At 60.8% G+C, this 88,458-nt stretch carries 79 protein-coding genes and 2 pseudogenes (1 of these 81 cut by a window edge); 48 read left to right on the forward strand and 33 right to left on the reverse strand.

Features of this window, described 5'->3' with window-relative positions:
• From AO065_RS18425 to AO065_RS18445, 5 genes are all read left to right on the forward strand, one after another.
• Window positions 1-1,395, forward strand: the 3' portion of a protein-coding gene (locus AO065_RS18425; RefSeq protein WP_029244543.1) for a serralysin family metalloprotease. 45 nt of this gene lie to the left of the window's left edge; 1,395 of the gene's 1,440 nt are visible here — the last part of the coding sequence; its start codon lies beyond the left edge, outside the window; the stop codon is at window positions 1,393-1,395.
• Between the two features lie 57 nt (window positions 1,396-1,452).
• The gene (locus AO065_RS18430; protein ID WP_032651762.1) at window positions 1,453-1,842 is read left to right on the forward strand and encodes a protease inhibitor Inh/omp19 family protein; all 390 of its coding nucleotides are present in this window, start codon (window positions 1,453-1,455) and stop codon (window positions 1,840-1,842) included.
• 73 nt (window positions 1,843-1,915) lie between these two features.
• The gene (locus AO065_RS18435) at window positions 1,916-3,712 is read left to right on the forward strand and encodes a type I secretion system permease/ATPase (protein WP_004884728.1); all 1,797 of its coding nucleotides are present in this window, start codon (window positions 1,916-1,918) and stop codon (window positions 3,710-3,712) included.
• Window positions 3,709-5,046: an HlyD family type I secretion periplasmic adaptor subunit gene (locus AO065_RS18440; RefSeq protein WP_004884729.1), complete on the forward strand. Its 1,338-nt coding sequence runs from the start codon at window positions 3,709-3,711 to the stop codon at window positions 5,044-5,046. Before AO065_RS18435 ends, AO065_RS18440 begins: the two co-directional genes overlap by 4 nt.
• Window position 5,047: 1 nt before the next feature.
• Window positions 5,048-6,397: a TolC family outer membrane protein gene (locus AO065_RS18445; RefSeq protein ID WP_004884732.1), complete on the forward strand. Its 1,350-nt coding sequence runs from the start codon at window positions 5,048-5,050 to the stop codon at window positions 6,395-6,397.
• A gap of 7 nt (window positions 6,398-6,404) precedes the next feature.
• Here AO065_RS18445 and solA read toward each other — a convergent pair whose 3' ends face one another.
• Window positions 6,405-7,580, reverse strand: coding sequence for an N-methyl-L-tryptophan oxidase (gene solA, locus AO065_RS18450; protein ID WP_004884734.1), 1,176 nt, complete (start codon window positions 7,578-7,580; stop codon window positions 6,405-6,407).
• Between the two features lie 1,009 nt (window positions 7,581-8,589).
• Here solA and AO065_RS18455 point away from each other — a divergent pair.
• The 15 genes from AO065_RS18455 to AO065_RS18520 all read left to right on the forward strand — a co-directional run bounded on the left by AO065_RS18455 (window position 8,590) and on the right by AO065_RS18520 (window position 19,202).
• On the forward strand, window positions 8,590-9,513 hold the full coding sequence (locus tag AO065_RS18455; RefSeq protein WP_004884736.1) for a sigma 54-interacting transcriptional regulator: 924 nt from the start codon (window positions 8,590-8,592) through the stop codon (window positions 9,511-9,513).
• Window positions 9,514-9,628: 115 nt separating this feature from the next.
• Window positions 9,629-9,835, forward strand: a complete 207-nt coding sequence (locus AO065_RS18460; RefSeq protein WP_004884739.1) for a type III secretion system major pilin HrpA — start codon at window positions 9,629-9,631, stop codon at window positions 9,833-9,835.
• A gap of 69 nt (window positions 9,836-9,904) precedes the next feature.
• A complete protein-coding gene (locus AO065_RS18465) occupies window positions 9,905-10,855 on the forward strand; it encodes an HrpZ family protein (protein WP_004884741.1) in 951 nt (316 codons plus the stop codon).
• Between the two features lie 34 nt (window positions 10,856-10,889).
• Complete coding sequence (sctI, locus tag AO065_RS18470) at window positions 10,890-11,249, forward strand: type III secretion system inner rod subunit SctI (protein ID WP_004884743.1); 360 nt, start codon at window positions 10,890-10,892, stop codon at window positions 11,247-11,249.
• A gap of 9 nt (window positions 11,250-11,258) precedes the next feature.
• Window positions 11,259-12,050, forward strand: coding sequence for a type III secretion system inner membrane ring lipoprotein SctJ (gene sctJ, locus AO065_RS18475; protein WP_032651755.1), 792 nt, complete (start codon window positions 11,259-11,261; stop codon window positions 12,048-12,050).
• Complete coding sequence (locus tag AO065_RS18480; protein ID WP_004884745.1) at window positions 12,047-12,664, forward strand: hypothetical protein; 618 nt, start codon at window positions 12,047-12,049, stop codon at window positions 12,662-12,664. The genes sctJ and AO065_RS18480 overlap by 4 nt, the downstream gene beginning before the upstream one ends.
• Entirely contained in the window at window positions 12,630-13,208 is a 579-nt protein-coding gene (gene sctL, locus AO065_RS18485) for a type III secretion system stator protein SctL (protein ID WP_004884747.1), read from the forward strand. Before AO065_RS18480 ends, sctL begins: the two co-directional genes overlap by 35 nt.
• A gap of 70 nt (window positions 13,209-13,278) precedes the next feature.
• Window positions 13,279-13,500 carry an HrpF family protein gene (locus AO065_RS18490; protein ID WP_004884749.1) on the forward strand — a complete coding sequence of 74 codons (222 nt, stop codon included), beginning with the start codon at window positions 13,279-13,281 and terminating at the stop codon, window positions 13,498-13,500.
• Window positions 13,487-13,897 (forward strand): type III secretion system chaperone, encoded by a 411-nt coding sequence (locus tag AO065_RS18495; RefSeq protein ID WP_004884751.1) that lies wholly within the window; start codon window positions 13,487-13,489, stop codon window positions 13,895-13,897. The genes AO065_RS18490 and AO065_RS18495 overlap by 14 nt, the downstream gene beginning before the upstream one ends.
• Window positions 13,890-15,905 (forward strand): type III secretion system outer membrane ring subunit SctC, encoded by a 2,016-nt coding sequence (gene sctC / locus AO065_RS18500; RefSeq protein WP_032651758.1) that lies wholly within the window; start codon window positions 13,890-13,892, stop codon window positions 15,903-15,905. Before AO065_RS18495 ends, sctC begins: the two co-directional genes overlap by 8 nt.
• A 115-nt stretch (window positions 15,906-16,020) precedes the next feature.
• Window positions 16,021-16,212, forward strand: coding sequence for a hypothetical protein (locus tag AO065_RS27095; protein ID WP_122781932.1), 192 nt, complete (start codon window positions 16,021-16,023; stop codon window positions 16,210-16,212).
• Window positions 16,205-16,558 (forward strand): hypothetical protein, encoded by a 354-nt coding sequence (locus AO065_RS18505; RefSeq protein WP_004884755.1) that lies wholly within the window; start codon window positions 16,205-16,207, stop codon window positions 16,556-16,558. The genes AO065_RS27095 and AO065_RS18505 overlap by 8 nt, the downstream gene beginning before the upstream one ends.
• A 100-nt stretch (window positions 16,559-16,658) precedes the next feature.
• Entirely contained in the window at window positions 16,659-17,057 is a 399-nt protein-coding gene (locus AO065_RS18510; protein WP_004884759.1) for a type III secretion system chaperone, read from the forward strand.
• Between the two features lie 140 nt (window positions 17,058-17,197).
• Window positions 17,198-18,844, forward strand: coding sequence for a pectate lyase (locus AO065_RS27605; protein ID WP_063921076.1), 1,647 nt, complete (start codon window positions 17,198-17,200; stop codon window positions 18,842-18,844).
• Between the two features lies 1 nt (window position 18,845).
• The gene (locus AO065_RS18520; protein WP_004884774.1) at window positions 18,846-19,202 is read left to right on the forward strand and encodes a hypothetical protein; all 357 of its coding nucleotides are present in this window, start codon (window positions 18,846-18,848) and stop codon (window positions 19,200-19,202) included.
• 488 nt (window positions 19,203-19,690) lie between these two features.
• Here the strand turns inward: AO065_RS18520 and AO065_RS18525 are convergent, their stop codons facing one another.
• The 13 genes from AO065_RS18525 to sctW all read right to left on the reverse strand — a co-directional run bounded on the left by AO065_RS18525 (window position 19,691) and on the right by sctW (window position 36,078).
• On the reverse strand, window positions 19,691-20,308 hold the full coding sequence (locus tag AO065_RS18525; RefSeq protein ID WP_004885163.1) for an aspartyl/asparaginyl beta-hydroxylase domain-containing protein: 618 nt from the start codon (window positions 20,306-20,308) through the stop codon (window positions 19,691-19,693).
• Between the two features lie 95 nt (window positions 20,309-20,403).
• Window positions 20,404-25,563, reverse strand: coding sequence for an AvrE-family type 3 secretion system effector (locus AO065_RS18530; protein ID WP_004885164.1), 5,160 nt, complete (start codon window positions 25,561-25,563; stop codon window positions 20,404-20,406).
• A gap of 114 nt (window positions 25,564-25,677) precedes the next feature.
• Window positions 25,678-26,763 carry a type III secretion system export apparatus subunit SctU gene (gene sctU / locus AO065_RS18535; RefSeq protein WP_004885165.1) on the reverse strand — a complete coding sequence of 362 codons (1,086 nt, stop codon included), beginning with the start codon at window positions 26,761-26,763 and terminating at the stop codon, window positions 25,678-25,680.
• 25 nt (window positions 26,764-26,788) lie between these two features.
• Window positions 26,789-27,586: a type III secretion system export apparatus subunit SctT gene (gene sctT / locus AO065_RS18540; RefSeq protein WP_004885166.1), complete on the reverse strand. Its 798-nt coding sequence runs from the start codon at window positions 27,584-27,586 to the stop codon at window positions 26,789-26,791.
• 1 nt (window position 27,587) lies between these two features.
• Window positions 27,588-27,848: a type III secretion system export apparatus subunit SctS gene (gene sctS / locus AO065_RS18545; RefSeq protein WP_004885167.1), complete on the reverse strand. Its 261-nt coding sequence runs from the start codon at window positions 27,846-27,848 to the stop codon at window positions 27,588-27,590.
• 14 nt (window positions 27,849-27,862) lie between these two features.
• Window positions 27,863-28,516: a type III secretion system export apparatus subunit SctR gene (gene sctR / locus AO065_RS18550; protein ID WP_004885168.1), complete on the reverse strand. Its 654-nt coding sequence runs from the start codon at window positions 28,514-28,516 to the stop codon at window positions 27,863-27,865.
• The gene (gene sctQ, locus AO065_RS18555; protein ID WP_004885169.1) at window positions 28,513-29,577 is read right to left on the reverse strand and encodes a type III secretion system cytoplasmic ring protein SctQ; all 1,065 of its coding nucleotides are present in this window, start codon (window positions 29,575-29,577) and stop codon (window positions 28,513-28,515) included. Before sctQ ends, sctR begins: the two co-directional genes overlap by 4 nt.
• 1 nt (window position 29,578) lies before the next feature.
• On the reverse strand, window positions 29,579-30,139 hold the full coding sequence (locus AO065_RS18560; RefSeq protein WP_004885170.1) for a type III secretion system HrpP C-terminal domain-containing protein: 561 nt from the start codon (window positions 30,137-30,139) through the stop codon (window positions 29,579-29,581).
• Window positions 30,136-30,600: a hypothetical protein gene (locus tag AO065_RS18565; protein WP_004885171.1), complete on the reverse strand. Its 465-nt coding sequence runs from the start codon at window positions 30,598-30,600 to the stop codon at window positions 30,136-30,138. The genes AO065_RS18560 and AO065_RS18565 overlap by 4 nt, the downstream gene beginning before the upstream one ends.
• Complete coding sequence (locus tag AO065_RS18570) at window positions 30,587-31,942, reverse strand: FliI/YscN family ATPase (protein WP_004885172.1); 1,356 nt, start codon at window positions 31,940-31,942, stop codon at window positions 30,587-30,589. The genes AO065_RS18565 and AO065_RS18570 overlap by 14 nt, the downstream gene beginning before the upstream one ends.
• Window positions 31,942-32,871: an FHA domain-containing protein gene (locus tag AO065_RS18575; RefSeq protein ID WP_004885173.1), complete on the reverse strand. Its 930-nt coding sequence runs from the start codon at window positions 32,869-32,871 to the stop codon at window positions 31,942-31,944. The genes AO065_RS18570 and AO065_RS18575 overlap by 1 nt, the downstream gene beginning before the upstream one ends.
• Window positions 32,872-32,881: 10 nt before the next feature.
• Window positions 32,882-34,972: a type III secretion system export apparatus subunit SctV gene (sctV, locus tag AO065_RS18580; protein ID WP_004885174.1), complete on the reverse strand. Its 2,091-nt coding sequence runs from the start codon at window positions 34,970-34,972 to the stop codon at window positions 32,882-32,884.
• Window positions 34,969-36,078 (reverse strand): type III secretion system gatekeeper subunit SctW, encoded by a 1,110-nt coding sequence (gene sctW / locus AO065_RS18585; RefSeq protein WP_004885175.1) that lies wholly within the window; start codon window positions 36,076-36,078, stop codon window positions 34,969-34,971. The genes sctV and sctW overlap by 4 nt, the downstream gene beginning before the upstream one ends.
• A 261-nt stretch (window positions 36,079-36,339) precedes the next feature.
• Between sctW and AO065_RS18590 the strand changes: the two genes are divergently transcribed.
• Window positions 36,340-36,894, forward strand: a complete 555-nt coding sequence (locus AO065_RS18590) for an RNA polymerase sigma factor (RefSeq protein ID WP_004885176.1) — start codon at window positions 36,340-36,342, stop codon at window positions 36,892-36,894.
• A complete protein-coding gene (locus AO065_RS18595; protein ID WP_004885177.1) occupies window positions 36,894-37,475 on the forward strand; it encodes a GNAT family N-acetyltransferase in 582 nt (193 codons plus the stop codon). The genes AO065_RS18590 and AO065_RS18595 overlap by 1 nt, the downstream gene beginning before the upstream one ends.
• 118 nt (window positions 37,476-37,593) lie before the next feature.
• Here the strand turns inward: AO065_RS18595 and AO065_RS18600 are convergent, their stop codons facing one another.
• Window positions 37,594-39,177 carry an aldehyde dehydrogenase (NADP(+)) gene (locus AO065_RS18600; protein WP_004885178.1) on the reverse strand — a complete coding sequence of 528 codons (1,584 nt, stop codon included), beginning with the start codon at window positions 39,175-39,177 and terminating at the stop codon, window positions 37,594-37,596.
• A 275-nt stretch (window positions 39,178-39,452) separates the two neighbouring features.
• Window positions 39,453-40,343, reverse strand: coding sequence for a LysR family transcriptional regulator (locus AO065_RS18605; RefSeq protein ID WP_004885179.1), 891 nt, complete (start codon window positions 40,341-40,343; stop codon window positions 39,453-39,455).
• Between the two features lie 103 nt (window positions 40,344-40,446).
• Here AO065_RS18605 and AO065_RS18610 point away from each other — a divergent pair, with 103 nt between their 5' ends.
• The 3 genes from AO065_RS18610 to AO065_RS18620 all read left to right on the forward strand — a co-directional run bounded on the left by AO065_RS18610 (window position 40,447) and on the right by AO065_RS18620 (window position 42,894).
• Window positions 40,447-40,989 (forward strand): GNAT family N-acetyltransferase, encoded by a 543-nt coding sequence (locus AO065_RS18610; RefSeq protein WP_004885180.1) that lies wholly within the window; start codon window positions 40,447-40,449, stop codon window positions 40,987-40,989.
• Between the two features lie 5 nt (window positions 40,990-40,994).
• The gene (locus AO065_RS18615) at window positions 40,995-42,170 is read left to right on the forward strand and encodes an MFS transporter (protein WP_004885181.1); all 1,176 of its coding nucleotides are present in this window, start codon (window positions 40,995-40,997) and stop codon (window positions 42,168-42,170) included.
• A 79-nt stretch (window positions 42,171-42,249) separates the two neighbouring features.
• A complete protein-coding gene (locus tag AO065_RS18620) occupies window positions 42,250-42,894 on the forward strand; it encodes a TetR/AcrR family transcriptional regulator (protein ID WP_004885182.1) in 645 nt (214 codons plus the stop codon).
• A 41-nt stretch (window positions 42,895-42,935) separates the two neighbouring features.
• Here the strand turns inward: AO065_RS18620 and AO065_RS18625 are convergent, their stop codons facing one another.
• On the reverse strand, window positions 42,936-45,677 hold the full coding sequence (locus tag AO065_RS18625) for a beta-glucosidase (RefSeq protein ID WP_032651833.1): 2,742 nt from the start codon (window positions 45,675-45,677) through the stop codon (window positions 42,936-42,938).
• A 483-nt stretch (window positions 45,678-46,160) separates the two neighbouring features.
• Here AO065_RS18625 and AO065_RS18630 point away from each other — a divergent pair, with 483 nt between their 5' ends.
• The 13 genes from AO065_RS18630 (at window position 46,161) to AO065_RS18690 (ending at window position 57,388) form a co-directional block, all read left to right on the forward strand.
• Complete coding sequence (locus AO065_RS18630; protein WP_004885184.1) at window positions 46,161-46,388, forward strand: hypothetical protein; 228 nt, start codon at window positions 46,161-46,163, stop codon at window positions 46,386-46,388.
• A gap of 94 nt (window positions 46,389-46,482) precedes the next feature.
• Complete coding sequence (gene gspE / locus AO065_RS18635; protein ID WP_004885185.1) at window positions 46,483-48,207, forward strand: type II secretion system ATPase GspE; 1,725 nt, start codon at window positions 46,483-46,485, stop codon at window positions 48,205-48,207.
• On the forward strand, window positions 48,204-49,406 hold the full coding sequence (gene gspF, locus AO065_RS18640; RefSeq protein ID WP_004885186.1) for a type II secretion system inner membrane protein GspF: 1,203 nt from the start codon (window positions 48,204-48,206) through the stop codon (window positions 49,404-49,406). The genes gspE and gspF overlap by 4 nt, the downstream gene beginning before the upstream one ends.
• 25 nt (window positions 49,407-49,431) lie before the next feature.
• Window positions 49,432-49,863 carry a type II secretion system major pseudopilin GspG gene (gene gspG / locus AO065_RS18645; protein WP_004885187.1) on the forward strand — a complete coding sequence of 144 codons (432 nt, stop codon included), beginning with the start codon at window positions 49,432-49,434 and terminating at the stop codon, window positions 49,861-49,863.
• 8 nt (window positions 49,864-49,871) lie between these two features.
• Complete coding sequence (locus tag AO065_RS18650; RefSeq protein ID WP_004885188.1) at window positions 49,872-50,306, forward strand: prepilin-type N-terminal cleavage/methylation domain-containing protein; 435 nt, start codon at window positions 49,872-49,874, stop codon at window positions 50,304-50,306.
• Complete coding sequence (locus AO065_RS18655) at window positions 50,306-50,677, forward strand: type II secretion system protein (protein WP_004885189.1); 372 nt, start codon at window positions 50,306-50,308, stop codon at window positions 50,675-50,677. The genes AO065_RS18650 and AO065_RS18655 overlap by 1 nt, the downstream gene beginning before the upstream one ends.
• A complete protein-coding gene (locus AO065_RS18660; RefSeq protein ID WP_004885190.1) occupies window positions 50,674-51,306 on the forward strand; it encodes a prepilin-type N-terminal cleavage/methylation domain-containing protein in 633 nt (210 codons plus the stop codon). Before AO065_RS18655 ends, AO065_RS18660 begins: the two co-directional genes overlap by 4 nt.
• Window positions 51,303-52,037: a type II secretion system protein GspK gene (locus tag AO065_RS18665; protein ID WP_004885191.1), complete on the forward strand. Its 735-nt coding sequence runs from the start codon at window positions 51,303-51,305 to the stop codon at window positions 52,035-52,037. The genes AO065_RS18660 and AO065_RS18665 overlap by 4 nt, the downstream gene beginning before the upstream one ends.
• A complete protein-coding gene (locus AO065_RS18670; RefSeq protein ID WP_004885192.1) occupies window positions 52,034-53,134 on the forward strand; it encodes a type II secretion system protein GspL in 1,101 nt (366 codons plus the stop codon). The genes AO065_RS18665 and AO065_RS18670 overlap by 4 nt, the downstream gene beginning before the upstream one ends.
• Entirely contained in the window at window positions 53,115-53,726 is a 612-nt protein-coding gene (gene gspM, locus AO065_RS18675; RefSeq protein ID WP_004885193.1) for a type II secretion system protein GspM, read from the forward strand. The genes AO065_RS18670 and gspM overlap by 20 nt, the downstream gene beginning before the upstream one ends.
• A complete protein-coding gene (locus AO065_RS18680) occupies window positions 53,723-54,253 on the forward strand; it encodes a hypothetical protein (RefSeq protein ID WP_004885194.1) in 531 nt (176 codons plus the stop codon). The genes gspM and AO065_RS18680 overlap by 4 nt, the downstream gene beginning before the upstream one ends.
• The gene (gene gspD / locus AO065_RS18685) at window positions 54,253-56,592 is read left to right on the forward strand and encodes a type II secretion system secretin GspD (protein ID WP_032651835.1); all 2,340 of its coding nucleotides are present in this window, start codon (window positions 54,253-54,255) and stop codon (window positions 56,590-56,592) included. Before AO065_RS18680 ends, gspD begins: the two co-directional genes overlap by 1 nt.
• Before the next feature lie 76 nt (window positions 56,593-56,668).
• Complete coding sequence (locus AO065_RS18690) at window positions 56,669-57,388, forward strand: alpha/beta hydrolase (protein WP_004885196.1); 720 nt, start codon at window positions 56,669-56,671, stop codon at window positions 57,386-57,388.
• Between the two features lie 247 nt (window positions 57,389-57,635).
• Here AO065_RS18690 and AO065_RS18695 read toward each other — a convergent pair.
• Window positions 57,636-58,304, reverse strand: a pseudogene (locus AO065_RS18695) (hypothetical protein); the annotation flags it as partial.
• Between AO065_RS18695 and AO065_RS27480 the strand changes: the two are divergent.
• The gene (locus AO065_RS27480) at window positions 58,303-58,461 is read left to right on the forward strand and encodes a hypothetical protein (protein ID WP_163018627.1); all 159 of its coding nucleotides are present in this window, start codon (window positions 58,303-58,305) and stop codon (window positions 58,459-58,461) included. The pseudogene AO065_RS18695 and the gene AO065_RS27480 sit on opposite strands and share 2 nt — an antisense overlap.
• A 249-nt stretch (window positions 58,462-58,710) precedes the next feature.
• Here the strand turns inward: AO065_RS27480 and AO065_RS18700 are convergent, their stop codons facing one another.
• The 8 genes from AO065_RS18700 to AO065_RS18735 all read right to left on the reverse strand — a co-directional run bounded on the left by AO065_RS18700 (window position 58,711) and on the right by AO065_RS18735 (window position 69,941).
• A complete protein-coding gene (locus tag AO065_RS18700; protein ID WP_004885198.1) occupies window positions 58,711-59,925 on the reverse strand; it encodes an MFS transporter in 1,215 nt (404 codons plus the stop codon).
• 191 nt (window positions 59,926-60,116) lie between these two features.
• Window positions 60,117-63,155 carry an efflux RND transporter permease subunit gene (locus AO065_RS18705; RefSeq protein WP_420803556.1) on the reverse strand — a complete coding sequence of 1,013 codons (3,039 nt, stop codon included), beginning with the start codon at window positions 63,153-63,155 and terminating at the stop codon, window positions 60,117-60,119.
• Window positions 63,156-63,166: 11 nt separating this feature from the next.
• Window positions 63,167-64,252 carry an efflux RND transporter periplasmic adaptor subunit gene (locus tag AO065_RS18710; protein WP_004885200.1) on the reverse strand — a complete coding sequence of 362 codons (1,086 nt, stop codon included), beginning with the start codon at window positions 64,250-64,252 and terminating at the stop codon, window positions 63,167-63,169.
• Window positions 64,249-65,445, reverse strand: a complete 1,197-nt coding sequence (locus tag AO065_RS18715) for an efflux RND transporter periplasmic adaptor subunit (RefSeq protein WP_004885201.1) — start codon at window positions 65,443-65,445, stop codon at window positions 64,249-64,251. Before AO065_RS18715 ends, AO065_RS18710 begins: the two co-directional genes overlap by 4 nt.
• 76 nt (window positions 65,446-65,521) lie before the next feature.
• On the reverse strand, window positions 65,522-66,451 hold the full coding sequence (locus AO065_RS18720; protein ID WP_050562191.1) for an alpha/beta fold hydrolase: 930 nt from the start codon (window positions 66,449-66,451) through the stop codon (window positions 65,522-65,524).
• A 409-nt stretch (window positions 66,452-66,860) separates the two neighbouring features.
• Window positions 66,861-68,258 carry a sensor histidine kinase gene (locus tag AO065_RS18725; protein WP_004885203.1) on the reverse strand — a complete coding sequence of 466 codons (1,398 nt, stop codon included), beginning with the start codon at window positions 68,256-68,258 and terminating at the stop codon, window positions 66,861-66,863.
• Complete coding sequence (locus AO065_RS18730; RefSeq protein WP_004885204.1) at window positions 68,236-68,919, reverse strand: response regulator transcription factor; 684 nt, start codon at window positions 68,917-68,919, stop codon at window positions 68,236-68,238. Before AO065_RS18730 ends, AO065_RS18725 begins: the two co-directional genes overlap by 23 nt.
• Before the next feature lie 86 nt (window positions 68,920-69,005).
• Window positions 69,006-69,941, reverse strand: a complete 936-nt coding sequence (locus AO065_RS18735) for a formate/nitrite transporter family protein (RefSeq protein WP_004885205.1) — start codon at window positions 69,939-69,941, stop codon at window positions 69,006-69,008.
• A 278-nt stretch (window positions 69,942-70,219) separates the two neighbouring features.
• Between AO065_RS18735 and AO065_RS18740 the strand changes: the two genes are divergently transcribed.
• Window positions 70,220-72,343 carry a TonB-dependent siderophore receptor gene (locus tag AO065_RS18740; RefSeq protein ID WP_004885206.1) on the forward strand — a complete coding sequence of 708 codons (2,124 nt, stop codon included), beginning with the start codon at window positions 70,220-70,222 and terminating at the stop codon, window positions 72,341-72,343.
• A gap of 17 nt (window positions 72,344-72,360) precedes the next feature.
• On the opposite strand, the gene AO065_RS18745 is transcribed toward AO065_RS18740, so the two are convergent.
• From AO065_RS18745 to AO065_RS18760, 4 genes are all read right to left on the reverse strand, one after another.
• Window positions 72,361-73,317, reverse strand: coding sequence for a D-2-hydroxyacid dehydrogenase family protein (locus AO065_RS18745; protein WP_004885207.1), 957 nt, complete (start codon window positions 73,315-73,317; stop codon window positions 72,361-72,363).
• A 36-nt stretch (window positions 73,318-73,353) separates the two neighbouring features.
• Window positions 73,354-74,007 carry a DUF1345 domain-containing protein gene (locus tag AO065_RS18750; protein ID WP_004885208.1) on the reverse strand — a complete coding sequence of 218 codons (654 nt, stop codon included), beginning with the start codon at window positions 74,005-74,007 and terminating at the stop codon, window positions 73,354-73,356.
• 133 nt (window positions 74,008-74,140) lie between these two features.
• Complete coding sequence (gene gudD, locus AO065_RS18755; RefSeq protein ID WP_004885209.1) at window positions 74,141-75,493, reverse strand: glucarate dehydratase; 1,353 nt, start codon at window positions 75,491-75,493, stop codon at window positions 74,141-74,143.
• Window positions 75,494-75,530: 37 nt separating this feature from the next.
• Window positions 75,531-76,856, reverse strand: a complete 1,326-nt coding sequence (locus tag AO065_RS18760; protein WP_004885210.1) for an MFS transporter — start codon at window positions 76,854-76,856, stop codon at window positions 75,531-75,533.
• A 480-nt stretch (window positions 76,857-77,336) separates the two neighbouring features.
• Here AO065_RS18760 and AO065_RS18765 point away from each other — a divergent pair, with 480 nt between their 5' ends.
• A complete protein-coding gene (locus AO065_RS18765; RefSeq protein ID WP_004885211.1) occupies window positions 77,337-78,050 on the forward strand; it encodes a FadR/GntR family transcriptional regulator in 714 nt (237 codons plus the stop codon).
• On the opposite strand, the gene AO065_RS18770 is transcribed toward AO065_RS18765, so the two are convergent.
• A complete protein-coding gene (locus AO065_RS18770; protein WP_004885212.1) occupies window positions 78,047-79,207 on the reverse strand; it encodes an alpha/beta hydrolase in 1,161 nt (386 codons plus the stop codon). The genes AO065_RS18765 and AO065_RS18770 overlap by 4 nt on opposite strands.
• A 402-nt stretch (window positions 79,208-79,609) precedes the next feature.
• Between AO065_RS18770 and AO065_RS18775 the strand changes: the two genes are divergently transcribed.
• Window positions 79,610-80,701 (forward strand): sugar diacid recognition domain-containing protein, encoded by a 1,092-nt coding sequence (locus AO065_RS18775; protein ID WP_004885213.1) that lies wholly within the window; start codon window positions 79,610-79,612, stop codon window positions 80,699-80,701.
• 110 nt (window positions 80,702-80,811) lie between these two features.
• The gene (locus AO065_RS18780; protein WP_004885214.1) at window positions 80,812-81,951 is read left to right on the forward strand and encodes a glycerate kinase; all 1,140 of its coding nucleotides are present in this window, start codon (window positions 80,812-80,814) and stop codon (window positions 81,949-81,951) included.
• A gap of 125 nt (window positions 81,952-82,076) precedes the next feature.
• Here the strand turns inward: AO065_RS18780 and AO065_RS18785 are convergent, their stop codons facing one another.
• A complete protein-coding gene (locus AO065_RS18785; RefSeq protein WP_004885215.1) occupies window positions 82,077-82,559 on the reverse strand; it encodes a GFA family protein in 483 nt (160 codons plus the stop codon).
• Between the two features lie 214 nt (window positions 82,560-82,773).
• On the opposite strand from AO065_RS18785, the pseudogene AO065_RS27910 reads away from it, so the two are divergent.
• From AO065_RS27910 to AO065_RS18795, 3 genes and pseudogenes are all read left to right on the forward strand, one after another.
• A pseudogene (locus AO065_RS27910) lies at window positions 82,774-83,544 on the forward strand (HAMP domain-containing protein); the annotation flags it as partial.
• A 15-nt stretch (window positions 83,545-83,559) separates the two neighbouring features.
• Window positions 83,560-84,399, forward strand: a complete 840-nt coding sequence (locus AO065_RS27915; RefSeq protein WP_371321612.1) for a methyl-accepting chemotaxis protein — start codon at window positions 83,560-83,562, stop codon at window positions 84,397-84,399.
• Window positions 84,400-84,518: 119 nt separating this feature from the next.
• Window positions 84,519-85,763, forward strand: a complete 1,245-nt coding sequence (locus tag AO065_RS18795) for a D-mannose isomerase (RefSeq protein WP_004885217.1) — start codon at window positions 84,519-84,521, stop codon at window positions 85,761-85,763.
• A 15-nt stretch (window positions 85,764-85,778) separates the two neighbouring features.
• On the opposite strand, the gene AO065_RS18800 is transcribed toward AO065_RS18795, so the two are convergent.
• Entirely contained in the window at window positions 85,779-86,867 is a 1,089-nt protein-coding gene (locus AO065_RS18800; protein ID WP_004885218.1) for an AbrB family transcriptional regulator, read from the reverse strand.
• Between the two features lie 139 nt (window positions 86,868-87,006).
• Between AO065_RS18800 and AO065_RS18805 the strand changes: the two genes are divergently transcribed.
• The gene (locus tag AO065_RS18805) at window positions 87,007-87,912 is read left to right on the forward strand and encodes a LysR family transcriptional regulator (RefSeq protein WP_004885219.1); all 906 of its coding nucleotides are present in this window, start codon (window positions 87,007-87,009) and stop codon (window positions 87,910-87,912) included.
• Between the two features lie 122 nt (window positions 87,913-88,034).
• Entirely contained in the window at window positions 88,035-88,247 is a 213-nt protein-coding gene (locus AO065_RS27100; RefSeq protein WP_122582208.1) for a hypothetical protein, read from the forward strand.
• Window positions 88,248-88,458: the final 211 nt, after the last annotated feature.

Genomic DNA, 88,458 nt, shown 5'->3' on the forward strand with positions numbered 1-88,458 from the left:
GCGGCAACCGGAAGCTCGGCGTTCAACCAGATCGATACTTTTGTCCATACCTACGATCGCGGTGGCAATCTCACGATCAATGGCAAACCGTCGTATTCTGTCGATCAAGCTGCTGACTACATCCTCCGCGACGACGCTGCATGGGTGGATCGTGACGGCAACGGCACCATCAATCTCACCTATACGTTCCTGACGGCTCGACCTTCCGGGTTCGATACGTCGCTGGGGACCTTCAGTGCATTCAACGCGCAGCAGAAGGCTCAAGCTGTGTTGTCGATGCAATCCTGGGCGGATGTCGCCAAGGTTACGTTCACCCAGGCCGCTTCCGGCGGCGACGGGCACATGACGTTCGGCAACTACAGCGATGGCAGCAGCGGCGGAGCGGCGTTCGCTTACCTGCCAAGCGGCAACAGCCGGTACGATGGCCAGTCCTGGTACCTGACCAATAACTCCTACACGGTCAACCTGACGCCAGACAATGGCAACTACGGTCGTCAGACACTGACCCACGAAATCGGCCACTCTCTGGGCCTGTCTCACCCTGGCGACTACAACGCCGGCGAAGGCAACCCGACCTATAACGATGTCAGCTACGCAGAAGACACACGTGGCTACAGCGTCATGAGTTACTGGAGTGAGTCCAACACCGATCAGAACTTCGTCAAGGGCGGCTCGCCGACCTATTCGTCAGGGCCGTTGATGGATGACATCGCAGCCATCCAGCAACTCTACGGTGCCAACATGAGCACCCGTGCCGGTGATACGGTGTACGGTTTCAACTCCACTGCCGGTCGTGATTTCTACAGCGCAACCTCCGCCTCTTCCAAGGTGGTGTTTTCGGTCTGGGATGGCGGCGGCAAGGACACGCTGGATTTCTCCGGTTTCACTCAGAACCAGAAAATCAACCTCAACGAAGCGTCGTTCTCGGATGTCGGCGGCATGGTGGGCAACGTTTCCATCGCCAAGGGCGTTCTGGTCGAAAACGCCGTGGGCGGATCAGGCAATGATCTGCTGGTCGGTAATGCTGCGGCCAACGACCTCAAGGGCGGTGCCGGCAACGACATCATCTACGGCGGTGGCGGTGCTGACTCCCTGTGGGGCGGCGCGGGCGCGGACATTTTCGTGTTCGGTGCCAGTTCCGACTCCAACCGGGCAGCACAAGACACGATCCGTGACTTCACCCGCGGTCAGGACAAGATCGACGTGTCGGCCATCTCGTCGCTGACCTCGCTGCAGTTCGTGAACGCGTTCAGCGGTCATGCGGGCGAAGCGATCCTGAGCTACACCCAGAGCACCAACCTGGGCAGCCTCGCCATTGACTTCACCGGTCAAGGCGTCGCTGACTTCCTGGTCGGCACTGTCGGCCAGGCGGTTGCCACCGATATCGTGGTGTAAACAGTAGTACTCATGGGTGGCTCGCATGAGCCGCCCATGTTCTGGAATATGGCCATCATGAGCATCCAACACCTTTTTCGAAACATTGCGGCAGCCGTTGCGCTGCTGGCAGCGATTTCTGGAGTCAGTATGGCGACGAGTTTGAAGTTACCCAGCCCCGCTGAACTCAGTGGCAAGTGGCGACTGTTCGCTCAGGCCCGGCCGAGTGAGGCGTGTGAGTTGCAACTCAATACCGACGCGCCGCAATTGGGCGGGGACCCGGTCTGCGCCTCGCGCTGGCTGAGCGATACGCCAACGGGATGGTTTCCCACGCCTGACGGGCTGGCGTTTACCGACAAGGAAGGCTCCGGTCTGATCCATTTCAACCACATGGGCAATCAGCTGTATCAGGCCCGGTTGCCTGGAGGCGACCTGCTCACGCTGGCACGTCTTATCGAGCAGGACTGAGCCGCACGGATTCGCAAACCGATAACTTTGACCGATGTCACCCGGCTGCGAACGCGGCCTTCAAGGAAGAATCATGAGTGCGTTGCCGTTGGGTGCCCACCCTCCGCTTTATAAAGCCCTGGGGCACTACAAACGCGCGCTGATCAGCGTCGGTTGTTTTACCGCGCTGATCAACGTGTTGATGCTGGCTCCATCCATTTACATGTTGCAGGTCTACGACCGCGTCCTGACCTCCCAGAATCAGACCACGCTGGTCATGCTGACCCTGATGGTGGTCGGCTTTTTTGCCTTCATTGGGCTGTTGGAAATGATCCGCAGTTTCGTGGTGATCCGCATCGGCAGTGAGCTGGAGCGTCGCTTCAATCTGCGTGTCTATCAGGCGGCGTTCGAAAGCAATCTGCATGCGGGGCAACGTCAGGCGGGCCAGGCTCTGGGTGATCTGACGTTCATTCGCCAGTTTCTGACCGGTCCGGCCTTGTTCGCGTTCTTCGATGCGCCCTGGTTTCCCATCTATCTGGCGGTGATTTTTCTCTTCGATCCCTGGCTGGGGCTGCTGGCCACCGTGGGCGCCGCGTTGCTGGTGGCGCTGGCCTGTCTGAACGAGTGGCTGACCCGTAAACCCCTTGGCGAAGCCAGCGGTTTTTCGCAGCAGTCCTCGCAACTGGCGACCCGTCATCTGCAGCAGGCCGAGGCGATCCAGGCCATGGGCATGCTCGATGCCTTGCGCCGACGCTGGTTCGATGTCCACGGGCGTTTTCTGGCTCGTCAGAATGACGCCAGCGATACCGGGGCGGTGATCAGTTCGATCAGCAAGGCGCTGCGCCTGTGTCTGCAGTCGCTGGTACTGGGCCTCGGTGCGTTTCTGGTCATTCGTGGCCAGATGACCCCCGGCATGATGATCGCAGGTTCGATCCTCATGGGGCGGGTATTGAGTCCGATCGATCAACTGATTGCCGTCTGGAAACAATGGAGTTCGGCGCGTCTGGCGTATGGACGGCTGGATCAGTTGCTCAAGACCTACGCCGAACCCGCACAACGCATGGCGTTGCCGGTGCCACGCGGTCAACTGGGGCTCGAACAGGTCAGCGCCGCACCGCCGGGTGTGACCGTGCCGACCTTGCATCAGGTCAACTTTCAGCTGAAAGCCGGCGAAGTGCTCGGCGTGCTGGGGGCGTCCGGTTCCGGAAAATCGACCCTGGCGCGTGTGTTGATCGGCATCTGGCCGGTGCTCGGTGGCACGGTGCGACTCGACGGTGCCGACATGCACCGTCTGGATCGCGAAGCGCTCGGGCCTTACATCGGTTATCTGCCGCAAGACATCGAACTGTTCAGCGGCACCGTGGCGCAGAACATCGCGCGCTTCCGTGAAGGTGACGCCAGCGCTGTGGTGGCTGCGGCGCAACTGGCGGGTGTGCACGAACTGATTCTGCGTCTGCCGCAGGGCTACGACACGCGCCTGGGCGACGACGGCGGCGGCTTGTCCGGCGGGCAGAAGCAACGGGTCGCACTGGCCCGGGCCTTATATGGCGAACCGAAGCTGGTGGTGCTCGACGAACCCAACTCCAACCTGGACACCGCAGGCGAGGCCGCATTGACCCGAGCGATCAGTGAACTCAAAGCTCGTGGCTGTACGGTGGTGCTGGTCACTCATCGAACCGCGTCCTTGTCTCAGACCGATCAACTGCTGGTGCTCAACGAAGGACGAATGCAAGCGTTCGGACCCACGGCACAGGTTCTTCAGGCCCTGTCCGGGCAGGCTCCTCAGCCGCAACCTTCCGTGCAGCCGCAACCACCGTCATCACCGCGTCCGGCCGTCGGGCTTTCCATGAGCCGCCAGTACGGCACACAGAACAGGCAGTCCGAAGTATGAGCAGCCCACTCCTCAACGATTACGCCGTTCCGGGCAAGGAACGCAGCGTGCAGTTCTTTACCCGTGCCGGTTGGCTGCTGACGCTCGTCGGTGCCGGCAGTTTCTTTTTATGGGCAAGTCTTGCGCCACTGGATCAAGGCATCGCAGTGCAGGGCACGGTGGTGGTATCGGGCAAGCGCAAGGCGGTGCAGTCGCTGGACAGCGGCGTAGTGAGCCGGATTCTGGTCACTGAAGGACAGGCTGTAAAAGAAGGCGAGCCGCTGTTTCGTCTGGATCAGACCCAGGTCGAAGCTGATGTTCAGTCGTTGCGCGCTCAATATCGGCTGGCCTGGGCAAGTCTGGCGCGCTGGCAGAGTGAGCGCGATAACCTGAGCGACGTGAATTTTCCCGCCGAGTTGATTGCCGCCGTGCAGGGACAGGACCCTGATCCGCGGCTGGCAATGGTACTCGAAGGGCAGCGCCAGTTGTTCAGCAGCCGCAGGCAGGCCCTTGCGCGTGAACAGGCCGGGCTGCAGGCGAGTATCGAAGGTGCAGGCGCGCAACTGGCCGGCATGCGTCGGGCGCGCTCCGATCTTCTGGCGCAGGCCGATTCGCTGCGCCAGCAGTTGAGCAACCTGCAACCGCTCGCGCAAAACGGCTTCATTCCGCGCAACCGCCTCCTGGAATACGAGCGCCAGTTGTCCCAGGTCCAGCAGGAAATGGCGCAGAACGCCGGAGAAACCGGGCGGATCGAGCAGGGCATCGTCGAGTCACGGCTGCGCCTGCAGCAACAGCGTGAGGAATACCAGAAAGAGGTGCGTACGCAGTGGGCCGACGCGCAGGTCAAGACCCTCACACTTGAGCAGCAGTTGGCGTCTGCGGGTTTCAGTCTGCAGCACAGCGAGATTCTTGCACCTGCTGACGGCATCGCCGTAAACCTCGGCGTACACACGGAAGGCGCCGTGGTGCGCGCCGGTCAGACCCTGCTGGAAGTTGTCCCGCAAGACACCCGGCTCGAAGTCGAAGGCCGCTTGCCGGTCAACCTGATCGACAAGGTCGGCAGTCATCTGCCCGTAGACATTCTGTTCACGGCCTTCAACCAGAACAGCACGCCACGGGTAACGGGCGAGGTGAGCCTCATATCGGCCGACCAGCTGGAAGACGAGAAAACCGGTCAGCCTTATTACGTCCTGCGCACCTCGGTTAGTGATGCGGTGATGGAGAAGCTCAACGGTCTGGTGATCAAGCCCGGCATGCCCGCAGAGATGTTCGTGCGCACCGGCGAGCGTTCGCTGCTCAATTATCTGTTCAAACCTCTGCTGGATCGTGCCGGCTCCGCGTTGACCGAGGAATAGGATGATCCACTTGACCCGTAAGGCTGCCGCGCTGGCAGCCCTGTTGCTCTGCGTCTCTCCCGCAAGCCATGCCCTGGGGCCGTTTCAGATCTACGAGCAGGCGCTGCGCAATGATCCGGTTTTTCTGGGTGCGCTGAAGGAGCGTGATGCGGGGCTGGAAAATCGTGCCATCGGCCGCGCAGGCCTGCTGCCCAGAGTGTCGTACAACTACAACAAGGGGCGTAACGACTCCAAGGCGACCTTGAAGGGCGGGCGTGAAGACACCACCGATCATCGTCATTACAACAGTTTCGGTTCCAGCCTCACGATCCAGCAGCCCCTGCTCGATTACGAGGCCTACGCCAACTACCGCAAAGGCGTCGCTCAGGCGTTGTTTGCCGATGAGACCTTTCGCGGTAAAAGTCAGGAACTGCTGGTTCGGGTTCTGACGGCGTACACCCAGGCATTGTTCGCTCAGGACCAGATCAATATCGCCCAGGCCAAGCAACAGGCTTTCGAGCGTCAGTTCGAACAGAACCGGCAGATGTTTCAGCAAGGCGAGGGCACACGCACCGACATTCTCGAAGCCGAATCGCGCAATGAACTGGCGATTGCCGAACAGATCGAGGCCCGCGATGAGCAGGATGCCGCCTTGCGTGAACTGGGCGCGCTACTGGGTGAACAGGCGATTTCCATCGAGCAGCTGGATCCGCTCAGGGACGGCTTTCAGGCCATGGTTCTGGAACCGTCGAGCTACAGCGAGTGGCACGCGCTGGCAATGGCCAACAGCCCGATTCTCGCCTCGCAACGCCAGGCACTTGAAGTGGCTCGTTACGAAGTGGAGCGTAACCGTGCCGGTCATTTGCCACGGGTCAATGCCTACGCGAGCATTCGCCAGAACGAGTCCGACAGCGGCAATACCTACAACCAGCGGTACGACACCAACACGGTGGGCATCGAGGTCAGCCTGCCGCTGTACGCAGGCGGCGGAACCAGCGCTTCGGTGCGTCAGGCCAACAGCGTGAGGGAGCAGGCGGAGTACGAGCTGGAAGGCAAGACCCGGGAAACCCTGATCGAACTGCGTCGGCAATTCAATGCGTCCACTTCCGGGGTGAATAAACTGCGCGCCTATCAAAAGGCGCTGGTGTCGGCGCAGGCGCTGGTCGAGTCGACGCGCCAGAGCATTCTGGGTGGCGAGCGCATCAACCTCGATGCGCTAAACGCTGAACAACAGCTCTACAGCACGCGCCGCGACCTGGCGCGTGCTCGTTACGACTACCTGATGGCCTGGATCAAGTTGCACTACCACGCAGGCACCTTGCGCGATACCGATCTGGCGCGCATCGACGAGGCGTTCGTGCAGCCGCGTTGACCAAGCGTCAGGCGGTTTTGCCGAAACGCTTGAGCGAGAATGCCGACAGGTCCACGTCGCTGGTGCCGCGCAGACAACGCTGCGCCAGCGCCAGCCCCAGACCAGCGGAATGCTTGAAGCCGTGTCCTGAGCAGGCCGAGACCACGGTCACGTTCTTCAGGTGCGGGTGATCGTCGATGATGAAGTGGTAATCCGGCGTCACGGTGTAGGCGCACACCGATGACTTCACCACGTCTGCCTTTATGCCTGCAATTTTGCCGCTGACCTGCGTCTGGAACATCGTCTGTTCGTCCTCGGCACTGACGCTGCGGTCCAGCTCGCAGGCCTGTGACGCATGCAGATACTGCTCAGTAGCAATCTTCATGCTGCCTTCGCCGGGTAATGGCGGGAAGCCGTAATTGATATCCACCTCGCCAGGGCCGTGGGTCAGGATGAAGCTGGGCGATACCGGGGCGAAGGCGGCAGTGTCTTCCAGTGCGAACCAGAACAGCTGCTGCCGACAGACGCGCAGCAGATCGGTAAAGGGCTCGCCCAGTAGTTGCGACGACCACATCCCGGCACTGACCACCACCTTGTTCGCGATAATCGATCCCTGATCGCTGGTGATGCGCACCTGATCACCATGAGCCTGCAGGCGGGTCACGGTTTCGTTCAGGCGGACGCGTGCGCCCAGTTTTCCGGCCAGTTGCAACTGGGCTGCGATGCAGCGCTCCGGCCTTACGAAACCTCCGTCAGGTTCGAAGTAGCCGATGGCGGTGTCCAGGACCGGGCTGAACTGCGGAAATCGTTCGCGAATGGCCCCGGCTGAAAGCACTTCATGCTTCACACCGTACTCACGGGCGAGGGCGATCGTCTTGTGGGTGAAATCTTCCGGGTCGTTTGGGTCATACGCCGGGCTGGATGTCATCACCAACACGCCGCACTGCTCGAACAGGGATTCGCCGGTCAATGCTTCAAGCTCACGCCAGATGCGGTGGGAATTGCGCACCAGCGGCAGGTATTGCGGCCCTTCGCCTACCGACAGCCGGGTGATGCGCGTATCACCATGGCTGGAACCCAGCGTGTGGGGAGGTGCGTACTGGTCGATCCCAAGCACATCCGCGCCTTCTCTGGCCAACTGATAAAGCGTGGCGGCACCCATCGCGCCCAAGCCCAGAACGGCCACGTCACATTGTTGCTCCATCTGCAGACTGCCTCGGGTAAAGGATCCATTTCAGAGGCAAGCGCGCCAGGAAGCAACAGTCAATTTCATCTATCGATAGGCCGGGGCATGACCATGCATATTCGGGGCTGGATTTGCAGCAGATAGATGTAAGATTTTTGGCTTGCGCTCTTGAACGGTTTTAAGGTTCGAAATTTGCCATAAGTTGTCCACGGAAATCGTGGGTATGTCTGTGGGTAACTTTTTGAAACCCTTGATTGGCGTGGGGTGCAGCTGTGTGGTTAATTTATGAACAGCTCATGATCTGCTCTGCTGCTGTGCAGAGATTTGTCCGGGAATTCCGGTCTTGCGGAGTGTCATGACGCACAAAAAGGAAATTTTTTCGTGGCGTCGAGCTTGCAAAAATCTGTCGCCTGCGTGAGGAAAAACCTGCCGCCCGTAGCCCCTGAGTGATCGATGTGCCAGACCGGTTCCATGATCGTTCCTGATGTCGTTCCGAACGTCTTCGATGACCTCGATCCGGCTGCGCAGGGTGCGAAAATGGAGCTGTCACAATCGAATGCCATGTTTTTTTGCTCTGCACACCGCTCGAAAAATCTATCGTCGTACAGAATCCAGCCAACTAAGCCGCCACGAATGCGTTCGGAAAACCGACTATTGTCTGCCGGATCACAGCGCAATTTCGGTGCATGTTACAACAACTACTGTCAAACAAGAGGTGCCCGGACAGCTCTACACTTCGTTGATGACAACCTTATTAAATCATTTGCTGGAAGTTGCGCATCATTGTGCAGATTTTGCTGACATGCCCTGTTTCAGTGCCACGTCACATTCGGTAAACCGAATGCCGTCATGATTGCCTCAATAGGCACCATAGAAAAACACCACAAGATAATTGTCTTACATTAATTTAAAGTAGGCGGTTCGCGGCACCGGACGCCTGGCGACTCTTGAAGTCCGTACCCGAAGTATTCCTGATATTCGACGGAACTGATTATCATCGTAAGGGGAATGGATGGATGAGTGTGCTATGAACAACGACTCATTGCCGATGGAGCATGAGGTTCTCGATATCTTTGGCACTCTGCAGTCCTTTATCCGCAAGGCAGCTCCGCTCAATGTCGATATGGTTCTGGAAGGCGAAACCGGCACAGGGAAGGACACACTTGCCCGCCGGATTCATCAGCTGTCCGGCCGGGAAGGGCCGCTGGTTGCGATCAACTGTGCGGCGGTGCCCGAGCAACTGGCCGAGAGCGAACTGTTCGGTGTGATGGCCGGTGCCTACACCGGCGCCTCCAAATCCAGAGCCGGGTATATCGAGGCTTCCCATAACGGCACGCTGTATCTGGACGAGATCGACAGCATGCCGCTGCTGTTGCAGGCCAAGCTGTTGCGTGTGCTGGAGATGCGCGGAATAGAGAGGCTGGGTTCCACCCGGTTCGTGCCGCTGAACCTTCGGGTGATCGTGGCAACCCAGACTCCGCTGGAAAAACTGGTCGAGGAAGGCAAGTTCCGCCGCGACCTGTTCTTTCGGCTCAATGTCATCAAGATTCAGCTGCCGACGTTGCGCTCCCGACTGGATCATCTGCCCTTGCTGTTCGAGCGATTTGTCGTCGAGACCGCCGAAAAGCATGGTCAGCCCATTCCGGTTCGCGCCCCGCATATCCTCAACCGGCTGCTCAGCCACCGATGGCCCGGCAATATCCGCGAACTCAAATGTGCGGCGGAGCGTTTTGTCCTGGGTATGCCGCCGCTGAGTAGCGAGAACGATTCTCAGACCGAAAGCAGTATTCATTTGAAGAGTTACCTTCGGCAATTCGAGAAGGCACTTATCCAGGATTGTCTGTCGCGCCATCCCAAGAACATCGACTCGGTTATCAATGAACTGGGTATTCCACGGCGCACCTTGTATCACCGCATGAAGCGCCTGAGCATCAACTCGCCCGAGCTGTGATCATCACCTTGAAATGATTGTCGTCATTCAATGGAACTGCTTTTGACTGTCGGCCACTCATGCTTCGAACACACATGATGTGTTCGAACATTCTCGATGATCAGGAGTAATAACTATGGCTGGTACTGCTTCGCTCGGCGCTTCGATGGCTGCAATGACCAAAATGGATGCAACTGCAGCTGCAACCACAACAATGAACGCTGAAGCCCAATCCAACAAGATGATGACCGATACCGTGAACGGTATCGCCAGCGCCTATCAGGACTCCGCCACCAAGGCGCAGAACTCTGCACAGCAAACCGGTAAGGCGATCAACTACTAAGTGGTTGGCGTGCCCTCTCGGTCTACACCGAGAGGGCTTCAACCTGTGCGGTTTTCAAGGAGTGGATTCATGATTTCTTCTACTGCAAGCGTTCCACAAAGTGCCTCCTTCCAAAGTACATTCGCCAGCACGCAAATGACCTCCATGCAGTCCGATTCGGGCGGCGCGGCAGGCAAGATCGCTTCGCTGCTGGGCGATTCGATGTTCGAAAAGCACGGCAGCGGTGCCAACATCCGCGATACCGACAATCCACTGCTCGGCATGGTCGCCGATCACATGGACAAGAACCCGGGAAAGTACGGAAAACCTGACGACGCCACAGGCAAAGTCAATGGTTGGCGCGACGAGCTTTCCGAAGACAAGTACCTGAACAGTGAAGAGAAGGAAGCCTTCACCAAAGGACTTGAAGGGCTGATCACCGAGTTCCTCAGTGGCGGCTCGACCGGCAGCGCTTCGGGCGGCACGGGTACGGGCACCGGGCAGGGTGTTGGCTCCGGTCAGAATCCTGCTTCCAACTGGGGCGCACCGGCTGCCAACAGCGGCAATGCCTCCGGCGGCGGTCTGCAGGAGCTGCTGGCAGCGCTGCTCGGCAGCCTGGGCGAGGAAAAGCTCGACAACCTCCTGCAGCCCAACACCAGCCCCAACGCCAAGAGCGGTCAGACGACGTTCTCATTCGAGGACAAGGATGTGCTCAAGGAAGTGTCGCGTTTCATGGACATGCACCCTGAAGAATTCGGCAAGCCTGATGGCAAGTCCAAGGACTGGATGGGCGAGTTGTCCGAAGGCGACAACGTCATGTCCAAGGGCGAGAGCGAGCAGTTCCAGAAAGCCATCGACATGATCAAGGGAGAAATCAAGGGCAGCGCGCAAGGCGACTCGCTGGGCGGCCTGTTTCCGAATGCGGAGCAGAACTTCCAGAACGGCGGCGCGGGCAACACCCTGAAAACCGATGCCAGCATCGCGGCGGGCAACGTCCTGTCGGTTCTGGTTCAGCAAAGCACCACCAACTATCGCGGTTGATGGGTAAACCTTCGTCTTGGCAGGAGAATCAACTATGGCGATCACTCGCATATCCCACCATCAACCGGGTCTTCCCGAACTTGATGCAGCGTCAGATGCGGCTCCTGCCGAGGCGGACATCAGTTGGTTCAACGCGGCCATGCGCTCGAACCCAGCGCCTGCGCAAAACGACCCGCAACGGATGATCTCGCCGCTCTCCGAGGCGTCGCTTGCCTACCAGAAAGATTCGGAAAAGGTCGACCGCAATCTGCAGCGCGCGGCCCGTTCCAACGACCCGCAAACCCTGATCGAGGCCAACCGTTCGTTGTCCTCGTTCTATCTGGAAAGTCTGTTGAGCGCCAAGCTGGTGAGCAAGGCCGCCCAGACCGTGGAAAAACTGACCAGTCTGCAATAAGGCGTGATTATGCATCCCAGGACAGTCAGGCTTGTTGTAGTCGTTCTGTTGGCATTACTGATGGCCGGTTGTGGTGATCGCATGGAATTGCATCGCGACCTGACCGAACAGGACGCCAACGAAGTTCTGGCCGAACTCGCCGGCAAAAACATCGATGCGCAGAAGCGCCTGGACAAGGGCGGCGTTGCGGTGCTCGTGTCCACCCAGGACATTTCCCGCGCTGTGCGGGTGCTTGAGGCCGTGGGTCTGCCGCGTCGTTCCCGCTCCACGCTCGGCCAGGTGTTTCGCAAGGAAGGCGTGATCTCATCGCCGCTGGAAGAACGGGCGCGCTACATCTACGCGTTATCTCAGGAACTTGAGCAGACCCTGTCGCAGATCGACGGCGTGGTCGTCGCCAGGGTTCATGTGGTGCTGCCCGAACGCATCGCGCCGGGGGAACCTGTGCAACCGGCCTCGGCTGCGGTGTTCATCAAGCATCGGGCGGACCTCGAACCCGACAGCGTGCTGCCGCGCATCCGGCGCATGGTCGCCAGCAGTATTCCCGGCATGGCCAATGCGGACGAACGGAAACTGGCCGTGGTGTTCGTGCCGGCCCAGGGTTATCAGGAGTCGGTGGAAATGGTCAGCATCGGACCGTTCAACGTCACACGCGAACGTTTCGAGTTCCTGCAGTGGGTGGCGGTGCTGTGTGGTGTCGGGCTGGTGCTGTTGCTGGCCGGTCTGTGGGCACTCAATCCGCGGCTGCGAGAGCGTCTGCTGCGAAAAAATCCTGCGCAGGCGTCGAGTGAAGCCACACCATGAACATCAGCGAACCTCAGGCGCTGATCTGGGTTCGCTGGTGGGCTCAGGGCTGGCGCGACGCACATTCCAGCTGGCAATTGTTGGAGCAGGCCAATGCCTCGACCCTTCACCTGTTGGAGCAGGTCAGTGCGCAGTCGGCCGATCGCTGTCTAGGCATGACGTCGGCGATACCGCCCAGGCCCGAGGCGCTGCTCATGCCGCTGCTGGACCTTGAGCCGCAGGAATGGACGCTGGCGCTGAGCCTGTGTGTGACGGTCTGCGCCGGTACCCATCGGCCGCGAACCGCTGATCTGGATGAGTCTGCCCACCTGTGGTGTCGTCGGCTCGGCAAGGGCTTGCAGCCCGGTCGCTGGATGCCTGAACAATGGAACCCCGATCCCTGCGAAGTGGCCGGACTGAGTCTGTTGCGCCGCCGTGTCGGTGAGCGGCTGTGGCAAAGGTTGCGACTCAGGTTTGATCGCACTGCGGTCGAGGAGGCCGAGCGGATGGTTTTCGAAGAAGTGCCTGCCGTGCGTCTGCGTGCGCTATGGCAGGCCATTGCCGGGTACGTACTGAACGCTCGTAATGAAGGAAACACTCATGTTGACCCGTCGCAGTCTGAATCTTCCAGCTGATCGAATCACGCTCATCGAGCCGCTGTTGCGTCGGGAGACCCTTGAGGAATGTCTATTGGCCGATGAGGTGTTGCAGAACGCCCGCACCCAGGCCGAGGCGATTCTCGCCCAGGCCTACGCCGAAGCCGATGTGCTGCGTCAGTCCTGTGAAGAGCAGGCACGGGCCCAGGTCTGGGAAGAAGCGCAGGTGTTGCTCGATGACCTGCGCACCCAGCGCGAGCAGGCGCTGGAAACGCTGGTCGAAACCGCCGCGCAACTGGTGAGCCAGGCGTTGGAGAGCCTGCTGGAGAAAGTACCGACCGATAAAAAGGTCAGGTCGGTGATTCGTCAGCTGGCATTGGCCAGTTCGAATCAGGACGCTGCCTTGCTGTTCTGCCATCCCGATCAGTTGGAGGCGGTGGAGCTGAGTCTTGAAACGCATGATCAGCCCGGCTGGACCCTGCGAACCGACGCCAGTCTGGACCCGGACGCCATCAGCCTGCGCACCGAACACGGCGATTTCAGCCTCGGCTGGAGCGGGTTGCAGCAACAGATCTGGCCTTGAGCATGAAGTTCTGGAACCAAAACCGGTGCCTTGCCACTCAGTCAGCAGTTCCCGGACCAGGAGTATCACCATGCTTTCTTCAGATGCACTCAGACGCCGTCTTGACAGTAATTTTGAAAACGCCCAGCAGGATCTGGATTCGGCTGCGCTGAATATGGATGCCTTTTCCCCTGAAGACTGGCACGCCTTTAACTCGGCCATTCGCCAGTCATCCACCGCCAGTTGGGCCGCCAACCAGGAGATTGTGGTCAAGCACAACCTGGCCAAGGCGATCATCAATGAAATCCGTTGACCTGCTCGCCACGGTCGAGCGCTGGCTCGACAGTGGCACGGCCGAGTTGCTGCTGCAGATCGATCAGCAACCGTTGCGCATTCAACGCGGCACCAACGGGCTGATCTATACCGCGCCGCTCAGCGCTGCCTGGCGTGGCGACGATGAAAGCCTGGCCGCCGCGCTACGCCTGTCGGGCCCCAGCATTCGACGCTTCAGTGCTGCGCTCGCACTGGATCCGCAAAGCCATCGGCTCTGCCTGGTGCAGTTTCAGTCCTTTCAGGGCACCTCGCCGGTCATCAGCATCATTGAGGCGCTGGTCAACCAGCGCGACGTGTGGGAATCGATGCTCGAAGCGGCAGCATCGCCTGCAAAACGCCCGGTTCGTCCTCTGTCTCTGGGGAATTCGTATGTTTAAGCAGTGCCTGAAACGGCTTTTCTGGATATCAGTGTTGTGTGTGCAGGCTGAAGTCGTCACTGCGGGTGTGCCTGAAGAGTGGCGCCAGTCCGCCTATGCGTACGAGGCGTCGCAAACCCCGTTGACCAAAGTGCTGTCGGATTTCGCCAGCTCGTATGGCGTGGGTCTCGACAGCCGCGGTATCACCGGTGTGGTGGATGCGAAGATTCGCGCGGGCAATGCCCAGGAGTTTCTAGACCGGCTGGCGCTGGAACATCAATTCCAGTGGTTTCTGTACAACGGCAAGCTGTACGTGAGCCCGCAGTCGGGCCAGGTGTCCCAGCGCCTTGAGGTGTCGGCTGACGCAGCGCCGGATCTGAAGCAGGCCCTCACCGATATCGGTCTCTTGGACAAGCGTTTCGGCTGGGGCGAGTTGCCGGATGAAGGCGTGGTGCTGGTCAGCGGACCGGCGCGCTATGTCGAGCTGATTCGCGGCTTCAGCAAGGAGAAAGTCAAGGCGCAGGACAAGCATCAGGTCATGATGTTTTCGTTGCGATACGCCGCCGTAGCCGACCGCGAGATTCAGTATCGCGAGCAGAGCATCACCATTCCAGGTGTCGCGACCCTGCTGGACGGCTTGCTGGAAAGCCAGCACAGGCCTCCATTGCCGCAGGACCCGGCCGCCAATATCCGCGCCATGCAGGACATGGCCGACATGGGCCAGAGCAAGATCATGAACCTGGCCAGCAACCGCAAGGCCACACCCGCACGTAGCGGCGAGAGCAAATCGAACAGCAACCGCCGTGTGGTGGCGGACGTGCGCAACAACGCGGTACTGATCTACGATGATCCAGAAAAGCGCGAGACCTACCAGCAGCTGGTGCAGCAGCTCGATCAGCCCAGCAACCTGGTGGAAATCGACGCGGTGATCCTCGACATTGATCGCAGCCAGTTGAGCAGCCTGGAATCCCGGTGGTCTGCGCGGGCAGGCTCGGTGAACTTCGGCAGCTCGTTGCTGACCGGTGGTTCATCGACCCTGTTCATCAACGATTTCGACCGGTTCTTTGCCGACATTCAGGCGCTCGAAGGGCAGGGTGTTGCTTCGGTCATTGCCCGGCCTTCGGTGCTGACGCTGGAAAATCAGCCGGCGGTGATCGATTTCAGCCGCACGGCTTACATCACCACCACCGGCGAGCGGGTTGCAAATGTTCAGCCGGTGACGGCGGGCACCAGCCTGCGGGTCATTCCCAGAACCATTGCCGGTGAGCAGCCCAACCGGTTTCAGTTGATCGTCGATATCGAAGACGGCCAGCTCGAGCGTACCCGCGATAACGATACGCCGGATGTAAAGCGCGGCACGGTCAGCACCCAGGCGGTCATCGGAGAAAACCGTTCGCTGGTCATCGGCGGTTTTCATGTCGATGAAAGCGGAGAGCGTCAGGACAAGGTGCCGATTCTCGGAAGCCTGCCGGTGATCGGTGCGCTGTTCACTTCAAAGCGCCATGAAGTCTCGCGACGTGAACGTTTATTCATCCTCACACCGCGACTGGTGGGCGATCAGCTCGATCCGTCGCGCTATATCGCCAGGGAAAACCGCCCGCAGCTCGACAGAGCCCTTGCGCTGAGCGGCTCGCCCAGTACCCGGCAACAGAAAAGGGATCGGGTGAGCAAGACGTTTTCGGAGCTGGCCAACGGACGGCTGCCGCCTGATATCAAAGAGTTATCATCTGGCGTGGCGCTGAAGGACCTGTGTAGAGTGGATCAGGATCTTTCGATCGATGCGTCCCGGGGACAATGGTTCAGGGGCGACACCTTCGATATCACCGTCGGCGTGGTTCGCAACGACAGTGGTCGTGCCAAGGCATTCTCGCTGGCGTCCTGCGCCGGAGTCCGGACACTTGCAGTAACAATGTTACCCGTAACGGAATTGCAGCCCGGCCAGTCCACCGAAGTGTTCGTGGCCACACGACCTGCCGCCGCCACTGCGGTTCCTGCAGCCCCTGTGAGAGTTTCAATATTGCCGCCTTGATGCCGATGTTGATACATGGATATACCGTCCCTGACGGTGCAGTCATTCATGTCCGGCACTCGTCTTACGCGTTAACGGTCATTTCAATACAGTCCTTTTGTCGGGAGATTCCTAAATGAAGTGGGTGCGTGTGGGTACCTTGTTTGTCGTCGCGGTATTGTTGAGCGCCTGTGCGACAATGCAAACATCTTGTTTTTCCAGTGATTGCCAGCAACTTGGCGCCAACAGTTCCAGCCTTAAAGTTTGGTGGTCGCCGGAATTGCGCAACGATTCATCTGAATACAGCCTGGTACATCTGAATGACTGAAACGATTTTGCGCAGTAATGATCAGCGGGACTTCTTCGTCAGTATCGGCCAGCAGCGACCGAGTACCTGGCAATGGGCTCCGGGGATCGACTTCGTTCATCGCAAGGATAGCGTGGGCTGGGGGCTGTCGCTGATGATCGAGCGCAGGGCCCAACGGCCGGATCTGTTTTCCGACGCGCTCAAGCGTCGATTCGAGAATATCGAGTCTTATGATGGTTACTATATTTGCCTGGACAGCCAGCAACGGTTTGTCGTGTGGCATGAACTGGACCCTGACTATCGGCGTGAGGACGCCCTTCAGGAACTGGTGGGCGAGTTTCTGATGCTGGCAGGGTTCAACAACTGAATTCGGAATATTTGTTCCAGCCGGAACCGGACGCCATTAATTTTCCACTCACTTGTCGCCGCGGTGTGTTTACCGCAATGACTAACTTGAGGATTATTCAATGGCGAACTCCCAACGCGACATGCAACGTTTTATTGCCCGTCTAAGTGCCACACTCGGTACACCGTTAACCCTCCAGAATGGCGTGTGCGCGCTCTACGACGGTCAGCAGCGTCAGGCGGCTGTTATTGAAGTCGCTGCGCACAGCGACCATGTGGTTATTCATAGCCGGCTTGGCCAACTGCGCAAAAGCCCGGAAAACCTGCAACGCCTGCTTGCCACCAACTTCGACACTGCGAAACTTCGCGGCTGCTGGCTCGCCCTCGATCAGCAGGATGTGCGTCTGTGTACCCAGCGTGAACTGGCTGGTCTGAACGAAGGCACTTTCTGTGACCTGGTCAATGGCTTCATTGCCCAGACCCAGCAGACCCGCACCGCAGTGGTTTCCCTGCTCAATTGACCGAGACGTCGGGAACCGCAGGTCCTCGGCAGGCCACACAGCGATGAGTGTCATGGCGGTCATGCCTGCCAGTGACACCGACGGATCGGCGGAATCGACTGTCGTTTTCCGACACATTCACTGATGGAGCGGGGTAAGCAATGTCTGATTTAACAAGCCTTTCAGGTTCGATGGGAAACCTGTCCAGCCTTCCCGGCGTGGGCGGCACGAGCATGGGTATCGGCGCTTCACTGACCGGCGCTGGCCAGGGCGTTCAGGGCGGCCAGTCCGCGCTGCAGGAGCTGGCTGGGATGCTGGCCGAGATGCTGCTGGGTTCCGGGTCTGGTTCTGGCTCGGGCTCGGGTGCAGGCGGGGGGCAATCGGCCGGTAAAAGCGCTCAGGGCGGGCAAAGCGATCTGGATTCGTTATTGCAGTCGCTTCAGGGCAACGGTCAGAGCGGTGACAAGCAGACCAAGGATTCCGGCGCTGCCGGCGGTGGCGAAAAGGAACTGCTGACTCAAGTGTTGATGGCGCTGTTCGAGAAAATCCTCGGTGGTTCGGATTCGTCTTCCGGCGCGGGCAACGGTTCGGGCGGTGGTTCGGGTGGTGCCAGTGGTATTGGCGGCGGCGGAGCCGGTGCAAGCAAGGATGCCGGTGCGCTGGGTCAGAGCCAGGGGCTGGGCGGCACTCAGGGCGCGGCGGGCGGATCAAGCACCGAGGATCTGGTCAACACGCTGATGCAGAAACTGGGTGGCGGATCGCTGGACAACTCCATTCAGCCGACTGCCGATGGCGGCGGTGAGGTGTCCCAGAACGGCAAGCTCAAGGAGCTGCTGGAAATGATCGCCCAGTTCATGGACAGCCATCCGGAAGCCTTCAGCCAGCCGTCTGATGGCGCAGGCAAAGGTGGTGGTGGTGGTGGTGGTGGTGTCGCACCGACAGGCACCGGAGGTGGCGGTGGAGCACCTTCTGTTGGCGGTGGCGGTGGCGGTGGCGGTGGTGGAGGTGGAACACCTTCCCTGGGTGGCGGTGGTGGAACACCTTCCATCGGAGGCGGTGGCGGTACTCCAGCGCCAACACCGGGCGCGGGCGGCGGCACGCCGACACCGACGGGTCCGACTGGAACACCTTCACCTACCGGTCCGACCGGCACTGGCACCAGCGGCTCGGCCACGCCGGTCTCTTTCCCGACGGCCTCGAGCAATCCGACCGTCATCAACGAGACCATCAAAGTGGGTCCTGGCGAGACGTTCGACGGCGGCGGCAAGACCTTCACCGCAGGCAAGGCTCTGGGAGATGGCGGACAGGGCGAGGGACAGAAGCCGATGTTCGAACTGGCTGAGGGCGCCACCCTGAAAAACGTGGTACTCGGTGACAACGCTGCCGATGGCGTGCATGTGCGCGCCGCCAGCGAAAAGGCCGTGAACGTGGATAACGTCCACTGGACCAATGTCGGCGAAGACGCGCTGACCGTGAAGGGTGAGGGCGGTGCCAAGGTCACTAACCTGAACATCACTAACAGCAGTGCCCAGGGCGCCAATGACAAGGTGTTCCAGCTCAACGCCGATGCGAACGTGAACGTCGATAACTTCAAGGTCAAGGATTTCGGCACCTTCATGCGCACCAATGGCGGTCAGCAGGGTGACTGGAACCTGGACCTGAAAAACATCAGTGCTGAAAACGGCAAATTCTCCTTCGTGAAAAGTGACAGCGAAGGCCTGAACCTGTCCACCAGCGGCATCGATCTGAAGAACGTCGAGAACGCCTACAGCAAACTGCCAGGCTCGACCAACCACAAGGAGGTTTGAGATGACGGTCACGCGACAACCGCAAGCGTTGCAGGAGGCGCAGGACACTCCTGAAGAGCGCTCCTGGGCAGCACTGGTGCGTGCCGGGGGCTATCTGTCTCCGGCGCAGCGCCAAGCCTTCGAGAAAGCCATCGCACTGGTCACCGACCGGATGCGCGACACCCTGGAGAAGCCGGCCACTCAGGTGGGCGATCGCTTCAGTCTGGATCATTACGTCGACAGCCTGGAACCGGGCTTCAAGCGTGATGCGGGGCAGGGCGAGCTGCAGGGCGATGCGGCGCTGACAGCCTTCTGGATCGTACGCCTGATGGCCGACCGTTTGCTTGAAGCGGCAGGCGGCAAACCGAACGTGCATTGACGCGCTGATCGTGGAAAACAAAACGGGCTCCTGTGAGCCCGTTTTTTTATAGGTGGGTTTTGCCGAATCTGCGTCTGGCGCGGATATCGCCGGGAGCGCTGTCTTGCGGCATGCCCACACAGAGCGCTCATCGTTATACACAAGTCATCTGGCTATCCAGTGAGGCAGCAGCGCTGATGCGCTTTTGTAGCGCGATGGCATGAACACCGCAGATCGCGACGCGGGTGAAGGCTGAGTTCTGGCGCTGATTCGGGGGGCAATCGGCATGGATGCCGATTGAGCTGCACTGGGCCNACTTTGGCCTCTCAAAGTAAGTCGCCGAGGGGCGAAAAGGCGACTGAAGCCATGCGCTCGGCTCACTGAGTCCGCAGTCTGTGCCATTTGTGACGCGGAGCGTCACGGGATGCATGCCCACGCGGAGCGATGGGCACGATCATCAGTGTTTGACAGACTTGTGTATAACGTTAAGCGGTGCTTCGGGAGAGGTGTCAGTGGGTGGCGGGCTTCATGAAGCGCTCTTTTTCGAACTCCATGTAGATGATCGTTCGCGGGACCGGCGTTGCGTTGACCGCGAAGTGATCCAGCGCGCCGTCAAAGATCGCGCCTGTTCCCGGTTGCTGGTGATAGAACTCGCCCGCCACATTCAGGTACGAGAAGTTCGCTTCGCCTGCTGCGCTCAGTGTGATGTGCATCTGCAGCAGGCCTTCGTCGGTCAGTTCGGGATGGCGATGAATGCTTAACAGGCTGTGCGGTGCCAGACGGGCCAGCGCCAGCACCTTGATGCCCTTGAGCGGTGCGAACAGCGCCAGAGTGCGGGGCAGGGCCGCCTGGGCCGGGCCGATGGGCGTGTCTCGAAACAGCAGCGCATACTGCGTCCAGTCCCGGTTGCCGCCTGCGGCGCCCCAACCCTTGAGCCAGCCGTAATCACCCCCTTGCTGCAGGTGCTCGCTGATTTCGGTGTGAACCTGCTGATGGGACTTGTCGGTACGATCGATGTCGAGCAGCGGGGCGTCCATGGCGGCGACCTCCTGCTGGATCACCGAGCAATTGGCAACCAGATTGGCGAGTGCGGGAAAGTCGTCGAGCGAATAAAAGGCCGTGGTCATTTTGCTATTCCTTGAGAACGCTAAAGAGAACTCGTGATGCAGTCAGCGCTGCACCACGAGCGTATTCAACAGGCACTGGACAAAACGCAGACGCGTCAGGCCCTGAATTCCATCCCGTCCTTTTTCAAGGCTTGCGCCGTGGCGATACCTTCCTTGGTCGGGCGAGACATCTCACCGTCGACGCTGAAGCTGCTCGGCCTGTTCTGATCTTCCCCGTAGTTGAAGTTGATCTTGGCCAGCGTCTTGTTGACGTTGACTGCCGCCGAGCTGCTGGCGCTCAGCAGAGGCGTCGGGGTGGTAAAGCCGTCAGACTGACCCGCCAGCTTGAACACCGTGATGGCCTTGATTCGCAGGTTGTCGCGGTCATTGAGCATGCCGATGATGTCCTTCTGGGTGATGCTGCCGTCGCGAGTACCTTGGTCGACCTTCTGCATCATCTCGTCCTTGGGCTCCAGACGAACCCGGGCCATGGTCCCGGGGCTGGCTTTCATCTGGCCGATCAGCGACTTCAGGTTGGGCTCCTCGGCGATCAGCTTGGCAATGTTCTCGGCGTTACTCGGCGAGTGCAGACTGCCGAGCATGCTCATGATTTTCGAGGCGACACTTTGCTCATCCAGACGCGAGAGGTTGGTGTAGTTGCTTTCATGACGGGCGTTGTCGAGCACCGAATGTTTATCGACGGCTGCATCGTGTTTGGTTGTTGCGCGGCTCAGGCTCAGTAGCGCAGCTTTTTGCGCACTGTTATTCGCAGAGCGTCCCTCGAACAGCGTGTTGAGCCCATCCAGGTGCGCCTGGATTTTCTCTTTAGGCGTCTTGTCCGCGTGATCAGGATTTTTCGCATCGGCCAGTCCCTTCAGCTTGTCTTGCGTGGGCTTGTCTTTGAAGGCGCTTTGCAGCTGCTTGTTAAGCTTTGTCAGTTCCGGGGCGGTCATGGCCACCCCTTCCTTGGTCTGGAATTTGGTGCGCTTGGTGGTTCTGGAGTCGATAGATGCAGTGATCGTCGCATTGGGGCCGAACGCCGAAGCCTGCGCGCCCGGTTGTGCCACCGCTGCCGGCGTCGGAGCAGCAGCTGAAGGCTGTGTAGTCGTTGCCGGTTGCGCTGCAGCGGCCTGGTCAGTGTGGCCAAGGTTGATCTGCGCGCGTGCGTAGGCGGTGGCGCCGGCGGTGTTGGCAAAACGGACCCGATTATTGGATTTCTCGTCGAGCAGCCCCTTGTCGTTTTCCTGGGTCGCCGAATATTTGGTAAATGTGGCCAAATTCAGGTTGATGTTGGCGCCGATGCCTGCCCGGGCTCCCGCGGTCCATTCTTTTTCATTGGGATCGCTCAGTCCCAGCTCGACGCGAAGCTCGACACCCACGCCCCCGGTTGCATCTGCATTGAAGCGCTTCATCGAGTGCGCTTCATGTGCCGTGCCGTTCTTGAGCACGTCCAGCGCGGTGACCTTGCCGCCAAACAGATCGTCGACAAACTGGTCGATTTTTTCGTCAGGCACGGTGAAGGCTGTACCACTGCGTGACATACCGGTTCCCTGCAAGGTGCCGTCGCCGCCGAGTCGAAGGGCCACAAAACCCCGTTGATCATTGATGTTGTACTCACCGAAGTTGGGCACCAGTCTCTGACCGCCGCCCACGCCTGCGCTGCCGCTAACACCGCCTTCGTGGAACATGTAGACCGTCACACCCTTGTCACCGCGCTCGGCATTGAACGCGTAGTTGCGTGCCACGCCGACCGACGCGCTGGGCCAGGGTCCTGCACCCAGGTTGGCAAGGCTGAAGAACGGGGTCGTCGCCGTCACGCCATAGCTGCGTGACATGGCGATTTCATCGTCAGGGTGCTCAAGGTGTTTGAGCGCGCTTTTCATCTTGTCGGCCAGATCCGCCTGGCTGGTCGCACCCATCGCCGCGCGCATGTTCACACTGGTGGCGTGAGTCGGGTCCTTGAAGCCGTTGAGAAACGACTTGATGCTGTCGTAACCGTCTTCCAGTTGCTTATGCCCGCTGAAGCCCATTTCGGTCACGACCTTGACGGGGTTGTCGTTGTACTGCTTGTTGAGTGCGTTCAGCTCTGTCTTGAGCGCTTTCACATGGGTGGCGTTATCCACTTCAGGACTGCGCGTTTCGGCCTTGTCGAGCAGCTTGCCCACCTTGTCCAGCGTCACGACGTCCAGCGCCAGACGCGCCTTGCTCAAGGCAAGCTTGTCGCTCTGACTGCGCCGGTGATCGGGAGACGTATCGCCGTCCAGGTGCTTGAGCTTCATGCCGTTGTCATTGAGCCGTTTGAGCAGGACGCCGGCCGGGTTTTCGGAGGAGGGTGCGACCTTGCTCAATGCGCCCTGTACATCGGCGGCCAGGTCATTCTTGACCGGCTTGGCGTGTGCCGCTTTTGCGATCTGGGCTTCTGTCGGCTTGCGCTCGGGTTTGATGAATTCGCCGTGCAGGTTGAGCACGCCTGTCTTCTGCCCCAACTGCTGGACAACCCCGTGGCTGTGGTTTTCCAGATCATCACGCAGTTTTTCCAGATCCTCGACCAGCTGTTTGCCTTCCGGGCCCAGATCCAGGCGGGATATACGCTCCTTCAGGGTCTGACCAAGCTGAGGCGCGGGTCTTGAGGAGTTCTTTATCTCAGTCAGTTCCTTGAATACAGGTGCCTCTGCCTGATACACCTCCTGCAGCCCTTCGCGGCCCTTGATCCGATGCTGGATGTGGTAGAACCCGTTCATGATCGGCCGAGGAATATTCAGGTCGGGTTTCACGATGTGAGCCGGAATGAACTCCTTTACGCTCGACTTGTGACTGAGCGAGGTGTCACTGCGACCCGCCAGGGTGCTGCTGATTTTCAACGTGTTGCCGGTGCCGAAAATCTTGACGTTTTTCGAGCCATCATCCAGTCGCCCGAACAGATTGTTCAACCCGTTTTCCGGCTCCCTGCGTGGCTCCATCGGCTGGAACTGCTTGTCCTTGAGGACGAAGGAGCCCTCGTCAGGCGCCCCATCCTTGAGTTTCACACTGACGGTGTTGTTGCCCTCCTTGCGGATACTGTCGACCGGACGATTGCCGGGCGTGTCGATTTTCTGCCATTTCGCGTCAGGCTTGGGGTCCGATTCCGGTGCCTGCCAGTCGTCCTTGGACATGAAGTACAACTCGCCCGTGGTGGTCGTGGCGTGCAGGTTGTGGTTCTCGTCCAGGGTCAGCGAGGCGACTTCGCCGGACAGGTCCTTGCGGGTCAGCTCGGTAGGCTCGCCGGTCTTGTGATGGGCCGTCAGGCGGCCCTGATCATCGACGGCGGCAAACTGCTTGTCGTTGAGCATGGCAAACGCCTTGATGACGCGGTCATCGAGGCCTTCGATGGCATCGCCCATTTCAACTTTGGTCGAGCGGGTCGGCTGGTTGAGGTTGTGGGTGCCGCTCAACGAGGTCTTGGTGTATTCGGGGCTGACCTTCAGTTCGGAGATCTTGCCGTCCTTGAGCACGTAAGCGCTGCTGTTGTTGCCGCGCTGCAACCGGTCGATGTCCTTGACGCCGGTGTCCTTCCAGCCTTCCGTGGTTGCATCCCATTTCTGTACACGGTTGTCTACGATGCCCACCCGACCGTTGCGGTCCAGATCGAACGTGTTTTCCGGGGTCGGCACCTTACCCTCCGGCAGGCCGCGCCTGTTCTCGACGACCACCACGTCGGTCAGGTTCCAGCCGTTGCGCAGGCTGGAATTCGCCTCGTCGAGGGTGTGGCTGTGGATGTCGCCGACATCGTTTTTGATCAGCGCGTGCAACTGACCGTTTTCACCGCTCAGGAAGCCTGTGACCTGCTGGCGCTTGCCCAGAGTCGAGTCTTCAGGCTGAAAATTTTTCTCGGGTTGCAGGTGCAGTATGCCGTCTTCGCTTTTCAGGTCCTTTCGCGCGGCGCTGTAGAGCTGGCCTTCGGCGTCGGCCACGAACAGGCGGTCACGGGTCAGGCCGACATGTTTGGCTTCGGATTTGCCATCGTTGAGTTCGAGCGTCAGGTGCATGTCTGGCACCTTGCCCATTTCGCCCAACTGCAAGGTCTGGGTGTCTTTACCGGCGAGCATCGCCACGGTGCCATCCGGAGAGACCGAATGCGCCGTCAGGCCTTCAAGCTTCATGTCCGGCTTGTTTTTTTCGCTACTGGAGAGGTTGACCAGCGTATCGCCCGTCCGGCCGTAAACCTTGCCATCGCCTTGGGTCGCAAGGTGGCTGAATTTGGTCTCCTTGCTGTCTTCGCTGGGAGACCAGGTCGCGGTTGCCGGATGCAGTTCGTAGAGCTTCTCGTCCTGCAGCCGCAGATGCTTTCCGCTGCTGTCCAGATGGGCACCGCTCAAATGAGCGATGTGGGCGCTGTCCGGCAATGACTGGGCGCCACTGTCGTGGCCGGCGATGCTTGCCGAGTTGTCTTCGCGTTGCAGTTTCAGGCTGTCGGGTTTGCTGCCAGGCGGAACACTCAGCGGTTTGCTGCTGCGAAGCAAGGCCAGAGCAGCGTCGGTCTGGGCTATCTGTACCAGATGACCTTTGGGCTCGAGCAGCACTTGATCGCGGTCACTCGCCGAGTTTGTGGCCAGATAGCTCTTGCCCGGTTGGCCCAGCCGGTCCTTGAGCAGGTTACCCAGTGCGGATGGAATGAAGTGATCGAAATCCGGTCGACCTTTGGCGTCCAGGGAAATGATGTTGATGGAGGGTGTGTTGCGCTCCAGGTTGCCGTTCTCCATACGGAAGGTTCCAGCATTGCCTGCGGCACTGCGGGTCAACTGAGGTCTTGGAGACGCGTCTTGCGTGCTGCCCGAAGCATGGCTCTGTGCCGGTGTGTTGCCGCCCGATCGAGACGGACCAGGTTGATGGTCGGAGCGTGCCGGTGAGCTTTCCTGGCTGGGCAGCCAGTCCTTGAACGACAGTTCCCGTTGCAGCGCCGTTGTCGGACGCTCGCTGCTTGTGGAGGACGAACGCGTGACCGGCGGGCGTCGAGCCGAGCTGATATGAGCGATATCGTCGGCGTCCAGTTGCGGTGCGGTCTGCTCTGGCGCCGCAGTCGGCGTCAACGCGCCCGGTGTCGGGCCGAAGGTGCGCGGGGGAATATCGGGCTGCTGCGTCACCGGGACCTGTACGGGCTGCTTGCCCAACTGAACGACCGACACCGAGGCGCGCTGGGTCGGCGGCTCGGGTCGCTGCTCCAGCCCGCGTGGATTTTGACCCTGGGAGGTTGCGCCATGGACCTGTCCGGTCACGGGCGCGTTATTGATTGGAAGCATTGAGGTTCTCCAATGTCATGGCTGGCCAGGACAACCTCGCGATGGATGTCCGGACTGTAAAAGGAAGGATTCCTTTGCCCTGAGTGGAGTGCGCGCCGAACTGGTTCCGCGTCCTCAGTAATGCGGCATTTCGATCACATCACCCTTGAGCTGCTCGTCCATTTCCCGCAGCAGGCGATACACCTGGGCCACTGCCTGCAGAGTGGCGCGCGGGATGAACTGGCCGACGTTCTCGCGGTACAGCGTTCGCGCCAGCCAGACAAAACGCACCACCGGCACACCGGCCTCGCGAGCGCGCTCGATCAGTTCGCGGGCTTCGGCATCGCGGCCCTTGCAGATGATGCGTGGCAGCGGCGTCTGATCCGGACGGTAGAACAGGGCCACGGCAAAGTGCGTCGGGTTGACCAGCAACATGTCGGCATCCTCCACCGGTGCCCTGGCGGGTGCTGCGCTGCCGGGCTGGTCAGTGATTTCACGGGCCAGCGCCTTGCGATGGGATTTCATGTGCGGGTCGCCTTCGGACTCCTTGTATTCCTTGCGGATGTCCTCGTGGCTCATTCGCTGGCCCTTGACGAAGAAGTACTTCTGCAGTGCGAAGTCCAATCCTGCCAGCACCAGCAGCAACCCCAGGCAGGTCCGCGACAGGTGAGTGAACAGCTCGACCAGCGCCATCCAGTAACTGTCCAGGTCGGTGCGGGCAAGACCGATCAAATCGCCCAGCGCCGGAGGCAGCAGCACGTAGAGCACGCAGGTGATCATCACGGCCTTGCACAGGCTGTTGAACAGGTTGAACAGCTGCCTGGAGGAGAACATCTGCTTGAACTGGTTGATCGGGTTCAGGCGCTCGAAATCCAGCTTCAGCGAGTCGGTTGCGAACAGGGGGCCGAACTGCACCCAGCCGCCCGCCAGTCGCATGGCGGCGGCAATCCCCAGCACCGGTAGCATGAACAGCAACAGCTCCCAGCCCGCCTTGGTCAGCACTTCGCCAAGCGCGGCATTGAACGGCCGGTCCAGTTCGGTCAGGGGCAGGGCTATCAAGGCCTTGAGGCGCGACATGCCGCCATCCACCAGACCCAGAATCATCTCCATCAGCGCTGCGAAAATGAACAGCTTGGGTACATCCTGGCTTTGCCCGACCTGACCCTTCTTGCGCGCGTCGTCGAGCTTTTTCTGGGTGGGTTCTTCGGTTTTTTCGCTCATGGCTCAAGGTCCGGCAGGCAGGGCTTCAGGGGGTGTGCAGCATCAGCGGCAGCAGATGCCGCAAGTCGCTCAGATCGGCCAGGCGGCCTTCGCCGAGCAGCGTCAGCATGGGCATGTACAGCACCAGAAAAAACAGACCGGCCAGGCTCTTTGCAGGCATTGCCAGGGTCGACACCTGAAGCTGCGGGCTGTACAGGCTGAGAATCGCCATGCCGAATTCGATCATCAGCAGCAGACCCACCAGCGGCGCGGCATACAGCACCATGAAGCGGAAGGTACTGGCCACCAGCTTGAGGTACACCTCGAAACCGGCTGCTCCGGTCACCGGCACCCATTGCGTGGCGGGCCATACGAGGTAGCTGTCCCACATGATCTGCGTCAGGCTGGCATAGCCACCGCCGAGGATCATCAGCAGGATCAGCACCTGCTTGAGCATGTGGCCCAGCTCCGACGTGTTGTCGCCCAATGCCGGGTTGATCTGCCCGCCGACCAGCGCGCCGCGCTGGTTGTCGAACAGGCAGCCGATCGATTCGAACAGCCAGAACGGCATGGCCAGCAACAGGCCCAGCAGCAGGCCGATTACGCTTTCCTTGAGCAGCAGGGCGCAGAGATCCAGCCAGTCGAGCTCATGCCCGGTCAGTCCCATGCGAATGGCAGGCATCGGAATCAGCGCCAGTGCCAGCACGATGGCGTGGCGCAGCATGCCTTTGAGCTCGGTGAACGCAAACGCCGGAATCAGAAACAGACAGGGGTACAGACGCGCCATGCCGATGGTCAGTGCAATGATCGTTTCACTGAGTTCCTTGAACGCGGGCTCGAACATGTCAGGCCCTCGTCTGGCTGATCATGCTGAATGACAGATAGGCCAGTTGCATCAACTCGATGCCGATCCAGCGCCCGGTCAGCGCCAGCGCCAGCCCGACGGCGACCAGCTTGATGGCGAACGGCAGGGTCTGATCCTGCAACTGCATCACCGCCTGGAGCAGCGAGGTGATGACGCCGACCACGACGGCCACGATCAGCGGCGGCGCAGACAGCACCACGACCAGCATCATCGCCTGCTTGAACAGCGTCAGGGTTTCCATAGTGCCTCGCGCGATCACATGTAGCTGTAGAAGAGTCCGTCGAGCAGGCGCGTCCAGCCATCCACCAGCACGAACAGCAGAATTTTCAACGGCAGCGAAATGGTCATGGGGGCAACCATCTGCATGCCCAGCGCCAGCAGAATGTTCGAGACAATCAGGTCGATGACGATGAACGGGATGTAGATCAGAAAGCCGATCTGGAAACCGGCCTGCAGCTCGGACAGCACAAAGGCCGGGACCACGAGCAGCAGGTCGTCGCGGCTGGCCTTGTCGGCCATTTCCTTGGGCCACATGCGCTGGGTGTTTTCCAGCAGGTGGGTCTGGATGTCAGGGTCCAGATTGCGCGTCATGAAGGTGCGCAAGGGCTCCACCACATGCTTGCCGGCGCTTTCCATGGCCGCGAACGTGTCCAGGTGCTCGGGCAGCTTTTTGACCCGGTCACCCATTTCACTGAACACCGGCGCCATGATGAACAGCGTGGCGGCCAGAGCGATGCCGTACAGGGCCATGTTGGGCGGCGCCTGCTGGACGCCGATGGCGTTGCGCGTGATCAGCAGCACCATGGCGATTTTCAGGAACGCGGTGCAGATGATCATCAGCAGGGGCGCCAGTGACAGGGCGCCGAGAAACAGCGCCAGCGTCAGTGGATTGGCATCCTGCAGGTTCACCGCAGCGCTTCCATGCGCGTGATCTGCAGACCCAGGCGGCCTTCGACGTCGACCAGTTCGCCGTGCGCCAGAACCCGTTCGCCATGGTGCAGCATGGCGTGGCCGGGCGTGCAGCCGTTGAAGGTCAGCACCGAACCCACAGCCAGCGAGCGCAATTGCCCCAGACTCAGGGAGAGGTTGCCTGCCCGCACTGTCAGCGCCATGCTCAGGTCATTGAAACGCTGCAGGCCGTCTTCGTTGGCGTCGGTGCTGTCTGCTTCCGGGTCGTGCTCGTGCTCGTCGATATCGTCCAGGTGCAGCGGGTGATCGTCGGCGGCGGAGAAGTGGTCGATCGTGGCGTTCATGGGGATTTGCTCCAGTTCGGTGAGGGTGAAGCACAGCGCGTCGGCGCTGGTCTGGGCCAGACTCAAGCGGCACCCGCCCAGTTGCAGGGTGCCCTGGCCGTCCGGTGTGAACAGCGAGTGATCAGGCAACAGCACATCGCCCGGGCGCAGACTGGCCAGTTGCGAAGGGCTCAGGTTCAGATGACCCAGCAGCAGCGGTACGCTGATCGGCCATTGCCACGGCATGGCGGCAGATTCAGCCTGCCATTGGCCTCGGTCGAGAAGGTCAAGCAGCGTCGCGGGCTGCGCAGACAGGCGTGCGCTGACCCGCAGGCCGTTGATCCTTGCCTGCAGCAGGCAGTCCAGCCCCGTCGTCGGTGGTGCATCGAGGGGCTGCAGGTCGCCAAACAGGTCCTGCAGTTCCGGGCTCAGGTAGTGGTTGTACAACTGCCAGTACCAGTGATGTTCATCGTTGGCCGAATCCGCTTGCGGCATTAGGGCAGGGCAACTGGAGAGCAGTCCCAGCAGGGCTTCAGCCTCGGTCAGTCGCAAGGCACCGGCCGCGCTGTCCAGCTGGCTTTCATGGCGTGCCGGGTTTGGTGACGCGCTCAGGCGCAGGTCCAGCCAGCCTTGCTGCTGATCCAGTTCGAATGGCAGGCTCAGCCCGCTGCCGATTCGTTTCCGGGCGCTGGCCTCGGCGTTGCTGATGGCGCGTAAATCAAGTGCATGTGCATTCATGTCACTGGTCTGCCTGTCCGAGGGTGAGGCGTATGCGGCGGCCGAGTCGCTGGCTGAGCCACTCACGGCTGGCCTCGCGATATTCCTGGCAACGCTGCAAGGCAACGTCTCTTGCAAAGCGCAGTGCGATGTCCAGCCCGTCGGCACGCGGCACCACCTGCACGATCACCTTGCCCAGTTCGGGCAGTTCAAAGGTCGCTTCCATGGGCATCTGGTCGTCGGCGTTGAGGTGCTCTTCGATCGGTTCGATCAGCGGGTCCCACAAGGGTGTTACCGGGGAGGGCGGTGTCCCTGCATGTCCGCCCTGTCGCTCACCGTCGCGCCAGGGATCGGGCAACGTCTGTGGCAGGTCGGCACCGCCCCAGAAACCGATATCGTTCGGCGCGCTCATCATGGCTTCGAACAAGTCACCTTCGTGACGGGTTTCGCTGGGTTCATGCTCGCGACGTTCGAAGCGGGTCGTTGGCTGGGCTGTCTCGTTGCCGGAGCTGCCGGTCGCGCGAGGCTTGGGCTCTGGTGGGCGCGGCGGCACCGGTTTGTGAAGGGCAGGCTTTGCGGTCATGACGCCTCCCGTGCCAGATCGACGAGGAAGTCCAGCTTCTCCACATCGCGCTGACGTTTGCGCAATTCGCGCTGGCTGTCTTCGGCCCAGAGCTTTTGCTGCTGATGCTCATGCTGCAGGTCGCTCAGTTGCTTTTCACTGCGTTCGATCTGCCGGATCGCCTGACGCTCGGCGGCCAGCCAGTCGTTCATCTCACTGAGCGGCAGTGCGCGGTGCGCATGCCGTTCGCGCTGTTCGATGCGAGAGTGGCGGTGCGCCTCACGCAGCGCCTCAAGCTCGTCAGTCATGCTCAGCAGGCGGGCATGCAGGGCCGCGAGCACCTGACTCTGGCGTCGCCAGGCCTGTTCGGCCAGGGTCAGCCTGTGGCGGCGAATCGGCGCCAGGACGTCCAGCGTTTCGCCAAGGCCATTGAGTTGCGCGTCGTTGGCTGAATCCTGCGAATCATGTTCATCGTGGGACATCGGCAGTTACCTGTATGAGGTGGTCCAGGGTTTCATCGAGCGACACCGGGTCACGCAGCGACTGCTGAAGAAAGCCCATGATCCGGTCACGGGACTGCACGGCAAAATCGGTCAGCGGGTCGTTACCCGGCTGGTACTCGCCCAGCTTGATCAGCATTTCTACCTGCTGATAAGCCGCCATCAGTCTGCGTACCTGTGTGGCACCGTGGACCTGTTCGGTTCCCACCACATTGCTCATGGTCCGGCTGAGACTGGTGAGAATGTCCACCGCCGGGTAGTGGCCGCGCTCGGCCAGCTTGCGCGAAAGCACGATGTGGCCGTCGAGCAGCGAGCGCACTTCGTCGGCGATGGGGTCGTTCATCGAGTCCTGTTCGATCAGGACCGAATACAGCGCCGTGATCGCCGCATCGTGGGTGCGGCCGGCGCGCTCCACCAGGCGTGGCAGCAGGCTGTAGACCGAGGGCGGCAGGCCGCCGCGTCCGGCCGGTTCGCCGCTGGCCAGACCGATCTCGCGTTGTGCCCGGGCGAAGCGGGTCAGGGAGTCGATGATCAGCAGGGTCGATTTGCCCTGCTGGCGAAAACCTTCGGCAATCGCGGTGGCGGTGAACGCTGCGCGGGCGCGTTCCATGCTGCTGCGGTCCGAGGTGGAGCAGACCAGCACGGTGCGCTGGCGTAGCTCTTCGTCCAGCTCATGGTCGAGGAATTCGCGCAGCTCACGGCCCCGCTCGCCGATCAGGCCGAACACGATGGCCTCGCACGGCGTGTTGCGCGCCATCTCGGCCAACAGGGTGGTCTTGCCGCACCCGGCACCGGCAAAGATGCCAACACGTTGTCCTTCGCCCAGTGTCAGCAAGCCGTCAATGGAGCGCAGCCCGGTGGACAGTGGCGTATCGATTCTGGGCCGTTCGGTGGCGGGCGGGGCATCGCGGATCACCGGTTGTGCACCCACGGCACCCGACAGGGCGAAGGCCGAAGGGCCGTCGCCACTGAGCGAGCGGCCGAAGCCATCGAGCACCGCGCCCAGAAGAAACTCGCCGACCACTAGGCTGTGCGGCTGAAACAGCGGCCTGACCGGTGCGCCGATGGCGATGCCGTCCAGCGGTCCCAGCGCAGCCAGCAAGGTGTGCTGCCGGTCGAAACCGACGATTTCAGCCATCACCTCGCTGCCATCGGCCCGGCTGATTTCACATAGATCACCGATCCTCGCCCGTGGCATGTAGCTGTTGAGCAGAATGCCGTTGACGCCAGCGATCCGGCCGCGGATCTGCACCGGCGCGCAGTGCGACAGACGCTCGCTCTGGGCCTGTCGCCATGACTCGAGACGTGCTAGCGCAGCCTCCATCACCAGCTCACCTCGACACGACGTTCGCCTTCGAATACCAGCTTGTGCTCGTTGATGTCCACGAAGCGCATGCCATCGACTTCGTCGCCCAGAAACAGCCGACGACCGTCGCTGGTGAGGATGCTTGCCAGCCGTGTATTGCTGATCTGGATGATGGTGAACGGCAGCTCGGCGGTCGCCGTGGGCAGCGCATTCAGCACCTGGATCGGGCTGCTGTACTGACGTTCGAAACGCAGCAGCATGCGCGAGGTGGACTGCAGCAGATCATCCTCGTCAAAGTCGCCGTGCAGAAAAAGCTTGCCCTGTTCTTCCGCAATCGTGACCCGCTTCTGCAGCTCGCGCTCGGTGAGCATTTTGAGCAGTACGTTCTTGACCTCGGTGGCGTCCTTGAGCACGACCCGAGACGGTTTCTGCGGCGCGGGCGGCGCAGGGTCTTCGCGCTTGAGCAGCCACATCAAGGCGCCCACGAATACCAGCAATGACGCGACCAACAGCATGGGTCCCAGCAGCGAACGGGGAGGTTTGAGCGGTTGTGCGTCGCGCTCGGCGCTGAGCATCGCGGGCTGCGGTTCAGCTTCTTCCGTTGCCTGAGGCGTGTCTTCATCGTCCTCGGCGGGCCATTCGGTGTTGGCGCTGATCACCGACAGCCACACGCCGTTGACGGCGAACGGCGTGCCGGGCTCCAGTTGACTGATGGCCTCGACCTTGTGGCCTTCACTGTCGGTGACCGGCCCCTCACTGCTGGCCAGCGACCACGTTTCATCGACCAGTCGCAGCGTGCAGTGCCGGTTCTTGATGCCCGGATCATAGAGTGCAAGGTCTGCACCGGCAGACGAGCCAATGCTCCACTGCTCGCCGTTGAGGGGCAGTGCTGCGCCGCGATGCAGCCCGGTCAGGACCCGCAATTCGTAAAGTTTGTCGGTTTCCATGGGTGCTCCGTCAGGCCATCAGGTCGTAGGTTTCTTGCAGGTCGATCCGCCCCAGCACCTGGACCTGAACCGTGGGGATCAGCTCGGCGAAGGACAGCACGGGAACATGGTGGAACTGGTCGGTCAGCAGGCTGCGCAGAGGGCTGCGCAGGTCCTGCGCCACCAGCAGGACCGGTCGGGGGCTGGCTTGCAGCGGAAAGGCTTCGCGCAGTTGTTCCACCAGCGCGTTGCCCAGCTCCGGTTCGAGGGCAAAATAGGATTCGTTCTGGGTCTGGCGCAGGGAGTCGCGCAGCAGCACTTCGGTTTCCGGCGTCACCAACCAGGTATGCAGCGTGTTCTCTTCACAGTGCTGGTGGCAGATCTGGGCCTTGAGGGCGATGCGCACGTGATCGGTCAGCGCGTTGAGGTCGCGCTCGTGCTGGCCCTGCTCGATCAGGGTTTCGGCGATCGGCCTGACCGAACGCAGGGACACCAGCTCGGCGGACAGGCGTTGCAGAACGGCGGCGAAACGGGCCAGCGGCAAGGTGCGCTGCAGCTCCTGCGCCAGTTCCGGCTGCTCGCTTTCCAGCCAGCTGAGGATGGCCTTGCTCTCCTGCAGGCCGATGAATTGCGGTCCGGTGGCCTGAAAGGCTCGGCTCATGCGTTCCAGGATCAGCTCCAGCGAAGACACGCCAGCGTGCTCTTCTTCCTTGAGCAGCGGATCATCGATGTCCACCCAGACCCAGCGAGTCTCATCGCGTTCGACACGGCCCGGCTCACCGGCGTCCTCATCGATTTCCCGATGATCGACCGCCAGCCGCGCGTTGGTGAAGGTGGCGCGAATGAATGGCACTTCGTAGACGCAGAAGCGGAATTCATCAGGCTCGAAGTGGTCGGCGAACTCCATGTCGAACGAGGGCAGCGTCAGGCCGAAGTTGTGCACCAGCGTGTTGCGGCGCTGGCGAATGCCCTGTATCAGCCTGTCGAGCTCCGCCGTACCCTGATGGCTGGAATGGCATTGCAGCAGATAGGCCCGTGACGGGTTGAAACGGCGAATGTCTTCGCGTCCGTTCAGCTCCGGCGCGCCTTTGCTGGCTGCGCCGATGCTGTCCTGATGCAGTTCTTTCTGGCGGATGCGCCAGAGCTGGATCAGACCGCTGAACAGGCACAGCAGGGCTATACAGGCAAAAACCACCGTCGGCATGCCCGGAATGAGCCCGAACCCCATCATGCCAATGGATGAAAAGACCCATGCCTTGGGCTGGCTGGTGAGCTGCTCGGCAATTTCATGACCGATGTTGGCGTCGGCCGTCTGGCTGTCGGGCGCGACGCGGGTAATGATCATGCCCGCTGTCAGCGAGATCAGCAGGGCCGGAATCTGTGCAATCAGACCGTCGCCGATGGTCAGCACCGAATACAGGTGCATCGCGTCACCGGCCTCCATGCCGTTCTGCAGCACGCCTATCGAGAAGCCGCCGATCAGGTTGATGAACACGATGACCAGACCGGCAATGGCGTCGCCCTTGACGAACTTCATCGCGCCGTCCATGGCACCGAACAGTTGGCTTTCCTTGGACAACTGTTCACGTCGGTGCCGGGCTTCGCGCACGTTGATCAGGTTGGCCCGCAGGTCGCTGTCGATGGACATCTGTTTGCCTGGCATGGCGTCCAGCGTGAAGCGCGCAGCCACCTCGGCCACCCGTTCCGAGCCCTTGGTGATGACCAGAAAGTTGACGATGGTCAGAATCAGAAAGATCACCAGACCGACCGCCAGGTTGCCGCCCACCACGAAGCTGCCGAAGGCTTCGACAATGTGTCCGGCGTCCTGTTGCAGCAGGATCAGACGGGTCGTGGCGATCGACAGCGAAAGACGAAACATGGTGGTCAGCAGCAGCACGGCCGGAAAGGTCGAGAAGGCCAGTGGACGTGGCAGGTACATCGCCAGCACGATCAGCAGTGACGAGATGCAGATGTTCAGTGCGATCAGCACGTCCACCAGCCAGGTCGGCAGGGGCAGAATCATCATAAAGACGATGGCCATGACCATCACTGCGCCGACGATTTCAGTGCGGCCCATCACCGCCAGTGCCAAGCGGTTGAGCAGGTGAATAATGCCGTTCATCCTGACACTCTCCCGACATCGTCCATGCCCAGCGCCTTGCGTTCGTGGCGCGCCATTTCATCCATCAGGCCCTGCAGCAGACGCAGGCCGTTCTGTCGGGTCTTGAGGTCTTTCCACAGTGTCAGCGGCAGGTTCTGCAGCAGCGGGTACAAGCCGTTGAAGAACAGCGGCTGGAGCGTGGGCGTGCGGCCGATGGTTTCCTCGGCCAACAGCGTCAGGTCGCGGGCAAAGAAACCATTACCGCAGAAGCGCAGTACCCGCTTGCTCATGGCCAGTGGGGTCATGTTGCTGCCGGGCGCCTTATGCGCCAGGCGTTGCAACAGCGCCAGGCACGTCTTGATCAGGTTGTTCAACTGTCCGCTGGCCCCCAGGCCGCGCAGCATGGCCCGCAGGGCAGCGCCCGGTATCGACGGGGCGAGGGCGGCGATGTCATCGGCCAGTGCCCGTTGCAGGGTGCGCAGGCCGCGTGCGAACTGATCCTCGTTGAAGCGCTCCAGCAGCGACTCCAGCAGACTGGCCAGCGGTTGCTGACCGACGATGGCCTTGTAATACAACAGGCGCATGGCGCTGCGTTGCTGGGGATCGCTGCTGAACAGGGCGATGGCGCTGGCGGTGTTCAGGCCCGCACGGATCTTGTCGCCGTGGCTCAGGCGCAGTTCGTCGATCAGCGCCATGGCCTGATCGTGAGTGTCTTCCTTGCCTTCGGTAGCGGACATGCGCACCACCTGTTGCAACAGCAGGTCGGCCCGCGTCGGGTCGCCGCCAGCCTGGGCAAGCACATCCTTGAGCGAACCCTGCTGCTGCAACTGACCCTGCAGGCGCCTGGCCTGTTGTTCCAGGCTGGGCTGATCGGCGTTGTCGAGCAGGCGGTAGAGCTCGGCGAGTTTTTCGACCCGCTCGACCCGCTGCGAACTCGTGCTTTCACGCACATGCCGCTCATCGAGCCCCTTGCTGTGGCGTTCCACGCTTTCGCTGAATTTCATCGCCACTTCTTCCATCGAGTCCTGCAATGGATTTTTCGGAACCAGCGATTTGGTTTCAGGCACCGGCGGGCGCGGGATCAGGTCCGGCTCGGGGCGGATGTCGATATAGGAATTGATCTTCATGGGCAGCGCTATCGCCTCGGAACAGGTGTGTCCTGAGTGGCGATTGCGGGCAACTGGTTCCTGCGCAGCGGAACCGTAAAAAGTTGTGCAACAACTGGCACAGCGTTTATGTCGGGAATGCCATATCTGGCACAAAACGGGGTTTTCGCCGAGATAAAAACGTTATTTATCAATAATTTAAAAATACTAAAAGGTTGGTACGTTCGCTGCTCTCCCTTAGTCGCCATTGTTGGCATCACAACTGCGTATCAGGAGATAGACGTGGAAGGGAAAGACATTCAGCGAGACGGAACTGTTATTGGAGTCATTGCGCTGGATCTGGGTGGGCTCGCGAGGACAAGCGAGAAGAAACTCAGGGGATTCATCGGCAAACGCGTGTTCAATCAGGCCGACGTGGATGACCTGATGCAGATGACGTATCTGGAAGCCTGGCGCAATCAGCACAAGTTCATGGGCACCTCACGACCTGAAACCTGGCTGTTCGGCATTGCAGCGAACCTGGTCAGGAACCACTTCAAGACGTTTTACAACCAGCCTCAGCGCATGGAACTGACCGATACCGAAATGGAGAGTTTCGAGCACGGTCATGACCCGAGCATGCTGAGCGATCAGCAACGCACATTGGGACGAACCCTGGCGGCCATCGAGGAGCTGTCGGTGGACATGCGCGCGGTATTGGACCTGGTCGTCGATGCCGACGTCAGTTATCAGGACGCGGCACGGCACCTGGCCGTCCCGATCGGCACCATTCGCTCGCGCCTGGCGCGTGCCCGGGGACAGCTCAAGTCCAGCGTGTATTCCAAGGAGGTTCACTGATGAACAGTTTTGTCGACCGGCACTCACTGCAACGCCTGCCACGCGGCATTCGCGAATCGACCGACGATGATCTGCCGGCAATGATGAGTATCTTCAACGAGACCGCGGCCAGCGGTGCCAATTCTCCTGTGACCCGGCCCATGACGTACGAAGAGGTGAAGTTCTACGTCAACCTCTACAAGCGCGATGGCCTGCCGGTGTATGTCTATGAACGGCGGGGTGAAGTGCTGGGGTGGCTGTCGATCAACCGGTTCAGTTGGGGGACGCAGGCGTGCTTCCAGACCGGCGAGACCGCGATCTACGTGCGCGGCGATCACTATGGCAGTGGCATCGGTGTGGTGCTGGGCAAGGCGACCGTGCTGTTGGGGCGACAGGTGGGGCTTGAGAATCTGGTGGCCTGGATCATGGCGGCCAACCTGCCGAGTCAGAAGATCGTGACGGCCATTGGGGCGCATCTGTGGGCGCGCCTGCCGAACATCGCCCGTTTCGGCGAGCAGCGCGCGGACGTGCTGCTGTTCGGGCTGCCCCTGACCGGATCGCACAATGTGCCGGTACAGGTTCACGTTTCGGAGGCTGTCTGATCCGCTGAGCGACGCAAGGGTCTGCACCGGTGATTTTCGGGGTGCAGACCCCGCATGAAAAAGAACGGCGCCACCCTTTCGGGTCGCGCCGCTTTTTGTTTCAGTGAGCTGTCAGCGATCAAGCGATCGGCTGATCACTCCATTCGCCGTTGACCAGGCGACGCAGACCCAGTGGGTTGGCGTTCTGCAGCGCAGGCGGCAACAGGTTGTCGGCCAGGTTCTGGTAGCAGACCGGACGCAGGAAACGGTCGATAGCCAGCGTGCCCACCGACGTACCGCGTGCGTCCGAAGTGGCCGGGTAGGGGCCGCCGTGAACCATGGCTTCGCATACTTCAACGCCAGTCGGGTAGCCGTTGTACAGAATACGGCCGACTTTCTCTTCCAGCAGCGGTTGCAGCCAGCTGTACTGGCTCAGGTCGGCAGGTTCGCCGATCAGGGTGGCCGTCAGTTGACCGCGCAGGGCCTGCAACGCGTCTTTCAGCTGCGCATCGTCAGAGACTTCGATGACCAGTGTGGTCGGACCGAAGACTTCTTCCTGCAACAGTTGATCGCCGTTCAGCAGCAGACTGACGTCAGCCTTGAACAGCTGTGCCTGAGCCTGTTTGCCTTCCTGCGGCTTGCCAGCCAGATGGGTGACGCCCGGATGCGACAGCAGGTGCTCGACGCCCTTGCTGTAGCTGCGCAGGCCGCCCGCGTTGAGCATGGTCTGAGGTGCCTGGCTGCCCATCTGCTCGGTCAGTTGCTCGAGGAACGAAGAGAAGGCCGGGGAGCGTAGACCAATGACCACGCCAGGGTTGGTGCAGAACTGGCCGGCACCCATCACCACGGACGCCGCGAGTTCCTTGGCCACGGTTTCGCCACGCGCAGTCAGAGCGCCCGGCAGCAGGATGACCGGGTTGATGCTCGACATCTCGGCGAAGACCGGGATCGGTTGTGGACGCTCGGCAGCCATTTTGCACAGGGCGTTGCCGCCGTTCAGCGAGCCGGTGAAGCCGACAGCCTGGATGGCCGGGTGCTTGACCAGGCCTTCGCCCACGCCGTTGCCGAAGATCATGTTGAACACGCCTTTCGGCATGCCGGTGGCTTCGGCGGCACGAATGATTGCGCTGGCAACCAGATCGGCTGTGGCCATGTGACCGCTGTGGGCCTTGAACACCACCGGGCAACCGGCGGCCAGTGCGGCAGCGGTGTCGCCGCCAGCGGTGGAGAAGGCCAGCGGGAAGTTGCTGGCACCGAACACGGCAACCGGGCCGACGCCGATGCGGTACTGGCGCAGGTCAACACGCGGCAGTGGCTTGCGGTCCGGCAGGGCCTGGTCGATGCGCGCACCGACGAAGTCACCACGGCGCAGGACTTTGGCGAACAGACGCATCTGGCCGCTGGTACGACCGCGCTCACCCTGGATGCGCATTTGCGGCAGGGCGGTTTCCTGGCAGACGATGGCGACGAAATCGTCACCCAGCTTGTCCAGCTCGTCGGCAATGGCGTCGAGGAACTCGGCGCGGCGGGCCGGGCTCAGTTGACGGTATTCAGGGAAGGCGTTTTTGGCAGCCAGGGCCGCAGCGTCGATCTCGCCGTCGGTGGCTTGATGAAAGCTGTAGGGCAGTTCTTCGCCGGTGGTGGCATCCAGACTTTTTTGCAGGCTTTGGCCCAGAGCGCTGCGGCCGCCAGCGATGAAGTTCTGGCCGAGAATGTTAGGCATCGGTATCTCCTGTTGTTTTGAAGGTGGAGGCGGGCGCCGGTTACGGGGCCTTGCACTCCTTATGGGTTGCCGAGTTGCTTTACGGTGTTCGGGGTTGGCGGGCAGTCGTCGAGCGGGCCAGCCGTCCAGTCTCTGGAAAGTCGGCAGTCATCGTACAACTTGAGTCGCTGCCGATGCAACTGCCGGGCAGCGTTTGTGACGGTACGACAACTGTCCGCAGGGCTGCGGCTATATATAAGGCAGGAGCACCCTGTTCCGGTCATCATGAGCCGTGTTTATGACCCTTTCAGGGCATGCAATGCTTCAAGCACCTGACGAAGTGCCTTGCTGACCGGCTTGTCCTGACGCAGCACGATGCCCAGAGTACGGCTCAAACCCGGCGTCAGCGCGTGCACCTGCAGACCGCGCCGATGATGCACCGCAGCCACCGACATGCGTGGCACGATGCTGTAGCCCAGTCCGGCCGCGACCATTTCCTTGATCGCTTCGATGCTGCCCAGCTCCATTACCGGCTTGACGCGAATTCCAGCCTGTAAGTACCAGTCATTGATCAGCAGGCGCGTGCTGCTTCCGGCTTCGAACACCACCAGTGGCAGTTCACTGAGATGCTCGGGCGTCATCGCGCCGGGCACGGGCTGATAGCTGCTGGCGAAAATGGCCACGAATTCGTCATCGAGCAGCGGGGTGACATCAAGGCTGCGCCCCGAAGCGGGCAGCGTGACGAGCGCCAGGTCCAGGCGGTTTTCTTCCACAGCCTTGAGAATGCCGTCGGTATTGCCGGTGCTGACCCGCACATCCAGTTGTGCGAAGCGCCGACGCAAGGTCTGCAACAACGGCGGCAGCAAATGAATGCAGGCCGTGGCGCCAGTGCCGATGGCGACTTGTCCGGCGATGCCGTCGGCGTGGCTGGACAGGTCAAGCAGCGCGTCCTCGACCACCGCATCAATGCGCGAAATGTGCTGCAACAGGGTCTCGCCCGCCGAGGTGGGTTTCAAGCGTTTGCCCACCCGCTCGATCAGGCGCAGGTTCAACTGATCTTCCAACTGCCGCACTTGCAGGCTCACTGCAGGCTGCGTCAGGTGAAGCCGCTCGGCGGCGGCGGAAAAGCTGCCATGAGCGATGACCAGTGAGAAGGTGTGCAGATGATTGAGGTTGAGGCGGCGCATGACAAAGTATTTCTTATGCTGTGGATGATTAATCATAGCTTTTTTAATGATTAAGACGAACGCATCATTACGGCCACTTCCAGACATCCGCCAAGAGCCTGCCATGAGCCTGATATTTACATTGCGCGACGCCCGCGAAGACGACATGCCCGTCATTCAGGCGATTTATGCCGACCACGTATTGCATGGCATCTCCAGCTTCGAACTCGAACCGCCCAGCGTTGAGGAGCTGATGCGTCGCCGCGCGCTGGTCCTTGAGAACGGCCTGCCGTACCGGTTGGCCGAGCATGCCGGGGAAGTGGTCGGTTATGGCTATGCCACGCCTTACCGGCCTCGTCCTGCGTATCGCTTTACCGCGGAAGACTCTGTTTATGTCCGCGATGGAATGGGCGGCATGGGCATCGGCCGGGCGCTGCTGGGTGATCTGATCTGGCACTGCGAACAGGGTGGCTGGCGGCAGATGGTGGCGGTGATCGGCAACAGCGAAAACGCCGCATCCATCGGCCTGCACGAAAGCTTCGGATTCCGCCGCGTCGGCGTGTTCGAGTCGGTGGGGTTCAAGCATGGGCGCTGGGTGGACACCGTGCTGATGCAGTGTGCGCTGGGCGATGGCGCTTCGACGCTCCCCGTTGATCGCACGGTCTGACTGACATGCACAGTCCCGACCTGTCCCGGTTCGCCGTATTCAGGCTGGGACTGGCGCAGTTGATCATCTGGGGCACCACGTTTTATCTGCCGGGTGCGTTCGGTAATGCCATTGCTGCAGATCTGGGCTGGAGCGGGCAGCGGGTGTTTTCCGGTCTGTCGGGGGCGTTGCTGGTCATGGGTTTTGTATCGCCCGCAGTCTCGTGGCTGATCCTGCGTCTCGGGGCTCGTCAGGTGCTGCAACTGGGCAGCGTGCTGGCGGCTGCAGGGTGCTGCGTGCTGGCCTTGTGCGAAACCGTGCCGGTCTGGTTTTTCGGCTGGGCCGTGCTGGGCGTCGGCATGCGTCTGTCGCTTTACGACGCGCTGTTTGCTGCGCTGGCCGGGTTGATCGGTGCGCGCTCACGTCCGTTGATGGTGCAGATCACCTTGCTGGGCGGTCTGTCGTCAGCCGTGTTCTGGCCGCTGGGGCATGTGTTGCTGGAGACGCTCGGCTGGCGCAGCGCGGTAGCGGTCTACGGAGGTTTCGCGCTGCTGGGGGGGCTGCTTATGAGCGGACTGCCCGATGCAGCGGCTCCGGTTGCCACACCGGCCGATGATATGTCCGATGAGGAAGCGACGGCGAGCTGGCTGCGCCAGTCGGGCTATGCGCTGTGCATGATGTTGATCGGTTTCCTGTCAGCGGGGCTTTCCGCTCATTTGCCGGCCTTGCTGGCAGGTCTCGGTGTGCCGGTGGCCTGGGTGGCGTTGTGGGGCGTCGGCCAGACCTGCGCACGGCTGATGAGCCGGGTCTTGGGGCAGAACCTGTCGGCCTTGGGCCTGAACGTCTGGGTCGCGGCCGGTATGACGCTGTGTTTCGTCATGGCCTTGCACAGCCAGGGGCTGGCGGTGCTGGCCTGTCTGTTTGTTTTCGGCTATGGCGCCATGAACGGGCTGGGCACGTTGTTACGGGCCAGTCTGCCGTTCGAGCTCTTTGCACATCATCACTATGCACGCTTGCAGGGACGCCTGCTGGCCCCCGGTTTTCTTCTCTCTGCGGCGGCGCCCTGGGTCTATGCCCGGGTTCAGGAGGCGACCGGTGATCGCGGCCTGTTATGGCTGTCGCTCGGCATCAGTGGTGTCGCGCTGCTGATGGCGCTGATTCTGCAGCGGCACTGCCGTTCCGGGCTGTCCGTGCCGGTGTGAAATACCCTTCATGGTCAATACCGTTGCCAGCTTTTGCCTGAATGGTTAGGGTACGCGACTGTTCAAGAAGGAACCTGATATGACCCAGCATGACCCCAGGGAAACGGTTGCCACGGCACCTCGGCAACGACGTGCGCCGAAGGGAGAAAAAAGACGCGAAGAACTGCTCGATGCCGCCTTGCAGGTGTTCTCGCTGGAGGGCTACACCGGTGCGTCGGTGGCCAAGGTGGCGGCCATCGTCGGCATTTCGGTTGCCGGATTGCTGCATCACTTTCCGAGCAAGATTTCCCTGCTGATGGGCGTGCTGGAACGACGCGACGAGGTCAACGGGCGCATTGCCGCGCAAGTGCGTACGGACGACAGCCTGACCGGTCTGCTGGGCGGTCTGCGTGCGATCAATCAATCCAACTCGACTGCACCCGGCGTGGTGCGGGCGTTCTCGATTCTCAATGCCGAAAGTTTGCTGGACAACCAGCCCGCTTATGAGTGGTTCCAGACCCGTTACGCGCGCATACACGCGCACCTGCTGGCGCAGTTCACGGTGTTGGTTGAGCGTGGGGAGGTGAGGGCGGATGTGGATCTGGACATGCTGATCCAGCAGATCCTGTCGATGATGGACGGGTTGCAGATTCAGTGGCTGCGCTTTCCCGAGCGGGTGGATCTGGTCGAGACGTTCGATGCCTACATTGCGCAGGTCGATGCAGCAGTAAGGGCTCGTCCTTGAGCCTTGTTCTGTCCCTGATTCACTCAGTCACTGCGTAACGCTTACTCGACAGTCTGATCGAACACGCCGCCGGTCTTCACCGGTGGCTTCTCGACGTTCACCGAGTTCAGCGCCGAACGTGGCAGCGGGTTGCTGGTGGTGGTCGAGAGTTCCTGGCGGAACGAGTTGGTCAGTTTGGCATTCAGGCGAATGTCCTGCGACGAAGCACCCAGCGACAGGTTGAAGGTGTCGGCATCGACCACCCACTGGTTGGTCTTGGTGTCGAAGTAGGCCAGCGAGCGATCGTTGAGCTCGATGGTCACGCGCTTGCTTTCACCCGGCTTGAGGAACACCTTCTTGTAGCCTTTGAGTTCCTTGATCGGGCGTTCGACTTTCGGGTTCTGCTGACCGACATACAGCTGCGCCACTTCCGAACCGCCCACCTTGCCGGTGTTGGTCAGGTCGAACGACACCTTGATCGGCGTGTTGCCCACCGCAACGCCAGGCGTCACGCTGATGTTGCTGTAGCCGAAGGTGGTGTACGACAGGCCATAGCCGAACGGATACAGCGGCTTGATGCCTTTCTTCTCGTAGCCGCGATAACCCAGCATCAGGTCATCCTTGTAGCTCATTTCGGCCAGCGAGTTCTGGTTGTCGAATTTCGGGAAGGTCTCGAAAATCGGGTTGTCTTCGATGTTGCGTTCGATACTGATCGGCAGCTTGCCCGACGGGTTGACCTTGCCGAACAGAATTTCAGCCAGTGCCTGACCGCCGTTCTGGCCAGGGTAGAACGCGTGCAGCGCTACCGGAACCTGTTCGATCCAGTCGCTCATCTTCAGACCGGTACCGCCAAACATCGTGACGACGGTGTTCGGGTTGACCTTGGCGATGCTCTGGATCAACTGGCTCTGGTACTCAGGCAGATCGAAGCTGTGGTCGAAACCTTCACCTTCGTATTCGCTGCTGTTACCCACTGCCACCACGACTGCGTCGTAGGCCGACAGATCCTGAGGCGCGTTCAGCGACGCCCAGCTCATCTGTACGCCCACCAGGCCGCCCATGGTCGACAGGTAGCCGGCACGGCGCGAGTATTCAAGCTTCACGTCGTAGGACTGACCCGCCTGCAGGCTGATCTTGGCGAATTCCGGGATGGTTGGCGGAATGCTGTTGCCCGGCAGCGGCTTGCCGTCACCGTTGTCGATGATCAGCTTGCCGTTGACCCACAGGCGCACGGCGCCGTCAGCACGAACCTTGAAGACCTGCTCGCCGCTTTCGGTCGGTGTGATCTTGCCGGTGTAGCGGATCGAGGTCGAAGAGGTATCGCCGTTGAGCGAGCCTGCGGTCGAGCCTTTGCTGGTGTACGGGTCGGAACCGGACAGGTTGCTTTCGAACGGCAGGTCCTTGTCGTTGGCCCAATCCAGATCGACATGCTGCTCGGTACGGGTCACGGCAGCATCGCCGGACCAGTTGGCATTGCTGAAGTACTCGGCCTTCATGCCCTGGATGTCTTTGCCCGCCTGGTCAGTGCTGCTCCAGGTGGTGGTGGTCGGGTCCAGCGACAGGCCGTCGATGAATTCAACCTTGGCGTTTGGCGCCATCTGCTGCAGACCGCTCAGCTCGCTGATGTAATGGCTGGCCATGACATTGGCGCTGCCGAAACCGGTAGGCGGCGCGTACTTGGCCAGGTTGCCGACCACGGCGATGCGCTTGGCTTTCTGCTTGTTCAGCGGCAGCAGGTTGTTCTGGTTCTTGAGCAGCACGATGCCTTCACGGGCAGCGTTCAGGGCGACCTTGTTGCTGGTTGCGCTGTTCATGTTGTGCAGGGTCGACGGGGTCTTGCTGTCGAACTTGTACAGGTAGATCTGCTTGAGGATGCGACGGACCTTGTCGTCGATGGTTGCCGCGCTCAGTTCACCGCTGTCCAGGTAAGGCTTGAGAACAGTGCTGTTCATCTGGAAGCCCATCATGTCCAGGTCGGTGCCCGCCTGAGCGGCGTCCAGACCATGAACCACAGCGTTGTAGTCGCTCTGCACGAAGCCCTTGTAGCCCCATTCCTTCTTCAGGATCTGGCTGATCAGGTGATCGTTTTCGCAGGCGAATTCGCCATTCACTTTCTGGAACGCGCACATCATCATCGCGACGTTGCCGTTCTTCGACGCCGATTCGAACGCAGGCAGCGACATTTCGCGCAGTACACGCTCGCTCATGATCTGGTCGAGGTTGAAGCGGTTGCTTTCCTGGTCGTTGGCCGCGTAGTGCTTGGCGTTGGCCCACACACCACGGGACTGGATACCGTTGATCACGCCTGGCGCCAGGCTGGCGCCGAGGAACGGATCTTCACCGGACAGGTATTCGAACGCACGGCCGCCGTAGGGCATACGGTACAGGTTGACGCCAGGGCCGGTGACGAACTGATAGCCGCCGACTGCCGTGTCATAACCCAGCGCACGGCCCAGGTCGATGGCGCGACGTGGGTTCCAGGTGGCAGCAAGGTTGGGGCCGGACGGATAAACCACGCCCTGCGCGTTGCCTTCGCTGGTGTAACGCACACCGACACCGCCGTCGGCGCCGTGAATCTGCGGCACGCCGTAGTTGGAGAGGGGTTTCACATCCCAGCCGCCCGTACCACCGATATAGGCCAGCTTTTCTTCCTGGGTCATCTTGTCCAGCGTCTTCTGTGCCGCTTTTTCAGCACGGGCTTCCCGTGCCTGCAGCGTCGAAGCGTCAGCAGCATGCACCTGCGACACAGCCAGCGCCAGCAAGGCCAGTGCGGAATGCGCACCCATCATCTTTCGCTTATTCATACAGCTCTCCAACGACATTTCAATTAAAAGTTTTCCCACAGGCAGCCGCATTATTCAGCGTCTGGCTGTGTTCTTTTCTTTAGGCAACAGTGACCCGTAATCGCGACTTTCGCTGTTATTGCAGCGTGCGATTCGTGGACTTTTTCAATCAAGTTTCACGTTTTAGTTATTATGTTTTATATTGCTTAAAGTGCCATCACTGCGCTATCATTGATGGCACTTTGAATTTGCAAAGCGTTACAATTAAGTCGAAATTCAGGCGTTAATGTCAAACAAAAGCGTATTTTTCTTGCTTTTGTGGTTTTTTTCTTACACTTCAGGAACTCTTCTTAAACCTACTGGTCGATGGGTTTAAGATTTTTCAGGTGCGCTCTGGTCTCTGTTCTGTTTCCAGTAGTGGCACTGTGGTGTTCTTTCCGATCTTTATCGTTAATGGCCCTTCCTGTCGGAGGGCTTATTGTTTTATCCAGTGGAGTAATTGTTATGAAGTTGTCCAACATGGCAGCAGGTGTGATTGCGGGTCTGGCATTGAGTGGTGCTGTTTTCGCAGCCGAAGCGACTGATACCGATGCAGCGTCGGGTGCCAGTGATTCGACCGTGATGACCCAGACCACCGATGCAAAAGCGGCGCAAAAGGCGCAGCAGCAGAAGACTCAAACCACAAAAGGTGGGCGTCCACAGAACGCAACGCCTCAGAAACAGTCAAACTGACCGTTTGATGCTTCTGACCACGGCTCTCGCGGTGCCTTTCAAAGGCGGGTGAGGGTCGTGAACCTGTCCCTCCGAGCAGTAGATGTTCTTGCCCATGCAGCCAATTCCCGTCGATGCCACTCGAATACTGATCCCCGATGCAGGGCAGGTGTGTGCCTGGCTGACGGAAAATGCCGGCCTCAAGCCTCAGGATCTGGAGCGCGCCCAGCGTTTGCAGCAGGAGTCCGAAGGCACTGAGCTGCTGGGATTGCTGACACGCCTCGGGCTGGTGTCCGAGTTCGAGCTTGCACGGGCTTGGGCCGCACTGTTGAACGCGCCATTATTAATGGCCGAAGCACTGCCGCCGATGCTGGACCCGTTGCCCCCGCTGACCGAGCGGTTCATGCGCCAGTATCAGGTGGTGCCGGTCGGCTGGGGCGAGGACGGGGTGCAAGTGCTGAGCGCCAACCCCAGCGTGTTGTATCCGTTTGAAGCGATTGCCTACGCCTGTGAGGTGGCGGTGCAGGTTTCAGTTGGTCCACGCAACGAAGTGGAAACCCTGATCGAGCGTTATTACGGCCAGGGCCGCTCGGCGATGGGCACGCTGATCGAGAACCTCGACGACGAAGGCGGCTCGCTGGAGGACATCGAGCACCTCAAGGACCTGGCGTCCGAAGCGCCGGTCATTCGCCTGGTCAACCTGATTCTGCAACGCGCCGTCGAGCAGCGTGCGTCTGACATTCATATCGAGCCGTTCGAAAGCCAGCTCAAGGTGCGTTACCGCATCGATGGCGTGCTTCACGAGGCCGAAGCGCCGCCGTCCAGTTCGTCTGCGGCAGTGATTTCCCGCGTGAAGATCATGGCCCGGCTCGACATCGCCGAGCGCCGCCTGCCGCAGGACGGGCGGATCATGCTGCGTATTCAAGGCAAGGAACTGGACCTGCGGGTCTCGACCGTGCCGACCAGTTTTGGCGAATCCGTGGTCATGCGTCTGCTGGATCGTCAGACCATCGATTTCGATTTCCCCAGCCTGGGTTTCGACGGCGAGCGCCTCGACCACTTTCTCGATGTGCTCGAACGGCCTCACGGTATTCTGCTGGTTACCGGCCCCACCGGCTCCGGCAAGACCACCACGCTCTACACCGCGCTGTCACGGCTCAATACCTCCGAGCGCAAGATCATCACCGTTGAAGATCCGGTGGAATACCAGCTTGAAGGCATCAATCAGATTCAGGTCAAACCGGCCATCGGTCTGGACTTTGCCGGAGCGCTGCGCTCCATCGTGCGTCAGGACCCGGACGTGATCATGATTGGTGAGATGCGCGACCTTGAAACCTGCCGCATCGCCATTCAGTCGTCGCTGACCGGTCACCTGGTGCTTTCCACCCTGCACACCAACAGTGCGGCGGCGAGTATCACCCGTCTGCTGGACATGGGCGTCGAAAGCTACCTGATTGCTTCAACCGTCAACGGCATTCTGGCGCAGCGGCTGGTCCGTCGCCTTGACCCGGAAACCCGCGAAGCCTTCGAAGCGCCGCCTGAGCTGATTGCCGAGCATGGCCTCGAACGGTTCACCGACGAACGCCCGATCCGCCTGTACCGGCCGCGATCCGATGCGCCGGGCGGCGGATATCGTGGCCGCAGTGCGATCACCGAACTGCTGGTCATGAATGAAGAGCTGCGCAGCCTGCTCATGCGCCATGCCGATGCGTCCACGCTGGAGGAGGCGGCCCGTCGCGGTGGTTTGCGCACGCTGCATGAAGAAGGCCTGCGTCAGGCGGTGGCCGGGGTCACCTCGCTGGAAGAAGTGCTGCGCGTCACACGGGGTGAAGGCTCATGAGTCTGTTCAAGTACCGCGCGCTGGATGCGCAGGGCGCGCCGCAGAACGGCACCTTGGAAGCCAGGGATCAGAATGCTGCAGTCGCTGCCCTGCAAAAGCGCGGCCTGATGGTCTTGCAGGTCGACAGTGCAGGTCTCGGCGGACTGCGTCGTGCGCTGGGCAGCGGCATGCTCAACGGTGCAGCGCTGGTCAGCTTCACCCAGCAACTGGCGACCTTGCTCGGCGCAGGGCAACCACTGGAACGCTCGCTTGGCATTCTGCTCAAGCAGCCCGGCCAGCCCCAGACCCGTGCGTTGATCGAGCGTATTCGCGAGCAGGTCAAGGCCGGCAAGCCATTGTCCGTGGCGCTGGAAGAAGAGGGCAGCCAGTTCTCACCGCTTTATATCAGCATGGTTCGCGCAGGCGAGGCCGGTGGCGCGTTGGAAAGCACCTTGCGTCAATTGAGCGATTATCTGGAGCGCAGTCAGTTGCTGCGCGGCGAAGTGATCAATGCACTGATCTATCCGGCGTTTCTGGTGGTCGGCGTGCTCGGTTCGCTGGCCTTGCTGCTGGCGTACGTGGTGCCGCAGTTCGTGCCTATTTTCAAGGATCTCGGGGTGCCCATCCCGTTGATTACCGAAGTGATCCTGAACCTCGGACAATTTCTCGGCAGTTACGGGCTGGCGGTGTTCGCCGGTCTGATCGTGCTGATCTGGGGACTGGTGATCAGCATGCGTGATCCGCAGCGCCGCGAACGTCATGATCGCCGGGTGCTGGGCATCCGGGTCATCGGCCCGCTGCTGCAACGTATCGAGGCCGCACGGCTGACCCGCACGCTGGGCACGTTGTTGAGCAATGGCGTCGCCCTGTTGCAGGCGCTGGTGATTGCCCGTCAGGTCTGCACCAACCGCGCATTGCAGGCGCAGGTGGAGCAGGCCGCCGAGTCGGTAAAAGGAGGCGGCACGCTGGCGGCCGCGTTTGGTGCGCAACCGTTGCTGCCCGATCTGGCCCTGCAAATGATCGAAGTCGGCGAACAGGCCGGCGAACTGGACAGCATGCTGCTCAAAGTGGCCGACGTGTTCGACGTCGAAGCCAAGCGCGGCATCGACCGCATGCTCGCCGCACTGGTCCCGGCGCTCACGGTTGTCATGGCAGGCATGGTAGCTGTGATCATGCTGGCAATCATGCTGCCGCTGATGAGCCTGACCAGCAATATCTGAATTCATGAACGAGGAAACCATCCCGATGAACCTTAGCCGTACACGCTTTACCCCTGCACGCCGACAAAGCGGCTTCACCTTGCTGGAAATGCTCGCGGTCATCGTGCTGCTGGGCATCGTGGCGACCATCGTTGTGCGCCAGGTGGGCGGCAACGTCGACAAGGGCAAATACGGCGCAGGCAAGGCGCAGCTGGCGAGCCTGGGCATGAAGATCGAAAGCTATGCGCTGGACGTCGGTTCTCCGCCCAAGACCTTGCAACAGTTGACCGACAAGCCTGGCAATGCCGCAGGCTGGAATGGTCCGTACGCCAAGCCTTCGGACCTGAAAGACCCGTTCGGCCACGCATTTGGTTATCGCTTCCCCGGTCAGCATGGCAGCTTCGACCTGATCTTCTACGGACAGGACGGCCAACCCGGCGGCGAAGGTTACAGCGCCGACCTGGGCAACTGGGAGTAAATGCCGGTATGAAATCGCCTGTTGCAAGCCGTGGTTTTACCCTGATGGAAATGCTGGTGGTGCTCGTGTTGATGAGCATCGCTGTCGGCCTCGTGGGTTTCGGTCTGCAGCAGGGGTTGAGCACTGCCAGTGAGCGTCGTGCGGTCGGTGACATGGTCGAGGCGTTGCGGGCCACGCGGGTTCGGGCCATTGTGACCGGTCAACCGGCACGCACCGAATTCGACCTGCGTCACCTGACCTTCAAGGCACCGGGCAAGCGTGAACAGCACTGGCCCGCGCATTTGCAGGTGACGATGCAGACGGCGTCCGATCTCGGGTCGGCAGTGGAGTTTTACCCGGATGGCGGTTCCAGCGGCGGCAACCTTATGGTCGCTGACGGCGATCGCCGTTGGCGCATCGACATCGGCTGGCTCACCGGCAGTGTCCAGGTGCGTCCCCTTTAATGAAAGCGTCGCAGTCCGGGTTCACTCTGCTGGAGATGCTTGCCGCGCTGACCGTGATGGCGGTGTGCAGTGGCGTGCTGCTGGTGGCTTTCGGGCAGAGCGCACGCTCCCTGCAGCAGGTGTCGCACAGCGATCGTCTTAGCCACGCGGCGCGTACGGTGTTCGATCAGGAAAGCGGCGGTCCGCTTGAAAACGGAACGCGCAAGGGGCGGGTGGCGGGTATCGACTGGAATCTGGAAATCCGTCAGGTCTCGGGCGGTAACGACCAGGCCAGGCTGTTTCGTCTGGACCTGACATTGCTGGAGCATCAGCGGCGCGTGCAGTTCAGTACGTTGCGGCTGCGCGGCGCCGTGACCGGTGCCGGGTCTTGAAGGGCGCTCAGCGAGGTTTCACCCTGCTGGAAGTCCTGTTGGTGATCAGTCTTCTGGGTGTGTTGCTGGTGTTGGTGGCCGGTGCCTTGCTGGGGGCCAATCGCGCGGTGCTCAAGGCTGAGCGCTATACGGTGGGACTGGATGAGATGCGCGCGGCACAGGCGTTTCTGCGCTCGTCCATCAGCCAGGCACTGCCGCTGGACACCTCCGCCGAAGATGACGCCAAGAGCGGTTTTTTCGAGGGCACGGCTCAGGATCTCAGGTTCGTGGCCACGCTGCCGGGCGAGTTGGGCGGAGGCATCCAGTTGCATACCCTCGGGCTCAAAGGGCCTGAGGGTGATCGTGATCTGCAGGTGGCGTTCTCCCGGATCAAAACCTCGGCCAATGGCATCACGCTTGAGCCCTGGGGCGAGCCGCAGGTGTTATTACACAACGTGCAGTCGTTGAATTTCAGTTACCGTGGCCTGACGCCGAAAGGCAAGCCCACTGGATGGCTGAACGAATGGCCATGGCCGACGCGCCTGCCGGGTGCAGTGCGCATCGATGCGCAGGTCAAGGGCTCGATTCCCTGGGTCAGCGAAGTGGTCGCCCTGCGTCTGGACCTTTCGGGTGGGGCGGGCGGCCAGTGAAGGATTTTCACACGCGCCAGCAGGGCGTGGCGCTACTGGTGGTGCTGTGGGTTCTGGCGGTGTTGAGCCTGCTGCTGGGCGGACTGGCCGGCTGGGTGCAACTGGAAAGCCGTCAGGCGCTCTGGTTGCGGCAGAACACCCACGCGCTGCTCGCAGCGGAAGGCGGTTTGAACATGGCGGTGCAGGGTTTGCTGGACCCTGCACAGCGCAAACGCTGGGTGGCCGATGGACGGCCAGTGGCGTTGCGCATGGACGACACGCAGTTGCTGGTCAGCATTCGCAGCGAGCGTGGCAAGCTGGATCTCAACAGCGCGCCAGCGGCCGACATCGCCCGCTTGCTGCAGGCCTGCGGCGCGAACCGTAATCTGGCCAGCAGTATTGCCCAGACTGTAGAGGCGCAACGGGACGACGGTCAGGCGCCACTGCGTGTGGTTGAAGAAATACGACAGTTGCCGGGCATGACGCAGGCGCTGTACACCCGGCTGTTGCCGGAGGTGACGTTATGGAGCGGGCTGGACCGGCCCGACCCCGCTTTTGCCTCGGCGCTGCTGCGCCGGGCGCTGAACTTGCCGAACCAGAGCGCGGTGGGAGCCGATGCCGGTGAGGTACTGGCCATCGACAGCCGCGCAGAACGACCGGGCGGCGTAGTCGCCCTGTTACAGACCATTGTGTTATTAAGCCCATCGGAGGGAGGCGCACAGCCCTATCGGGTATTGCGTTGGCAAGAATGAATGCATCCGTTTCAGCACGTCTGGCACCGGTGATCGCGCTACGCGACCGGGTCGTCCAGCAATGGCGTGGCAGTCTGGGGCAACAGGCCTGGCAATGGTGGAGCGCAGAACTGCGCGCCTGCCTGCCGCCGCGTGTCCGTCGATGGCTGGTTCGCGAAACCGTCGAACAGATGTATGTCTGGCCGCTGGTCGAACCGGTTGCCGCAACCGGCGCCAATGCACAGAAGATCCTGTTGTTGCCCTCGTCCCTGGTGTTGGTGCAGAGCCTGCAACTGCCGGTCGCAGCGGCGCGCAATCTGTCGACAGTGGTCGGCTACGAGCTGGACCGCTTTACGCCCTTCGATGCCGGGCAGTTGTATTTTGTTGCCCGTCAGGAAAGTCGCAATGCCGGCTTCATTCAGGTCCGTCTGGTGGCCGTGCTGCGCAAGCGCCTGGATGCCATTCTGGAAGAATGCGCCGCGCTCGGCCTGCGCCCCGACACTGTGGATGTCGGCACGCCGGATGAACGCCTGGGTGTTGACCTGTTGCCAGCACCGCTGCGTCCGCAGCAATCGCATTCAGGCCATCGCCTGCAACGCTGGCTGCTGTGGATCTGCGCCGGGCTTTTGCTGGGCACCATGCTGCTGTGGCTCAACGACCGTCAGCAATTGCTGGAAGAGATGCAGGCCGAGGTCAAGGCGCAGAAAGCCCAGGTCAGCGAGGTCCAGCAATTGCGTCAGCAACTGACCAACACCCGAGGCGCTGCCAATTACCTGCTGCGACGCAAGGCTGCCCAACCGCCCCTGTCGGCGCTGCTCAGCGAACTGACTGCCTGTCTGCCGTCCGATACCTGGATCGACCATCTGGAAATCAGCGACAGCGCCGAGGTGGCCTTTGCCGGTCAGAGCGCCAAGGCCAGCGCGCTGATCGCCCGCGTCAAGGATTGCCGCAGCCTGGACAACGCCCAGTTTCAGGGTGTGATCCAGCCGGACAGCAAGACTGGCAAGGACCAGTACTCGTTGCGTGCTCATCTGCATCAGAGCCCGCCGCAGGATCAGTCCGAGCAGTCCGATCAATCAGATTCGCAGGAGAGCGCCGATGCGTCGTCCGCTCAATAGCCGTGAGCGGCGGGGTGCGGCGCTGATCATTCTGGCGCTGGTCCTTTATCTGGCCTACTGGCTGCTGATCGACAGCTGGTTCGCCGGCCCTCTGCGTGACATCAGCGAACAGACCGAACAACTGCGCGAACAGCAGCAACGCTATGCCGGGTTGCTGAAACAGGGTGACAGCTTGCGCGAGCAACTGGAGCAGGCCCGCAGTGACCCGGCCAGCAGCACCAGTCTGCTGCCGGGCGATGATCCGAGCGCAGTCGCCGCTGATCTGATGCAGCGTGTCGCCGACCTGATCAGCGATCAGGCCGATACCGGGGGTGGTTGCGCGTTGACCCAGCGCATGCCGATCACACCGGAGCAGGACAGCTCCGAGCCTTATCGGCAGGTCAAGGTCAGCCTGACACTGGACTGCGCCATCGAGCCGCTGACGGCCATTCTGCATGCACTGGAATACCAGCGTCCGTTCCTGTTCGTCGATGAAATGAGCCTGCGTCGCGACACCGATGCTCCGGCCACAGGCGGTGCCGGCAAGCTGGTGGTGCACCTGCTGGTACGCGGCTACCTGCAACCGGCTTCTGCCGGGGAGGCCGAACAATGATTCGTTCATTGCGTCCTCTGGAGTTGACCCTGTTCGGCATCACCGCGTTGCTGGCCGCGCTGGCAGCCCTGATTATCAGTGGCGCCGCGCATTCGCCTGGCTGGCTGCCCGAGCAGGCGCCGCGCAACCCGGTTGACCGTGCGGCTCAGACCCACAGCGCGCCCACTGCGACGCTGGACAGTCTGGCCAATACCTGGGAAACCCCGCTGTTCAGCACCGACCGCAGCCCTGACAAGGCAGTGGGCAAGAGCGATGTGCAGGTCGCCAGCCTTTCCGGCCTGACGCTGACCGGTGTCGTTCTCGACGGTACGTTGCGCGTGGCGCTGCTCAAGCAGGCCAGCGGTCCGGCACTCAAAGTGAAGCAGGGTGACAAGCTGGGCAACGGCTGGACCCTGGAACAGCTCGATCCGATGCAGGCCACCTTCAGTCTCGACGGCCGCACGCAGACCTTGCGCCTTCCTGCGCCGCGTCTGCCGCCGCCGTCGACGACACCCCCGATTTCCCTTACCAACGATTCCACCCTGTGATGGGTACCTTTTCTGGAGTTTCCGCCATCGCTACCTTGCGCACCCCCTTGCTTTGTCTCGCCACCGCTGTCGCCCTTGGCGGCTGCGCGTCCCGGCAGGACACCCTCGACCCCGACAATGGCATGCTGCAGGAAGCGCTCCAGGGAACCGGTTCACAACGTCCGCCAGTGGATCCGCGCAGCGAACAGCTGCCGGTGCAGGCACAGCCTCAGTCGCCAACGGCCTCGCCGCAACGCCAGATCATTCAGGGCAACCAGCGATTCATTCGCCAGCCTGCCGCGGCTCCCGCAGCGAAAGCCGGGGAGACGGGCGACATCGTCTTCAACTTCACCAACCAGCCGATTCAGGCGGTGATCAACAGCATCATGGGTGACCTGCTGCACGAGAACTACAGCATCGCCCAGGGTGTGAAGGGCGAGGTGAGCTTCTCGACGTCCAAGCCGGTCAACAAGCAGCAGGCATTGTCGATTCTCGAAACCCTGCTGTCCTGGACCGACAACGCCATGATCAAGCAGGGCAACCGCTACGTGATCCTGCCGTCCAACCAGGCCGTTGCAGGCAAACTGGTGCCGGAAATGCGCGTCGCTCAGCCGTCGGCCGGCATGTCGGCGCGGCTGTTCCCGTTGCGCTACATCTCCGCCAACGAAATGCAGAAACTGCTCAAGCCGTTTGCCCGGGAAAATGCCTTCCTGCTGGTTGATCCGGCGCGCAATGTGTTGAGCATGGCGGGTACACCGGAAGAGCTGGCCAACTATCAGGACACCATCGATACCTTCGACGTGGACTGGCTAAAGGGCATGTCGGTGGGCGTGTTCGGCCTGCAGCGCGCCTCGGTCGGCGAGCTGATGCCCGAGCTGCAGAAAATGTTCGGCCCCGACAGCGGCATGCCGCTGGCAGGCATGGTGCGTTTTCTGCCCATCGAGCGGACCAACTCGGTGGTTGCGATCTCCTCGCAGCCTGAGTACCTGCGCGAAGTCGGCGAGTGGATTCACACGATAGACGAAGGCGGCGGCAACGAGCCGCAGATGTACGTCTATGACGTGCGCAACATGAAGGCCACCGATCTGGCCAAATACCTGCGGCAGATCTACGGCACCGGCGCGATCAAGGAAGATTCGGCCGCCAAGGTCGCTCCCGGCCTGCGCACGACCAGTCTGTCGTCGCTCAACGGCACCGGCAGCAATGGCATGAGCAGTTCCAATGGCATGGGCAGCGGCGGCATCAGCAGCGGCGGTGGCATGGGCAACGGCATGAACGGCATGAGCAACAGTGGTGGTGGTTTCGGCAACAGCCAGGGCATGAATAGTCAGAACGGTACCAACGGCGAATCCGGTGAAGAGCAGGATGGCGCAGAATCCGATGCGGCCGGTGAAGAGGCGGGCGGTTCGGCTGGTAATGGCAAATCCCTGGACGCCAGCACCCGCATCACCGCGCAGAAGAGCAGCAACCAGTTGCTGGTCCGCACGCGTCCTGCGCAGTGGAAGGAAATCGAGTCGGCGATCAAGCGCCTCGACAACCCGCCGCTGCAGGTGCAGATCGAGACACGGATTCTCGAAGTCAAACTGACCGGCGAGCTGGACATGGGCGTGCAATGGTACCTGGGCCGTCTGGCCGGGAACGCCGGGACTCCGGGCAACGTCACCAACACCGCGGGCAGTCAAAGCGCGCTGGGTGCAGGCGGCGCAGCGTTGGCAGCCAGCGACTCATTCTTCTATTCGTTCGTCAGCAACAACCTGCAGGTTGCCTTGCGTGCCCTGGAAAGCAACGGCCGCACTCAGGTGCTGTCGGCACCCTCGCTGGTGGTGATGAACAACCAGCAGGCGCAGATCCAGGTCGGCGATAACATTCCGATCAGCCAGACTACGGTCAACACCAATGCGTCCGCTACCACCTTGAGCAGCGTCGAGTACGTGCAGACCGGTGTCATCCTTGATGTGGTACCGCGTATCAATCCGGGTGGTCTGGTTTACATGGATATCCAACAGCAGGTCAGCGATGCCGACACAGGCACCACCGACCTGAACGGCAACCCACGCATCTCCACGCGCTCGGTGGCGACGCAGGTGGCGGCGCAAAGTGGCCAGACCGTGCTGCTGGGCGGCTTGATCAAACAGGACAATGCCGAGACGACTAACCGTGTGCCGTTTCTGGGTCGTATTCCGGGTCTGAAATGGCTGTTCGGCAACAGCCTCAAATCCAGGGACCGCACCGAGCTGATCGTGCTGATCACTCCACGTGTAATCACCAGCAGCAGCCAGGCGCGTCAGGTTACCGATGACTACCGCCAGCAGATGCAATTGCTCAAGCCCGGAACCCCGCGAGCCAGCCTGCAGGACTGAGGCTGTGGTAGTTTCTGATCCATCGTCCACCGAAGACGCTGCCTGCGGGCAGCGTGCAACCAGAGGTCATTAACTGATGCTGAAGTTTTTCGCCGCTTTGCTGTTTGTCTGTTCTGGACTGGTTCAGGCGCAAGACACGTTACACACCGACCTGCCGCTGGATTACCTGGCCCAGGCCACCACCGATACACCTGACAAACCGCTGGTGATTTTCATCCACGGCTACGGCAGTAACGCAGCGGACCTGTTCAGCCTCAAGGATCGCCTGCCTGCCGATTACAATTACCTGTCGGTTCAAGCCCCGGTCGAGCTGCAATCCGACAGCTACAAGTGGTTTACCCGCAAGCCTGGCTCTGCCGAGTACGACGGCGTGACCGAAGAGCTTAAAAGCAGTACCGAGCGCCTCACGGCATTCATTCGCCAGGCGACAGCCACGTACAAGACTCAACCGGATAAGGTCTTTCTGATCGGTTTCAGTCAGGGCGCGATGATGAGTTACGAAGTTGCTCTGCGTCAGCCAGCGCTGGTGGGCGGCTTTGCGGCGTTGAGCGGGCGCTTGTTGCCGGTGGTGAAATCGGAAGTCAAACCCAGTGACGCACTCAAGCGTCTGAAGGTCTTCATCGGTCACGGCGAGGAGGATCCTCAAGTGTCCTACGCGAGTGGTCCTGATGCGGATTCTGCCTTGAAAGCGCTCGGCCTGAAGCCGGAGTTCCATGGCTATAAAGGGGTAGGGCACAGCCTGAGTGGCGCCGAAGTTGCCAACCTCGCCGAGTGGCTCGAAAGGTCGGCCCGCTGACAGGCTGTCTCATTGACGTAGTGCTGCCGCTCAGCAAACACCGGACTGTGGGAGGCGGCTTNGCCGGCGATGCAGTCGACGCGGTATGTCAGGAAAATCGCGTCATTGTTCATCGCCGGCAAGCCGCCTCCCACAAAAAACGTGTTCATTCAGCAGATCACGTGTTGTTTGATAAGAGGCGGCTTCCGGAAGCAAAACTTCTTGACGCGCTGCAGGGATGCAACCAGTACCCACTGATCAGTTGACNCTTCACATCCTTGAACTTGAGCACGTTTTCCTTGCTTTCTCGATCACGGAAGGTGAGCTTGAGCGCGGGAGACAGTTTGAGTCGGCCCTTGGCTGCCTCGAAGGTCAGCGTCACGCGGGTCGGAACATTACGAATCAGCTGGAATGAATCCCAGCGATCGAATTTTGTATCACCGACACGCATCTGAATCATGTTCAGCGCGCCGCCCGTTTCGTCGAACAGGCTGACCGGGTTCAGGAAGCGAAAGTCACGGTCCGGACTCTTGTTCAGCAACTCCAGCGTACAAGTCGGCGCCTGACCGTTCTGATCACACTCCAGCAGTTCCAGCGTCAGGTTGTCGACGGTCTCGGCACGCTTGCCGAACACATTGGCGTTGTCGTTTTCAACGAACAGCTTCTGACTGCGGGCAAACTCTACCGAGGGCTTGGCGTACTCGCCGCCCAGCTTGAAGAACACCCCGCAAAGGATCAACGCCAACAACAGCCATACGCCCAGCTTCAGGAAGCCGGGCAGTTTTCTGGCCATGATCGCGATGCCCAGTCCGCCGCACAGCGTCATGCTGGCGACAACGGTGATCAAGGTCTGCCAGTTGATAGAGTCGACGTTCAGGCCCAGAACACTCGGGTCTGGAAAGAGGTAGGTAAAGATGCTCCACAGGACACCGATCATGCTGCCGATACCTAAGGATATCCTGGCAAAAATCGCTGAAATCTTGCGCGCGGCGGGTGAGGGAGCGGGTACGGGTGGTGCTGCGTCCATTGCTGTTTTGCCTTGTTCGAGTGTCGAGAAATGCGTGCCGATGACAGATCAACTGCATGGCAGATAAAAGGCCTGTTCATGAGGCGCTTGTACAGTCCGTGTTCAATCGCGCTGCTGGAAGTGCGAACTTTTTGATGCGGGAAAGAAACAGAAGGGCGATCGGACCATACCGTCGCGGCGCGATTATCCGGTAATTCTCGTGCAAAGTGCAGCGTTGCGTCGCGCAATCAACGAGATAGATCTGCTTCAGGCAGAAGGGCGTGGCTGGAAGAGACGCGGACAGACTGTTCTGTCCGCGAAAAAACTACGGCTGAACTCAGCCCTGGCTGACCCGTGCGGCTCGCGCGCCGGATGAATCCTTCAGGAATGCCAGCAATGCGATCAGCGGCAGCGCTGTGCCAGCGATCATCACCCAGGTCCATCCGCCATGATCGAACAGCGGGCTGGCAACGGCCGAGCCGATGGCGCCGCCGATGAAGATGCTGGTCATGTACAAGGCGTTGAGTCGGCTGCGACTGGCGGAGTCCAGTGCGTAGACGGTGCGCTGGCCCAGCACCATGCTGGTCTGCACGCAGTAATCCAGCACCACGCCGGTTACTGCCAGGCCGATGACGCTGTATACCGGGTGAATCAACCCCGGCAGGAAGCTGAGCGCGCCGAGCAGCAAAGCGCCCAGCGAAACGATCCGGGTGTGACCCGCGTCAGCCAGTCGGCCACTGATGGGCGCGGCAATGGCGCCGATGGCACCGATCAGCGCGAAAATGGCGATCTGGGTTTGCGACAGCCCGTGATTGCGCGACAGCTCAAGCGGCACGGCCGTCCAGAACAGGCTGAATGTCGCGAACATGCAGGCCTGATAGAACGCGCGCTGGCGCAGCACCGGCTGGGTGCGCAACAGGGTCCACAGCGAAAACAGCAACTGGCCGTACGTGGCTCGGTGGTCAGGGACGCGTTTGGGCATGGTGGTCGCGAGAACGACGCTGATGCCGATCATCACCACAGCCGCCGAGCCGAACACTGCCCGCCAGCCGAAGTGATCGGCGACCAGACTCGAGATGGGCCTTGCCAGCAGAATCCCCAACAGCAGCCCACCCATGATCCCGCCGACCACACGGCCCCGCGATTCCTCAGGCGCCAGATGCGCCGCCAGTGGGATCAGCATCTGCACCGACACCGAACTGAAGCCCACCAGCAGCGAGACCAGCAGAAACAGATTCGGCTGCTCGGCAAAGGCCGCGCCCAGCAGACTCAGCGTCGCGACTGCTGTGGTCAGCAGCATCAGCTTGCGGTTTTCCAGCAAGTCACCCAGCGGCACCAGAAAGAACAGACCCAGCGCGTAACCAATCTGCGTCAGCGACACGATCAGACTCGCCGCCGTACTGGACAGGCCAATGTCCGGCGCGATCAGTTCGATGATCGGCTGGGCGTAGTAGATATTGGCGACGATAGCGCCGCAGCAGAACGCAAACAGCATCACCAGACCACCGGTCATGGTCACGCTGCCGTGGGAGGTTTGGGTCGAGTGGGGCATCACGGATCTCGCTCGTGCAATCGGGCTTCACGCACGCTTTACCGTGCGCGGGCCGTTCAGGATGGAATGCTGAGCAGGCTAATGGTTTTGACCGCAATTAAGTAGGCATGCCGAGGTGATACAAGATATTTCTGTGAGTGATGATTGGAGGCTGCTCTCGCGCCGCCTGCCATCCAAAGCTTTATTTGCGATCATCTCCCATCGGCCTGATCCCATAACAGACCAGATACAGCGCAGGCAGAAAGAACAGCGTCAGCAAGGTCGCAACTGCAATGCCGCCGATCATGGCGATGGCCATCGNGTCCCCAGAACACTTCGCGAGCAATGGGGATCATGCCCAGGCTGGCGGCGGCCGCCGTCAGCAGGATCGGGCGGCAGCGGTGTTCGGTGGCCTTGATGACGGACGCCCAGGGGCTTTCGCCAGCGGCCATGAATTCGTCGATCTGGGTCACCAGAATCACCGAGTTGCGGATGATGATGCCGATCAGCGCGAGCACGCCGAGAATCGCCACGAAGCCGAGTGGGTAGCCGGAAATCAGCAGCGCAGCGACAACGCCGATCAGCCCCAGCGGCACCACACTGACCACCAGCAGCAGTTTTTTCACGCTGTGCAACTGGATCATCAGAAAGCTCACGACCATCAGCAGCATCAGCGGCACGACCTTGAGAATCGGTCCCTGTGAACGGGCGCTGGCCTCGACTGCACCGCCTGTGGCCACCGAATAGCGTACGGGTAGACTTGCGCTGAACGCATCGACGTCCGGTTTGAGCTGTTTGACCAATGCCGCTGGTTGCAGCTTGCCGAGCACGCTGGCTTTCAGGGTGATGGTGGGCAGGCGGTCGCGGCGCCATACCAGCGGTTGCTCCTGTTCGTAGCTGAGGGTGGCGAATGACAGCAGCGGTACGGTCGAGCCGTTCGGCGTCGGGATCTGCAGGCTGCCGAGGGTCTGGATCGAGCTGCGCTCATCACTTTCAGCGCGTCCCACCAGATCAATCAGGTAAGTGCTATCGCGCAGCTGGGTGATGGTCGTGCCGCTGACCAGGCTGTTGAGAATCTGCGCCACGTCCTCGGAGGACAGGCCGAACTGGCGCACTTTGTCTTGCGCGATGTCGATTTTCAGGACCTTGCCCGGTTCGTTCCAGTCGTAGATCACCTGGCCGATGTTGGGGTTGGTGTCGAGCAGCGCGGCCAGCGCCATGGCTTGGCTGCGGACCTGTTCGATGTCCGGTCCGCTGACCCGGTATTGAATCGGCCAGCCCACGGGCGGCCCCATGTTCAGCGGCTGCACGTAACCACCGACGCCCACATAGTCATCACGAAAGCGCTGGCGCAGACGCTCGATCAGCCGGTCGCGGGCTTCGCCACCGTGGCTGACGATGACCATCTGGCCGTAGAACGGGTTGCTCAGTTGCTGGTCCAGCGGCAAATAAAAACGCACGGCGCCCTTGCCGACGTAGGAGCTCCAGCGCAGTACGTCCGGGTCGTCTTTGAGGGTGGACTCGAAGCGGTCCATGGTCTGGCGAGTGCCTTCGATCGAACCGTTCTGCGGCATGTAGAAGTCGACCAGGATTTCCGGGCGGTCCGAGTCCGGGAAGAACTGGTTCTGCAGCAGCTTGCCGGCGAACAGCGAGCCGATAAAGATCAGCGTGGTGATGCCGATCACCCACCAGCGGTGTTCCAGCGCCCTGACCAGCGACCGACTGAACCCCCGCATCCAGCGTCCCGGTGCCGCATGCACGGCAGAAACCTTGAGCAGGTGTACGCCGATCAGTGGCGCGAACAGCACCGCCACCAGCCACGACAGCAGCAGCGCCACCGCGATCACGGCGAACATGGTGAACACGTATTCGCCCGCCGAGCTATGGTTTAGACCGATCGGTACAAAACCCGCAACCGTGACCAGCGTACCGGTCAGCATGGGAAAGGCGGTCGAGGTATAGGCGAAGGTGGCGGCCTGTTCCCGGCTGTCGCCGTGCTCCAGGCGGGTCACCATCATCTCCACTGTGATCATCGCGTCATCCACCAGCAGTCCCAGGGCAATGATCAGGGCACCGAGGGAAATGCGCTGCATGGTGATGCCGCTGTATTCCATGAAGACGAAGACCAGCGCCAGCACCAGCGGGATCGAGCAGGCGACTACAAGCCCGGCGCGGACGCCCAGGCTGATGAAACTGACCACCAGTACGATCAGGATCGCTTCGAACAGGGCGCGGGTGAAGCCGCCGATGGCTTTTTCGACCACGTCGGCCTGGCTCGACACCAGATGCACATCAATGCCCAGCGGCAATTCGGTGGTCAGTTCCTCGATGCGCTGCTGCAACTGCGTGCCGAACGCCTGAATGTTTCCGCCCTGTTTCATGGCCACCGCGAGACCGATGGCAGGCTGACCGTTGAAGCGGAACAGGGAAGAGGGCGGGTCGGCGTAGCGCCGCTCGACCGTGGCCAGATCGCTGAGGCGGAAGAAGCGGTCGCCGAAGCGCAGGTTGACCGCCAGAAGGTCTTCCTCGCTGGTGAACTGGCCGCTGGCCCGGACGGCAATGCGCTCGGGGCCTGCTTCCATGACGCCCGCCGGTGTGACCGAGTTCTGGGCCTGCAAGCTTTGCAGCACCTGACGCTGGTCGATCCCCAGAGCAGCCAGCTTGCGAATGGAGAAATTCAGGTAGATGACTTCGCGCTGCGCACCCAGCAGTTCGATCTTGCCCAGATTGGGTACGCTGCGGATATCGGCCCGTACCTGCTCGACGTAATCTCGCAACTGGCGAAACGACAGGCCATCGGTCGTGAAGGCATAGATGCTGCCGAACACATCACCGAACTCGTCATTGAACGCCGGACCCTGAATACCGGCGGGCAGTTCGCCGCGAACGTCGCTGATCTTCTTGCGCACCTGATACCAGGCCTCGGGAATGTCGGCGCTGCGGGTTTCGCTCTTGAGAAACACAAACAGGGTGGACTCACCGGCCAGCGTGTAGCTTTTCACGTAGTCCAGCGCGTCGATTTCCTCGAGCTTCTTCTCCAGGCGATCCGTCACCTGCAGCAGCGTGTCGTTCAGGGTCGCGCCAGGCCAGCGCGCCTGAATCACCATGGTCTTGATTGCGAAAGACGGGTCTTCCTCGCGACCCAGATTCAGGAACGACCAACTGCCCATCAGCAGCGAAACGAACATCATGTACCAGACCAGCGTGCGATGTTTGAGGCCCCAGGCCGACAGATTGAAGCGCTCCCTCACAAACCGACCTCTCATTGCACGCGAATTTTCTGTCCGGGCTGCATCGTGTTGACGCCCGCCGTGACGACCTTGTCGCCGACGTGCAACTCACCGTCGACCTGAACCGTTGAGCCATTGCGCGCCAATACCTGAATCTCCCGCGGACTCAGGGTCGATGTCAGCGGATCGATCACCCACACCTGCGCCTTGCCGCCGCGTTGCACGACAGCACTGCCAGGCAGTTGATGGGACGCTGGCGCCGCGCCGCTGATCTCGACACTGATGGTCGAGCCGAGCCGAAACAGATCCGGCGTGTCGTTCAGGGCCAGCCGCACCCGCTGAGTGCGTGTGGTGGGATCGATTTGCGGGGACAGTTGACGAATCCTCGCCCTGACCGAAATCTGCTCGTTCAAGGGTGACAACACCCGGATCTGTGCAGAGTCGGCCAGTGAGGCAACCAGACCGACCGGAAGATCGACCATCGCTTCGCGGCTTTCCGGACGCGCCAGGCTGACCACGGGCTCCCCGGCAGCCATCACCTGACCGACTTCGGCACGCCAGTCGGTCACCAGTCCGTCGAATTCCGCCAGCAGGCGCGTGTAAGACAGGTGATCGCGGGCTTGCTGCAACGCGATATCGGCGCGCTGCTGCAAGGCTTCCTGATTGCGCAGGTCGCTGCTCAGTTGATCCAGACGCGCCCGTGAGCCGACGCCGCGCTCGAACAATTGCTGATAGCGCAATTGTTCGTCACGAACCTGTTGCCACGAGGACTGGGCTTTGCTGAGTTCCGCCTGTCGGGCGTGCAGCTGATTCTGCTGCTCGCTGGGCTCAAGCGTGGCCAGCAGATCGCCCTTGCGCACAGCTTTGCCGACCTCGGCCTGACGGGTGGCGATGCGCCCTGCGACGCGGAACCCCAGCGGCACTTCGTACTGCGGTTGAATGCTGCCTGCGAAGCGGCCATGCAGGGCCTTGTGGGGCTCGACAATCTCAGTGAACAGCACCGGCCGCTCGACCACTTCGCGAACCGGCTTGTCGCGGCAGCCGGGCAGGGCGATCAGCACTGCGCAGGCCAGCCAGCTGCAGGTCAGGACTCGAGGCTGGCGGGAGTTGATATTCATCGCTGTCGTTCCGAGGCTGTGATCTCTGCGGTAGCGATTGCGAGTCCGGTCTGTGTGGCCACTTCGACCTTCTGCCCGGCGTAGAGAAACTGCAGACCCTGAGAGACAACCCGGTCGCCTTCGGACAGCCCTTCTGCGACGAGTACCTGACCCTGGTCATAACGCAATACCCTGACTCGTTGCAGTGAGACGTGGGACTTGTCATCCACCCGCCAGACTGCGGGTTGCCCTTGGGTGCGTGTCAGCGCCGACCACGGCAGGACGAAGGCGCGTTGCGCGCGATTGTCGAGGCGGGCGCTCACCACTGACCCGAGGCCCGGAGCGTCGGAAGTCTCTGGCAGAGCGACCCGCACGCGTAACGTGCCGCTGGCGGCGGAAACGATAGGGGTGATTTCGCGAATCCTGCCGATCAGTTCAAGACCGGGCTGGCCTACCGGGCTGATCGTGACCCGGTCGCCGATCCGGTCGGTGCCGAGCAGCGACTCATAGGCGGCGAACACCGCTTCGCGTTCGCCATCGTGCGCCAGGCTGAACACCGGCGCGGCGGCCTGCACCACCTGACCTTCCTCGGCTTGTCGAGACGTGATCACGCCGTTGGCGACGGCAACCAACTCGGTATAACCGACATGCTCACGGGCAGTAGCCTGCTGCGCCTTGAACGACACCAGATCACCACGAGCGCTTTCCAGACTGGAACGCGCCTGCTGATATTCGCTGAGATTGGTGTAGCCCTTGGGTAGCAAACGCTGCTGGCGCTGATAATTCTGCTCGGCAAGACGCAGACGGGATTCTCTCACTGCCACGTCGGCACTGGCCGATTCGAGACCCGTGCGCTGCTCGCGCGGGTCCAGTCTGGCCAGCACCTGGTTGACGTGGACTCTGTCACCTACGTCCACGAACCGTTTCACCAGCTTGCCCGACACTCGAAAGGACTGGTCAGTGATCTTGCGTGCCTGGATATCGCCACTGAGCACCACATGGGTGGCGATCTCCTGCGACTGAACCGTCTGGACCGTAACGCGGACCGGCGCTTTTTCCGGGGCTTTGCCGGCAGAGCAGGCACCCAGTGAAAGTGTCAGTGCGAAGGTGCAGCTCAGGGTCAGCCAGCGCTGAAAAGGGGGAATGTGTGCCGGTCGGCGTTTTTCACACGCATGGCCGAGCCGACGCACATCCTTTGCACAGAAAAACATCATCAATGAGTCGCCACTGCCCGGAAAAAGAAACGTTCATCCATGAACCACTGCGCCACGGGGCGTGGCGCGGGCGATCTCAGGCCATCGCAGTCGCGCTGGGCCATGCCTCGTTGCAGGCTTCTGTACCCAGAAAGGCAAGCACGTTGCGCTGCGAGTGGTGCCAAGCGGCTTTACTTTCCAGGTCGAGAAAGTGCCCGGTATCGGGAACTATGTCGAACGTGCTACGAGGGATGTAGTCGGCGAAAGTGCGCGCATCGTCAACAGTGGTGTATTCATCTTTCTCGCCGTTGACGAACAATACCGGGATCTTGATCGAGGAAAAACGCTCGACATAGTTACTGGCGCTTAGTTGGCGAATCTGGCTGATGTGAAAGTCGATCTGGCCATATTCGTGCTCGGCAAGACTGATCAGATGCTTGTAGTTGTACAGCTTGAACAGGCGCGGCAAGTACTTGCCGACTGTATCGTTGAGCAGGGAGCCGATCTTGCGTTTTTCACGAGCGGCGAGGTACACCTGAGCCTTGTCGATGTAATCGAGCATGGGCTCGTTCAGCACAGGCGAGAACGAACTGATAATGGCTTTTTCGACCGAGGCCGGGCACTCCGACAGCGCCAGAAGGGCCGAAACACCGCCCCAGGACACGGAAAGCAGGTAGTTGACCTGAAAGCGGTCAATCAGCTGAAGCAGGATGCCGACTTCGTCTTCCTTGGTCACGATCATGTCGTCGGCATTGTGTGCCCGCGACTGGCCGGAAAACGGAAGATCAAACAGGACAATGTTGTAGTGCGGTTGAAGGTACTTGACGGTTTGCCCAAAAGAGCCCGTGGTCGACAATGCGCCGTTGACCAGCATGATGGTCTTTACATGGCTGCCTTTCCAGTAAGTTTCGGTGTAAACCTTGTAATCGCCCACGTTTAAAATAGTTGATTGTGCGCCCATAACAGCCTCCCAGCCGATGTCGATCCTACGAAATTTTATTCCAGCATTCTCTGCCTCGGCGACCATGCCAAAGCCCCGCCCGGTTCAGGGCGAAATCCGATGAGTTCTTGTTTTGGGTGCATCTTTAGTCCGTCTTGCGGTGACCATAGATAACGCAGTGTTGGTATACCGACAAGATGCTGACGCCACAAAAATGCCGATTGGTTCACGTTCTTCTATCGGGCAGCTATGGGAATACTTGATAGCGAAACAGGGTTATTCGGGGAAAAGAGACAGATCAAGGCGGAAAAGCGGAACTATTGAAGGGAACTTGTGCGGGCTGAAACGGTCCAGTGCGGCCTGGTTCTGAAACATAATGTTACACTTTAGCGCTTGGCAAGTCGCGTCAGATTATTATCGAAACGCCTGAAAGGCCTGTGCCAGAGCCGTTAACCTCGTCAAAAAGCAGGCACGAGTGGATGTTCGTGCCGTTTTTCTAGACCAAGGGACGTGCCGTGCGACAGGTCAGTTTCAGGTTCGCGCCACCGTATGGACTGGTGCCGATCTGCAGCGTAAAACCGTGCAGGTTGACGATGGCTGCCACCACTGAGAGGCCCAGACCGAAACCGCTGTGCTGATTGCCCGCTTCACTGCGGTAAAAGCGTTGAAACACGGCGGCCCGTTCAGTCACCGGAATTCCGGGGCCTGAATCCTGTATGTCGACGCAAGGGCTCTTGCCTTCCTTGTCCGCGTAGGCGCTGACCATGACTGTTCCGCCCGCTGGCGTGAACTTGATGGCATTGCTCAGCAGATTGGCCAGGGCTTCGAACAGCAAGGCGCGATCTCCGACGAGCGTCGGCAACGTGTCTTCCATCTTCAGGAGCAGGGTGATCTCGTCTTCTTCGGCCAACGGCAGGTAAAAGTCGTGGAGTTCCTGCAACAGTGGACGCAACTCAAGTTCGACAAAGGCAGAGCGCCTCTGCCGGTCTTCCAGTTCCGAGATGCGCAGCAGGCCGCGGAAGCGCGCCATCAGCGTATCCGCTTCACCGATCACTTGCGCAATCTGCAGCGCGCAGGGCGAATCGTACTTGGCCTGCTGCTGGATGCGGTACAGCTGGGCACGCAGACGGGTCAGTGGCGTGCGAAGGTCATGGGCGATGTTGTCGCAGACGCCCTTGACCTCGTTCATGAGCTTTTCGATGCGGTCGAGCATCGCATTGACGATGACCGCCAGCATGTCCAGTTCGTCGCGTCTGCTGGAGACTGGCAGGCGTCCGGCCATGTCTCCGGCGATGATCGACTCTGCGCTGAGCTGGATGGCGCGGATACGCCGAAGAGGTCGTTGGCGCAGCAGGTGCCAACCGGCGACTCCGGGAATGATCGTCAACGAGATGCCCCAGAGCAGGGCGTGCAGAATCAGCGTGCTGACCGCGAACAATGAACCGTTCTCGCGCACCAGCACCAGCCAGCGGCCGTCGACGGTGTGCGACACGATCGCGTCGCAGCTGTCCTTGGGCAATCCAGGGTCTTCGGAGTCGATGCAGCTGCTCAGTTCATGGATCTGACCGTCGATGGGCAGCACTTTGGGGATGTGCGTGATCGGCCCGGCGATGTGTCGGAACTGATCGTCGAACAAGCCATAGGCGTCTACGGAACGAGTGTCGAAGGTCATGCTGGTGGCCAGCGCATCGATCAGCGCCTGCCCCTCGAAGCGCGTGAACAACTGCTGGCGATGGGTTAGCGAGCGACGTGCGAGGCTATCCAGGTAACCGTTGACCTCCCAGTACAGAACCCCCAGCAGGATGGCGCTCCAGGCCACGAACAGTGTGCTGTAGAGCGCCAGCAGTCTGCTGGAAGATGAGCGCCAACCGTTAGACGGGTTCGGCAATGACATAACCTGAACCTCGCACGGTCTGTATCAGCGGTGCGATGCCAGGCTGGTCGATCTTTTTGCGAAGGCGACCGATGTGTACATCGATCAGGTTGGTGCCGGGGTCGAAGTGGTAACCCCAGACTTCCTGGAAAATCATCATGCGGGTGATGATCTGTCCGCTGTTGCGCATCAGAAACTCGAGCAGTTTGAATTCGGTCGGCAACAGCACAAGCGGCTCGCCACCCCGACAGGCTTCACGGGTAATCAGGTTGAGCTCGAGGTCGGCCACCTGCAGAACGGTTTTCGCGGCGCTGACCGGATTGCTGCGGCGCAGCAGCACTTCGACGCGTGCCGCCATTTCATCGGATGCAAACGGCTTGGGCAGGTAATCATCGCCTCCGGCCCGCAGGCCACGAACGCGCTCGTCCACGTCGGACAGCGCGCTGATCATGAGGATCGGCGTGGCGATGCCCTGGGCGCGCAGCTGGGTGACGATGGTCAGGCCATCGATCTCCGGCAGCATGCGGTCCAGGGTTATCAAGTCGTAGTCGCCATTCACTGCACGCGCCAGACCGTCACGGCCGTTGTCCACCCAGTCCACTTCAAGTCCGTGGCTGCTGAGCTCTGCGACGATTTCCTTTGCGGTGATGGCATCATCTTCGATTGCCAGAATTCGGGTCATGGTCCCTGCCTGAATAAGTACGTTCAAAGACCTAGTTTGCCCCTAAATGGCGGCGAAGTTCCTGAAAGAAAGTTTAATGACGGGGATCATATGTCTTTCGGCATTCCGGCATCGCCGTCCTTGAGCTTCTGTGCGTCGGCCAGGCGTTTTTCTTCCGACCGACGTTTCTTGTCCCGTTCAAGTTTGGCGCTGGTGTCTTTCTCGCTGCGGATCTGCGCGTGGCTGATCAGGGCGAAAATAAAACTGCCGCCAATGATGTTGCCCGCCAGCGTGGGACCCGCAAAGGTGAACCAGAAATCCTTCCAGCCCAGCTCGCCTGCGAACACCAGATACGACACTTCAGCCGAGCCCACGACGATGTGCGTGAAGTCGCCGAGTGCCATCAGGTAGGTGATCAGCACGATGATCGCGATCTTGGCATTTTCCATCGAGGCGATCATCCAGACCATGGTCGCAATCATCCAGCCGGACACGATTCCCTTGGAGAACATCTGGCTGACATCGTTTTCCATGACCTTGCGGCCGATTTCCAGAAACGCGTGGTCGGTCTTGGCATCGAAGATCGGCAGGTTGAGCATGACGTATGCCACCAGCAGGGTGCCCATCAGGTTGCCACCCAGCACCACGCCCCACAGGCGCAACAGCCGCCAGATATTGGCCAGGTTCGGTTTGCTCATGATCGGCAATACCGCAGTGATGGTGTTTTCGGTGAACAGTTGCTGGCGAGCCAGGATGACCGCCAGGAAGCCCGCCGAATAACCCAGGCTGGTAATCACGTGGCTGCCGGATATGCCTTCAAGCCGCGACATGAGCAAACCCATCGCCATCAGCGACAGGCCCATGGTCAGGCCGGCCGCCAGGGCTGACCACCACAGGGCGGCGACGCTGCGTTCCAGCTCATGGTCGCCCTGCATGCGGATGGTTTCATGCAGTACCGCCGCGCGGGGCGGCTGGTTCTCATCGATCTCGCGCTCTTCTTCGGCTGACAGGCCGGGGGTCTTGCCGTCTACTTCGTGGTCCATACCGTTTCCTGATGCGTTGCTGATGCGCTGGAGATGAGGACGCAGGCTGCGCCGGTCCGATGCTTGAGACAGGCGCCGCACGCCGTCGTTCGCCGCCCGCCTGCGGTATCGGCAAATGTATGAGCCAGTTCTCACAGAGCCCGTGCGCTTATGCACTTGAATGGACGGAATGTCTTTTTTGGTAACTTGTATCAAGTGCTAATAAGAATCTGTACTATTCGCGAAAAAATCCCGCCGGGTCCCACGAGGCCTGGTTTCTTGCCAAGGGCTGCACCTCGATGCGTCGTACCTTTCTGTCTCTTTGTGTCATTCAAGCAATCTCCCAATCAGCCTGGGCCGATCAGGTGACTGCCAACAATTCCTCGATCGAACTGCAGAACATCGACATCCAGAGCGCCACGGATATCGAGACTGCCCAAGGCCCTGTCCAGGGCTATCGCGCGACCCGTTCTGCCAGTGCCACCCGTACCGATACGTCTTTGCACGAAACGCCGCAGTCGATCAGTGTCGTGACCCGCGAGGCCGTCGAAGACATCGGTGCCACGCGTCTGCAGGATGCGCTGGATTACGCAGGCGGCGTGGGGCGTGCCAACAACTTCGGCGGTCAGGGTCTCACCACGTTTACCGTACGCGGCTTCACCACGGGTGAGTTCTATCGCAACGGCTTCCCGATCAACCGCGGCTACCCGAACATGCCGGACGCCAACACCATCGAGCGTCTGGAAGTGCTGCGCGGTCCTGCCACTACGCTTTATGGGCGTGGCGATCCGGGCGGCACGTTCAACGTGGTGTCCAAACAGCCGTTGGCCGAGCGTTCGGTCACGCTGGGCAGCCAGCTCAATGATCAGGGGATGAAGCGCGGCACGCTGGACGCATCCGGTCCGCTGGATGATGACGGGCGATTTGCCTATCGCCTGAACGTGGTGGGCGAGGGCGGCGATACCTTTCGCGATCACGTCGAAACCGAACGCTACGGTGTGACACCTGTTTTGAGCTGGCAGGTCGATGACGCTACGCGCATTACCTTCGAAGGCGACTTCATGCGCAACAACGCGCCGCTGGACCGTGGCCTGACGCGTTATCCCGCGCAGACCCGCACCGCTTCGCGGGACACGTTCTTCGGTGAAAAAGACGTGGGCAAACTGCACAACGACAACAACATGGCGCAGATCCGTTTCGACCACGACCTGAACGCCGACTGGAAACTGGGCGGCGGCATCCAGATGCTCGACGGCTCGCTCAAGGGTGACGCCATTGAAGCCAACGGCCTGGCAGCCGACGGGCGCGCGCTGGGCCGTAACTTCAATTACCGCAAACTGGAATGGACTGATCGCGACGTGCAACTGAACGTCACCGGACATTTCGCCACCGGCGCGTTTGACCACACATTGCTGGCAGGCGTCGAGTACGAAGACTACGACTACAAGTCGATCATCCGACGCTCCAGTGGTGCGGTGAACGCCTACACCATCGACATTTTCGATCCGGTTTACGGACAGGCCCGTCCGGCGCTGACGCGAACTACCACCAACGACAAGGAAAACCTCAAGACCTACGCCGCCTTTGTGCAGGATCAGGTAGCGCTGACCGAGCGCATGAAACTGCTGGCCGGTGTGCGTTTCGAGCGTTTCGAGCATGACTACGACACCTTCGGCGTCGGCGTGCCGTTCACCAACAGCGACAACGCAGTGACCCCGCGTCTCGGCCTGACCTACGACCTGACCGACACCGTGGCGATCTACGCCAACACGGCTCGTTCGTTCAAGCCCAACACCGGCGCGAGCCGTCTGGGTGGCGGCTTCAAGGCTGAGGAGGGCAAGTCCTATGAAGTGGGCGTCAAGTGGGAAGCGCTGGACCGTCAGTTGAGCGTCGACGCTGCGCTGTATCAGATCGAGAAACAGAACGTGCTGACCACCGACCCGGTCGATTCCACCTTCAGCGTGGCAGCGGGCGAAGTGCGCAGTCGCGGTCTGGACCTGAACGTCGTTGGCAATCTGACCCCGGAGTGGCGTGTGATGGGCAGCTATGCCTACGTCGATGCCGAGGTCACCAAGGACAACACCCTGCGCTCCGGTACCCGTCTGCTGAACATCCCCGAGCAGACGTTCAGCCTGTTGAACGTCTATGAATTCCAGGACGGCGCGCTGCGTGGCCTGGGCCTGGGGGCGGGCGGTCGTTATGTCGATCAACGTGCCGGGCAGACTGCGAACACCGCTTTCTCGATGGACAGTTACACCGTGTTCGATCTGCTGGCCTTCTATAAGGTCAACGAGCACGTGAAGCTCAATCTGGATGTGAAGAACGTCTTCGACAAGGACTACGAAGAAGGCGCGTTCGGCAACGTGTATGCCTATCCGGGCGCCCCGCGCACGGTGCAGGTCGGAATCGCCTACACCCTATAAGCATCAAACGGCCGCGATCAGGCGAACACCCTGATCGGCGTCCCCGCGTGCCAGGCCTGGATGTTCTCGATCATCAGGCCATAGAAGGTCTGGTAATTGTTCTCGGTAACGTAGCCGATATGCGGCGTCGCCAGCACGTTGCCCAGCGTGCGGAACGGGTGGTTTTCCGGGAGCGGCTCGGTATCGAACACGTCCAGAGCGGCTCCGGCGATTCTGCGCTGTTGCAGGGTTTCGATCAGCGCCGCTTCGTCGATGATCGGCCCGCGCGACGTATTGACGATGAACGCGCCGGGCTTCATCCAGCCCAGCGCTTCAGCATCCACGAGCCCTCGGCTGCGCTCGCTGAGCACCAGATGCACCGACAGTACATCGGCCTGCTCGAACAGCGCCTGCTTGCTCACATAAGTGACGCCACATTCGGCGGCGGCCTCCGGTGTCAGATTCTGGCTCCAGGCGATGACCTCCATGCCGAACGCCTGACCGTAGCGGGCAATCCACTTGCCGATACTGCCCAACCCCAGAATGCCCAGCGTCTTGCCGTACAGATCGCTGCCCAACCCGACTTGCCAGTGACCGGCGCGCAATGCATTGGCTTCGGTCACCAGATTGCGAGTGATGCCCATGATCAGCGCCCAGGTCAGCTCCGGCGCTGCCTGCTTGTAGCTGTCGGTGCCGCACACCGTAATATTCAGCCGTTTGGCCGCTGCGACGTCGATGGCCGCATTGCGCATGCCGCCGGTGGTCAACAGTTTCAATCGCGGGAGCTGGCCGAGCAGGGCGGCGTCGAACAGGGTTCGTTCGCGCATCACGCAGATCACATCGAAGTGCTGGAGGCGCTGGACCATGGTGGCAGTGTCGGCGGGGAAGTCATGCAGGAAGCTGACCTCGCCGATGGAGTGCAGTGGCGACCAGTCCACCACATCGCTGGCCACGTTCTGCCAGTCATCAAGCACAGCAATGGTCAATCGGTTCATGAACAGTGGTCTCCCTAAGCAGTTTTGAGGAAGCGGCTAATCGAACAGGCTGGCTGCGATATTGATCGAGAACCCCAGAATAGCCGTGTTGAAAACAAAACAGATCAGCGACTGGGCCAGCACGATCCGGCGCATCTGGCGCGTCGCCACGCCTACATCGGAGGTCTGGACCGCAACGCTCAAGGTGAACGAGAAATACAGAAAGTCCCAATAATCCGGGTTTTTCTCGCCACCGGCGAAAGACAGTGCCGGCTCCTTGCCTTTCCAGGTATAGAACAGACGGGCGTAATGCAGGCTGAACACGACGCCGATCATCAGCCATGAACCAATGACGGTGACACCGGTGAACGCGTGATGCAGCAACTGGGCATGCGGCGAAAGACCTTTGGTGCCCGCGATTTCAACGATGATCGCGGCCAGGCTGGCCAGTGCGGCGATGGACACGGTCATCAGGATCGCGCCGGCATTCTCGTCTTCCATCATGGCGATGCGCTGCACATCGCTCGCATCGCTGTGCAGGGTGCGGATGAATATGAGGATCAGATAAAGCCAGACGCCCAGATCCCAGCCAATGAGCAGATTCTGGGTCACTGTGGTGTCGGGAAGCACCCAGGCGGAGGCGACGCCGGACGTCAGCCCTACGAGCGCAGCGATGGTCAGGCGAGGGTGGGTATGAACGATATGGCGCATGTGGGCTAGTCGTTACTGATTGTTGCAAGACAGTATCACGAGGCAGTGCGAAGCGAGAAAAAACGGCGCGCAAGGGGATTGCGCGCCGTGTGCCAACGGTGTGGCGAGTGTTCTTGAATCAGTCGAAGGCGGTTCAGCGCACCAGGCAAGGCTGCTTGTTGTTGAACGTCCAGTCCTTGATCAGAAACTGCATGGCCACGGCATCGTTGCGCGCGCCCAGGCCCATGCCTTTATAGAGTTCGTGTGCCTTGGCCAGTTGATCCATGTCCAGTTCAACGCCCAGTCCCGGTTTTTTCGGCACCTCGACCTTGCCTCCGACGATCTGCAGCGGGGCCTTGGTCAGGCGCTGGCCGTCCTGCCAGATCCAGTGAGTGTCGATGGCGGTGATATTGCCCGGCGCAGCGGCGGCCACATGGGTAAACATCGCCAGCGAGATGTCGAAGTGGTTGTTGGAATGCGAGCCCCAGGTCAGACCCCACTCGTTGCACATCTGCGCAACCCGCACCGAACCCTGCATGGTCCAGAAATGCGGATCGGCCAGCGGAATGTCAACCGACTGCAACTGAATCGCGTGACCCATCTCGCGCCAGTCGGTGGCGATCATGTTGGTGGCCGTCTTCAGGCCTGTGGCGCGGCGGAACTCGGCCATTACTTCGCGGCCGGAGAATCCGTTTTCCGCTCCGCATGGGTCTTCGGCGTAGGCCAGCACATGATGCTGGTCGCGGCACAGACGGATGGCTTCCTTGAGCGACCAGGCGCCGTTCGGGTCCAGAGTAATGCGAGCGTCGGGGAAGCGTTCTGCCAGCGCTGTGACCGCTTCGATTTCCTCGTCGCCACGCAGTACGCCGCCCTTGAGTTTGAAGTCCTGAAAGCCATAACGCTGGTGCGCGGCTTCAGCCAGGCGTACTACCGCTTCAGGGGTCAAAGCGACTTCGTGGCGCAGGCGGAACCAGTCGTTGTCGGCATCCGGTTCGCTGCGATAGGCCAGATCGGTCTTGTGCTGATCGCCCACATAGAACAGATAACCCAGCATCTCCACCTGATCGCGCTGCTGGCCTTCACCCAGCAAGGCGGCAACGGGCACGCCCAGGTGCTGGCCGAGCAGGTCGAGCAGGGCGGCTTCCAGCGCGGTGACGGCGTGGATGGTGATACGCAGGTCGAAGGTCTGCTGACCACGGCCGCCCGAGTCGCGTTCGGCAAAAGCCTTGCGCACGTCGTTGAGGATCTTCTGGTACGTACCGATGCTGCTGCCGACCACCAGCGAGCGTGCGTCTTCCAGGGTCTGGCGAATCAGGTCGCCGCCCGGCACTTCGCCGACGCCGGTGTTTCCTGCGTTGTCCTTGAGGATCACGATGTTGCGGGTGAAGTAGGGGCCGTGCGCGCCGCTGAGGTTGAGCAGCATGTCGTCATGGCCCGCTACCGGCACGACCTGCATCTCGGTGATGACCGGGGCCTTGGCAGTGATGTTGGAGTGCTGAGCGTTCATGGTGAAATCCTGTGCGAAATTGTTATTGGAGTGAGCGTCAGTGAGTCGCAGGCGTCTGCACAGCGGCGACCGGCGTCGCGCCTGGCTTTGGCGTATTGCGGGCGGCGAAGACAATGACTGCGGCAATCAGCGACGTGGCGGTCAGGCCATAAAGGCCGCCCTGAATCGAGCCGGTGTGCTCTTCCAGCAGGCCGAAAGTGGTCGGTGCCACGAAACCGCCGAGGTTGCCGACCGAGTTGATCAGTGCGATGACCGCAGCGGCGATCCGGGCGTCCAGATAAGCCTGGGGAATCGGCCAGAACAGTGACGAGGCCGACTTGAAGCCCAGTGCCGCAAAGCAGATGGCAACGAACGCGAAGATCGGGCTGCCCGTGGTGGACATGAACATGCCCGCCGCGGCAATCAGCAGCGCTGCAGCAACCCAGGCCTGCTGGCGTTTCCATTTGGCCGACAGGGTGGCGAAGGCGTACATGCCGATGATCGACAGCAGCCAGGGGATCGAGTTGAACATGCCGACTTCGAAGTCGGTCAGGCTGCCCATTTTTCTGATGATGCTCGGCAGCCAGAAGGTCGCCGCATAGATGGTCAACTGAATGAAGAAGTAGATCAGGCAGAACAGGATGATCTGACCGTCCTTGAGCAGCTTGCCGATGGACGCCTTGACTGGCGTTGCGGCTTCGCGAGCGGCCTGTTCGGCGTCGATGGCGTTGACCAGTGCGTCCTGTTCCTCGCGGGTCAGCCACTTGGCATCGTGCGGTTTGGAGTCCAGCCAGAACCAGACGAAGAAGCACAGGCCCACCGAGAACATGCCTTCGATGAAGTACATCCACTGCCAGCCTTTCAGGCCGAACCCGGTGATCTGCAGCAGCAGGCCGGACAACGGGCCGGAAATCAGCGAAGCAATGGCCGAACCGCTGAGGAAGATGGCGATTGCCTTGCCACGCTCAACGCCTGGCAGCCAGCGGGTGAAGTAGTAGATCACGCCTGGAAAGAAGCCTGCTTCGGCCACGCCCAGCAGAAAGCGCAGGATATAGAAGTGGGTTTCGTTCTGGATGAAGGCCATGCAGGCCGCGACCAGGCCCCAGGTGAGCATGATCCGCGTCAGCCAGATGCGTGCGCCGACTTTCTGCAGCAGGATGTTGGAAGGGACCTCGAACAACGCATAGCCGATGAAGAACAGCCCGGCGCCCAGGCCGTAGGCGGCAGCACCGATGCCCAGATCGTGCTCCATGTGCGAGCGCACGAAGCCGATGTTCACCCGGTCGATGTAGTTGACGATAAACATGATGACGAAAAGCGGCAGGACATGACGTTTGACTTTCGATACGGCTGAAGTCAGGACCGAATCTGCGCCGGCGGCCATCCCGGAATTGGATGTGCTCACAATTGAATCTCCCACTCGTTGTTTTTATGCGGGTATGTGCGAGGTGTGTCCTTCGCATTGTCGGTCATCATACAAGTTGGATGCACTTGCGCAAGCCCCCTCGACGGTCGGATCACGATTAATTTTTGCGGTCGCCGACGAGAGGTTTCAGTCGTTTTTCGTGGAGTTTATTCAGCTTCAGGTCATTGGAGGCCAAGCATTTAAAGGGTTTTGCGCTCGGGTTGAGTATCGTTAGCCGTCACTGAAGATCATTTTTTATGGAGTATCACGTCATAAAAAGACGGACAGGAAGGCAGGAGATGTTTTGACAAGCTTGGTTCACTTGTAATACAAGTCAGACAAGTTCTGGTGACCCTGAAACTCAGGCCCCATACGCCTTCGTCAACCTTGCCGCTGCGTTACGGGTTCACCAGGCGCCGCACAATCAGACAAGCGCCAGACAACGTCAGGACAACCTTCATGCAAGAGCCCGCCAGCACCGCCCCCAAACGCCGCCAGCACAGTCTGGCCACTGATCTGGTCACCGAACTGAGCCAGCGCATCCTGCTGGGCAAGATTGCGCCGGGTGAGAAGCTGCCATCGGAAAACCAGATCGTCCGTGAGCACGGCGTCAGCCGTACGGTGGTGCGCGAGGCGATTTCCAAGTTGCAGGCCTCGGGGCTGGTGGTGACCCATCATGGCATCGGCACCTTTGTGCTGGAGCGCGGCGATCAGACGGGGTTGCGTCTGAAGGTCGAAACCGTGTCGCGGGTGCGCGACATCATCGAGCTGCGCATCGGCCTTGAAACTCAGTCTGTGGCGCTGGCGGCGGTGCGTCGTACGGAAGAGCAACTGGCGGCCATGCGTCAGGCGCTGGACGACTATCAGGACCTGCTGGCCAACGATGACAGTTGCGTCGAGGCGGACAAGCGTTTTCACATGCTGATCGCCGAAGCGACCGGCAATCCGTATTTCATGGAAATCATGCAGCACCTGGGCAGCGCGATCATTCCGCGCAGCCGTATTGCCTCAAGCGAGCGGGCGGGCAATAACCTGGCGCATCAGGGCTACCTGGCCAACCTGGAACACGAAGCGCTGCTCAGCGCTATTCGTCGCAAGGACCCGGACGCGGCGCGTGCAGCCATGTGGACCCACCTGAGCAACAGCCGTGAGCGTCTGGTGCCGCAGGATTAGCCCTCGTCCGCATCCTTGAGTACGCCCAGCATCAGTTGCATCTGCCAGTCGAAATAGGGATTGAAGGTCAGTCGCGAGTGGATCTTGCCCGGCTCGCGGTAACCCCAGTCCGAGTACCAGACCGGCTCGCCCGCCATGCATTTCGCCGTGTCCTCGTCGGTCTGGCCGTTCCAGCAGATTCGCTGCGTGCCATTGACGCCGTACAGCGGATTGTTTGGGGAGAACAGCAGGCCCATGTGCGAAAAGCGGCTGATGCGGTAGTCCGGCAGGTAGTCGGTGCGCACCTCGACCCGTGAAGTGCGCGCAGCCTTGGCGGGCAGATCGCCGTACCAGATCAGGCGGCTGTCCGGGTGGCTGAAGCGTTCGTTGAAGGTGTCCAGTACGTAGGCGGTGTCCAGCACCGAGTCGTGCTGGGCGATGGCAATGAACACCGGCTTGTCATATTTACGTCTGAGCAGGCGATTCTGAGCCAGAGCGCTGCTGCGATAGAACTGGGCGAACCCGTTGGTGGGCACATTCATGTAACGCAGCGGCGTCTGCATCGGCCGCAGACTTTCCTTGGAGGGCGCGAGCAGCCATGGTCTTGCCCAGCCGATCCAGGGTGTCAGCCAGGCATAACCGCTGTCGGAGCGAAAGGCGGGCGAGAACAGCAGCAGCCCGGCAATCTCGTCATGGTCGTAGGCGTAGTCCAGCACCAGATTGGCACCGGTGGAAAAACCACCCAGATACACCTTGGGCACTTCCTTGCCGAGCAGGTTTGCCTGCTCGCGGACCACCTGCTGCCATTGCTCCAGCGTCACGTCGAGCATGTCTTCGGGTTTGGTGCCGTGACCGGGCAGCAGCACGGTGCGGACCACAAACCCCTGATCGGCCAGCCGCTGACCGACGTCGTGGAATGACCAGGGTGAATCCCCCAGACCGTGCACCATCAGCACGCCGCCTTTGATCTCACCGCTCGGCGTCCACTGTTGCGGCGCATTCCAGTTCAGTTCGGCTTCGTGGTCGGACGTCTGGAAGGTACGCTGGGAGCGGATCAGTTCCCGGGTCTGCTGACGGTAATCCTCGAAGCGTCGGGTAGGGTCTTCACTCTCGGCCATCGAGGTGCAGGCTGAAAGCGTGAGCAGGGACAGCAGGCTGGCGAGTCGGGATCTGATCAAGTTCTGGAAGCCCTGGGTCTGGCGGGGTTGATTGGGTCATGCAAAGGGTGGCGCACGGTCTGCGCCCATCGTTATACACAAGTCTGGAAGACGCGCAAAACGGAGCCAAAACGTAAGTATCTGACTAAATGCATACCCTGTGGGAGGCGGCTTGCCGGTGATGCTTTTTCTGAAGCGATCTATCAGTGACTGAGCTGACGCCATCGCCGGCAAGCCGCCTCCCACAGTAGTCCGTGGTTGCAGCAAGACTTGGGTATAACGCTGAGGCAGGCTGCGTGGGCACTGTGCCACGCGCATCGCGCTCACCAATGGTTTCAGGCACACTCGCTGGCTCAATAACTTCAACAAAATGTATCCGCATGCCTACTCACTCCAAGCCCCTCGTGGCACCGGGAGTTCTTCATGTTTGCGCTTGATCGGGACCTGGCTCAGGACATCGTCGATCGCGCCATGGCGATTCTGCCCTATAACGTCAATGTCATGGACTATCTGGGCATCATCATTGGCAGCGGTGATCCCGAGCGTCTGTGCACTCGGCACGAAGGTGCGCAACGGGTTCTCGCCAACAGCCAGGTCTTCGAAATCGATTCCCGGGCTGCGCTGCATCTGGGCGGCGTGAAACCGGGCGTCAATCTACCGCTGATGCTCGACCACAAACTGGTCGGTGTGCTCGGTATCACCGGCGAACCGGACGAGGTCCGTGTCTACGGCGAACTGGTGAAGATGACCGCTGAAATGCTCATGGAACAGCGCCGCCAACAGGCTGATCGCCAATGGCGCCTGCAACGCAGCGAAGACCTGCTGGCGCGGCTGTTGCTGCCCGACTGCCCTGAAAGCCTGGTCGACGAAGCCCGCCAACTGGGCCTGCAGCCGCAATTGCCCCGTCAGGCGGTGCTGATTCAGCTGGGTGCACAGACCTCCGCGGCCAGCCAGATTGCCGGATGGCTGGGCTCACGCTATGCCGACAGTTGGTTCGTGCTGCGCGAACCGACCTTGCTCTACTGGTGCCGCGCGGCGATCAAGGATCGCGACGACAATGCGCTGCTCAAGCAGTTTGAAGAGCACCACTGGCCCGTGATACGCATGGCCACGGTGGAACCTTCGGCGGACTTGCCCGAGTTGCGCCATGCCTGCGCGGCTGCACGGGATCTGCTGGATTACGTCGCGCAGGCCCACTCGAAACAACAGCTGGTGCGTCTGGCCGATCACCGTCTGCCCGTGCTGTTCTGGCGTCACCGGCATGACTGGCTGGCGTCCGAAATTGCCGAGCCGATTGCCCGTTTGCACCATCAGGGTCAGTTGCTCGAAACCCTGTGCAGTTGGTTTGACCACAGCGGCGAAAGCCAGGCCTGCGCCGATGCGCTGGGTATCCATCGCAACAGTCTGCGCTACCGGCTGGAGAAGATTGCCGAACTGACCGGCTGCGACCCTTACAAGACCGTTGACCTGTTGCGTCTTTATCTGGGCGCGCAGATGAACCCCCGACAGGGCTGAAGGCAGGTTTTGTTCAAATGCCCGATCACCTCGCAGAATCGTTGTGCGCCGGGCAGGCGGCAAGGCGGGCAGGGGATGAGAACATCCGGTGACGGACATGGAGAACAACAATGAAAATAGTCATCGCCCCCGATTCCTTCAAAGACAGCCTCAGTGCCCAGGCCGTCGCCGACGCAATTGCCAGCGGCCTGGCCGAAGTCTGGCCCGATGCCGAGCTGGTCAAGTGCCCCATGGCCGACGGTGGTGAAGGCACTGTCGAAGCTGTGCTGGACGCCTGCGAGGGTCAATGGATGAGCGCACAGGTCAGCGGCCCGCTGGGTGACAGCGTCTCGGCTCAATGGGGCTGGCTGGCGCAGAGCCGCACCGCGATCATCGAAATGGCCATGGCCAGCGGTCTGCAATTGCTTACCCTCAAGCAGCGCGACGCCTGCCTGACCAGCACCGAAGGGACTGGTCAATTGATCTCGGCGGCGCTGGATGCTGGTGCGCAACGGGTCATTCTGGCCATCGGTGGCAGCGCGACCAACGATGGCGGCAGCGGCATGCTCTCGGCACTGGGCGCGCGGTTTCTGGACCGGGATGATCAGCCATTACCGCGAGGGGGCCGGGCTCTGGCCGAGCTTGCGCGGATCGACCTGAGTGGTCTGGACCCGAGGCTGGCGAATGTACGTGTCGAAATTGCAGCCGACGTCGATAACCCGCTCTGTGGTCCCAACGGCGCATCGCATATCTTCGGTCCGCAAAAGGGCGCCTCGCCCGATCAGGTGCTGGCGCTTGACGCCGCGCTGGCGCATTTTGCCGATCACTCGGCCCGCACGTTGGGGCGCGACCTGCGTGACAGCCCCGGTAGCGGTGCAGCAGGCGGCATGGGTTTCGCGGCCAAGGCTTATCTGAATGCTTCGTTTCGTGCCGGGGTCGAGGTGGTCGCAGACCTGACGGGCCTCGAGCAGGCGCTGGTCGGTGCCGATCTGGTGATCACGGGCGAGGGGCGCTTCGATGCCCAGACCTTGCGCGGCAAGACGCCTCTGGGCGTTGCACGCGTCGCCCAACGCCAGCGTGTACCGGTCATCGTGCTGGCCGGGACACTGGGCGAAGGTTATGAGCAGCTTTATCAGCACGGCATCAGCGCCGCATTCGCGTTGACCAGCGGGCCGATGGACCTTGAACAGGCCTGTCGCGAAGCGCCTCGCCTGCTTCAGGAACGGGCGCGGGATGTGGCGCGGGTGTGGCAGCTGGCGGCCTCAGGATGAAGCTCGGTGGTTATGGGAGGCAGCCACTACGTCTTCGACGTAGCGCTGTCGCGCTCCCACAAATCGCGTTTCTTCAGTAAGTTACAGGGCAGTGGCATGGAGGCATCCCGGTGAATTGTCAGATCTCAACGCTCGAGCCCCAGCCGTTCATGCCAGTCGGCAATTGATTCTTCAGGGTAGCCATCGAACTGAAGATCGCCCTCATGCACATCCACCTCAACCCACGACGCCTTGGAGTCGAGCATCATGTGAGTGCGCTCCGGCGGCATCGGCAACGGTGTATCGATGGCTGACGCAAACGGATGGATCAAGTCCGGCCAATCCGGGCTGAACAGCCACAGGCCGCTGCCGCAGACCTTGCAGAAATGCCGCTCGGCACTGCTGGTTTCCACGTGATGGTCCTTGCGGATTTTTGCGTGATAGATCGAGATATTTTCCTTGCCTTTGACCTTCATGCTCGCAGCATTGCCGCTCAGGTTGATCGCATAGCCTCCCGCGCCCTGGGTCTTGCGACAGATCGAGCAGTAGCAGCGTTGATAAGGATAGGGGTGGGCGCTGTCCAGACTGAACTCAACGGCGCCGCAATGGCAGGAACCTTCAAGATGCATGGCAAACCTCCGCGTTTGTATAAGCCGATGTCCCGTATATGACAGTAGACATACATACCGCCGGGTTGAGCGGGTTCATTCGTCGGGCGGTTTCTGGAAAATGAAATGATGGCCGATGGCCTAAAGAAGTGTCCGACAATGTCGATACGCTTGGCGGTTGTCTGACAACCGCTGCTGCCCACACTGCCTTTCCAAATATAAAAGAGCCCTGGCCATGAATTTACGCAAACTCACGATCGCCCGCCGTGCAGGTCTGGGTTTTACCCTGATTTCCCTGTTGGTGGCGCTGCTGGGCTGGTTCGCACTGGTGCAGATGTCTGCCATCCGTGAAAGCGAGGTGGCCGTCGAAACCAACTGGGTGCCGAGCATGCGGGTGGTCAACGATGTGCGCGAAATCATGCTGCGTATTCGCACCATTTCCCTGCGCATGGCGCTGGACACCGACCCTGCAAGCATCTCTACCTACCGCGGGCAGATGGACGTGCGCCTGGGCGACCTGACCAAGAAACTCGACATTCTCAACGGTTTTGTCGACACCCCGGAAGAGAAGGTCCTCGCCGATCAGTTTCTGGTCACCATGGGCCAGTACCGTACCGCGCTGGATCGATCTTTTGTGCTTGCCTCTCAAGGCGACAGCAAGGGACTGAACAAGCTGTTGCTGGCTGACATGAAGCAGATCGTCGACGGCTCGGGCAAACAGCTCAATGATCTGGCCGACTTCTACGTCACCAAGGTCGATGCGGAGGGCAAGGCGGCCGAGGCTCAATACAAGGCATCGCGCAGCATCGTTCTGGTGTTCGTCGTGCTCGCCGCGCTGGGCACCATCGGACTGGCGCTGTGGTTAACCCGCAGCATCGTGGGTCCGCTGCAACGCGCCGTCAGTGCCGCCGAGCATGTGGCCCAGGGCGACCTGACCCACAGCATCGCGGTGGATGGCAACGACGAAGTCACCCGCTTGCTGCGGGCGCTGGAGCAGATGCAGGGCAACCTGCGCGAAGCGATGCGCCACATCGGCAGTTCCGCAGGCCAGTTGGCATCGGCCGCCACTGAACTGAACTCGGTCACCGAGGACAGCTATCGCGGGCTTAACCAGCAGAACGCCGAAATCGACCAGGCCGCCACCGCCATCAACGAAATGACCTCGGCGGTTGAAGAGGTCGCCCGCAACGCAGTGTCCACCTCTGATGCGTCCAGTCATTCCAGCTCGTCAGCGCAGGCCGGGCAGAACCGGGTGATCGAGACGGTGCAGTCGATCCAGACCCTCACCGAAAACGTTCAGGCCACTTCGGTTCTGGTGCAGAACCTGGCGGATCAGTCTCAGGACATCGGCAAGGTGCTGGACGTGATCCGTTCGATTGCCGAGCAGACCAACCTGCTGGCGCTCAACGCCGCCATCGAAGCGGCACGTGCCGGGGAGTCGGGTCGCGGCTTTGCCGTGGTGGCTGACGAAGTGCGGGCGCTGGCGCATCGCACCCAGCAGTCGACGCTGGAAATCGACTCGATGGTCAACGCCATGCGCAGCGGTTCGGCCCAGGCGCTGGAGTCCATGAATACCAGCCGTGACCGCGCCAGCTCCACGCTGTCGCTGGCCAAGGGTGCAGGCGAATCGTTGAGCGAAATCACCTCGTCCATCAACCAGATCTCGGAACGCAACCTGGTGATCGCCAGTGCTGCGGAAGAGCAGGCTCAGGTCTCGCGTGAAGTGGACCGCAATATCGTCAACATCCGTGACCTGTCCATGCAGTCGACCCAGGGTGCCAATCAGATCAGTGCTTCAAGCCACGAACTGTCGCGTCTGGCCGCCGATCTGAACCAGGTCGTGGCTCGCTTCAAGGTCTGAAAAACCGACATCGACAGGGCCTGAGCGCGCTTGCCGCCGACCGGCCGGGCGCGCATTATTGCACCCGGTCGCGAAGACCACCGTGCAGGTATGTCTATCGATGGAGGCTGCTCAGCGTCATGAACAATAAAAAACAAACCTTCAGCAGTTGGCTGCGTTCGCCAGCCCATCATCAATGGCTGTCCCAGGAAGGCAATCGCCTGCTGGCCTTTGCCAAGGCTGCGAAGCTGCAGAACGGTTTCGGCAGCCTTGATGACTACGGCCGTCTGATGGTGGGTGCCACCGCCGAAACCATGAACACTGCACGCATGACTCACTGTTTCGCCATGGCCCACGCGCAAGGTATTCCCGGCTGCGCCGCGCTGGTGGATCACGGTGTTGCTGCCCTTGGCGGTCCGTTGCGCGATGCCGAGCACGGCGGCTGGTTCAGCGCGGCGCTCGAAGACGGTGGAACCACCGACAAGCAAGCCTATCTGCATGCCTTCGTCGCGCTGGCGGCCAGTTCGGCGGTGGTTGCAGGACGGCCCGGTGCACAGGCGCTGCTGTCGGATGCAATTCAGATGATCAACAGCCATTTCTGGAGCGAGGACGAGGGCGCGATGCGCGAGTCCTTCGCCCGTGACTGGAGCGGCGAGGAAGCGTATCGCGGCGCCAACAGCAACATGCACAGCACCGAGGCGTTTCTGGCACTGGCCGACGTGACCGGTGACGCGCTCTGGCTGGATCGTGCGTTGAGTATCGTCGAGCGTGTGATTCATCAGCACGCAGGCGGCAGCGACTTTCAGGTCATCGAGCATTTCGCTCAGGACTGGACGCCACTGCCGGATTACAACCGTGAGAATCCCGCCGATGGCTTCCGCCCGTTCGGCACCACACCGGGTCACGCCTTCGAATGGGCGCGTCTGGTGCTGCACCTTGAATCCGCGCGTCGTGACGCCGGACGGTCCAGTCCCGAGTGGCTGCTCGAAGACGCCCGCCAGTTGTTCGCCAATGCCTGTCGCTACGGCTGGGACGTCGACGGTGCGCCGGGTATCGTCTACACGCTGGACTGGGAGAACAGGCCGGTGGTTCGCCATCGTCTGCACTGGACGCACTGCGAAGCGGCTGCTGCGGCGGCATCACTGCTGCAGCGTACCGGCGAGCAGCAATACGAAGACTGGTATCGGGTGTTCTGGGAATTCAATGAAACGCTGTTCATCGATTACGAGCACGGCAGCTGGCGTCATGAGTTGAACGAACAGAATGTGCCGAGCGAAGACATCTGGCCCGGCAAGCCTGATCTGTATCACGCGTATCAGGCCACGCTGTTGCCGGTACTGCCGTTGTCGCCGAGTCTGGCCAGTGCACTGGCCGGGCTGGACTGAGGCTGCGTTCAAACCTCAGTGTGACGCTGCACGCTTGTCGGTCAGGCGGATGATCTGTCTGGCCAGAAAGCTGCCGGTCAGAATCACACCGAACAGGCGCAAGGTCTGCATGGCCAGCACGAAGCCGACGTCGGCGTGGGTGTCGATGGCGATGATCGCCATGGTGTCCAGGCCGCCGGGGCTGGTGGCCAGATAAACCGAGAGGTAATCCTTGTCCATCATCATCGCGATCAACCAGGCGGACAGGGCGCAGAGCACGATCAGCACCAGCGAGGCGAGAATCATCATCGGCAGACGCCGCCAGACATACTGCACGGTCGGACGGTCGAAGCGCAGGCCGACGTAGCAGCCGATAGCACCGTAGCCCAATGGCAGTAGCCACTGCGGGATGGTGATTTCCAGTACGCCGCTCAGTTGCAGCGCGCCGCCCAGTATCAACGGCATCAGCAACGCACCTGCGGGCAGTTTCGAACCCAGCAGCACGCCGACCACGATCACCGCCAGACTCAGGCCCAGGTCCATCAGGCTGGAGCCTTGCTGCATTACTTCGGTGCTGTGCGCCTGCGCGCCGCTGCTCGATGCGCCCATGAAGTGGCTGACCAACGCGCCGATCACAACCACACAGACCACTCGCACATATTGCATCGTCGCGACGACCCGCGAATCGGCGCCGTAATCTTCGGACATGGCGACCATCGCCGACGCGGCGCCCGGCGATGTGCCCCAGGCCGCTGTGCTGCTCGGTATGCCCGCGAACCGAACCAGCAGCAGGCCGACGGCTGCGCTCAGCACCACGGTCAGCAGTGTGGCCAGCAACATGACAGGCCAGGACTCGAGCGCGGTCATCAGCACGCTGACCGACATGGCGTGCGCGATCAGCACTCCCACCGTGCCCTGGCCAAATTGAAAGAGTCGCTTGTGCATACGAATGGTGGCGCCCGATACGCCGAAACCGATGGCGACCAGCATCGGCCCGAGGAACATCGCAGCAGGCATGTTGATCAGTTTCAGCAATTGGCCGGCGCTGCCAGCGAGAAGGATCAAACCCAGCCACTGAACCGGCGGGGAAAGGGTGGGAAGAGACAGACTCAAGGTGCGTTGCAAGAAGATTCTCCCTGTTGTTGCGAGTGTTGCGGGTCGATCAACAGGCGCATGGCCCTGATCGAGTACGACAAGTATCGACATCACAACCCATCAAGTCTATTTTCTAATAATCATGAATTGATAACTTTGGTTGATAGATATGGACCTGCGCGATCTGACGTATTTTGAAACCATCGCCGAACTGGGCCATCTGGGCCGGGCCGCTGAAAAGCTCAACCGCAGCCAGCCCGCGCTGACCAAAAGCATTCAGCGATTGGAAGAATCGTTCGGCACCAAGCTGTTTCAGCGGGATGGTCGGCGCATCAAGCTGACACCCGTCGGCGAGCTGCTTCAGGCACGGGGCAAGGAGTTGCAGCAAAGCATTGCCCAGACCCAGCGCGAGGTGCGGGACTTTGCCAGCGGCATGGTCGGCAACATTCGCGTCGGCTGCGCGGCGACGATGGCTGAATACCTGATGCCGAAACTGACCTCGGCCCTGTTGCAACGCACGCCCGATGTGACTTTCAAGCTGGTGATCGGTCAGGACGACCTGCTGCGCGAGTCGCTGCGCTCTGGGCAACTGGACATGATCATCTGCGCGCTGGCGCCAGACAGTGAAGGGGTTACCAGCTTTGCGGTGCTTGAAGACGAAGCCGTGGTCATTGCCAGCAAGCAGCACCCGATCTTCAAGAACAAACCGCTGCAAATGAGCGACCTGTGCGCCTTTCGCTGGGTGTTGCCGCCGGTGAGCGTGTCATCTCGCAAATGGCTGGATGCGACCTTTGCCGCAAATGGCTTGCCGTTGCCCACGGTGCAGATCGAAGCGAATTCGATCTCGCTGTTGCCCACCCTGATCGCCCAGAGCAACCTGCTGAGCTTCGTCGCCCGCGAATCGCTGGAGTTCGGCAAGACCATGCAACACCTGCGCGAGGTGCCGCTGGAACAGACCACCATGAAGCGCACCATCGGCGTCACCCTGCGCAGCGGCGGCTACCTGTCGCCCGCCGCGCAGGGCATGCTGCAGATGCTGCGGGACAATGGTGGAGACTTTCTGGTGTGGGCCTGAAGTGTGGGCCTGAAGATTTCACCTTCAGGCGCTGGCTTTTGGACGCCGCTGGGTTAGCCTTCGGTAATGCGGGCACCCGGAGCGTGTCCGATTCGTTGACGACCGACAGGAGCATCCAGATCATGCACACACCTTCACAGACCCACGCTGACGTAACACGAGACATCCATCACTTTGGCGGCGACCAGTCACCCCTGAACGACGCAGACGCCGATGAAGACCGCGATCCCGAGGCTTACCTCGACCTGGACATCCTCGGTCTGGACGACTTCGTTGACGCAGACAAGCTTGATCCGGTCGTGACCGGTGATATCGGATCTTCCACATTGGGATGAAGGAATCAGTTCGGTAGATGCGATCAGTATCCGCAACGCCATGATCGTTTCTACGCTCTGTGCTCATCGTTATACCCAACGAAACTGATCGTGCCCATCGCTCTGCGTGGGCATGCCGCCCGTGACGCTCCGCGTCACACATGGCACAGATTGCGGACTCAGTGAGCCGAGCGCATGGCTCCAGTCACCTTTTCGCCCCTCGGCGACCTAC

This window comes from Pseudomonas viridiflava, from assembly GCF_001642795.1.
Classification (GTDB): domain Bacteria; phylum Pseudomonadota; class Gammaproteobacteria; order Pseudomonadales; family Pseudomonadaceae; genus Aquipseudomonas; species Aquipseudomonas viridiflava.

Coding starts and splice junctions, on each gene's coding strand:
- sctI (WP_004884743.1), top strand. CDS start 10,890: ATGGCGATCACTCGCATATCCCACCATCAACCGGGTCTTCCCGAACTT.
- AO065_RS18565 (WP_004885171.1), bottom strand. CDS start 30,600: ATGTCCCACGATGAACATGATTCGCAGGATTCAGCCAACGACGCGCAA.
- AO065_RS18600 (WP_004885178.1), bottom strand. CDS start 39,177: ATGCCTAACATTCTCGGCCAGAACTTCATCGCTGGCGGCCGCAGCGCT.
- AO065_RS18605 (WP_004885179.1), bottom strand. CDS start 40,343: ATGCGCCGCCTCAACCTCAATCATCTGCACACCTTCTCACTGGTCATC.
- AO065_RS18525 (WP_004885163.1), bottom strand. CDS start 20,308: ATGACCACGGCCTTTTATTCGCTCGACGACTTTCCCGCACTCGCCAAT.
- gspG (WP_004885187.1), top strand. CDS start 49,432: ATGAACCTTAGCCGTACACGCTTTACCCCTGCACGCCGACAAAGCGGC.
- AO065_RS18610 (WP_004885180.1), top strand. CDS start 40,447: ATGAGCCTGATATTTACATTGCGCGACGCCCGCGAAGACGACATGCCC.
- AO065_RS18655 (WP_004885189.1), top strand. CDS start 50,306: ATGAAAGCGTCGCAGTCCGGGTTCACTCTGCTGGAGATGCTTGCCGCG.
- AO065_RS18445 (WP_004884732.1), top strand. CDS start 5,048: ATGATCCACTTGACCCGTAAGGCTGCCGCGCTGGCAGCCCTGTTGCTC.
- AO065_RS18520 (WP_004884774.1), top strand. CDS start 18,846: ATGACGGTCACGCGACAACCGCAAGCGTTGCAGGAGGCGCAGGACACT.
- AO065_RS18575 (WP_004885173.1), bottom strand. CDS start 32,871: ATGGAAACCGACAAACTTTACGAATTGCGGGTCCTGACCGGGCTGCAT.
- sctL (WP_004884747.1), top strand. CDS start 12,630: ATGTTGACCCGTCGCAGTCTGAATCTTCCAGCTGATCGAATCACGCTC.
- AO065_RS18630 (WP_004885184.1), top strand. CDS start 46,161: ATGAAGTTGTCCAACATGGCAGCAGGTGTGATTGCGGGTCTGGCATTG.
- gspM (WP_004885193.1), top strand. CDS start 53,115: ATGCGTCGTCCGCTCAATAGCCGTGAGCGGCGGGGTGCGGCGCTGATC.
- AO065_RS27095 (WP_122781932.1), top strand. CDS start 16,021: ATGAAGTGGGTGCGTGTGGGTACCTTGTTTGTCGTCGCGGTATTGTTG.
- solA (WP_004884734.1), bottom strand. CDS start 7,580: ATGGAGCAACAATGTGACGTGGCCGTTCTGGGCTTGGGCGCGATGGGT.
- AO065_RS18735 (WP_004885205.1), bottom strand. CDS start 69,941: ATGGACCACGAAGTAGACGGCAAGACCCCCGGCCTGTCAGCCGAAGAA.
- sctC (WP_032651758.1), top strand. CDS start 13,890: ATGTTTAAGCAGTGCCTGAAACGGCTTTTCTGGATATCAGTGTTGTGT.
- sctV (WP_004885174.1), bottom strand. CDS start 34,972: ATGAACGGCATTATTCACCTGCTCAACCGCTTGGCACTGGCGGTGATG.
- AO065_RS18750 (WP_004885208.1), bottom strand. CDS start 74,007: ATGCGCCATATCGTTCATACCCACCCTCGCCTGACCATCGCTGCGCTC.
- AO065_RS18570 (WP_004885172.1), bottom strand. CDS start 31,942: ATGGAGGCTGCGCTAGCACGTCTCGAGTCATGGCGACAGGCCCAGAGC.
- AO065_RS18595 (WP_004885177.1), top strand. CDS start 36,894: ATGAACAGTTTTGTCGACCGGCACTCACTGCAACGCCTGCCACGCGGC.
- AO065_RS18615 (WP_004885181.1), top strand. CDS start 40,995: ATGCACAGTCCCGACCTGTCCCGGTTCGCCGTATTCAGGCTGGGACTG.
- AO065_RS18495 (WP_004884751.1), top strand. CDS start 13,487: ATGAAATCCGTTGACCTGCTCGCCACGGTCGAGCGCTGGCTCGACAGT.
- AO065_RS18625 (WP_032651833.1), bottom strand. CDS start 45,677: ATGAATAAGCGAAAGATGATGGGTGCGCATTCCGCACTGGCCTTGCTG.
- AO065_RS27100 (WP_122582208.1), top strand. CDS start 88,035: ATGCACACACCTTCACAGACCCACGCTGACGTAACACGAGACATCCAT.
- AO065_RS18795 (WP_004885217.1), top strand. CDS start 84,519: ATGAACAATAAAAAACAAACCTTCAGCAGTTGGCTGCGTTCGCCAGCC.
- AO065_RS18715 (WP_004885201.1), bottom strand. CDS start 65,445: ATGATGTTTTTCTGTGCAAAGGATGTGCGTCGGCTCGGCCATGCGTGT.
- AO065_RS18710 (WP_004885200.1), bottom strand. CDS start 64,252: ATGAATATCAACTCCCGCCAGCCTCGAGTCCTGACCTGCAGCTGGCTG.
- AO065_RS18505 (WP_004884755.1), top strand. CDS start 16,205: ATGACTGAAACGATTTTGCGCAGTAATGATCAGCGGGACTTCTTCGTC.
- AO065_RS18530 (WP_004885164.1), bottom strand. CDS start 25,563: ATGCTTCCAATCAATAACGCGCCCGTGACCGGACAGGTCCATGGCGCA.
- AO065_RS18700 (WP_004885198.1), bottom strand. CDS start 59,925: ATGCCCCACTCGACCCAAACCTCCCACGGCAGCGTGACCATGACCGGT.
- AO065_RS18560 (WP_004885170.1), bottom strand. CDS start 30,139: ATGACCGCAAAGCCTGCCCTTCACAAACCGGTGCCGCCGCGCCCACCA.
- AO065_RS18720 (WP_050562191.1), bottom strand. CDS start 66,451: ATGGTCGCCGAGGCAGAGAATGCTGGAATAAAATTTCGTAGGATCGAC.
- AO065_RS18780 (WP_004885214.1), top strand. CDS start 80,812: ATGAAAATAGTCATCGCCCCCGATTCCTTCAAAGACAGCCTCAGTGCC.
- AO065_RS18480 (WP_004884745.1), top strand. CDS start 12,047: ATGAACATCAGCGAACCTCAGGCGCTGATCTGGGTTCGCTGGTGGGCT.
- AO065_RS27605 (WP_063921076.1), top strand. CDS start 17,198: ATGTCTGATTTAACAAGCCTTTCAGGTTCGATGGGAAACCTGTCCAGC.
- AO065_RS18490 (WP_004884749.1), top strand. CDS start 13,279: ATGCTTTCTTCAGATGCACTCAGACGCCGTCTTGACAGTAATTTTGAA.
- sctQ (WP_004885169.1), bottom strand. CDS start 29,577: ATGAATGCACATGCACTTGATTTACGCGCCATCAGCAACGCCGAGGCC.
- AO065_RS27480 (WP_163018627.1), top strand. CDS start 58,303: ATGCTGCCGATACCTAAGGATATCCTGGCAAAAATCGCTGAAATCTTG.
- AO065_RS18730 (WP_004885204.1), bottom strand. CDS start 68,919: ATGACCCGAATTCTGGCAATCGAAGATGATGCCATCACCGCAAAGGAA.
- sctJ (WP_032651755.1), top strand. CDS start 11,259: ATGCATCCCAGGACAGTCAGGCTTGTTGTAGTCGTTCTGTTGGCATTA.
- AO065_RS18510 (WP_004884759.1), top strand. CDS start 16,659: ATGGCGAACTCCCAACGCGACATGCAACGTTTTATTGCCCGTCTAAGT.
- AO065_RS18620 (WP_004885182.1), top strand. CDS start 42,250: ATGACCCAGCATGACCCCAGGGAAACGGTTGCCACGGCACCTCGGCAA.
- AO065_RS18745 (WP_004885207.1), bottom strand. CDS start 73,317: ATGAACCGATTGACCATTGCTGTGCTTGATGACTGGCAGAACGTGGCC.
- AO065_RS18775 (WP_004885213.1), top strand. CDS start 79,610: ATGTTTGCGCTTGATCGGGACCTGGCTCAGGACATCGTCGATCGCGCC.
- AO065_RS18765 (WP_004885211.1), top strand. CDS start 77,337: ATGCAAGAGCCCGCCAGCACCGCCCCCAAACGCCGCCAGCACAGTCTG.
- gspE (WP_004885185.1), top strand. CDS start 46,483: ATGCAGCCAATTCCCGTCGATGCCACTCGAATACTGATCCCCGATGCA.
- AO065_RS18455 (WP_004884736.1), top strand. CDS start 8,590: ATGAACAACGACTCATTGCCGATGGAGCATGAGGTTCTCGATATCTTT.
- sctW (WP_004885175.1), bottom strand. CDS start 36,078: ATGAAGATCAATTCCTATATCGACATCCGCCCCGAGCCGGACCTGATC.
- AO065_RS18760 (WP_004885210.1), bottom strand. CDS start 76,856: ATGGCCGCCGGCGCAGATTCGGTCCTGACTTCAGCCGTATCGAAAGTC.
- gspD (WP_032651835.1), top strand. CDS start 54,253: ATGGGTACCTTTTCTGGAGTTTCCGCCATCGCTACCTTGCGCACCCCC.
- AO065_RS18805 (WP_004885219.1), top strand. CDS start 87,007: ATGGACCTGCGCGATCTGACGTATTTTGAAACCATCGCCGAACTGGGC.
- AO065_RS27915 (WP_371321612.1), top strand. CDS start 83,560: ATGCGCCACATCGGCAGTTCCGCAGGCCAGTTGGCATCGGCCGCCACT.
- sctU (WP_004885165.1), bottom strand. CDS start 26,763: ATGAGCGAAAAAACCGAAGAACCCACCCAGAAAAAGCTCGACGACGCG.
- AO065_RS18785 (WP_004885215.1), bottom strand. CDS start 82,559: ATGCATCTTGAAGGTTCCTGCCATTGCGGCGCCGTTGAGTTCAGTCTG.
- AO065_RS18725 (WP_004885203.1), bottom strand. CDS start 68,258: ATGTCATTGCCGAACCCGTCTAACGGTTGGCGCTCATCTTCCAGCAGA.
- AO065_RS18435 (WP_004884728.1), top strand. CDS start 1,916: ATGAGTGCGTTGCCGTTGGGTGCCCACCCTCCGCTTTATAAAGCCCTG.
- AO065_RS18430 (WP_032651762.1), top strand. CDS start 1,453: ATGAGCATCCAACACCTTTTTCGAAACATTGCGGCAGCCGTTGCGCTG.
- sctS (WP_004885167.1), bottom strand. CDS start 27,848: ATGGAAACCCTGACGCTGTTCAAGCAGGCGATGATGCTGGTCGTGGTG.
- AO065_RS18740 (WP_004885206.1), top strand. CDS start 70,220: ATGCGTCGTACCTTTCTGTCTCTTTGTGTCATTCAAGCAATCTCCCAA.
- AO065_RS18460 (WP_004884739.1), top strand. CDS start 9,629: ATGGCTGGTACTGCTTCGCTCGGCGCTTCGATGGCTGCAATGACCAAA.
- AO065_RS18690 (WP_004885196.1), top strand. CDS start 56,669: ATGCTGAAGTTTTTCGCCGCTTTGCTGTTTGTCTGTTCTGGACTGGTT.
- AO065_RS18680 (WP_004885194.1), top strand. CDS start 53,723: ATGATTCGTTCATTGCGTCCTCTGGAGTTGACCCTGTTCGGCATCACC.
- AO065_RS18670 (WP_004885192.1), top strand. CDS start 52,034: ATGAATGCATCCGTTTCAGCACGTCTGGCACCGGTGATCGCGCTACGC.
- gspF (WP_004885186.1), top strand. CDS start 48,204: ATGAGTCTGTTCAAGTACCGCGCGCTGGATGCGCAGGGCGCGCCGCAG.
- AO065_RS18440 (WP_004884729.1), top strand. CDS start 3,709: ATGAGCAGCCCACTCCTCAACGATTACGCCGTTCCGGGCAAGGAACGC.
- AO065_RS18465 (WP_004884741.1), top strand. CDS start 9,905: ATGATTTCTTCTACTGCAAGCGTTCCACAAAGTGCCTCCTTCCAAAGT.
- AO065_RS18650 (WP_004885188.1), top strand. CDS start 49,872: ATGAAATCGCCTGTTGCAAGCCGTGGTTTTACCCTGATGGAAATGCTG.
- sctT (WP_004885166.1), bottom strand. CDS start 27,586: ATGTTCGAGCCCGCGTTCAAGGAACTCAGTGAAACGATCATTGCACTG.
- gudD (WP_004885209.1), bottom strand. CDS start 75,493: ATGAACGCTCAGCACTCCAACATCACTGCCAAGGCCCCGGTCATCACC.